Source organism: Variovorax brevis, from assembly GCF_030317105.1.
Taxonomy (GTDB): domain Bacteria; phylum Pseudomonadota; class Gammaproteobacteria; order Burkholderiales; family Burkholderiaceae_C; genus Variovorax; species Variovorax brevis.
Window position 1 is genome coordinate 173,015 of the sequence record NZ_JASZYG010000001.1, and the last position, 115,343, is coordinate 288,357.

The following is a 115,343-nucleotide window of genomic DNA, read 5'->3' on the forward strand; positions in this document are numbered from 1 at the left end:
TTGCCTGGCCTATATCGCGTTTGAACCCAAGCCTTAAAAAAAGCGCTCGTTTCGTCCGTAGAACCAGCGCGCTCATGGAGCGTGCAAACAATCATCAGGCGCCATAAAAAATTTCAGGGAAGAAGAAAGCCAATGGCTCAGCCGCCAAATATCAAAGAGCTCCAGAAGATCTCGGAACAACAAGAAACAGCAATCGTGCCGCTCACGCAGGTGGCCATGGGCGTCATCGAGAGAAAGGCAAAGCAGGCGGCCAATGCGGGCGCCGGTGTGCTCATTCGAGGCAGCGGTGCACAGGCGCTGCTTCTGCCGCAAGCCGAAGCTTTGGAAAGCTTGGGGCGCAAAGTCAAATCCGCGCTTCTGGCGCAGGCCAACGCGGGAAAGGAGAAATCCATTGCCTGGCTGCTCCGGCGCCTCACCACAGCGGTCGAACGGGTCCTTTCAAAGCGAAGGGGTGCCATGCCCACCATCGCCCGCAAGGTGACGCAAAGCGATCACGAAAGGCCTGGAGAGCACTTGGAAGGGCAGGGCAAGCAGGCAGCAGCCAAAGGCGATGCCAACTGTTGCGTGGCTACAGGCGGAGGCAAGGCACCCTCAGCCAAAGCCTCGACGGGCGGCTCTATCAACTTCGCCACAGGCAGCGAAACCGTGGCACACACCGACTTCAGCCTGCCCGGCCTGATGCCTATTGTGTGGACTCGCCTCTACTACTCGCGCCTGGGCGCCTATGACCTACCCAACAGCGCTACCGGCCAAGACGCGGTGCCGGCTTACCTGGGGGCACGCTGGACCAGCCCTTACACCACCCGCATTGAGCAAGACGAGGACGGTAGCCTGCGCTACTTCGCCGCCGATGGGCGCGAGCATCTGTTCCCTGCACTGGCGGGTCCGGGCGATGACCATTCGGGCCGCGACGGTTACCTCAATGCCATTGGCCAGACCCACCACAATGCCATCGAAGACCTCACTCTCGGGCGAGGCAATGTGTATACGCTGGTCCTGTCGCACGGACGTGACTTCATTGAGACCTTCGAGTTGGCGCCTGCATTCGTTCGAAATGGCAAGCCCCAAACGAAGAACAGGGCCGTCTGCTACCGACTGATCAGCCAACGCACGCAGGCTGGCCACACCACGGAGTTGTCCTATCGCCACCCCGGTGGGCAACTGTCGGACATCGTCAGCGGCAACACCCACGTTTGCACTGCTCTCGATGAGCGCGGTTGCATCCGGGGTCTGTGGCTTGTGCAGGATGGCGTCGCGGCGCGCGAACTGGCGCGCTACACCTATGCGCACAACGCAGACGGCAGCAGCGACCTCATCGGCGCACAGGATGAATACCAGAACAGTTGGCGCTATGGATACCTGCAAGCCGCCCCCGGCAAGGCGCTTCACCCGCCGCAGCGGCAAAGCACCCATTTGCTGAACGCCTACAGCGATCGCACTGGGCGCGGCATGCGTCTGAGCTGGATGCATCCCGATGGCTTTGAAGCGCCACTCAATGCGCGCAACAGCGCACAGGCGCGCGCCTGGTATGAACAGGCGGACGACGGCAGCTTCGGCACCACCATCGTGGGGAACAAGCACATCCGCCTGACGACCGTTATCGATGCGATGGGCGCCCACACCCTCTACTACTTCGACATCCTGGGCTATGTCTATCGCATCGTGTACCCAGAGATCAAGGATGAGCATGGGCAGATCTGGCGGCATCAGGAATGGTTCGTGCGCGATGCTCGCAAGAACATCACCAGTCATGTCCACCCAGACGGCAGCCGTGACAGCTATAGCTATGACGCAAAGGGCAATCTCATCCGCCAGACGCGGCCTGACAACACCACGATTCACTTTGCGTATGACGCGGCCGACAATCTCACAGGCATCCGCGATGGTGAGGGCCATGTCTGGAAACGCGCCTATGACGGAGTCAATCTCGTCGAGGAAATCGACCCCCTGGGCCACAAGACCGAGTACGCCTATAACGAGGCTGGCCTCCCTGTTGAAATCACCGACGCCAAGGGTGGCAAGAAGCAAATGGCCTACAACAGCGCAGGCCAACTCACCGCTTACACGGACTGCTCGGGCAAGACCTCACTGTGGTCTTACGACGAGCGCGGCCGCCTCATCAAGGCGGTCAACGCTGCACGCGAGACCACCCACTACCACTACGAACGCGGCCAACTCGCCCAAGTCGAGCTGCCCGATGGTAACAAGGAGCATCTTGAACATGACGCGGAAGGTCGCCTGCTCATACATCGCGATGCCCTGCAGCGAGAAACCCGCTACCAATACAGCCAGGCCGGCCTCATCTCGCAACGCCAAGACGCCAATGGGCACCTTTTGGAGTACCAGTGGGACAAGCTGGGACGCCTCCTTTCACTGCACAACGAAAACGCTCGCCAGCACCGCTTCCAATACAACGAGCGCGGTCAACTCGTGGGGGAGGTGCACTTCGACAATGCGGCGACCCAATACCGCTATGCCCCAGCAAACGGCATCCTTCGCCAGATCAAGGAGGCCCACGGCCTCACTCAGTTGCAGTTCGACCCCATGGGCCGGCTCACCGAGCGTCGCGCAAGTCTGTACAAGCAGGATTCGCCTCAAACCCGCGAAATTGACGCCGCCAGCGTGCTCACCGAAAGCTACGGCTACAACGCCAATGGTCAGCTCAGCGACGCGCGCAACGCCAACGTCCACCTGCAGTGGTTCTACACGCCCACGGGTCTCATCCGAGCCGAGCACCAGCACGGCAGGAGTGGCGAGCAGATCGCCACCGCCGTATGGCAACACAGCCATGACGCGCTGGGCGTTCGCACCCAGACGATCCGACCTGATGGTCACACGATCGACTGGCTCACCTACGGCTCGGGCCACGTGCATGGCTTGCTGCTGGATGGGCAGGAAGTGCTGCAGTTCGAGCGCGACGACTTGCATCGGGAAGTCAAGCGAATGCAATCCAACCAGATCGCGCAAGAAAGCCAGTACGACCCGGCCGGGCGCTTGAAAGCGCAAATCCTCCGTCGCGCGGAGCGCTTGAGCCAAAGCACCGGAACTGCCGTCAATGCCAATGCCTTGAACGTCCAGCGCCACTATCGCTACGACCGCGCCGGCCAACTCACGGACATCGGCGACAGTCGCCGAGGCGCCCTGAGCTACCGCTACGACCCCGTCGGGCGCCTGCTGCAGGCCACCAGTGGTCTGGGCACGGAGCATTTCGCCTTTGATCCGGCCAGCAACACCCTTGACGCAGACCCTGCGCGGCACGGGTCGTTGTCCACCGCCAGCCACACTTCTCGAATCCACGGACTGCCGGCCGTCCTGAACAACCTCATCGCGCAATACGCCGGCACGCACTACGAATACGACGCCCGGGGCAACATGACCCTGCGCGTGCACAACGGCCAGAGCACACGGTTCCGTTGGGATGCATTCGGTCGATTGATTGAGGCGCGCGGCAACCAGACCAGCACCACCTTCAGCTACGACCCATTGGGCAGGCGCATGGCCAAGCGCAGCGCGCCGATCATCGTCACTCCCAGCGGGGCAGGCAGCGGCTGGTACGCGCAGGAATATCGTCGCCAAGTGCAAGAGCGCGCCTTGGGCACCACCCTGTACGGATGGGATGGCGACCAGATGGTGACGGAGATCGATACGACGCGCCAAACGGCGACGCACTACATCTACGAACCCGGAGGCTTCACGCCGCTGATGCAGGCGCGAACAGCAGTAGACCCGCGAAGTGCATTCCTCAGACGCCCCATCAACTACGCGCAGGCCTACGCCAACGACGCGGGTGAGTACGACATGGATCGCGATCCGTTGTACAACGGTCAGTACGCGCCGGGGATCGATGAACACGGGGAGGGCCCCGCTCCGTTGAGAGACATCCACTACTACCAGTGCGACCATCTCGGCACGCCGATGGAGTTGACGGACAGCGAAGGAAAGCTGGCTTGGGAGGCGAACTACAAGGCGTGGGGAGAGGCCAGGATCACGATCAGTGAGGCGGCACGCAAGGCGGGCATCCGAAACCAGATTCGCTTCCAGGGGCAGTATCTGGACGATGAGACGGGGCTGCACTACAACCGCTTCAGGTACTACGACCCTCAAGCTGGGAGGTTTGTCTCGAAGGATCCAATCGGGCTACAAGGTGGTATTAACCTGCTGCAATACGCACCGAGTCCGATTGGCTGGATTGATCCATTTGGCCTGTGCCCGTGTCCGAAAGGAACCATTGAATCCGCCAAAATTCATTTCATGCAAAGCAATGCGAGAAATCAAACCGGCGACTTTACTGTGCTGGGCAATGCTGAAAATCTATCGTCGGGCGTTCTTGAGGCCGACGTTCTCAAAATTAGAGTGTGGAAGGATTTAACTGGAAAAATATGGACACTGGATCATCGAAGGCTTGCCGCATTCAAGCTTGCCAATCAAAAATGCGTCCCGGTAAATGAAATTGACCAGGATCAACTAGATAGGTCCGAAGTTGCCAGAAAAATGACCACCAGAAATGGCGGAGTTTCTATGGATTTGAAGTTGGAAGATGGGCGTCGTATTAAGGTGCAAAAATGAGCTCAATGGATAAATTGATTTCGGATATGAAAAACAAGGATGATTTCCTTGTTTTTTTGAAGGCGCTTGTTGCTGATTTGAGATCAAATGAGTCAACTTGGGAGAATAAAACTCTCGAATCATACTTCGAAGGATTAAGTGGATGGGTGGAGGGTATGGAGGGATATTATGCAAACAATGGCATCAAGAATATTGATCTAAAAAGAGTAAGCTGGCGAATATTTGCGGACATGCTTTTATCTGCAAAGTATTATGAGTAATCGAGTCGCGATGCGTCACACTGTTGTGCTCTATTCCGTAGGGGACGCAATGGCAGTGGGTGCCGCCGCCAATTCCCTCCCAAACTGCGTCACCAACCCCCTCAACCACCGATGCGCCGCCGAGTGATGCGCGCGCTCATGCCAGAGCTGATAGAACCGCATCCCCGGAAACCCCTCCGGCGCCTTCAAGACAGCTAGCGGCAACAGCCCCGCGTAGTACTCCGCAAAGTGCCGCGCCGTCGTAAAGACCAGCTGCGTACTCGCCGCAATCGACGGCGCCAGCGCGAAATAGGGCACCTGCACGCGCGCCTCGCGGCTCCGATGGCGCTCCGACAAGTAGCTTTCAACCACCCCGCGCTGCGCCATCGCATACGGCACAGGCACGATGTGCCCTGCGGCAAGGTAGTCCTCTTCAGTGACCTGCGTTGCGCCATCGCGCGCCAACGGATGATCCCGCGCCACCAGGCAAGCAAGCTCATCCTCCAGCAACAGCGAGATATGCAGATGCTCCGGCGGCGAAGGCCAGTTGCCGATGACAAGATCCAGTTCGTCATCCCCCAACGCCCGCTCGAAATCAAAGGTCGGCCCCAGCGCACTCAACACGATGCGGCAATGCGGCGCCTCGACACCCACGTGCTGCGCCAAACGCGCAATCCATGATGGGGCGATGTAGTCCGGTGATGCAATCCGGAAAGTCAGCTTGGCCTGCGCGGGCACAAACTCCTCCGGCTCTGCGAGCAGGGCTTCCATGGCGCCCAAGGCCTGACGAGCCTGCGCCGCCAATCCCGCAGCCCGCGACGTCGGCACCATCGTGGTCCCGTCGCGCACCATCAACGCATCGCCAAAGATCTCCCGCAAGCGCTTGAGCGACCCGCTCACCGCCGGCTGCGTCAACTGCAATCTTGCTGCGGCACGCGACACGCTGCGCTCTTCCACCACGGTGGCGAGCACGCGCAATAAATGCCCGTCTAGCTGGTCGACGCTTCGCACTGGCATCGTGTCCGGGACCCCGTCTATGGATATGGCCGATGCAGTCTATAGCGATTCCCATGCCGCGCAGCTATCGACACTTGTGGGGGGCGAATGGCCCAATCCGTGCATCCCACCCTGATCGCTGAACCGAGGAGTTTTCATGACGACCCTGGACATACCGCAGCAAGTCGCGCCCCCGGCGCCGACCAGCGCGCTGGACGCGGCTTACCGCCGCATCACCTGGCGCATCATCCCTTTCATCTTCGTGCTCTGGGTCCTGGCCTGGGTCGACCGCGTCAACGTGGGCTTCGTCAAGCTCACGATGCTCGACGAACTGCAATGGAGCGAAGCGGTCTACGGCCTGGGCGCCGGCATCTTCTTTCTCGGCTACTTCTTCTTCGAGGTGCCCTCGAACCTGCTGCTGCAAAAGATCGGCGCCAAGAAGACGATCATGCGCATCACCATCGGCTGGGGATTGGTGTGCATCGCCACCATGTTCGTCAAGACGCCGACGATGTTCTACCTGCTGCGCTTCCTGATGGGTGTGTTCGAGGCAGGCTTCTACCCCGGCATCATCCTGTACCTGACCTACTGGTACCCGAGCGAGCGGCGGGCCAAGGCTTTCGGCATCTTCATGTCGGCCTCGGCCATCGCGGGTGTCATCGGCGGTCCGCTGGCGGGCACGATCATGAACGGCATGCACGGCCTCAACGGCTGGTCGGGCTGGCAGTGGGTGTTTTTGATCGAAGGCATTCCCTCGGTCATCGCCGGCTTCGTGACCTGGCTCTACCTGACGGACAAGCCCGAGCAGGCCCACTGGCTCACGGCCGAGCAGCGCAAGCTGGTGCATGACGACCTGGCGCGCGACGGCAAGGCGCTCGGCCACCGCGAAGAGAGCCTGATCGCCTCGCTGAAAGACGGCCGCATGTGGCTGCTCATCCTGATCTTCTTTTGCATCATCGCGGCCAATTCGTCGCTGACTTTCTTCGGTCCTTCCGTGGTGAAGGAAGTGGGCTTCACCAACCCCGCGACGGTCGGCTGGATCATGTCCATCTCGTACCTTTGCGGCGCCGCCGGCATGATCTACAACGGCCTGCATTCGGACCGCAAGCAGGAATGCCGGCTGCACTGTGCCTACGCGGCCGCCCTTGGCGCCTTGGGCCTGGCATTGACGGCGGTGTTCATGAAGACCAGCCCGATGCTCGCCCTCATGGCGCAGACGGTCGCCATCATCGGAACGATGAGCGCGATTCCGGTGTTCTGGCAGTTGCCCGGTCGCTTCCTGGCAGGCGCTGCGGCCGCGGGTGGCGTGGCACTGATCAACTCGATTGCGAACCTGGCCGGTTTCGGTGCACCGTACATGCTCGGCGTCATCAAGACGTCGACGGGCTTGCTCTCGCCGGGGCTGTTCATCGTCTCGGCCGTCGAGGTGTGCGCAGCGCTGCTGATCATCGCCTTCGTTCCCCGTTTCGTGAAGAAGGAAGCCAAATGAGCGCAGTCTTGAAGGAACAGCCGGCCTCGAACCTGCGCGGCATCAACAACCTCGACAAGCCCGACTTCGTGGCAGCCCTGGGCGGTGTGTTCGAGCATTCCGCATGGGTCGCATCGCAGGCGTGGCACGCACGGCCCTTTGCCACCATCGACGCCTTGCACGACGCCATGATCCGCTCCGTGCGCAGCGCGGACCGCGGCGTGCAACTGGCCTTCCTGCGCGGCCACCCGGAACTCGCAGGCAAGGAAGCGCAGGCCGGCACGATGACCGACCATTCGACCGCCGAGCAGGCAGGCCTGAATGCGCTGAGCCACGAAGAGATGCGTTCGCTGCAATGGCTCAACGCCGCATACGCCGCCAAGCATGGCTTCCCGTTCATCATCGCGGTGCTGGCGAACACCAAGTCGCAGATATTCCAGGCCCTGCATACGCGGCTGGACAACGAGACGGAAGACGAACTGGTGGCCGCGATCGATCAGATCGCGATCATCACGCGGCTGAGACTGGGGCGCCTGCTCGGCGCGCCTTGAAGACGCGGGCCGGTGACGGGCTTCAGCTGACCGACCGGCAATCGCCGTTCGTCACCGAGAAATCCACCATCCGGTCGCCCGCGGTGAACTGGTGGCGGAAGGTGATGCCCCTGGACAAGATTGCACGCACGTTCGGTGTCGTGCAATTTTTCGTTGTGAAGCGGGTGCGCAGGGCGGCGGGGTCGAAGGTGCCGGCCTGCACGTAGTGGTAAGTGGCGATCCGGGTGTTGGGCTCGTACTCGGCGCCCACCAGCACGGTCTGGTTTTCCATCTGGATCGGCACGCGCTGCAGCACTACCTGCACGCCGGCCTTCATGCCCGCCTCGAGCTCGGAATCGCTCATGGTCTTCAGGCGCTGCGAGTCGTCGGCCGCGATGGCCTGCGCGCAAAAGGCCAGGAGGACCACCGCGAGTGCGCCGGCTGGCATCTGGTTTCGCGTGGATGGAGAAAGCATGTGTTCGATATCCCTTCGTGCCGGGCGAACAAGGTTCGCGCATTTGACAGCGGCATCAGACGCAAACTATGACTTTAGTTCTCACGATGGTCAACCTGCCGAAGGGCGTAGGTGAGGCGAGCCCGGACGTTGGGCGCGCCAGCGGGAGGCAGGCGCACGCGGCCGTGAGCGTTTCTCCTTCAACCAAGCGCTGTGTCGCCTGCCACCAGCCCCGCGGCGACCCGGTCACCTTGGGCTTTTGCAAAGAAGGAGATGACATGTCCGATGACCTCAGCAACCGCGGCCCGCAGGATCGCAGCCGCGTCAACGTCAATGAGCCACACGAATTGCGCTACTGGACACGGGAGTTCGGCGTGACGGAGGCCAAGCTGCGCTCGGCCGTCGCCGCGGCGGGCGTATCCGTGGAGCAAGTGCGCCGCTATCTGGGCAAGTAAGGCGCAGCGGATAAACCCAGCAAGCGCCACACCCGCAACGCCGCACGTTGCGGGATAGCGCCATGGCCGGGCTGCCGCGCGGCTGACAGAATCCAGTCCACTCACGGCCGCACCGCGGCCGGATGAAAAGCAAGGAGACTGGATTGGATTCGATTGTTCGTCGCCAGACACTGGCTGACCTGCTGCATCGCAGCGCCAAGCGCACGCCCGCAAAAACCGCCATCGTGTGTGGCGGCACATCCTGGACCTACGCCGGGTTCAACGACGTTTGCACACGCGTCGCCGCCGGATTGGGCGCGCATGGCATTGGCAAGGGCGACCGCGTCGCCGTGCTCGCGCGCAATTCGCACGCCTTTGCCGCATTGCGTTTTGCACTCGCGCGGCTCGGCGCCGTACTGGTGCCGATCAACTTCATGCTGAAGGCGGCTGAGGTCGCATACATCCTCCAGCATTCGGGCGCGCGCCTGCTGGCCACCGATTCAGGTCTGGCCGAACTGGCGCGCGCCGCTGCAGCGCTGGAAACGCAGGTGCGCGAATTCATCTGGCTTCCCTCGGAGGACCCGAGTTCGCCGGTGGAGGGCATGATCGCCTTCGATGCGCTCGCCGCTTCGTCGGCGCCCTTGCCTGAGGTTGAACTCGCCGGCACCGATCTCGCCCAGATCGTCTACACCAGCGGCACCGAGTCAGCGCCCAAGGGCGCCATGCTCACGCACGACGCGGTCATCTGGCAGTACGTCAGCTGCGTGGCCGACGCGAGCATCTCGGGCGACGACTTGGCGCTGCACGCCTTGCCGCTTTACCACTGCGCGCAGCTCGACGTGTTCCTGGGCCCGTCGATCTACGTGGGCGCCACCAACGTCATCACGGCCAAGCCGACGCCTGACAACCTCCTGCCGCTGATCGCCAAACACCGCATCAGCTCGTTCTTTGCGCCGCCCACGGTGTGGATCGCGCTGCTGCGCTCGCCCCTGTTCGACACCACCGACCTCGGCAGCCTGCAAAAAGGCTACTACGGCGCATCCATCATGCCGGTGGAGGTTCTGCGCGAACTGGCGTCGCGCCTGCCGAAGGTGCGCTTGTGGAATCTCTACGGCCAGACCGAGATCGCGCCGCTCGCAACCATGCTCGGCCCGGACGACCAACTGCGCAAGCCCGGCTCCTGCGGTCGCGCCGTGCTCAACGTCGAGACGCGCGTGGTGGACGACCAGTTGCAGGACGTGGCACCCGGCGAAGTCGGCGAGATCGTGCACCGCTCGCCGCACCTGATGCTGGGCTATTTCCACGATGACGAACGCACCCGCGCGGCCTTTGAGGGCGGCTGGTTCCATTCGGGCGACTTGGGAACCATCGACGCCGAGGGCTATATCAGCGTGGTCGACCGCAAGAAGGACATGATCAAGACGGGTGGAGAAAATGTTGCCAGCCGCGAGGTGGAAGAGGCGATCTACCGCCTGCCGCAGGTGTCGGAAGTGGCTGTGATCGGGGTTTCGCATCCGAAATGGGTCGAGGCGGTGGTCGCGGTGGTGGTGCCGAAGGCGGGGCAAGTGCTGTCGCCGGAGGACGTCCTGGCGCATTGCGGGCGGGAGCTGGCGTCGTTCAAGGCACCGAAGCAGGTGGTTTTTGTGGAGGCGCTGCCGAAGAACCCGAGCGGGAAGCTGCTCAAGCGCGAACTGCGGCAGTCGTTCGCCGGCCTGTTCTCCTGAGGTTTTTCTCCCTCTCCCGCTGGCGGGAGAGGGCGGGGGTGAGGGCCTGCGGCAGTTGAAGAGCCCCGTGCCCCAATTCACCGCCGATCCCTCACCCCAACCCTCTCCCGCGAGCGGGAGAGGGAGCAAGAGAGTGCGCGGGCACGGTCCATGCGTCAGAGTAGCCGTGCCCCACGCTTGGGAATATTTCGCGAGCCTGACGCCCTGACTCGCTAAAGTTGACACCTTCGTGAGCGACTCACGCCCGTTTGTTAACGCACAAGAGGTCAAAAAATGGCAGCCGCAAAGTCCAGGATCATCTACACCCTCACCGACGAAGCGCCGCTGCTGGCGACGGCTTCCTTGCTCCCCGTCATCCAGGCCTTCGCCGCGCCGGCTGGCATCGACGTCGTCACCAGCGACGTGTCGGTGGCCGCGCGCGTGCTTGCCGAATTCCCCGAGTCCCTGACCGAGGAACAACGCGTTCCGGACAACCTGGGCGAACTCGGCCGCCTCACGCAGTTTCCCGACACCAACATCATCAAGCTGCCCAACATCAGCGCATCGGTGCCCCAATTGGTGGCGACCATCCGCGAACTGCAGGCCAAGGGCTACAAGATCCCCGACTTTCCCGAGGACCCCAAGACGGACGAAGACAAGGCGGTCGCAGCGAAGTACGCCAAGGCCCTGGGCAGCGCCGTGAACCCGGTCCTGCGCGAAGGCAACTCCGACCGCCGCGCACCGGCCGCCGTCAAGCGCAACGCCCGCAAGAACCCGCACTCGATGAGCAAGTGGAGCCCCGCGTCGCGCACGCACGTCTCGCACATGCACGACGGCGACTTCTACCATGGCGAAAAGTCGATGACGCTGGACAAGGCGCGCAACGTCAAGATGGACCTGGTCACCGCCAGCGGCAAGACCATCCTGCTCAAGGCCAAGGTCGCGCTGCAGGACGCCGAAGTCATCGACAGCATGTTCATGAGCAAGAAGGCGCTCGTGAAGTTCTACGAAGACGAAATGGAAGACGCGCGCCAGACCGGCGTGATGTTCTCGCTGCACGTCAAGGCGACGATGATGAAGGTCTCGCACCCCATCGTCTTCGGCCATGCGGTCAAAGTGTTCTACAAGGACGCGTTCGCCAAGCACGGCAAGCTCTTCGACGAACTCGGCGTCAACGTCAACAACGGCGTGAGCAGCATCTACGAGAAGATCGAATCGCTGCCGTCGTCGCAGCGCGACGAGATCGTCAAGGACCTGCACGCCTGCCACGAGCACCGGCCCGAACTGGCGATGGTCGACTCGGCCAAGGGCATCACCAACCTTCACGCGCCCAACGACGTCATCGTCGACGCGTCGATGCCCGCCATGATCCGCCAGGGCGGCAAGATGTGGGGGCCGGACGGCCGTCCCAAGGACACCAAGGCCGTGATGCCCGAAAGCACCTTCGCCCGCATCTACCAGGAGATGATCAACTTCTGCAAGACCAACGGCGCGTTCAACCCGGCCACCATGGGCACGGTGCCCAACGTCGGCCTGATGGCGCAGAAGGCCGAGGAATACGGCTCGCACGACAAGACCTTCGAGATTCCCGAACCCGGCGTCGCCCGCATCGTGGACATCGACACCGGCGAGGTGCTGCTCGAGCAGAACGTGGAAGAGGGCGACATCTGGCGCATGTGCCAGACCAAGGACGCGCCGATTCGCGACTGGGTCAAGCTGGCGGTGAACCGCGCACGCCTGTCGGGCATGCCGGCCGTGTTCTGGCTCGACGAATACCGTCCGCACGAGGCCGAGCTCATCAAGAAGGTGCGCACCTATCTGAAGGACCACGACACCAAGGGACTGGACATCCAGATCATGTCGCAGGTGCGCGCGATGCGTTATTCGCTCGAGCGCGTGATCCGCGGCAAGGACACCATCTCCGTCACCGGGAACATCCTGCGCGACTACCTGACCGACTTGTTCCCGATCATGGAACTGGGCACCAGCGCCAAGATGCTGTCGATCGTGCCATTGATGGCCGGCGGCGCCATGTTCGAGACCGGTGCAGGCGGCTCGGCGCCCAAGCACGTCAAGCAACTGGTGGAAGAAAACCACCTGCGCTGGGATTCGCTGGGTGAATTCCTCGCGCTGGCCGTGTCGCTGGAAGACCTGGGCCAGAAAACGAACAACGCCAAGGCCAAGATCCTTGCCGAGACGCTGGACACCGCCACCGGCATGCTGCTGGACAACAACAAGGGCCCGTCCACCCGCACCGGCGAGCTCGACAACCGCGGCAGCCACTTCTACCTGGCGCTGTACTGGGCGCAGGCGCTCGCCGCCCAGACGCAGGACAAGGAGCTTGCGGCCCACTTTGCGCCGCTGGCCCAGTCGCTGGCCGCCAACGAGCAGAAGATCGTGGACGAGCTCAAGGTGGTGCAAGGCAAGCCGGCCGACATCGGCGGCTATTTCAAGCCCGACATGGCCAAGCTGGCGGCCGTGATGCGCCCGAGCGCGACCTTCAACGATGCGCTGAAGGCCGTGACGGCCTGATCCGGTCGATCTTCCGGAGCCCTCGCGGTGCGTTGCCGCGAGGGAAAGCGCCTATGGGCGCTGGCGCGAACCGCGGCCATAAAGGCGCGTTCGAACCAACCATCCGGAGATTTCCATGATCTACGAGTTGCGCGTCTATCGCGCGATGCCCGGTCGCCTGCCGAACGTGGTGGCGCGCTTCAAGGACCACACCACCGGCATCTGGGACCGGCTCGGCATCAAGCACGTCGGCTTCTGGACCACGCTGGTGGGCGGATCCGAAATCGGCGAACTCACCTACATGATCGCGTGGGAGTCGCTGGCCGAGCGCGAGGCCAAGTGGGCGATCTTCATTGCGGACGCCGAATGGCTCAGCGCGAAAGGCGAGACCGAGAAGGACGGCCCGATCGTCGCCGAGATCCACAACAAGTTGCTGACGCCGACGGCTTTCTCGAAGATGCAGTAGTTACTCGAAGCGCACTTCGGCAACGGTCTGCGCGTCGGGTGCATTGGTGTCGGCGTTGGCCAGTGCATCGCCCTTGCGGAACCAGTAGCGGCAGCCGGTGCGGTTCATCATCTTGACGCACATCTGGCCGTCGTCGCGGATGCTCCAGGTGCCCGTGGCGCGGCCGATGCCGGTGCGGTTGACGGCTTCCACGGTTCCGTCCGGGCGGAATTCCCAGTGCGACAGCATGCCGCTTTGCAGGTTCTTCGACAGGATGCCCTTGCCGATCAGGCTCACCTGGATCTCAGGCTTGCTCAGGTAGGTGCGGTCGGAGTCGGCGGCGGCGGCAGTCTGCGCCATGGAGAGCGTTGCGGCGGCCAGCGCCAGGGCGCCGAGGGAGCGAATCAGGTGGCTTGAAGTGAAGGTCATGATCAAGTGACTCCGGTGATTCGGACCGCGCTGCCGTTGCGCTTTCCATGTGCGCAAATTTAGGGCTTGCCGCCCGCGGCGTGGAGTACGCAATGCGCCCGGTCGATGTGACTTTTTCACACCGCCTCGGGTCCGGCGGGCGGGCAGGCGGCTTGGCGCGGCACGTGCGCCTGGATTGACAGGCGCGCTCATGCTTTTCCTACGCGCCGGGCTGGCCGGCGGAGGGATCCTGCGGGAACTCCTCCAACCCGGGAATCATCATGGTCCAACCCTTCAGCATCGATTCGAGCATGCGTGCCGTACTGGGCGGTGCGTTCTATCCCACCGGCTATTCCTTCATCATGTTTCCGGACGAGGCCACGGCGCAGACGGTCGGCGAGCAACTATTGACCGAGCTGGACGACGTGGACGAGGTCTTCCTGGCCTCGCCTCAGGCCATCCTCACCCAGATCAGCCCGACCGTCGCAGGCTCGGACGATCCCTTGCCTTCCGCTGGCACCGAAGGCGCGACAGTGCGGGCCTACACCTCGCTGGCGCGGCAGGGCCACGGCGGGCTGCTGGTGCGCACGCCGGACAAGGAGATTGCCGAGCACGTGATGGAGATCGTTGCGCAGCATCCCTATTCGATGGCGCAGCGATACCGCGCGCTGGTCATCGAAGATCTCTGACGCCTGCGCCTCTGACCGGAGGCGCTTTCTTTCGCCACCCGCATTGGGGTTTCCTCGCGCGCACGATGCTTCGGGAGCATCGTGATAATTCGCAGGCGCATCGCCGCGCCAAGGAAAGGCTCCCATGCCCACCGTGACCCTGGACGTCAATGGCACCCCGCGAAACGTGGACGCGTGGGATCCCGACATGCCCTTGCTCTACGCCTTGCGCAACGACTTGGGGCTGCACGCGGCAAAGTTCGGCTGCGGCCTGGGGCAATGCGGCGCGTGCACCGTGCTGCTGGACAACGCACCCACGCGCTCGTGCACAGTCTCCATCAGCAGCGCGGCGGGCCGGCGCATCGTTACCCAGGAAGGCTTGGGCACGCCGTACAAGCCGCACGCCGTTCAGGCCGCCTTCATTGCCGAGCAGGCGGCCCAGTGCGGCTACTGCACCAACGGCATGGTGATGACCGCCGTGGCCTTGCTTCAGCAAAAACCCAGGCCCACGCGCGAAGAAGCCCAGAAGGCGCTCGCCGGCAATCTTTGCCGCTGCGGCTCGCACGACCGGGTGCTGCGTGCCATCGAGCGGGCGGCCAATGCGGGGAGGGCATGAGCATGACAAGCCTTTCATCTGGAGCGCGCGGTGCGGGCCTGACGCGGCGCGGCTTGCTGGAGGCGGGCGCCATGGTGGTGGGCTTCAGCCTCGTTCCCTCGATGCCCTCGCTGGCCCAAGGTGCTGCCGCTGCACCTGCCGCACGGCGGCCGCTGGCGCTGGATCAGCTTGATTCCTTCCTGGCCATCCGCAAGGACGGCAGTGTGCTCGTGTGCTCCGGCAAGGTCGATCTGGGCACCGGGCACCGCATCGCCATGCGCCAGATGGTGGGCGAGGAACTCGGCGTGCCGGTCGAGCGCATCGACCTGATCGAAGGCGATTCGCTGCTCACGCCCAACCAGGGTCCGACGGCCGGCAGCACGGGCGTGATGCGCGGCGGCGTCGAGTTGCGGCAGGCGGCGGCGACGGCGCGTGAAGCCCTGCTGGCCATGGCCGCGCAACAGTTGCAAGCGTCGCCAGAGCAACTGAAGCTCGTCGATGGCGCGGTACGTGCCGCGGACGGCCGGCGCGTCGCCGTTTCAGAACTCGTCGGCGGGCGCAGCTTCGACGTCAAGATGAACCCGAAGGCGCCTCTGAAGCCGTGGTCCGAATACGTGCTCGTCGGCAAATCCCTTCCTCGCCCCGACGTGCCGGCCAAGGTGACGGGCCAGCACGTCTACGTGCACGACCACGTCGTGCCGGGCATGCTGCACGGTCGCGTGGTGCGTCCGCTTTCGGTGGGTGCCAGGGTGCTGTCGGTCGATGAGGCGTCGGTGGTGCGCCTGACGGGCGTGCGCGTGGTGCGCATCGCCGATTTCGTGGGCGTGGTCAGCAATGACGAATGGGCTGCCGTGCGCGCGGCGCGCGAACTGAAGGTGCAGTGGAGCGACAGCGCGCCGCTGGTCGGCCACACGGCGCTGGTGGACTGGGCCCGCGCCGGCCCCTTCGTGGCGGAAGAGGTCATCGCCGCCAAGGGCGACGCGCAGCGCATCGCCGACCTGCGCGAGGCCACCGACGTGGCGCGTGCAACCTATTCGTGGCCGATCCAGTCGCACGGCTCCATCGGGCCGTCATGCGCCGTGGCCGATGTGCGGGCGGACGGCGGCACGGTGTGGACGGCGTCGCAAGCGAGCCATCGCTTCCTGAATATCTTTGCGGCGCTGGTCGACATGACGCCGGACAAGCTGCGGGTGATCTACCTCGACGGTGCCGGCTGCTACGGCATGAACGGACACGACGACGCGGCCGCGGACGCGGTGCTGCTGTCCAAGGCGGTCGGCAAGCCCGTGCGGGTGCAATGGAGCCGGCAGGATGAACTCGCGTGGGATCCCAAGGGCCCACCGCAGTTGCTCGACATGAAAGCGACGCTGCTGCCCGACGGCCGCATCGACGCGTGGGAAACCGACATGTGGGTGCCGCGCGCCACCGCCAACCTGGAATGGATTCCGTTGCTCTCGCCGCTCGCAGCGGGCATGAAGCAGCCGGTGGGGCAGGCCACAGGCCTCGTCTCGCAGAACGGCGATCCGCCGTATGCGGCCAGGGCGGTCAAGGTCTCGGCCCATTGGCTGGGGCCTGCGCCGCTGCGGCCGTCGAACATCCGTGCGCCGGGCAAGGTGGCCAACTGCTTCGCCGTTGAAAGCTTCGTCGACGAACTCGCGGCCAAGGCCCGCATCGACCCGGTGGCCTACCGCCTGCGCGATCTGTCGAACCCGCGCGGCCAGGAGGTGATCCGCCGGGCCGCGCAGATGATCGGCTGGCAAGCGCGGCCGTCGCCGGCGACCGGATCCGCTCGCGGCAACGTGAGTGCGGGGCGCGGCATCGCCTACATCCACTACAAGAACAGCGAAACCATCGTGGCCATCGCGATGGAGGTCGAGGTGGATCGCGGCACGGGCGGGATTGCCGTGCGCCGCGTGTGCTGCGCCCACGACTGCGGCCTGATGATCAACCCCGACGCGGTGCGCGCGCAGGTGGAGGGCAACATCCTGCAGACCCTGTCGCGCACCCTGTACGAGGAAACCACCTTCGATCGCTCACGCGTGACGAGCACTGATTGGGCGAGCTACCCGCTGCTGCGCTTTCCCGCGGTGCCTCGGCTGGAGATCGCGCTCATCGAGCGGCCGGGCGATCCGCCCCTGGGCGCGGGCGAGGCGGCGTCGAGTCCGGTGCCCGCGGCGCTTGCCAATGCAGTCTTCGATGCCACAGGCGTTCGCCTTCGCAGCGTGCCGCTGACGCCCGACAAGCTCAAGGCGTTGATCGCTTGACCTATGCCGCTTGTACAGGGCAATGCTCTGTCCAAGCGCGCCGCGCTGTGCAATGCTTGTCGCCATGACCCCAGGTGGCTCTCCTGGCAATGACGACGAACGCACCTTCATCACGGGCGGTGGGCAAAGTGCTGTCGTCTCAGGCCCGCCGGAGCGCCTCACCATCACCGCCACCTTCAAGGACCACACCCTGCCCGAGGGCACGCTGATCGAAGGCTTTCGCATCACGCGGTCGATTGGCGAGGGCGGCTTTGGCATCGTCTACCTGGCGTGGGACGCGGCGCTCGAGCGCCATGTGGCGATCAAGGAATACATGCCGTCTTCGCTGGCGGTGCGCGGGGATACCTCTTTCGGTGTGTCCGTGCGCGCCGAGCAGTACCGCGAAACCTTCGAGGCGGGCCTCAAGAGCTTCGTCAACGAGGCGCGGCTGCTTGCACGCTTCGACCATCCTGCCCTGGTCAAGGTGCTGCGCTTCTGGGAATCCAATCGCACCGCCTACATGGCGATGCCCTATTACGAAGGGCCGACCCTCAAGGCGGCGTTGAAGGCGCTGAACGGGCCGGCGACCGAGGAACAGTTGCGCGAGTGGATGCATCCGCTGCTCGCCGCGCTTGCGGTCATCCACCGGGAGAAGTGCTACCACCGGGACGTCGCGCCGGACAACATCCTGCTCACCGCCTCGGGCCCGCTGCTGCTCGACTTCGGCGCGGCGCGGCGGGTGATCAGCGACATGACGCAGGCGCTGACGGCCGTGCTCAAGCCGGGCTACGCACCCATCGAGCAGTACGGCGGCTCCATGTTGCAGGGGCCGTGGACCGACCTCTATGCGCTGGCGGGGGTGGTGCACTACGCCATCACCGGGCGTCCGCCGATCCCGTCGGTGGAACGCGTCATGCATGACACGATGCAGCCGCTGGCGAAGACCTTCGCGGGGCGCTACGGGGAGGGCTTCCTGCATGCCGTCGATGCCGCGCTGTCGCTCAAGCCACAGGATCGGCCGCAAGACGTGGCGCAATTCGTCGAGATGCTGGACCAAGGCCTGGAGCCGGGTCACACCTTGCGCTTTCGGGGCTCGGGCTTCACGCCGCTGGGCGATGGCAGCGGGCATGGGTTGGCGACCTCCACCTTGCGCACGACGACCCGGAGCCAGGCAACAGTTGCCGATCCACCGACGACGATCGTCCCGACGGTGCGCGAAGGCGCTCCCGCCCGGCGATGGCAGCTGCTGGCTTCTGCCTTGGCTGCCGCATTGGTGATGGCGGGCGGGGCGGTGTGGTGGTGGAAGTCGGGCGGTAGCTCTCCGACCACGCCGGCCACATCGCCGGCGCAAGAGAGCCGTCAGTCGTCTGGCGGCAGCGCGAGTCCGGGCGTGACACCCGCACCGGCACCTGCGCCGGCCAGGGAGGCCGCGGCAACGCCGGCGCCAGTTCCGTCGCCGATACCGTTGCCGGCGCCAGTTCCCGCACCCGTGCCCGCGCTGGCACCGGCGCCGTCTCCGACGCCGTCGATGGCGGCAAGGGATTCGACGCCCGCCAGGGACGCCGTGCCGACACTGCAGGCGCCATCGGCCCGCGATGTGTTGCTGCCGAAAGAAGCGCCATCGACAAAGGACGCAACCATTGCAAGGGAGCCTCCGGCAACTTCTTCGCAGCGGCCTCGCACTGCCGCGACGACCGCGCCGCCATCGCCTCCAACAGAGCGCCCGAAGGCGGTCGCAAGCGCCCGCCCGCCGACGGAATCCAGGCGCGCATCGCAGTCCGAGGTCGCCGCGGTTCCTCCCCACAACGCAGGAGGCAGACCGGCGCGGTGCGCTGATATTGTCCAGAAATCGACGCTGGAACCGCTCAGCGCCGATGAGGTGGCTTTTCTCAGGAGGGAGTGCAAATGAAACGCGACATCAAGACTTCGAGCGCGATCGCCGGCCTCGTGCTGTGCGCCTTTGCGGCGCTTTTGCTTCAGGGCTGCGCCGCCCCGGTGGCGAGCGTCAGCAACAACGCGCTGCCTTTCGACCAGGCCATCGTGGTGGCCACCGACGGCCTCGTGGCGCAAACCCAGCGCATTCCGGGCATGCCTGCCGTCCTGGCCAAGGTCGAGGCCAAGGTGAACAAGCGCGTCGTCGTGCTCGACCCGTCGCTCGACGCGGGCACAGGCCAGCAGACGGCAGCAACGCAACAGCTCGACGCGGCGGTGATCGACCGAATGACGCGCAATTTCGAGCAGATGGAAGTCCTGCCGTTTCGCGCCTCCAACCTCGCCAGGGCGCAGTACCTGCTGACGGGCACGCTGGTGCATGAGAAAGCCGCTTACCGGCTGAACCTGGCGATGGTCGAGATCAAGTCAGGCAACGTGGTCGCGCAGTCGTCCGCGCTGGCGCGGCAGGACACCGTCGACATGAAGCCGCTGCCTTATTACCGTGACAGTCCGGTGCTGGTGAAGGACGCCATCATCGACGGCTATGTGCGCACCGCCAGCACGCCGCCGGGGCAGAAGGGCGACGCCACCTACCTCGACCGCATCGCCACCGCCACCGTCGTCAATGACGCCACCACTTCCTACAACAACGCGCAGTACCAGGAGGCGCTCGGGCAGTACAGAAGCGCACTCGCGATGCCAGCCGGCGACCAGATGCGCGTTCTCAACGGCATCTACATGAGCCACGTGAAGCTGGGCCAGACGGCCGAGGCGGAGACGGCTTTCGGGCGCGTGGTGGCCTTCGGCATTGCGTACAACCAGCTGGGCGTCAAGTTCCTGTTCGCGCCGGGCGGCACCGAGTTCTGGACTGACCCCAAGATCAGCAGCGCCTACGGCATGTGGCTGCGGCAGATCGCCCGTGAAGGCGGCAAGTCGAAGGTCTGCATGGACATCGTCGGGCACACCAGCAAGACCGGCAGCGAGACGGTGAACGACGCGCTGTCCCTCAAGCGGGCGGTCTACATCAAGCAGCGGCTGACCGTCGAGTCGCAGGAAGTTGGCAGCCGCACACGTCCACAGGGCATGGGCTTCAGGGAGAACATCGTGGGCACCGGCACGGACGACGTCGTCGACGCGCCGGATCGCCGCGTGGAGTTCAAGATCACGGACTGCGCGAAGATGAAGACTTGAGGCGCGCGGCGCGATACGCCGAGGAGGTCAAACTCCTCGGTTGCCTTGTCGAATCGGGTTGCCTCGGCGCGATGCTGCCGCGTGCCCGTGCTCAGCACTTTTCGGGGTCGACGCAAAATGGGCGGATGTCTTTACGTTTCTTGCAAGGTATCGGGATGGCCATCGGCCGCGTGCTGCGACGACAGCGCCCGGCTCGACAAGGCAGGCCTGCGGGCGTGCCGCCGGTTTTCAAGGGCGAGGGCGGCTTGGCGGGCGAGCTGGATGGGTTGACCAACCGGGCCCTGTTTGACGCGGCTGACCAGGATGTCCAGCGGGCTCCTGGCAAGGTCGAAGCCTTAACCCGGCCGTGACCCCGCGATAAAGCTCTCCAGCAACTTCTTGAGCTGGCTCGTCTTGCGCGGCCCCAGCGTCTCCTCGATGCTGTCGTGGTGCGCGTCCACGCGCAGTTTCAGGCGGGCCACCGTCTCCAGTCCCAGGTCGCTGATGTAGACCAGCACCTTGCGGTTGTCGCCCGGGTCGGCTGCACGCTGCACGACGCCGCGGCTCACGAGCTTGTCGATGTTCTTGGTGAGGGCAGGGCCGTTGAGCAGCACGCGCTCGGCCAGTTCGCCCATCGAGCGGCCCTGCTCGTCCGAGAGAACGTGCAGGATGCGCCAGTGCTCTTCGTTGAATTCGTCATCGCCAATCGACTGGCCGAGTCCGATGCGCATGCTCCGGTGAGCCGATGCCAGCAGGTAGGCGAGGTATTGCGAAAGGTCTTGCTCGGCCATCGTGTTTACGACAAGAATTGTTGTCGCGAGGGATTCTATTCCCGAATGCTTTCCAAAGAAAATAACTGCCACGTGCCCCGCGAAGGAAGACTTTCACCATGCCATTGCAGCCCGACGACCGCTGTGCGCTGATCGTTGTCGATGTCCAGAACGGCTTCGTTACGGGCGGCAATCTCGCGGTGCCGCGTGGCGAAGAAGTGGTGCCCGTCATCAACCGCCTGGCGCGGTCCTTTGCCAACGTGGTGTTGACGCAGGACTGGCATCCGGCCGGCCATGCTTCCTTTGCCAGCAGCCACGCGGGCCGCGAGCCCTTCGAAACGACCGAACTGGCCTACGGCACGCAGGTGCTGTGGCCGGAGCATTGCGTGCAGGGCAGCCACGACGCCGAACTGCATGCCGAACTGGACGTGCCGCACGCCCAACTCATCCTTCGCAAGGGCTATCACGCGGGAGTGGACAGCTACTCCGCCTTCCAGGAAGCCGACCGCCGCACGTCCACCGGCCTGGAGGGCTACCTGAAGGAACGCGGCATCGAGCGGCTCTTCATCGTGGGGCTGGCCACGGACTTTTGCGTGGCGTGGACCGCGCTGGACGGCCGCAGCGCAGGCTTCGACGTGTGGGTGGTCGAGGACGCCACGCGCGCCATCGACATGGGCGGCTCGCTGGACGCCGCGTGGCGTGACATGCGGGCCCGTGGCATTCATCGCGTCCAGTCTGCCGACATCGCGCAGGCTTGAACGCGCCGCGGCCCGCTGGCACAAGACGTGCAATTCGCCATCCGCGGTCCCGGCCAATGACGCGCACGTAAGCGAAAACGACCAGACCGAAGCCCCTTGCCGCGGCATATATTGGTGCCCCGCGGTGCGAAGTACCGGTACTCAGGCCCGCCGGGGCATCCACTTGGTGCAATTGCTGGAGCAGCGCATGACCCTGTCAGTCGGCTCGGACCCGCTCATCGGATGGCAGTGCTTTGGCGGCAAGGGCGAAGCCTCGTCGCCGGCGTGGCCCGGCGCCATTTCCATCGAAGACAGGCTGGCGCCGCGTGCGGACCTGCACATCGGCCTGTGCGTGCCGCTGGGCGGTCTCACGGGCATCTGGGGCCCGTCGGCGCTGGCGTCTGCCAAGCTGGCGGCCGCCGAGCTCAACCGCGGCAACGGCATGGGCGGGCGTGCCTGCCGGCTGATTGCCATCAACGCGGACGACGACTCGACCACGCTGGAAAACGTCGTGGGCGAACTCGTGCAGTCCGGCGAGGTGGACGCACTGATCGGTATGCACACCAGCGGCGTGCGGCAGCGTGTGCTGTCGGCCGTGGGCGGGCAGATTCCCTACGTCTACACGCCGCTCTACGAAGGCGGCGAGTGCACGCCCGGTGTCTTCGCGATTGGCGACACGCCGGCGCGGCAGCTGCAACCCGCCATCGCGTGGCTCGCGCGAAATGAAAGGCCGCGGCGCTGGGCCATGCTGGGCAATGACTACGTGTGGCCGCACGTGTCGAATCAACTGGCGCGCGGCTACATCGCGCAATGCGGCGCCGAGGTGGTGTCGGAGCAATACGTGCCGATGCACACCATTGATTTCTCGGCGCACCTGGAGGCAATACGCCGCGCCGGGGCCGACGCCGTGCTGGTCTCGCTCGTGGGCGAAGACGCGATCGCTTTCAACCGCGTTTTCGGCGAAGACGGCATGGCCCGCAAGGCCTTGCGGTTGTCATGCGCGATCGAGGAAAACGAACTGCTGGCCATCGGCGCGGACAACACGCAGCGCCTGTACGTGGCGTCGAGCTATTTCGCGGCGCTGACGACCGACGCAAACATTGCGTTCAAGGAGCGCTATCACGCGCATTTCGGCGACCGTGCACCGACGCTCAACTCGCTGGGCCAGTCGACCTACGAGGGCGTGCATTTCCTGGCGTCCCTCTTCGAGCGCGGACTCATCGAACGCTCGCAATGGAGCCACGCCAGCCGCGCGCAGTGGGCCTACCGCAGCGCGCGGGAAGCCGTGTATGCCAGCGACGGCACCAACATCGCACCTGTCTACATCGCCGTCGCCGACGGCCACGTGTTTCGCGTCATGAGCCGGCTCTGAGCGCATGGCGCGGGGGCGCACGCTTACTTAGTTTCCAAGGCAAATAAATACTTGACTTGGAAAATATAGTCGGGACAATGGCCTCGCGCCAGCCGCAGACGGGTAGCAAGGCGCAGACGACCGACGCCCATTGCGTGAGACCTTCGGGCGCCATTCCTTCATTCGCTGACGGAGTTCCACATGGCAGTAGTTCGTCCTTCTTCCTCCCAGATCCAGGCCATTGCCAAGAGTCTGGGCATCACCCTCGATGCAGCCAAGGCCGAGGCGTACCTGGCCCTGCTGCAACCCAATTTCGACGCCTACGACGCCGTCGACGCCATGCCTGATTTCCTGCCGGCCGTGAAGTACGCACGGGGCGAGTCATACAAGCCGACTGGCGATGAAAACAAATATGGTGCGTGGTATGTCAAGTCGACCATCAAGGGCGCGCCATCGGGCAAGCTGGCCGGCAAGACGGTCGCGATCAAGGACAACGTCTGCGTGGCGGGCGTGCCCATGATGAATGGCTCGGGCACCATGGAAGGCTTCGTGCCGACCATCGACGCGACCATCATCACGCGGCTGCTCGATGCCGGCGCCACGATTGCCGGCAAGGCGGTCTGCGAACTGTTCTGCTTCTCGGGCGGCTCGCACACCAGCGCCAGCGGGCCGGTGCACAACCCGCACAAGCACGGCTACTCCGCGGGCGGGTCGTCCTCCGGCAGTGCGGCGCTGGTCGCGGCTGGCGAAGTCGACATGGCGATCGGCGGTGATCAGGGCGGCTCCATCCGCATGCCATCGTCGTATTGCGGCATCTACGGCATGAAGCCCACACACGGACTCGTGCCGTACACGGGCGTGATGCCCATCGAAGTCACCATTGACCACACCGGACCCATGACGGCCACCGTGGCCGACAACGCACTGATGCTCGAAGTGCTCGCCGGCCCGGACGGCCTCGATCCACGCCAGCACGCGGGGCAGGGTGCCAAGGCCTATACCGAGCTGATGAAGGGCGGCGTCAAGGGCATGAAGATTGGAGTCGTCAAGGAAGGCTTCGGCTGGCCGCAGTCGATGCCAGAGGTCGATGCCAAGGTGCGCGCCGCGGCGGATCGACTGGCCAAGCTAGGGGCCGTCGTCACCGAGTTCTCGTTGCCGATGCATGCCGTCGGCCCCGCCATCTGGCTGCCCATTGCCGCTGAGGGCGCGACGCAGCAGATGATGAAAGACAACGGCTACGGCTTCAACTACAAGGGCCTGTTCGACACGGCGCTCATCGACTATCACAACGGCTGGAAGAAGCGCGCCGACGAACTGTCGGAAACGCTCAAGCTCACGATGGTGCTGGGCGAATATTTCATCCAGAACTACACCGGCCATTACTACGGGAAGGCGCAGAACCTGACGCGCCAACTGAAGCAGACCTACGAAGCGGCCTTGAGCGACTTCGACCTGCTGCTCATGCCCACACTGCCGCTCACGGCCACGCCCTTGCCCAAGCCCGATGCCCCGCTGGAAGAGGTGATCCAGCGCGCCTTCGAGATGCTGCCCAACACCTGCGTGATGGACATCACCGGCCATCCGGCGATGAGCATTCCCTGCGGCCTGGTCGATGGCTTGCCTGTGGGGCTGATGCTCATCGGCAAGGACTACGACGAGGGCACCATCTATCGCGCGGCGCTGGCCTTCGAGCAGTCGGGCGACTGGAAGACGTTCTGAACCTGTCTGCAAGCCACATCCACAACTCAACTCCCCGGAGGGAATTCCCATGGACCGTCGTCAATTCATCAAGGCCTCGGGTTATGCGTCGGGCTACGCGGCCACGGTCGGCAGCGCCGGCTTGCTGCTGCCTTCTTCGGCGTTCGCGGCCGATGACATCGCGGTAGGCAGCATCCATGACCTGTCGGGCGGGCTGGACATCTACGGCAAGCCGATGCTGGATGCGCTCACGCTGGCCATCGAGGAGCAGAACGCGGCCGGCGGGCTGCTGGGTCGCAAGGTCAAGCTCATCAGCTACGACCCGCAGTCCAACATGCAGCTCTACACGCAGTTCGCGCAGCAGGCGGCATTGAAGGACAAGGTGGCCGTGGTCATGGGCGGCATCACCTCCGCATCGCGCGAGGTGATCCGCCCGGTGCTCGACCGGGCGAAGACCCTCTACTTCTACAACACGCAGTACGAAGGCGGCGTGTGCGACCGCGGCATCTTCTGCACCGGCGTGACGCCTGCGCAAACGGTCGGCAAGCTCGTGCCTTATGCGATGAAGAAGTGGGGCAAGAAGATCTACGTGGTGGCGGCCGACTACAACTACGGCCAGATCACCTCGCAGTGGGTGAAGAAGTTCGCGCAGGACAACGGCGGCTCCACGGTGGCCATCGAATTCTTTCCGCTGGACGTCACCAACTTTGGCCCGACCATCTCGAAGGTCGAAGCCGCCAAGCCCGACATGCTCTTCTCCGCGCTGGTGGGCGGCGCGCACATCTCCTTCTACCGGCAATGGGCGGCCGCGGGCCTGAACAAGAAGATCCCGCTGGCCTCGTCGACCTTCGGCGTGGGCAACGAGCAGATCGTGCTGTCGGCCGAAGAGGCCAATGGCTACCTGCTGTCATACAACTATTTCCAGAGCCTGCAGAACCCGTCGAACACCGCGTACCTGGAACGCTGGCACAAGCGCTTCGGCGCGGACTACCCCAACGTGACGGAACTGGCGACCGGCACCTACCAGGGCTTCAAGCTGTGGGCCGAGGGCGTGAAGAAGGCGGGTTCCATCGAGCCGCTGAAGGTGACGACGGCGCTGGAGACCGGCATCGGCATCGAAGGGCCCAGTGGCAAGGTCACCATCGACCCGGCCACGCACCACTGCGTGCTGAACGTGAGCCTGGCGGAGGTGCAGGACAAGAAGTTCAAGATCCTGGAGACCTTCAACCAGGCGCCGCCCTCGGACACCAGCGCGGTGTGCAACCTCATCAAGAACCCGCAGGACAACCAGCAGTACGTGATCAAGGTTTGACCGTCGCGCCGTTGGCACGCTTCGTGCGCTGAGTTGCCGCATGGACCTCGCCGCCATCGTCATCATCCAGGTGCTATACGGCATCGCCAGCCTCGTGATCATTTCGGCGGGGCTGGCGGTGATCTTCGGGATGATGAAAGTCATCAATCTGGCGCACGGCGAGTTCCTCATGCTGGGCGGCTATGCCACGCTGGGCGCGCTGAAGATCGGCATCAACCTCTGGATCGCGATCTTCATCGTGGCGCCGCTGGCGGTGGGGCTGGTCGGCGTCGTGCTGGAGCGGCTGGTGATCCGGCGGCTCTATGGACGAATGATCGACACCATGCTCGCCACCTGGGGCCTGTCGCTGCTGCTGGTGGGCATCATCACATCGGTGTTCGGCAACACGACCGCGGGCATTTCCACGCCTCTGGGCAACTTCAGCATCGGCGCGTATTCGGTGTCGGTCTACACACTGGTGATCATCGGCGTGGCCGTCGTGTTGGCGTTGGTGTTGCGGGCGGTGCTGCTGAAAACGCAGTGGGGACTGATTGCGCGCGGCACCATGCAGAACCCGCAGATGGCCGATGCGCTGGGCATCAGTCCCAGCCGTGTGTACTCGGTCACCTTTGCGGTGGGCGCGTCGCTTTCGGGCTTGGCGGGCGGACTGCTCACGCCGCTCACCGGCGTGGTGCCGACGATGGGTGGTGCCTTCATTGCCAAGGCCTTCATCACCGTGATTGGCGGCGGCCCCGCCATCCTTGCGGGGCTGGTGGGTGCGTCGACTTTCTTTGGCGCCATCAACCAGATTGCGGCCTTCCTGAGCACGCCCGTGTTCGGTGAAGTGGCGCTGCTGTTCGCCGCCATCGTGATGCTGCGCCTGTTGCCGCAGGGCATCACGGGGCGCTTCTTCAAGGGGTCGCTGTGACCTCGGGCAGCGTGGCGGCCTTCGCGGCTTCGTGGAAAAGCGCGGCGCTGTGCGTTGCGATTGGCGTCGTCTTGCTCGTCGGCCTGCCTGGCGTGATCGACGACTTCACGCTGATCGAGGTCACCGTTTACATCGTGATGTCGATGCTGGCGGTGAGCCTGGGCTTCATCTGGGGCTTCGGCGGCATCCTGTGCTTCGGGCAGGCGGCCTTCTTCGGGCTGGGTGCGTACACCTACGCGCTGGCGGTGGGCAACCTGGGCGACAGCACCATTCCATTCGTGCTGTCGATCGTGGTGCCGGCGCTGTTTGCGGCCGTGCTCGGCTACGTGATCTTCTACGGGCGCCTGTCGGACGTGTACATGGGCGTCATCACGCTGACCGTGACGCTGATTCTCTACAACCTCGTCAACTCGACGGCCGGTCCCGAGTGGCGCATCGGCAAGGCGGCGCTGGGCGGCTTCAATGGCATTCCGGCCATCGCGCCGCTCAACTGGCCGGGCGACACCGACACGACGATCACGCCACGCGGCATGTTCAACCTGAGCCTGGGTTTGCTGATCGCGGTGTATGGCGGGCTGCGCTGGCTGATTGCCTCGCGCGTGGGGCACGTCATCATCGCCATCAAGGAGAACGAGCATCGCGCCCAGTTGCTCGGCTACGACCCGCGCGCCTACAAGCTCTTTGCGTTCACGCTCGGCGGGGCCGTTGCGGGGCTGGCGGGGTGCCTGTTCGCCAATTGGGGTTCCTTCACGAGCCCGACCGTGTTCGGGCTCGCGCAGTCCGCGCAGATCATCATCTGGGTGATCGTGGGTGGGCTGGGCACGCTCATCGGTCCGGTGGTCGGCTGCGTTCTGATCCAGTGGCTGACGACGCAAATCGGCACGCAGCAGACCTTCAATGCGAACCTCGTGCTCGGTGCCATCCTGGTGCTGTTCGTGCTGATGGTCCCCAAAGGGTTGGTGCCGGCACTGGGCGACCTGCTGCGCAAGCTGTGGACGAGAAAGCCCCACGCGAGCAAGCCGGCCACGGCGACGCCGCCGCGCGTGGAGGAGCGCAAGGCATGAACGCGCACACCGCGCCCATGCTGGAGACGCGCAACCTCAACGTGCGCTTTGGCGGCGTGCACGCCACACGCGACGTCAACTTCACGCTCGCCGAAGCCGAATTGCGCTGCGTGATCGGGCCCAACGGCGCCGGCAAGAGCACCTTCTTCAAGCTGCTGACAGGACAGGTCAAGCCGACGTCGGGCCAGATCTTGTTTCGAGGCAAGGACATCTCGCGCGTGCAGCCGCACGAACCCGGCCGGCTGGGCATCGGCATCAAGACGCAGGTGCCGAGCCTGTTCAACGGGTTGTCCGTATGGGAGAACGTGTGGCTCTCGGCGCAACGCGTGAACACGCGGCAGCGCGCGAAGGACGTGACGCAGACCACGCTCGAGCGCGTCGGCATGCTGGCCGAGCGCGACGCCATCGCCGGCACCTTGGCGCACGGCCAGCGTCAATGGGTGGAGCTGGCGGTGGTGCTGGCCGCCGATCCGCCGCTGATCCTGCTGGACGAGCCTGCAGCGGGCATGAGCGATGCCGAGGTAGCGCGCACGGCGGAGCTGATCCTCGAAATCAACCGACAGCATGCGCTGGTGGTGGTGGAGCACGACATGAGCTTCATCCGCATGATCGCCAAGCGCGTCACCGTTCTGCACCAAGGGCAGGTGATCCGCGAGGACACGCCCGACAGGATCATGAGCGATCCGCTGGTGCAGCAGATCTACCTTGGCAAGAAGCCGCACTGACGATCATGCTCACCGTGACAGCACTCGACGCCGGCTACGGGGACATCCCCGTGCTGCACCGCATCTCGATGGCCATCGAGGCGGGTGAGTCGCTGGGCATCCTCGGCCACAACGGCATGGGCAAGACGACATTCCTGCGCTGCCTGATCGGCGCGCTGAAGCCCACGGGCGGCAACGTGACGCTCGACGGCAAGGACATCACCCACATGGCACCGCACGGCCGCGCGCGGCTGGGCATGGCCTATGTGCCGCAGGGCAGGGAAATCTTTGCGTCGCTGTCGGCGCGCGACAACCTGCGCATGGGCCTCGTCAAGACAGGGCAGAGCGCATCGACCGCGCTCGACGCGTTGCTGGCCGACTTTCCGCGCCTGGTGCCGCTGCTCGACCGCGCGGGTGGATCGCTCTCCGGCGGCGAGCAACAGTTGCTCGCCCTGGCGCGCGCGCTGGCCGGCAAGCCGAAGATCCTGCTGCTGGACGAGCCCACGGAAGGCATCCAGCCGTCGATCATCGAGGAGATTGCGCAGACGCTGACGCAATTGCGCGATCGCTTGGGCCTGACCATCGTGCTGGTCGAGCAGAACCTGGATTTCATCGCCACCGTGTCGCAGCGCGTACTGGTCATCAAGCGCGGACAGCTTGGTGCGGAGATTCCGCGCGAGCATCTGAGCGATCTGGCGGTGATGAGTGAATACACGGGTGTTCATGCGTAGGTCGAAGAAATCTTTTAACAAGCTTCTTCGAAATGAAAACTGCGCGCGATTGATCGCCTGGGTAAATCGCTAGCTGAGTGAGACTTCCGCGAATCTAGAGTCATGGGGCACACCTTGGTGCGCCACATCCAAAGAAGAAGTCCGGAGAATTTCACGTGCTCAAGACACTGCTCAAGATCGCCCTTCTCGTCATCGGGTTGCAGACATGCCTGCAAGCCGTCGCGCAGACTCCGCCACCGTCGAACTCGCCGCCCGAAGGAATCTTTTTCAAGGCCGCGAAAGATGGCCAGACCATCTTTCTCTTCGGCACCCTTCACGTCGGGAAGCCTGATTTCTTTCCTTTGGCGCCCAATGTCCAGCGCGCTCTGCGCAATGCAAGGCAGTTGCAGGTCGAAGTCGATGTGTTGAATCCCCAGCTGGGCGAGATCTACATGGCCCGCGGACTTCAGGAAAAGAGGGTACCGCTCAGCGGCAGCCAGGCCGCGTGGGTGGACGCTGCATTGAAGCGAAGCGCCGTGGATTCGTCCATCGTGGAGCGGCTCAAGCCGCCATTGCTGGCCGCCTTTCTTGTGGTGTCCGAGAGCAGCAAGCTTGGCCTGTCGCCCGCAAATTCCGGCGAGGCATTCCTGCTGGGCTTTGCCAAGGCCGCCAGGATGCCCGTCGTCGAGTTGGAGGGAATCGACAAGCAGATGGATGCCCTTCTTGAAGCCCCCGAAGCCATCCAGTTGCTGGAGATGGAGGAAACGATCACCGACTTGCAAAGCGGGAAGGCGCTCGCGTCCATGAACGGACTCGTCGAAGGGTGGAAAACCGGCAACCTGGACCTCATTCGTGAGCTGGCGCTCCAAGGTTCTGTCGGCGAGACCGGCAAATTTTCTGACGCACAAATGATCCGCCGCAACCACCTGCTGGTAGAGCAGATCCTGCTGAACAGCCGATCAAGGCCAACGAGTTTCGTGGCCGTGGGCGTCCTGCATTTCGTTGGCAAGCAAAACATCCTGCAGCTGCTCAAAGCGCAGGGATATGCCGTGCAACGCCTGCGGGCAACCGCGGACGCCGCCCCAACCACCGTCGAGTAGCGACGCGAAGAGCACCCTCAGCCCGCCAAACCCCCCGGCTTGCTCGGCCAGACCGTGATCTCGCTTTCGCCCAGGGTCGGCGCCGTCAGGATCCGCAGGGCCTGCACCGCTGGCAGTTCGCGGTTGCTTTCCACGAAACGGATGTCCACAGTGCCAATCTGGATGCCGTCGCCGTTGGCCAGCAGCTGGCTGACGATCAACTCGCCGTTGACCAGCGTGCCGTTCAGGCTGTGCAGGTCGGTGATGGTGCTGAACGCGCCTTCGTAAACGATGACCGCGTGCGAGCGGCTCGCCCGGCGCGAGTCGATGACGATGTCGTTTCTTGCACTGCGGCCTATCGTGTTTCTTCCCGGTCTCAGCAGGATTTGTCGTGCGTTGCCAGCCGCGTCCATCAGGATGAGCAATGGCATGTGGGCCTCCGGCCAATCGCTAAGGTACTCCGAACAAGTTCTGGCGAGGCGCGCGGCTGAAGATGCTTGCTCCGCCGAGGACTTGTTCAGAGTCTCCTCAGGCTAATCGATCATCGGGGACGCCCGTGTAGGAGATCAACCCACCGGGAGAGATAGGCCAACCATGACAGCGCTCGCATCGCTCCAAAAAAAAGCCCCGGTGCATTTTGGTGCACCGGGGCATGTAGATCGCAATGAGGGCGAGTTGGAGAGCGGGTGGGGTTCCCCCGAACTCCTCAATGGCAAATATGCGCCAAGCGGGGTGGAGAAAGCCGAGGAAGTGCACCCGATTTCCGGTGAGCGCCGTCCTACGGCCATGCCGGCCGCGGGCGACTGCCATTGCATTTTTGGCGCGTGTCCTGTCGAATGAGCAGCCCGTTCCATGCCATTTCTTCTGGAGACCGATCGATGTCACGTGTTTTCAACTTCAGCGCCGGCCCGGCGATGCTGCCCGAATCCGTGCTGCGCAAAGCAGCCGATGAAATGCTTGATTGGCGCGGCAGCGGCATGTCGGTGATGGAGATGAGCCACCGTGGCAAGGAATTCATCGCCATCCACGCCGAGGCGGAGCGGCTGCTTCGCGAGCTGATGGCCATTCCGGCGAACTACAAGGTGCTCTTCCTGCAAGGCGGCGCCATCGGCGAAAACGCCATCGTGCCCATGAACATGCTGCGCGGCCACAGCAGCGCCGACTACATCGACACCGGCGAGTGGTCGAAGAAGTCCATCAAGGAAGCGAAAAAGTATTGCAAGGTCAACGTGGCCGGCAGCTCGGAAGAGGGCGGCTACACCCGCGTGCCGAAGCAGGACACCTGGAAGCTCGACCGGGATGCCGCCTATGTGCACATCTGCTCCAACGAAACCATCGGCGGCGTCGAATACCACTGGACGCCCGACACCGGCGACGTGCCGCTGGTGGCCGACATGTCCAGCAACTTCATTTCGCGGCCCGTCGACGTGAGCCGCTATGGCCTGATCTACGCCGGCACGCAGAAAAACGTGGGCCCGGCCGGCGTGACCATCGTCATCGTGCGCGACGACCTCATCGGCAACGCGCTGCCCATCACGCCCTCGGCCTTCGACTACAAGATCCAGGCCGACAACGATTCGATGTTCAACACGCCGCCCACCTACACCATCTACATGGCGGGCTTGGTGTTCAACTGGATCAAGGCGCAGGGTGGGGTCGCGGCCATCGAGGCGAACAACCGCAAGAAGGCGGCGGTGCTCTACGACCATCTGGAAACCACGAAATTCTTCTACAACCCGGTGGAGCGCGAAGACCGCTCGCTGATGAATGTCCCCTTCAAGCTGCGCGACGAGTCGCTCGATGAAGCCTTCCTGAAAGGCGCGCAGGAGCGCGGCATGGTGCAGCTCAAGGGCCACCGTTCGGTGGGCGGCATGCGCGCGTCGATCTACAACGCCATGCCCATCGAGGGCGTCGTGGCGCTGGTGGCCTACATGAAAGAGTTCGAGGCCAGCCATGGCTGAGCGGCTCAAGATTTTGGTGCTCAACGAGATCTCGCCCAAGGGCCTGGCTCGCTTGCCCGCCGAGCGCTACGTCGCCGGAAAAGACGTGGCGGCCCCCGATGCGGTGCTGGTGCGCTCGGCCGACATGCACAAGCTCGACATTGCCGGCAGCGTCCGGGCCATCGGCCGGGCCGGCGCGGGCACCAACAACATCCCCGTCAAGGCCATGAGCGAGCGCGGCGTGCCGGTGTTCAACGCACCGGGCGCCAACGCCAACGCGGTGAAGGAACTGGTGCTGGCCGGCATGCTGATGGCGGCGCGCAACCTCTCGGGCGCCTTGCGTTTCGTCGACGATCTGGCGCGCGACGCCGGCGACCTCGACAAGTCCGTGGAGCAGGGCAAGGCGGCCTTTGCAGGCTTTGAACTGGCGGGCCAGACGCTGGGCATCGTCGGGCTCGGCAAGGTGGGCTGCCTGGTGGCGGACGCAGCCATCAAGCTGGGCATGAACGTGCTGGGCTACGACCCCGACATCACCGTCGATGCCGCCTGGAGCCTGCCCTCGCAGGTGCGCAAGGCGGTGACGGTGTCCGAGGTCTTGCGCAATGCGCAGTTCGTGACGCTGCACGTGCCCCTGGTCGACGCAACGCGTGATTTGGTGAACGCCGACAACATCGGGCTCATGCAGCCGGGCGCGGTGCTGCTGAACTTCTCGCGCGAGGGCGTGGTGAACAACGCGGCGGTGCTGGCATCGCTGGAGTCAGGGCAACTGGGGCGCTATGTGTGCGACTTTCCGAGTGGGCCGCTGCTGAAGCACGAGCGCATCGTGTGCCTGCCGCACTTGGGCGCGAGCACGCGCGAGGCGGAGGAGAACTGCGCCGTGATGGTGGCGGACCAACTGCGCGACTACCTGGAAAACGGCAACGTCGCCAATGCGGTGAACTTCCCGAGCGTGAGCATGGGCCGTGAGTCGGCCTTCCGGGTCGCGATTGCGAATGCCAACGTGCCGAACATGCTCGGCCAGATCTCGACCGCAATGGCGCGTGCGGGGCTGAACATCCACAACATGGTCAACAAGTCGCGTGGCGACATGGCCTACACGCTGGTCGATGTGGACAGCGCTGTGAGTGACGCGGTGCTCGATGACATCGGCGCGATTGCCGGGGTGCTGTCGGTGCGCTACCTGCCTGCGCATTAGCGCCCCCGGTCGATGACCCCTGTCGACGGGTCACGGTGGTGGCGAGAGTCGCTCGATGGCCTTGTAGACGGCGCGTACCGTGGCGCGATCAAGCTCCTTTGCCGTTTCAGAAAGCTGTTCGTAAGGAATCATCAGTTCCTCACCATGCTCGTCCTTGCGGGACGTCACACCCTGGGCGCGCTTGGTCTCCATCCATGCAGCATGGACCTCTGCAGATACGAGTTCGATGTCCGGCAGTTTCATGCGTCGCTCCGACTTGACTGGTAAAGCACTAATCTACAACGCATTGAGGGGGGTGGACTCGGGGGCAGGACTCAAAGCACCACCTTCCTGCCGCGTGCGAAATCGGTCAGCAGCTGGCGACGCCTGTCGGTCGATGAGCCCGCATCGGTGAGGTCACCAAGGATCGCGTCAAAGGGCCATTCGGGGCGCTCGGCCGGCGGCTTCGTCACAAAGCCGCTGGCGGCGTGCAGGTCGCGCTCGATCGCGTAGCTGGCCATGCGGTAGCCGCAGGCCATCAACGCGTTGCGTTCGTCCGGCGTGAACGCGTCGAGATCGGTGCGCAACTCGGCAAGGGCGCGCTGCAAATCCTTGCGAACGCCCGAGCTCGACATCACGTTGCGTTCGATCTCGTAGCTCTCCTGCGAATCCGTGCGCCGCACGACGTCCGCATCCAGCCCGGCCTTCATGTGCAGGAACATCAGCGAGCGCAGCAGGCCGCTCTGCCTGCGTGCCACGAGATCGGCGAAGTTCGCCAGGCGCACGCGCTCCATGACGATGTTCAGCGTGCGGTTGCCATAAGCGGCCAGGCCCTTGATTCCGGGCGCCGTGTCGTTCTCCAGGGTCAATTGGCCGCAGGCATCGCTCACCAGCACCACATTGCAATCCTGCGCAAGCATGGCCACAGTGCCCTGGTTGTCGTGGACGCCGCCATCGACGAGCCGCAGGTTCACGCCACTGGTGTAGCCGCCGTCGAGTTTCACTGGCGCGAAGATGCCGGGCACGCACGCGGAGGCCGCGACGGCGCGGGCCAGCTCCACCTTCCAGGTCTTGCCGTCCTTGCCGTAGCGTGACCATTCGAGCCGCGGGATGCTGTCAGCGCTTTCATGGATCGCCCATGGCGATTCGCCCATCCAGGTGGGGGTGAACTGCCAGGCATGGCCGGTGTTGAGCGTCGTGGCGTTGATCACCAGCACAGGTACCTTGTCGTGGCGAAGCCAGTTGTCCTGGCCGGGGCGGAAGGGCAACTTGTCGCCATGGGCTTGCACGTGATCCCTGGGTTTGAACTCCAGGTCGTGCATGTAGATCGGCTCTTCCAGCGTCCGCCCCAGATCGCCCATCAGCGGGGCATAGAAACACTCGTGCATCTGCTTCGCGCCGTCCTCCGGATCGAGTGCGCCGAGTTCGTCTTCCTTGAGCAGTCGCCACGCGGCCTTCAGCTTCGAGGGCTGGATCTGCTTGCGCAGGTCGCGATCGACGCCGGTGCAGAAATGCTCGATGACCTCCTGCACCAGCGCGATGTAGTCCTCGCGTCGCATCGGCGCGGCATCGCTCAGCAAGCGGCGGCGCAGCGCCAGCCAGTAACAGGCGCCGACGATGCTGCCGCCCGACACGCACGAGAGCACCGAGAGATGGCGCAGCATGTCGCGCTCGGCGAGCTGCGCCAGGACACCCAGGTGGTAGAGCGAAGCGCGAAAACCCCCGCCCGACAGCGCAAGACCCACCTTGCCGATCAGCGAGGAGATCACCGCGGCGCTGTTGCCCGGAAAGATCGCCTCGAAGAAGGCCTTCACCTCGGGCACGCCGAGCGGATCGGCGTAGCGCAGTTGTGCCAGGTGGCCGAGTTGGTGCATCGTCGTCTGAAGCTCCCAGCGCTCGGCTTTTGACGGATCGGCTGCGAGGATGGCCTGCGTTGCTTCCGGTATTTGCCCAAGGCCGAAGAGGGCCTCCGCACGGCTCGCCGCGTTCCACCAGCGCTTTTTGGCATCGACCGTTTCGAGTCCAGGCAGCGCGCCCAGGATGCGCTCGCGCAGGTTCCTCGCCCGTTCGATGCAAATGACCGGATCTTCGCCAAGGCTGGCCAGCACGTCGTTGAGGAACGCGGCGTTGATGTGGCAATAGGCATCGACGCCGACATCCTCCTCCTCGCCAGGCCGCGCACGCGCGCCGCGCTCATAGAAGGTGGCGGCGCGCTTCAGGTCGGCAAGCTGGCCGAGATCCTGCCAGCGGCGCTTGCAGATGCCGCCTGCCACGCCGAGCAGTTCGCGCTCGCCGTCGAGGGCAGGGTTGGTGAGCGAGCCGAAGCGTTCCTCCAGTCCGTCGAGCGCGAGGTCGTGGCGCAGCGATGCCGCCCACTCGACGTCCTTGCTGATCAGCTGCGCTTCGTCGGTGTGCAGCTCGTCGAGCACCGCCTTGTCGCGCTGGAGTGGCCCGTGCAGCGCGCCTTTCTTGTGCAGCATTGCGGAGAGCACGCCTCGTGCAAGTGTGAGCTGGTCATGGGCGCGGCAATCGCGCCAGAGCTGGTTCGCATCATCGAAGGTTCGTGAGGTGCCCGCAAGAAAGGTCTCTGCAGCGGTCACCGTGTCTTCCAGGGATGGTTTCGCCATTGCGGTTCTCCTTGCGTGGATAGCGTAGCGCCCTGGTGCACGGAAGCCTCCCCCAAGTTGGGTCTTGCGCCCTTACCCGGCCAGGGCGGAGGTGAGGGGGCGAATCGGCACGCGCTTGCGCACGACCGTGTCCGACGGAATCACGCACAACTGCGTATCCATCGCCTCGCTCGCACGCTCCAGCACCACGCGTCCGTCGGCTTCCACCACGTGCACCGGACGCGCGGAAAAATCAAGCCAGCGCACATCCAGCCGCCCCTGCAATGCCCGGCGCTTGCGCCGGACCTGCTCGCGCAACGCCGCGTGCTGGCGGCTCGCCAGCTCCAGCGCGTCGCGCAGCGCGAGGCCGCTGCCGCGCGGAATGAAGGGCAGGATGCTCAGGCGGGGCACGCGCTCGGCCAGGCAGAAGTCGGCCATCCAGTCCACTACCCAATCGCCACCGGCCACGACAGTCGTCTGTACGCTGGTGGGAATGCCAAATGCCAGCAGGCGCCGCAGGTTGCCGGTGGCCAGGTCAAAGGCAGCGCGGCCGACGGTCGCGTCGTGATGGGCGCGGTCGCCATGCAGGCTCACCTTGACGCGGGTGCCGGCGGCGCGCAGGGCTGGCAACAGTTGCGCGGGCAGCGCGATGCCGTTGGTGGTCATGAGCGAGCCGCCGCCCTGGCGCTGCACGTGTTCAAGAAGCTCCGCCAGGGCGGGATGAATCGTCGGCTCGCCGCCGCAGAAATGGATCGTGCGCACGCCCCGCGCTGCGAGCCAGTCCAGACGCTGCTTCAGAACGCCGGCGGGCGGATGCGCGCCATCCGGCGGCGCGAGGCAGAAGCTGCATCGCGCGTTGCAATAGCGTGTGACCCGAAAGCACACGGTCAACGGCAGGTGCGGGTCCATGGTTCTCCCCGTGCCGGCACCAGGCGATCAGCGGCGCCTGCTCTCCGCCAGCATGTTGCAAAAGAGTGCGCCTTGTTCGAGCGCATCGTCAAGCGCCACGTGCGTGTGCGGCGTGTCGTCGAACCAGCGCCTGGGCATCGTGTTCTTGGCGCTGCGGCGGTAGTCCTTGCGCAGCATCGTCATGGCCATCGTCTTGATGTCCAGCGCCGAGAAGCTGAAAGGGCTGCGCCCCGCAAAGGAGATCAGATACCAGTAGACGAACATGAAATCGAAAGCCGCCGGATAACCGACGAACACCGGCAGGCCGGGCAGCGCTTCGAGCCACTGGACGTATTCCTTCATCACCACCTCAGGCGCTCGCGGCTTCTCGCGCGAGGCCTGCCACGCTTCGGGGTGCTGCTTCCACCAGTCCAGCGTATCGGGGTGGCCCGTGGCGCCCGGCAGCAGTTCCAGGTTGGCCGACCAGGTGCCCAGCAACTGCTTGTCCGCGCTGAACGCGGCGGAGGCGATGCTCAGCATCGAATGCGGACCGGGAATGGGGCCGTCGACCTCCACGTCGGTGCTGACGTAGATCTCGGGCTTCGCGTTGCTGCTCATGGTGCGGTTGTACACCCGAGGCGCCCGCGGACCCATCGCGCCACATCGGCCCGGCCCCGCTTGCACAAGGCGGTGTTCCAGTCCTTGCAGCGATCCGGCGGCACGAGGCGGCGCACGGTGGCATCGGGCAGTCGCCGTGAATAGCGCAGCGCCTCGTGCTCTCCGGGTTGGTTGCCATCAAAGCCCAACCACACCTCGCGGCCTGCGCAGACTTGGGCCAGCCACGGCGCCCAGCGGCCGATGGTGGCCACGCTGCTGAAGCCGCACACCGCCAGCGACAGTGCATCGAACAAGCCTTCAACCAGGATGAGTGGATCGGCATGCCACCCTTCGCCTACGCAGATCACCCCTTCACCGGGGCCGACGGTGAGCATCTTGTCCTGGCCGCGCAGGGTGCTCAGGTAGCGTCCGTGCACCGACACCAGCGTGTCATGGTCGTTGTGCAAGGCAACGAGCACGGCGGGGCGGCCTTCCCAATCGGGGTCGAAGCGCACGCCGGCCGCTTCGGCCACCGACAGCGCAATGGCGCGATGCTCGATGTAGGCTTGGCCCGGCGTGCCGCCCAAGCCTTGGGCATGGGCGAAATGCGCGTTCGGCGTTTCGCCGGAGGAGGGGAGTCGCAGCGGGTCCATGGCCGTGCGCAAAGCATGGAGTGGCGATGAAGAAAAACTCAGCGTGGATCGACAGGGCTCGGCGGCACGCCGCGCGCCTCGATGGCCTCGCCCGCCGCCAGGCACAGGTCTTCCCGAAAGCGGCCTGCCAACAGTTGCACGCCCACGGTTGCGCTGCCGGACATGCGGGTCGAGACGACGAGCGAGGGCAGTCCGGTGACGGGAAGGCCGATCATGGTCATCTGCGCTTCCCACACCCGTGCGTAGCCCTCGGGGCCTTGCAGGTCCAGGTCGTTGGCAAAAGGCAGTTCGGCGCAGGCCGGCAACAGCACCACGGGATAGCGCTCCAGGAACAGCTGCCATTGGCGCGTGATGGTCGCGCGCCGGGTCAACGCTGCCGAGAGTTTCTCCAGCGTCATGCTGTGGCCGATCTGCGCCTGACCGGCCAGGGCGGCGATGGCGCCGGCATCGCCTTCGCGCTCTGCAGACGCCACGAGCGCGTCGTAGCTATCGCCCATCCACAGCGCGATCTGAACACCCAATGCCTCGCGAATGGGCGGCAGCGCATCGACCTCTTCCACGGTCCAGCCGGCGTCGCGCAGGCGGTCGGCGGCATCCAGCAGGGCGGCGATCACATCCTCTTGGGTCTGCAGGCCGTCGGGTCGCAGGCACAGCGCCACGGAGCGCGGCGCGGCAGGGCCGGTCAAGGGGGCGGGCACCCACCACGGGTCGCGTGCGTCGGGGGCGGACATGGCCTGCAGTGCCAGCCGCAAGTCGCCCACCGTGCGCGCCAGCGGGCCTGACACCGCCATGATCTGCCCGCCGATGGCCCGCTCGGGCGCAGACGCGTTGAAGGCTGCGACGCGCCCCAGCGACGGCCGCAAGCCGTGGATGCCGCAGGCAAAGGCGGGGTAGCGGATCGATCCTGCGATGTCGGTGCCGTGCCCGATGTGCCCGATGCCGCTGGCCACCGCCGACGCTGCGCCACCCGAGGAGCCGCCGGGCGTGAGCGCCGCGTCGCGCGGATTCAGCGTGCGCCCGTGCAGGCCGTTGTTGGTGAACCAGCGGTAGCTGAAGGCCGGCGTGTTGGTGCGGCCGACGATGACGGCGCCGGCCTTGAGCAGGTTGTCGACCACCGGGCTGTTGGACTGCGCGATGGCGTCCTTCTGCAGCCGGACGCCGTTGCTGGTGGCAAAGCCTCGCTGGTCGACGTTGATCTTGACGGTGACCGGCACGCCCGCGAGCGGCCCCGGATCGTTGCCGCGGGCCAATGCCGCATCGATGTCGCGGGCACGGGCCAGCACCTCTTCGGGCCGATGGTCCACCACGGCGTTGATCCGCGGGTTGACCGCCGCAAGCCTCGCGAGCGCAGCCGAGGCCGCCTCGACAGCGCTGATGTCACGGGCGCGCACCAGTTCAGCGACGCGCGCAGCAGGAAGGCGCCAGAGTTCGGCGCTTTGCGTAGAAGTTGAATCCATGGACAGCGGTTTACCGCCTGCGCGGCCCGCCGTCCAGCGAGCAATCGATTACTGGTGACCCGCAGGCGCGCGATGCCGGATCTCGCTCTGCAGCGCACGCTGCCCCGAGGCCAGCGCTTCTTCGTACGTGTCGACCGGGTCGAAGGCGCTGACCAGGATTTTCGGGTTGGCACCTTCGGTGTCGGTTTCGAGCAGGCGCCAGACGAAGCGTCCGGGTTGCGGCTCGGCAACGATGAGTTCGATGGGCTGTTTCATCCTTTCACGATGACCACTGCACGCTCGCCTGTCTGTAGGCAGAGTTCGATCTTTTGTGAGACTTGTGACACGAGCCCCCATTGCGCACGCTGCAGGGGCACAGGCCTCTCACGGCGCACGCCTTCGGTGCATCCGCTCCTTACATGTTCAATCACCTTGCCCGACGATCGGTGTTTCGTATCCAGACGATCGGCCTTAGGATGCCCCCGCGCCGAAGTCCCCGGCTGAAATTGCCCAACCCCTCGGTGCTGTGTCTCGTTGTTTGAAAAAACCTTGGCCATCGCAGGAGGGGCACCATGGATATGGACATCGTGGCACTGGCGCGCTTGCAGTTCGCACTGACGGCGCTGTATCACTTCCTGTTCGTGCCGCTCACGCTGGGGCTGTCGATCCTCGTCGCGATCATGGAGACCGTCTACGTCATGACGGGCCGGATCATCTGGCGCGACATGACGAAGTTCTGGGGGCTGCTCTTTGGCATCAATTTCGCCATGGGCGTGGCCACGGGCGTGGTGATGGAGTTCCAGTTCGGCATGAACTGGAGCTACTACAGCCACTACGTCGGCGACGTGTTCGGCGCGCCGCTGGCCATCGAAGGGCTGATGGCCTTCTTCCTCGAAGCGACCTTTGTCGGACTCTTCTTCTTCGGCTGGGACCGCATGTCGAAAGTCGGCCATCTGGTGACGGCCTGGGCCGTGGCCATTGGTTCGAACTTCTCTGCGCTGTGGATCCTGATTGCCAATGGCTGGATGCAAAACCCGGTGGGCGCGGCATTCAATCCGCAGACGATGCGCATGGAAGTGACCAACTTCGGCGACGTGCTCACCAACCCGGTGGCGCAGGCCAAGTTCGTGCACACGGTGTCGGCCGGCTACACGGTGGCGGCGATTTTCGTGCTGGGGGTGTCCGCGTGGTACGTGCTGCGCGGGCGCCACCTTGAAATGGCCAAGCGCTCCATGACGGTGGCCGCATCCTTCGGCCTGGCGGCTTCGTTGTCGGTGGTGGTGCTCGGCGACGAAAGCGGCTACCTCTCGACCGAACACCAGAAGATGAAGCTCGCCTCCATCGAGGCCATGTGGAAGACGGAGCCGGCACCGGCCGCCTTCACCGCCTTCGGATTTCCCGACCAGGAGGCGCGCGAAACGCACTACGCGGTGCACATCCCCGCCGTGATGGGCCTGATCGGCACGCGTTCGCTCAACACGGAAATCCCCGGCATCGAGGACCTGGTGAAGCGGGCCGAAGTGCGCATCGCCAATGGCATCAAGGCCTATGACGCGCTGCAGAAGATCCGCGCCGCCGGCAGCACGAAGAACATTCCCGACGACGTGCGCATCGCCTTCGAATCGCACGGCGGCGAGATGGGCTATGCGCTGCTGCTCAAGCGCTACGTGGACGACCCGGGCAAGGCCACGCCCGAGCAGATCGCCAAGGCCGCCTGGGACACGGTGCCGTGGGTGGCGCCGCTGTACTGGTCGTTCCGCATCATGGTCGGGCTGGGGATGTTCTTCATCCTGCTGACCTTCACCTTCTTCGTCCTGTCGGCCAAGCGCACGCTCGACAAGCACCGATGGCTGCTCAAGGTCGCCGTGTGGGCCGTGCCGCTGCCGTGGATCGCCGCCGAGTGCGGGTGGATCGTGGCGGAACTGGGCCGCCAGCCGTGGGTCATCGAGGGCGTGCTGCCCACGGCGGTGGCGGTGTCCAACCTGGGCGCCACCACGCTGCTCATCACCATCGCGGGCTTTGCGTTGATCTACACCGTGCTGCTGGTGATCGAGTTCAAGCTCATGTTCAAGGCCATCGCCAAGGGCCCGGTCCAGCACCCCGCCCACGCAACAGATGCGTGGCGCCGCGGCGATTCGCGCTTCGCCACCGTGGAGTAAGACCATGATCCTGCACGAACTCATCTCCTATGACGTCCTGCGGCTCATCTGGTGGTTGCTGCTGGGAATCCTGCTGGTCGGCTTTGCGGTGACCGACGGCTTCGACCTGGGCGTGGGCATGCTGCTGCCCTTTGCGGGCCGCACCGACGTGGAACGCCGCGTGGTCATCAACACCGTGGGGCCGGTGTGGGAGGGCAACCAGGTCTGGCTCATCCTGGGCGGCGGTGCCATCTTTGCGGCCTGGCCGCAGCTCTACGCGGTGTCGTTCTCCGGCTCTTACCTCGCGATGTTCGCGATCCTGGTGGCGCTGATCCTGCGGCCGGTGGCCTTCAAGTTCCGCAGCAAGCGTGAAGAGCAGGCCTGGCGCACGCGGTGGGACTGGGTGCTGTTCTTTTCCGGCTTCGTGCCTTCGCTGATCTTCGGCGTGGCCATGGGCAATGTGCTGCAGGGCGTGCCCTTCCGCCTCGAGCCCGACATGCAGATTTACTACGACGGCACCTTCTTCGGGCTGCTCAATCCGTACGCGGTGCTGTGCGGGCTGGTGTCGGTGACGATGATCGCCATGCACGGCAGCGCGTGGCTGCAGGTGAAAACCGACGCGCGGGTGGCCGAGCGCGCTCGCAGCATCGGCATCGTCGCCGCGCTGCTGACCATCGTGCTGTACATCGTGGCGGGCGTGCTGCTGCACCGCTACGTCGGCGGCTACCGCATCACGAGCGAGATTGTGCCGACGGGCCCGTCGAATCCGCTGCTCAAGACGGTGGAACTGCATGCCGGCGCATGGTTCGTCAACTACGGGGCGCGGCCCTGGCTCTACGTCGTGCCGCTGGTGGGCATCGCGGGCGCCGCGCTGGCCTTGCTCGCCATGTTGGCGCGGCGCGAGATGCTGGCGCTGCTGAGCAGCGGGCTGGGCATTGCGGGAATCATCCTGAGCGTGGGGGTGTCGATGTTCCCCTTCATCCTGCCGTCGTCGAAAGATCCGCGTGCGAGCCTCACGGTGTGGGATTCGTCGTCCAGCCACTTGACGCTGTTCATCATGCTGGTGTGCGTGGTGATCTTCTTGCCCATCATCCTGGCCTACACCAGCTGGGTCTATGCGGTCATGCGCGGCAAGGTGGACCCCAAGGCGATCGAGGAAGATCGCGGCCACGCCTATTGAGCCGGATCAAGGAACAAAGGAGTCGCGCATGTGGTACTTCGCGTGGATACTGGGCCTGCCGCTGGCAGCGGCCTTTGCTGTGCTCAATGCGATGTGGTACGAGCTGATGGATGACGATGCGATTCGCCATGACAAGTTTGATGTGGCGGAGGGGTCGGAGGGGCAGGAGCGGCTTTAACTCCGACCAAAGAACCCGAAGCAGAGGAGCGCAACCGAAAAATGCAGCTGTCCGTGTCCCGCATTGACATGGGCACTGTCATACCGGGCGCTCCTGCACGGGCAGGCGTTCGACGCCGGCCATGAAGTCGTCAGACGCCTTGGCATTCAGCGCAAAGAAGCGCCGCCAGTCGACAGGGCGAGGCGTTGGCTTGACGCTTTCGTCGTCGCGACGAATGGACGTCTTATCACTGACTCGGGAAAGCGGAAGTCCGCCGACATCGCCAGCGTTTGATTTCATCAGGCCCCCATAACGCAAAAACATACCAACCGAGTATCAACGCATGGGCATGCGCTTCGCATCGGCTACCCGCTTGCGCCCCGTCACCATCGTCCCCGGCAGGTTTTCGCGCCAGCGCCAGCTCATCACCGCCACGCCGAGCAGGTGCAGCACGACCGCGGCCATCAGTGCGTCGGAAATCCATGCGTGCACCTCTTGCACCCGCTCGTCGCCCCAGAACATGTCCCAACGGCTCATCCACCCCGTGAGCGCGAGCAGCAGCACCAGCGTCCACATCAGCCACACCATCCACAGCCCGAGCGGGTCGTGGCCGATGGTGCGCGGCGTGCCGGCGCGGACATAGTCCAAGGTGGCGCGCAGGGATGGCCTGAGCGCCGAGAGGCGGCCATGTCCTTTCGACAGCACGGCCCACAACAGGCGAACGCCCACCGCGCCAGCCGCGACGTAGCCCACCTGCCGATGCGCCGGCCCGCCGTCGTCCTGGAACCAGCAGTAGATGACGCACCCGGCCAGCACCGCGTGCGAAAGGCGAACGATGGCGTCCCACACCTGCAGGGCGCCGCCGTGAGGCCCCGGCACGGTTATTTTTCGATCTCGGTCTTTACCGGCGCGAGCGTCTTGGCATCGAAGTAGATTTCCACCTTCTTGCCTTCCTTGTTCTTGCCGTAGATCTCATAGCAGTTGCCGTCCACCTTGAACTTGGAGATGGTGTAGCCCTGCTCCAGGATCTTGGCCTTGGCGTCCGCCTCGCTCATCCATTCGGCCTTGGGGTAAGGCTTGCAGTCCGCCTTGGCGAATGCGGAGGTCGAGACGCATGCGGCAAGGCCCAGCGCGACGGCGACGGTGACGTATTTCATTGGAGATTCCCTGATGAGGTTGCTGAGGAGTGAAAAGCTTAGCACTCAAATGCGAGGAATTCGCATTTCTCGGAACACCTACAACGCAAAGCTCACCAGCACGAACTCCGGATCATCCGCATAGCGCTTGACCGAAAACCCCATCTTGCGCATGAGCTTGAGCATTGCCGAGTTGTTCGACAGCACCAGGCCGTCGATCTCAGCCAGGCCCTTGTCGCGCGCCACCTCGATGATGTGTTCCATCAAGCGCATGCCCAGGCCCTTGCCCTTGTATTCGTCGGCAACGACCAGCGAGAACTCGCAGCTTGCCTTGTCGGGGTTGGTGACGTAACGCGACACGCCCACCACGCGTTCGCCTTCGCGCACGGTGCCGTCGGCTTCCTCGATGCGTTCCGGGACGACCGCGACCAAGGCCATCTCGCGGTCGTAGTCGATCAGGGTGAAGCGCGAGAGCATCGTCGGTGGCAGCTCGCGGAAATGCGAGGCAAAGCGAAACCACCGGCTCTCGGGCGACAGCTCCTTGACGAAGCGCTGCAGCATGTGCGCGTCATCGGGGTGAATCGGGCGGATCGCGTACATGCCGCCACCGCGCAGGAGGCATTCGCGTTCGTAGCGCGCCGGGTAGGGCAGGATGGCCAGGTGCTGATAACCCCGGCTTTGCCCGCTCGCCGATTGCGGCGCGTTGCCCACGACGATGCGGGCATCGACCGCCAGCGCGCCGGACTCGTCCACGATGATGGGGTTGATGTCCATCTCGCGCAGTTCGGGCAGCTCGCACACCATTTCCGACACGCGCAGCAGCACTTGCTCCAGCGCCTGCATGTCCACCGGGCTCGCGCCGCGCCACTCGAGAAAGGTCGATGCGACGCGCGATCGCTCGATGAGCCGGCGCGCCAGGAACTGGTTGAGCGGCGGCAGTTCCATCGCGCGGTCGTCCAGCAGTTCGATCATGGTGCCGCCGGCGCCAAAGACAATCACCGGACCGAAGGGGTCGTCGGTGACCAGCCCCACGTTGACCTCGCGCCCGCGCCGGGCCCGCGCCATTTTCTGCACCGTCACGCCGTTGATGCGCGCCTTGGGCGCCAGTTGGGTGACGCGCTCCATCAGGGCGTCGTAGGTGTCGCGCGCGCCTGCGCCGTTCATCACGTTCAGCGCGACGCCCTCCACATCCGACTTGTGGCTGATGTCGGGGGAGTCGATCTTCAGCGCCACCGGAAAGCCGAGCTGCGAGGCGATCATCATGGCCTCGTGGGCGCTGCGCGCGAGCATGGTCCGCGTGATGGGAATGTGGAAAGAGGACAGCAGCGTCTTCGATTCCATTTCGGTGAGCACGGTGCGGCGTTCCGCCAGCACGCTGTCGATCAGCAGGCGGGCCGCCTCGATGTCGGGCTTGGCCAGCGTCGACAGCGGCGGCGGTGTCTGTTGCAACAGTTGCTGGTTCTGATAGAACGAGAAAATATTGCCAAAGGCGCCCACGGCCGCCTCCGGCGTTCTGAAGCTGGGAATCACCGCTTCGACCAGGATGCTGCGCGCGGCACGCACCGATGAGTCGCCCATCCAGCACGACAGGATCGGCTTTTGCCCCGCCTGGGGCGCCTCGGATACCGCGCGCGCAATGGCTGCCGCGTCGCGCCCCGGCTTGGGCGAATAGATGGCGAGCACGCCGTTGACCTGCGGGTCGGCCGAAGCCACTTCGAGCGCCGCCCGGTAGGCTTCGGGCCCCGCGTCTTCGCTGAGGTCGATCAGGTCCGTGAGCGTGGCCAGGGCCGGCACCCGTGGCTTGAGCTTTTCAATGGATTCGGGCGTGAGCTTGCCCAGTTGCAGTCCGATTTCGTTGACCCAGTCGGCGGCCAGCACGCCCGGCCCGCCGCCGTTGGTGATGATGGCAAGGCGCTGGCCCACCGGCCGGTAGCGCGAAGCCAGGCACTTGGCGGCGGAAAACAATTCGACGAAGGAACGCACCCGAACGGCCCCGGCGCGGCGCAGTGCGGCGTCGAACACATCGTCGCTGCCCACGGTGGCCGCGCTGTGCGTGTGCGCCGCTTCGTTGCCGGCGGGTTTGCGCCCCGCCTTGAGCACCACCACTGGCTTGGCGTGCGACGCCGAACGCAGTGCACTCATGAAAGGCCGCGCCGTCGAAATGCCTTCGAGGTAGACGACGATGCTGCGTGTATCGGGGTCGTCGGCCAAGAAGTCCAGCACCTGGGCAATGTCGACCGAGGTATGGGGACCCAGCGACACCAGGCTGGAAAAACCCACGGCGTTCTCACGCGCCCAGTCCAGCATGGAGGAGGTGAGCGCCCCCGATTGCGACACCAGCGCGAGCGTGCCGGTGCCGGCCAGTGTCCCCACCACGCTGGCATTGAGCCCCAGCGCAGGCCGCTGGTGCCCCAGGGTGTTCGGCCCCAGCAGATGGATGCCTTCGCGGCGCGCGATGGCTCGGAAATCGCCCGCCGTGTCCGCCCCCAATCCCGAGGAGATCACCATGGCCGCACGGCAGCCGATGCGGCCTGCCACCCCGAGCGCGGCTGCAATCTCCTTCGGTGGCAGCGCAATGATGGCCAGGTCGGCGCGCGATTGCGCAAGATCGCCCAGCGTTCCGCTGGTGTGGACGTCGAGGTATTGCAGCGGCCCCTTGAAGGCCGTGGCCTCCAGCGCTTGCCGCAGGTGCACGGCATGCTGGTGCTCGTCGCCTGAAGCCTGGGCCTGGTCGGCAAACACGACGATTGATCTGGGGGCAAAGAGCGGCGTGAGGTAGTGCTTTTCCATGTGACGTCCCCCGAGGCGCATCGCTCGGCTGGCCGAGCATATACCGGGCTTTTGGCTTTGCGTGCACCGGCCTGCGGTGGGCGGGCGACTTGCGGGGCCATCTTGAGGGAAGATCGGCTTTCCCTCACCGCGAAAGCCCTGCCGATGGCCCGTGTCGATCCGCTAGAGCGATACAAATCGAAGCGCAATTTCGCGCTGACGCCCGAGCCCGCCGAAGACGCCCACGAGGCCAGCACCCCCGGCCGCCTGCAGTTCGTGGTGCAGAAGCACTGGGCCAGCCGGCTTCACTACGACTTTCGCATCGAACTGGACGGCGCCATGAAAAGCTGGGCCGTGCCCAGGGGCCCGAGCTACGATCAGCGCGACAAGCGCATGGCCGTGCATGTCGAGGACCACCCCCTGTCGTACAACGCCTTCGAGGGCACGATCCCCGCGAAGCAATACGGCGCCGGCAAGGTCGAGATCTGGGACAAGGGCACCTGGGAGCCCATCGGCGACCCGCACGAGGGACTGCGCAAGGGCGACCTCAAGTTCCTTCTGCACGGCTACAAGCTGCGCGGCAAGTGGGTGCTGGTGCGCATCAAGAGCAAGGACGACAAGCAGGACGCGTGGCTGCTCATCAAGGAGCGCGACCAGTACATGCGCCCGGCCAGCGAATTCAGCGTGGTGGATGAATTTCCTGACAGCGTGGCGGCACTGCCGATGCCGGGCGCGGATGGCGCCACGGCGACGCAGGCAGCGTCGAAGCCGGCCACACGACGCCGAGCCGCCAGCGGCCTGCCTGAGTTGGCGACGAAGGCCACCATGCCGGCCAAGCTCTCGCCCATGCTCGCCGCACTGGTCGATGCACCGCCTGGCCAGCCGGACAACTGGGTCTACGAGATCAAGTTCGACGGCTACCGCATGCTCGCGCGCATCGACGCGGACGGCGTGCGGCTTTTCACCCGCAATGGCCACGACTGGAGCGCCCGCCTGCCGCACCTTGTCGAGGCCATCGGGCGCATGAAGCTCAAGCACGGCTGGCTTGATGGCGAAGTGGTCGTGCTCGGGCCGACAGGCATCACCGACTTCCAGGCGCTGCAGAACGCATTCGACAACTCGAAGACGCAGGAGATCGTCTATTTCCTGTTCGACCTGCCGTGGTACGACGGGCACGACCTGACGCAGGTGCCATTGATCGAGCGTCGGGCCTTCCTGCAGTCGCTCATGAAGAAGCCGCCGAAGGAAATCCGCCTCAGCGAGAGCTTCGATGCGTCGCCGCAAGACCTCATGGCGTCCGCCGGCCGGCTCGGCCTGGAGGGCATCATCGGCAAGCGCAAGAGCAGTGCCTACAGCGCGCGAAGGTCATCGGACTGGATCAAGCTCAAGTGCACGCGCCGGCAGGAATTTGTCGTCGGTGGCTACACCGACCCCAAGGGCTCGCGCGTGGGCATCGGTGCGCTGCTGCTGGGTGTGCATGACGACAAGGGCGACCTGGTGTATGCCGGCAACGTGGGCACCGGGTTCAACGATCAGGCGCTCGTGCAGATGCTGGAACGGCTGAAGAAGATCGCCGTCAAGGAGCGGCCGTTCAAGGACAAGACCGAAATCGACCGGCTCGCGCACTGGGTCAAGCCGGTGCTGGTCGTGGAGGTGACTTTCTCCGACTGGACGGCGAGCGGCCACGTGCGGCACCCGGTGTTCCACGCGGTGCGTGAAGACAAGCCCGCCAAGGCTATCGTGCGCGAGCAAGCCGTCGTGTTGAAGGGCGCCGACACGCCACGTCCTGCGCCGCATGCCTTGCCGGCGAAGTTCAAGGTGTCGAACCCGGAGCGCGTCGTGGACCCGTCGACCGGTGTGACGAAGATCGAGATCGTGCGCTTCTACGGCCTGATCGGTCCGCTGATGATGGAACACCTCAAGGGCCGCCCGGTGTCTCTTGTCCGGGCGCCGACCGGCATCACCGGCGAGTTGTTTTTCCAGAAGCACCTGGACAAGGGCGGCATTGATGGCATCGCGCAGATCGACCCCGCCATCTGGCCGGGCCACGAGCAAATGCTGGAAGTCGCATCGCTCCAGGGCTTGATCGCGGCGGCGCAGATGAATGTCATCGAGTTCCACACCTGGAACGCGGTGAAGACCTCGACCGCCAAGCCCGACCGCATGACCTTTGACCTGGACCCCGGCGAAGGCGTGGCTTGGAACAAGGTGCAGCAGGCGGCGGAACTGGTGCGGGTGTTCCTCGATCAGTTGGGGCTGGTGTCGTTTTGCAAGACCAGTGGAGGCAAGGGGCTGCACGTTGTCGTGCCACTGAAGAAGCAGCACGGCTGGGACACGGTGAAGGATTTCTCCGAGGCCATCGTGGTGCATCTGGCCAGGACGCTGCCGCAACTGTTCGTTGCGAAGAGCGGGCCGAAGAACCGCGTCGGCAAGATCTTCATCGACTACCTGCGCAACGGCTTCGGCGCGACCACGGTGTGCGCGTGGTCGGCGCGTGCGCGGCCGGGGCTGGGGGTGTCGGTGCCCATCGAATGGGGCGAGGTTTCGACGATTCACAGTGGCGCGCAGTGGACGGTGCAGAACATCCATACGCGGCTGGACAAGGGCAATGAGCCGTGGCGCGACTACGCCAAGTCCGTGCAAGCCATCGGCCCCGCGATGAAGCTTCTGGGCTTTGCTCCCTCTCCCGCCGGGAGAGGGCCGGGGTGAGGGCACGCGGCGGTTGAAAAGGTTGTGACCGTTGCCAAGGCCCGGTGCCCCTCACCCGGCCTCTCCCCGGAGGGGAGAGGAGAAAGACGCCCGGAGGGGAGAGGAGGAAGAAGGGGAGAAAGAGGGGAGAAAGAAGCGAAGCGCGCTTCACCTACACCCGCCTGCAACCTCTGCCTGCTCAACGTCTCGATGGCCTGCCGCAGCATCGCGCCATCGGGAGTCACCGCAGGAGCAGTACATGGCCCACGCCACCTCGCAAAGCGCACCCTCAGCGCCCGTCCCATCGCCCCTCGATCAAAGCGCCGCGGCGCAGTGCGTCGTCGCCCTCACGGCCAGCCACCGCGCCTTCGACAGCCAGCATGAACACGCCACCCGCCGCGAAGTCGCGCGCCGCTTGGCACGCCTGAAGGGCCTCGATTTCTGCGGCGAATACGACATCAAGCGCAGCTACGCCTCTCGCCCTTACTACGTCCCCAGCGATACCCTCACCGACACGGTGGCCTGCAACACGCTCGGCATTCACAGTGCGCGTGACCTGTTCGGCGGCGTCGTGCCCCATGCCTTCGTGGCCACCAAGGTCATCACGCACTCCCTCATCGACGATGCAGCCGTGCGGCCCGACGGATGGGATCCGCGATTCGGCCAGGAGGTGGCGAACGCCGTGCTGGCCGGCTACACCGCCTTTGGCCAGGACGACGCGCGCAAGGCAGGGCGGCAACTGTTGCAAGGCGGCCCGGTGCGCATCAAGGCGGCCACCGCGACAGGCGGTCGCGGCCAGATCGTCGCCGGTGACGAAGCAGCGCTGGAGCGCGCCCTGGACACATTGGCGGACGAGATCGCCAAGGGCGGCGTGGTGCTGGAAGAAAACCTGCAGAACCCCGTGACCTACAGCATCGGCCAGGTCTTCGACGGCGACATCGTGGCGAGCTACCACGGCGTGCAGCGCACCACGCTCAACAACCATCGCGAAGACGCATACGGTGGCTCCGACCTGCGCTTCGTGCGCGGCGGCTTCGATGCCCTGCTCATGCAACCCCTGGCCGCTGAAGTGCGCCTTGCCGTGCTCCAGGCCCAGCGCTACCACGAGGCCGTGACCGCGTGCTTCCCCGGCTTCTTCGCCTCGCGCATCAACTACGACGTCGCGCAGGGCAGGGCCGCCGACGGCCGCCAGCGCAGTGGCGTGCTGGAGCAATCGTGGCGTCTGGGCGGCGCCACCGGTGCCGAGGTGGCCGCCCTCGAGCGTCTGCACACCCAGCCGCAATGCAATCGCGTCCACGCCTCGTGTTTCGAGGTGTATGGCCAATGGAACCTGCCGCTCGACGCGGTGGTCTATTTCGAAGGAACCGATGCACAGGTGGGGCCCCTGGCCAAGTACACCGTCATCGACCCCGAGCCCGCCCGATGACCACGACACGACACACCGCCATCGAGATCCCCGTCGATGACCAGCACATCGACGGCACGCTGGTCGCGCCCTCGGCGGTCGTGCCGGGCGTCTTGCTGGTCCACGGATGGGACGGCAGCCAGAGCCAATACATCGCGCGTGCCCACGAGATCGCGGCGCTGGGCTGTATCTGCCTGACCATCGACCTGCGCGGTCATGCGCGTCACAAGGCGCAGATGCAGGCCGTCACGCGCGAGGACAACCTGCACGACGTGCTCGCCGCTTATGACGAACTGGTGTCGCACCCCGCCGTCGACCCGGCCGCCATGGCCATCATCGGCAGCAGCTATGGCGGCTACCTCGCAGCGCTGCTCACCGAACTGAGGCCGGTGCGCTGGCTCGCCTTGCGCGCGCCTGCGCTCTACCGCGACGAAGGCTGGGAGATTCCCAAGGGCAAGCTCGACCGCGAAGACCTTGCGCGCTACCGCAGCTCACCGGTGCAGCCGTCGGACAACCGCGCCTTGCGCGCCTGCGAGGCGTTTCGGGGCGACGTGCTCATCGTCGAATCGGAAAACGACAAGACCGTGCCGCCGCCCGTCATCAAGAACTACGTCAACGCCTTCGGGCACGTGCACTCCATCACCTATCGCGTGCTGACCGGCGCCGACCATGCGCTCTCCAGCGAAGAGATGCGCCAGGCCTATGGGTTGCAACTCGTGGGCTGGATGACGGAGATGGTGCTGGGCGCCCGCACGGCGGCGGGCAAGAGCAAGACGGTGTCGACCCATCCTGCTTGAAGCGCCCGTGGTTGTCAGGCGGATTGCTGAAGCTGCCGCGTTTCCGACGAAGGCTTGCCCAAGTGCGCGGCCACGTCGCCGGCTTGCACGCCCACGTCCGCAACGGCCTGTCGCAAGGCGGCCTCGGACACGTCGAACTTCTGCGCCCAGTAGCGCACTTCGTCTTCTTCCTTGACGTCGATCTGGATCGGGTTCGGTCCCTTCGGGATGTCGGGGCGTTCGGTCATCGGGAAACTCCTTTGATTCGCAGGTGCCATTGAGCAATGCGCGGAGTTTCGAATGACGCAGCGGCTGCGCGTGTGGGACAACATCCATTCATCGCCACCAGTGCATTCCTTACACCTGATTGCACGTGGCAGGCTTTTTTCAGTCAGATGGCCTGGGCGATCTTCAGGGTGTGCCGCGCGATCATCAGTTCCTCGTTGGTCGGGACGATCCACGCCGACACCTTGCTCGCCGCCGTGCTGATGCGGGGTCCGCCGGCCGCGTTGGCGGCGGGGTCCAGCTCCACGCCCAGCCATGCCGCGCCTTGGCAGGCGCGTTCGCGAATCGCCACGGCGTGTTCGCCGATGCCTGCGGTGAACACCAGTGCGTCGATGCCCCCGGCAGCCGCCGCCAGCGAGCCCAGTTCGCGCCCCACGCGGTACACGAACAGATCCACTGCCAGCCGCGCCCGCGGCTCATCGCTCGCCAGCAAGGCCCGCATGTCGCTCGACACGCCGGAGACGCCGAGCAAGCCCGACTGCTTGTAGATCAGGTCTTCGATGGCGCGCGCATCCATGCCCATTTCGTCCATCAGGTAGAGCAGGACGCCCGGGTCCAGGTTGCCGCAGCGCGTGCCCATCGGCAGGCCGTCGACTGCTGTGAAACCCATCGTGCTGGCGACGCTCCTGGCGCCCACCATGGCGCACATGCTGCATCCGTTGCCCAGGTGCGCGACGATGGTTCGCCCAGAAGCGGCGCGTTCATCGAAGCTCCCCAGCACGCTCGCGACGTACTCGTAGGAAAGCCCGTGAAAGCCGTAGCGCTGCACACCACGTTCGGTGATGCTGGGCGGCAAGGCAAAGGCCTGCGCCACGGCCGGCTGTCCACGATGAAAGGCCGTGTCGAAGCACGCCACCTGCAGCAACTGGGGCTGAAGCTTGGTGATGATGTCGATCGGCGCAAGGTTGTGCGGCTGGTGCAGCGGCGCCAGCGGGCTCAGCTTGCGTAGTGCCGTCAGCACCTCGGCATTGACGCGCACCGGCTGCTCGAAACCCAGCCCGCCATGCACCACACGATGGCCGACGGCGACGATGCTGTGGCCCGCCAGCCGGTCGCGCACAAACCCGGTCAGGAAGGTAATCGCGCCTTCATGGCCGAGTTGGGTGCCCTGGCCCCAAGCGTGCGCGCCGATCTCGCTGCCGTCGGACGCCTTGGCCTTGAACTTGGGCGCGGTGTAGAGCCCTTCGACCTGGCCGTTGAACAGTGCCTTGGCTTCACTGTCTGCATTGAAGGCGCTGAACTTGATGCTCGATGAGCCGGCATTGAGCACGAGGACGATGTCGGCCATGCTCTCACCCCAGTGTCTTGACGCCTTCGCGCCGGGCCTGCGCCACGAGCACCGCAACCGCGCACGACGCGAGCCGGGCAATCACGGAATCGGCGCGGCTCGTGAGGATGATCGGCACCCTGGCACCGAGCACGATGCCCGCCGAGTCCGCGCCCGCCAGGAAGGACAGGCTCTTGGCCAGCATGTTGCCCGCTTCGAGGTCGGGCACCACCAGCACGTTGGCGCGCCCCGCCACGGGCGAATCGATGCCCTTGACCCGCGCCGCCTCCATGTTGATGGCGTTGTCCAGCGCCAGCGGCCCGTCCACCAGCGCGCCGGTGATCTGGCGCCGGTCCACCATCTTGCACAGCGCCGCGGCTTCCACCGTGGACGGCACCTTGGGGTTGATGGTTTCCATGGCCGAGAGAATGGCCACGCGCACTTCATCGAGGTGCAGGGCGTGCGCCAGGTCGATGGCGTTTTGCACGATGTCGGCCTTGACCTCCAGCGTGGGTGCGATGTTGACGGCCGCGTCGGTGATGATGAGCGCGTCCGCATGCCCCGGCACATCCATGACGAAACAGTGGCTCACGCGCCGCGCGGTGCGCAGCCCCGTGTCGGACTTGACCACCGCGCCCATCAGTTCGTCGGTGTGCAGGCTGCCTTTCATCAGCGCCTCGGCCTTGCCTTCGCGCACCAGCTGCACCGCGCACGCGGCCGAGGCCACGCTGAAGGGCGCATCCACAATTTGCAAGCCCGTCAGGTCCAGCCCGGCGCTTGCCGCCACGGCGCGAATGCGTTCGGTGGGCCCGACAAGAATCGGTGCGATGAGTCCGAGCTGTTTCGCTTCGATGGCGCCCTGAAGCGAACTCGCGTCGCAGGGGTGCGCCACTGCGGTGGGCGTGGGCGCAAAGGTCTGGCACATCGCGATGAGTCGGTCGTACTTTGCGTGTTTCGTGTCCATGCCACTCTCCAGGTTCAGGTGATGGTGCAGGGTTGTCGTTGCGCCGTGATGACTTCCGGGCTCATTTCAGGTCCAGGCTCACCAGCCGCAGGCCGGGGTCTTCCGGGAACGGCGCGTCCGAGAAACCGAGTCGGTGCGCCAGGCCGCGCATGCCGTCGTTGCCGGGCAGCACGAAGCCTTCCATGCGCTGCATGCCGCGTGCGCGCGCCAGGGTAATCAAGGTCTGGATCAAGTGCCGCGCGAGGCCGGCGCCTTGCCAGTCGTCTGCGATCGTCACGGCGAACTCGCAGGTGTGGCTGCCCGGCGCCCACAGGATGCGCGCAGCGCCGACGATGGGCCGCTCAGTGCCATCTTGCTGCGGCGCGTCGGCGAAGGCGGCCAGCGCCATGACGCAGTCCGCAGGAGGGTTCGCCACCTCATCGAGCATCCGCGGCGACAACTCGCGCAGCGGCCTGAAATAGCGCGTGTAGCGCGAGTGGGGCGACAGGCGTTCGAAGGCCACTGCGAACGCGTGACGGTCGTCGGGGCGAACCGCCCGCACCGTGACGGTTCGGCCCGCGCGCAACTGCGCCACGTGTTCTTGCGGCTCGACGGCGGCATCGGTCATGCGTCAACCGTGGCTTTCCTGTTGCTTGCCATGTTCCTGCCTCCCGAAGAGCTTGCGGTTGAGACCCGAAGCCGATGCGCACGTCGGCGAGCGGACGGGTGTCCCGCGGGCTGGCGCCCGCGCAGGGACTTTGTGTCAACGCTGGCGTGGTGTCAATGCGCTTTGAGGCAACCAAGCATTGCAAGCCGAACACTCAACGTCGTCCGCCACCACCCCCTCCGCCGCCACCACCCCCTCCGCCGCCGCGTCCAGGTCCGCCGCCTCCGCCCTGGCCGCCGCCACCGGGGCGTCCACCCCAGCCCGGACCGCCGTAGCCCGGCCTTGCATAGCCATGGCCGTAACCATAGGCGTGGCCGTAGTAGGGATAGCGGCCGCGCCATCCATAGGGATAGCCGTAGCAGCAACCACCGTAGTAGCCGCCGTAGTACCCGCCGTAATGGGCGCCGCTCAGGTACACGGAGGGCCCGTAGCCGTAGTAGCCGGCGCCGTAGTAGGCGGGGTAGGGATAGGCATAGCCGTCGTACCAACCCGGCCAGGCGGCACAGCCGCCGAGGCCCAGCAGGCCGCCCAGGACCATGCCGATGCGAAGAAGGCGTGGGTGCTTCATGTCAGAGGCTCCGGATCACCAGCGTACGCCCTTTGGCGGGGGCGCGGAAGCTGTCTTTACCTTGGCTTGCCCGGCGACGCTAGAAGCTGTGCTTCAGCCCGAAGTCGTACCCCCGCGAACTGCGGTCGGGATCCGTGGTGGCGCCATTGAGCGCCTGCGCCGACCCTCCGCTGTTGCTGACATGGGCAAGCGTCATGTACGCCTGCGTGCGCTTTGAAAAGCTGTAGACGAAGCCGACGGCCAACTTGTCCGCACGCGGATCGCCGGGCGCATCGGTGCCGTAAGACGAGAAGGCCGCCTTCAACTGGTGCGGGCCCACCGGCACGACGGCGCCCACGATGTAGCCCGTGCCGGTGAGCGGAGTGTCCCGCTCGGACCTGTCGTGAAAGTACCCGGTGCTGACCGACACCACGCCGAAGTCATAGGAAGCCGCGATGTCCGACACCAGGAAGTCGCCGGTCGTTGCGCTGCGCGCGTACTGCGTGCGGCCCGTCGACATGGCCACGCCGAAGGCACCGCGCCTGTAGCCGATGCGCACGGCGTAGCCGGTGCCATCCTGCGGCGCGGGTGAATCCGAGGCGTTTTCGCCCATGAAGTACTGCACCTCGCCGAAGAATCCCGAAAGATCTGCCGGCAAGAGGTAGCCGACGATGTTGGAGGCCCGCACCAGGGTCGGCACGCGAATGGCGCTGACATCGGCCTGCGACGCGCCCACACCGTTGGTCGAGAACGGATCGCTCGAATCGCGGTTCAGGTAGGTCGCGGTGAAGTCCCTGCCCAGGCGCAGTTCGCCCCAGTCGCTGACCAGGCTGACCGTGGAGCGGCGGTTGAATGCAGCGGCGTCGAAGCCGGCGCCGCTGTCCTGGTTGTTGCTGTTGGTGGCCACGCCGCTCCCGTTGTTGACGTCGTAGCCGGCCTCCAGCCAGAAAGTCGCCGCCAGCCCGCCGCCCAGGTCTTGCACGCCGCGCAGGCCCCAGCGCGATGCCGTGTTGCCACCGCTCAGGAGCCGCGTACGGTGCGAGTTGCTGCCGGCGCCGTAGGCCAGCACGGCGTCGGCCACGCCGAAGAAGATCAGCGAATCGCCGTCGACGGGGCCCTGCACCACGCTCGATTGGGCAAGGCATTCGCCCGCCAGCGCGAACAAGGCCAGCGCAACGCCAAGCTGCCTTTTCATGCGGCGCGCGGCCTGTGGCTTGGCTCTGGGCTTTCAGTCATTGAATGCATTTGACTGGACTCCGCAGCCGCCCGCAACTTTGTGTGTCCGGCGCCAATGTGTTCTTGACACCCGCGGCGAGGGCCACTCCAATGGCCTTCCTGTCGCGCGGGCTCTTGCGATGTGGCGAGCGCCCGGATGTTCAAGCGGTCTCTTCGAAGAAACCACAGGGTCCATGAAACAGCCATCGATTGCCCCTCCCTCCAGGCCGCTCGTTGTCGCGCTGGCCATCTCGTGCGTCGTCGCCGGATGCGTCGTGGCGCCGCCGCCCGCGTACATGGCGCCGACCACCGTCACGACGACGACGACCAGCGCTGCACCGGCGCCCGCGCCAACGGGGAGCACGGCCCCCGCGCAGGGCGGCGCCACCTTCAGCGTCGAGCAGATCGACCAGATGATGGCGCCCATTGCGCTGTACCCCGACTCGCTGCTGTCGCAGGTGCTGATGGCGGCGACCTATCCGGCCGACGTGGCCGATGCGGCCAAGTGGTCGAAGGCGCATTCCGATCAATCCGGCGACGCGGCCGTCAAGGCGGTCGACAGCCAGCCCTGGGACCCCAGCGTGAAGTCGCTGATCGCCTTTCCGCAGGTGATCCAGACCATGGGCGACAAGCCCGACTGGGTGCAAAACCTGGGTGACGCCTTCCTGGCCGATTCGAAGGCTGTGCTCGACTCCGCGCAACGCCTTCGCGCCAAGGCGCAGGCCTCGGGCAACCTCAAGTCCACGGAGCAGCAGAAGGTGAGCGTGGCGCCCGCGCAGGACGCGCCGCAGCAAAGCGTGATCACCATCGAGCCGGCCAACCCGCAGGTGGTCTACGTGCCGACTTACAACCCGACGGTGGTGTACGGGGCGTGGCCCTATCCGGCCTACCCGCCGTACTACTGGTACCCGCCGGCGATGTATTACCCCGGCTACTACCCGGGCGCGGCTTTGGCGACTGGCATTGCATTCGGCATCGGCGTGGCGGCGACGGCAGCGCTCTGGGGCAATTGCAATTGGGGGCGTGGCGACGTGAACATCAACGTCAACCGCTACAACAGCATCAACACCAACCGGCAACTCAACGCCAACCAGACGAACTTCCGGCACAACGCCGAGAACCGCCGTGGCGTGCCGTACCGCGATGGGCGCAGCCAGCAGCAGTTCGGCCGCAACGTGCCGGGCTCGGAGCAGCGCGGCGACTTCCGGGGACGCGACACGGCCACACGCGACGCGCAGCGGCAGCAGGCGCAGTCCGCCATGCAGCAACGCGGAATGGATCCGGGCCAGGAGCGCAACCAGCTGCGCAACGACCCCGCCACGCGCCAGCGCGCAGAGGCCGCGGCGCGCGGCCGGCCAGAAGGTGGCTTTGGCGGCGATGGGTTCTCGCGCACGGATTCGCGCGGCGGCGGCGGGTTCGGCGGAGACAACGCCTTCCGTGGCGCTGGCAATGCGGGGCAGATGCAGCAGCAATTCGATCGCGGCAATGCCAGCCGGCAATCGATGGGGCAGCACAACTATGGCGGTGGTGCCAGGGGCGGCGGCAATTTCGGGGGAGGCGGCGCACGGGCCGGTGGCTTTGGTGGTGGTGGAGGCGGCCGCATGGGCGGTGGCGGTCGTGGCGGTCGCCGCTAGTGTCCTGAGCCAGAGAACGTCATGGCGCAACCCATTCATCCCCGGAACATGAGCATGCACACCCGTTTCAAACTGATCTCGTCAATGGCCGTCATGGCCGCCAGTGCGTTGCTTGCGACGCCTGCGCTCGCGCAACGCGCCTACCCCAGCGCCGAGGCCGCATCGCAGGCGCTCTACAACGCCGTGCTGGCCAATGACACGGCCGCCATGCGCACCGTGCTCGGCGCGGACTTCCGGCGTTTCATCCCCGTGGGCTCGGTCGACCGCACCGACGTGGACGCCTTCCTCTCCGCGTGGAGCAAGCAGCACAAGATCGTCGCCCAGGGCGACAGCAAGGCCATGCTGGCCGTGGGCGATGGCAACTGGACGCTGCCCGTACCCATCGTCAAGCGCAGCGCGGGCTGGCAGTTTGATCCACGCGAGGGTGCCGACCTGATGCGCACCCGCCGCATCGGCCGCAACGAACTGGCCGCGATGCAGGCCGTGCTGGCCTACTTCGACGCGCAAAAGGAATACGCGATGCGCGACCGGGACGGCGATGGCGTGCTCAACTACGCGCAGAAGTTCGTCAGCACCCCTGGCCAGCACGACGGCCTGTACTGGGCCTCGGGCGACGCGCAAGGCCAAAGCCCGCTCGGTCCGCTCTACGCCGGGCAGAAGCCCGGCGAGGGCTACCACGGCTTCAACTTCAAGATCCTGAAGGCGCAGGGCAAGAACGCGCCCGGCGGCGCGTACGACTACGTCATCGGCGGACGCATGCGCGCAGGCTTTGCGCTGATCGCGTGGCCGATCCGCTATGGCGACACGGGCGTGACCAGCTTCATGGTCAACCACCAGGGCGTGCTGTACCAGAAGGACCTCGGCCCGGAAACCGACAAGACGGCGCGCGCCATGACGCTCTTTGATCCGGACGCGTCATGGACCAAGGTCAACGTGCCATGAAGGCACGTTGATGGGGCGTTGAAAGGCCCGTTCAGGCCTTCGGCTTCTTGACCGTCACCTTCACCGACTTCGAGCGCTCGTAAGACTCGACGTAGCCGCGCGCCACGGCCCGCACAGCGCGGCCGATGGTGTTGTAGACCTCTTCATCGAGGTTCGCGAAGGACACCCGCGCCGACCAGTCCGGTGCCTCGAAGCCGCCGCCGTTGAGCAGCACGATGCCGTGGTCTTCGGCCAGCCGGAAGACGATGTCCAGCGGATGCACGTTGGCCTTGATCCATGTGACCACGTCTTCGTTGGTGTACTTGCGCAGCCAGAATTCGAGGTCGATCAGGCCGTAGTAATGGTCGAAGAGGATGTTGGGCGCCACCTCGATGCCCAGGCCTTCGAGCGTGAGCGCCGTGCGGCGCTTGCAGATCTCGATGCACGCCTTCTGGTAGGCCTTCTCGCCGTCCATCAACTCGTAGAGCGAGAACAGCGCCATCATGACCTGCTGCGGCAGCGAGAGGCCCGCCGTGTGGTTGAGCGCCACGTCGCGGCTGTCGGCCACGATGCGGTCGACGAACTTGATGTTGCGCGGCTGCGGCGTCAGGGTGCCATAGCGCTTGTCGAGCTTCTTGAGCGTGGCGGCATCGTGCGCCTTGATCTTCTCGTCGAAGATGTTGTCGTCATGCAGCGCGATCACGCCCAGGCGCCAGCCGGTGCAGCCGAAGTACTTGCTGTACGAATACACGCCAATCGTGTTGCGCGGGTAGGCGCCCAGCAGCGAGCGGAAGCCCGGCACGAAGGTGCCGTAGACGTCGTCGGTGAGCAGCATCAGGTCGGGGCGCTTTTCGAGGATCTCGCCGATCTTCTTGATCACGGTATCGGAGATGGCCATCGCCGACGGATTGCCCGGATTGACGATGAAGAAGGCCTTGATCTTCGGATCGAGCAGCTTGTCGAGTTCCTCGTCGGTGAACTGGAAGCGGTTTTCCTGCGGCGCGTGGACCGACACGATCTTGAGGTCGTAGTCTTCCAGGTGCGGCATCTCCAGGTAGGGCGTGAAGATCGGCACCCCCAGCGCAATGGTGTCGCCGGCATTGAGCAGGCGGTTGTTCTTCAGCGCCTTGAAGGTGTAGCACATGGCGGCCGTGCCGCCTTCCACCGCGTACAACTCGAAGGTGCCCTTGGGCTTGGGCTCGCCGATCATGGCCCAGTCGAGGTACTCGCGCACGATGATCTCGTTGTGCTTCAGCATGCGATCGGGCACGGGGTAGTGGTCGCCGATGATCGAGTCCACCAGCTCGTTCACGAACACGTCGGGCTTGAAGTTGAACTTGCTCACCGCCCACGGGACCATGCGCTTGAGGAAGTCCACGCCCGGCAGGTCGCCGCGCTTCTCAAGCCACACGCGCAGCCGTTCGGCGCAACCTTCGGCGCGCGGAATGCCCCCGATGCCGGGTGGCAGGTCCATCACGCGCTTGGTTTCCTTCACCGCGAACAGGCCGAGCATGAAGAAGGCTTCGCGCGGCTCGGTGGCCACCCAGTTCGGGTTGCCGCGGCCGGCATTGAGATAGGCCACGGCGGACTGCTTCGCCGCCTTGCTGGCGGCCTCGGCCAGGAAATTCTTGATCTCGAACGGTCCGAGGGCTTCGTAATTGCGCAAGGTCAGCAGGTCCACCATCCACTCCTTTTCCCGTGAAGAAAAAATGACCGGCCCATGACAAGCGCACGAGCCGGTCGCGATAGTTTCGATCCCCCTGAGGCCCCTGTCGCGACCCGTGGCCGGGCGCGCGAAAGGCTGATTGGCCGCCGATTGAATCGCCGGAACCACAGCGCGTCAAGGCTTGCAAATGCAAGCATTCCGTGCTGGCAACCGTGCGCCATTCAAGGCCACTCGCCACGCTGCCGCAAGCAGATGTGAGAATCGGCCGATGCCCCACAGTGTTTCGTTGATCAACACCATCGCCGCAGGCTTGGGCCTCGCGCTGATCCTTGGCTTCGTCGCGGTGCGGCTGCGCCTTCCGGCGCTGGTGGGCTACCTGCTGGCCGGCGTCATCATCGGCCCCTTCACGCCGGGCTTCGTGGCCGACCCCGCCATTGCCGCGCAACTGGCCGAGATCGGCGTGATGCTGCTGATGTTCGGCGTGGGGTTGCACTTTTCTCTCGACGACCTGCTGGCCGTGCGCAAGCTGGCGCTGCCCGGTGCGCTGGTGCAGATGGGGGTCGCGACGCTGCTGGGCGGTGCGCTGGCCCTTTCCTGGGGCTGGTCCTGGGGCGGGGCGCTCGTGTTCGGGCTGGCGCTCTCGGTGGCCAGCACCGTGGTGCTGTTGCGCGCGCTGGAAACGCTGGGCATCCTCGACACCTTCACCGGGCGCATTGCGGTGGGCTGGCTCATCGTCGAAGACCTTGCGATGGTGCTGGTGCTCGTGCTGCTGCCGCCGCTGGGTGCCGTGATGGGCGGTCCCGAGAAGGCCGCCGATGCGCAGCCCATATGGCAGACATTGCTGGTCACGCTGGTGCAGGTGAGCGGCTTCATCGCGCTCATGCTGGTGGTGGGGCGGCGCTTCTTTCCTTGGATCCTGTGGCAGGTCACACGCACCGGTTCGCGCGAGCTGTTCACGCTGTGCGTGGTCGCGGCGGCGGTGAGCATTGCCTTTGCCGCGGCGGCGTTGTTCGGTGTGTCCTTTGCGCTGGGCGCCTTCTTTGCCGGCATGGTGATGCGCGAGTCCGAATTCAGCCATCGCGCCGCGGAGGAATCGCTGCCGCTGCGGGACGCCTTTGCGGTGCTGTTCTTCGTGTCGGTCGGCATGTTGTTCGACCCCTCCGTGCTGATCGAGCGACCCTTCGCAGTGTTGGCGGTCGCGCTGGTCATCGTGGTCGGAAAGTCCATCGCGGCGTGCGCGCTGGTGCTGCTGTTTCGCTATCCGCTCGGTACGGCGCTCACGGTGAGCGCGAGCCTGGCGCAGATCGGCGAGTTCTCGTTCATTCTTGCGGCGCTCGGCGTGTCGCTGAAGCTGCTGCCGCCGGAAGGCCAGAGCCTGATCCTTGCCGGTGCGCTGATTTCGATTTCCACCAACCCGCTGTGGTTCGGACTGATCGCGCCGTTGCAAAAGTGGCTGCACCGCAATTCGGCCTTCGCGCGCCAACTCGCATCGCGCGATGACCCGTTGGCAGAACTGCCGATGTCGACGGAGTCGAAGTACCTGTCGCGCCAGGTCGTGCTGGTGGGCTATGGGCGCGTCGGGCGGCGGATTGCCGCTGCGTTGGCCGCGCAATCGCTGCCGGTCGTGGTGGTCGAGCAGAACCGCGAGATCGTGGAACGCTTGCGCGCGGAAGGCTCCGCGGCGGTGTGGGGCGACGCGGCCGAGCCTTCGGTGCTGATCCAGGCGCACATTGCGCGGGCGAGGGTGCTGGTGGTGGCGACGGCCGACGTCATCGACGTGCGCCAGATGATCGAGAACGCCCATACGCTCAACCCCGGTCTGGAGATCGTGCTGCGCAGCCAGAGCGACGACGAAGGCGCGCTGTTCGCGCAACAACACAAGGCGGTGAGCATCTTCACGGGCGAGCGCGAACTGGCGCATGCCATGGCCAAGGACGTGCTGGAACGGGCGCTTCGGCCGGTTACGTCGTGAAGCATCCGGACACGCCGCCCCGGACTAACCCTGAGTCAGACGCCCCAAATACTGCAGACGTATTCATTCGATTGCGCAAGTTGCCAATTAATGCGCGGAAGCGAACTTCCGACCCAATGACATAGGTTTCCAAAATGTCTATGCTGGAAGCGTTTCTCCCTGGGTGGCTTCAAGGACCAACCCATTAGGCCCGCCTCGTGCGGGCCTTCTTTCGTTTGGGGTGTCGCCCTGTCTTTCGCGGCGGAAATGGCCAGAAAGCGATAAGGCGGCGGCGGGAATGTGGCGAACCGGACGCTTCCAACCAAACGAGAACACACACAATCCCCTTGCGGACGTGCGCGACGCTGTTTGCCGCGCTTGCCCGGCAGATGGTGCGTGCGCATTGGCGTCCCTTCCAGAATGACTTGGCTGGCCGACGCGAATCAAACCGGAGAAAGCGCTGACATGAAAAAGCCCACCGAGCTCTCCTGCATCTGCGGACAGGTGCGCCTCGAAGTGCAAGGACGTCCCATCGTCAATGCGGAATGCTGCTGCAACAGCTGCCGCACCGCCGGCGCCAGGCTCCAGGCGCTGCCCTCGGCTCCGCGCATTGTCGACACGCATGGCGCCACGCGATTCGTCCTCTACCGCAAGGATCGCGTCGACTTCACGAAGGGCGCAGCGCTCCTCGAGGCGTTTCGCCTGACCCCCGAATCGAAGACGCGGCGGGTCGTTGCCATCTGTTGCAACACCCCCGTGTACCTGGATTTCCAGGGCGGCCACTGGCTTAGCCTGTACGGCTGTCTTTGGCCCCGTGAGACGCTGCCTGCACTGGAGATGCGGACCATGACGATGGATCTCCCGGAGGGCACCGCGCTGCCCGACGATGTTCCAAATGCCAGGCGACAGTCCTTCGCTTTCATGTTCAGGCTACTGCGCGCGTGGATTGCGATGGGATTCAAGGTGCCGAAGGTGACGGTCGATGGAGAACTTCGTGCGTAGTTCCGGGGTGAGGTCGTCGAGGCCATCGCTGCCGGTGGCATCGCTTGCGTGCGAGGCACCGGATTGGAGGCTGTGAGCGGGAAAGGGCTGCTCATTCAGCCTGGTCTCAGGCGACCGTAATCACCCTTCGCGCCTGCCGCTGCGCGTTCGCACTGTCGACTGCCTGCAGTGTGATTGGCCCGACGGCGTGGCCTGCATCCACCGTCACAGCCAGGTCTGCGCCCGTCGCAACGATGGTCAGCCCGGCGGGCGGCGACACCGATTGAATGGCTGTGCCGTCGCTGCTCGTCAGCGTGATCGTCGCGCCGGGCGCGACGCTGAAGCCGCCCGCGCTCGTGAGCGTGAACGCAGGCACCAGGTCGAATCTGCAATGCACCGGCACAGCGCTCGCCGCATCGGCGCCCACCTGGATCGTGACCGTGACCGGCACCGTGTCTTCCGGCGGCTCATCCGCTGGCACCTGCATCTGCATCGCCCCGCCGTCACCGAGGAAGGCGGTCGTTTGCGCCGAGAGCGTGGCCGTGGTCGGCACCAGTTGCGCATTGACGGCGAGCGCGCCGCCGACGGTCACGGCCGTCGGCAAGGGCGCGATCGGCGAGGGCACGAGCACGAAACCGTCGCCGCCGGGCTGCATGCTCGCGGCGGCCGCGGCGAGGTGGTCTGCCGTGGCGCGCAGCGGGATCGTGTCGACCACCTCCATCCGGAAACGCCGCACCGCGATGTGCAGGTCGGCGGGCAGGTGGATCGGGCCGATGCCCGAGTCGTAGCTCGTGCCGTTGAAATGGTGGAAGCGGCTGATCTCCACGTCGTCTGCGCCCAGCAGGCCGCGCGCGGTCACGGTGAGCTCGTCGGTGTCGAAGCTGCGTCCCTCGCCGCCGACCGTCGCGCGGTAGACGCGGCTGCCGACGGGCGCCACGTCGAAGCGCATGCGCTGGAAGGGCCGCACCTGCAAGGGCGTGGCTGCGGCTTCGGCAATGGGCACGCCGGCCGCTGTGACGTCGACATCACGCGGGCTCTGGTCGTAGAAGATGGTCGCACGGCCGTTGCTCTGCGCATCGAGCGAGTTGTTCAGGCCGCTCAGCCCTTGGGCGGTGATGCGGTAGGAGTTGCCGGCCGGCGCGGGCCGCGAGAAGGCGACGTGCATGCCGCAGGAACGTTCGAGCACGTTGTTCGTCGGGATGAAGCCGCGTGCACCCACGCCGGTCAGCGCACCGGCCGCGTTCTGCGCAAAGAGCGCGCCCGGCAGGGCGAAGCTGCTGCCAGCAGGCAGGGTGACGGTGGGGGCCTGCACGAAGTTGAGCGAGGGCGCGTCCTGCAGGCCGAAGCTGATCATGTCGGTGGGCGTGTTGCCGCTGCCGTCGCGCGTGCCGCCGCTCACCGTGACCCAGTAGCGCGCCACGTCGCCGATCACCGCGACGTCGCCGTGCAGGCTGCCGAGCGGGCAGTAGGTGTCGCCGCTGCGATGCGAGGCTTCCTGCTCCATGCGCGAGCGGTGCGGGTTGTCGCGCTGGTAGGCGTTGTCGTTCCAGAAAAAGCCGAGGAAGCAGCACATCCACGACTGCGTGCCGAACAGGTAGCGCGCGGAGCGTGCGAAGAACTGGCCGGCGCCGTTGTCCGCGGCCGGTTGCGCACGGTAGAGGATCTGGCCCCACGGATCGTGCAAATATTGCATCCAGCCCAGGTGCAGTTCGTTGAGCAGCCAGCCGTCGAGCCAGCCCGAGGGGTCTTCCCCGGCGATCTTCCCGATCAGGAATTCGTTGGGCTGGTCGTCGCGCAGCAGCACGGCTTCTTCGAGCTCCACGGCCGGGCCGTCCACGCGCGTGACCAGCGTGCGGTGCGCGCTGCCGGTGGCGCTGCGCACCTCGACGCGGTCATGCACCGCCAGGCTCAAGGTGTCGGAGCCCACCGCGGCAATGGTCAGGCGCGCCGGCTGGTTGACGTCCGCCACCGTGGCCGGATAGAAGCTGCGCAGGCCGAACACCGAGGCGCCCGGCGAGTACACCGACAACTCGACCTGCCCGCTCAGCGGCACGGGCGTACCGAGCTTCACGACGCGGTCGGCAATCGTGTCGACGGCGCGGATGAAGATCTGGTCGCCCGACTTGAGCGCCACGAGCACGCCGGCTTCCAGGCCTTCGAGCGTCTGTCCTGCTGCCAGCGTCAGCGTGATCTTGTCGTCCGCAATCGGCACGTTGACGTTGGAGCGCGCCGCATAGCGGATGGCCTGCACGATCTGCACGATGATGGCGGCCAGCCCGCCCCAGCCCGCGAGCGACAGCACGTTCATCAGGCCGCCCACTGTCAACAGTTGCCCGATGTTGGTGATCCATTCGAGCACGTCGTTGCCGGTGCTCACGAGCGGGCGGCGCAGTTGCACCGCGCCGTTGCCGAAGCCTGCCGTGCCCAGCGCGCGCCGGTCGCCATCGCTCAGGTTGAAGCCGCCGCCCGTTGCGGCCGAGCCCAGCGTCACCGTCTGCACGCGGCGGTTCTGCGCGACCTGCACCTTGCCGTCTGCCTCGAAGCCGGTGGCGTTCGAAGGCGTCAGCACGCCGTTGTTGAGCGTGCCCGCGAGGTAGGGCGAGAAGGCCGGGCCGCCGGCGGCCGTGAGGTCGTTGGCCAGCTCCAGCGCCCACAGCGGAAAGGCCACCAGCATGATCGGCCCGAGCCGCGCCGACTGCACCGTGTGCATCAACTCGTGGTCTTCCAGCGCCTGCCGCCGCGTGAGTTCGGTGCCTGCGTTCTCGTGGTCGTCGGGCATGCGCACCGAGCCAGCGTGCAGGTTGCCCGCAGCGCGCACCGTGCTGTCGGTGTAGGGCACGATGGCGGTGAGGTTGCCCGCGGCGATCACGGCGGTGGCCAGCGGCAGCTTCAGCGTGAGGTTGTCGACGGTGAAGTCGGTCGTCACCGTCGCGTTGACGGCGGCGGGCGGTTCCGAGAGCCGCACGTTGCCGACCAGCGCGGCGGAGTTGCCGGCCACGCCCAGTTCGATGGCCAGCGCCTGCGGCGGTGCTGCGAGTTGCACCGCATGCACCGCGCCGCCGTCGATGATTGCAAGCCGAGGCCGGCCGAGGCCATCGGCGCCACTCCAGACGCTGAAGGTGATCTGGTTGGGCGAGTCCACCGTGCCCTCGATGCCCCAGCGCGCGCTGCCGTTCTCCGGGTCCTGCACCTGCAGCCGGTGCACGCTGATCTCCGTCGCCGTGGCAGGAATTGCCGCGTCGTCGCTCAGCGTCAGCGTCGTGCCGGCCACCGCGTCGATCAGGCAATGGCGAACCTGCAGGGCCGTGCCGTCGCGGAAGTTCACCAGCACCAGTTCGCCCGGCACGAAGCGCGGCATGTCCATCCGCTGCGCGCCGACGACGGGCACTTGCAGTTGCAGCACCAGGTCGTCGATGCGGATCGCGGTCGTCACGGGCAGGCGCTGCACGATGATGTCCGTGGCCGCCGCGGGCACGGCCGGGTTGGCAGCGTCGGTGGTGTAGGTGATCGTCGCGCGGTTGATGCCGCTGATGGCGTAGGTGCGCAGCTGCGGCGCGCCGCCATCGATGAAGCTGACCTGTGCCGACTCGCCAACCGCGAAGGCCAATGGCGTACCAGCGGTCGGCATGGCCAAGTCGAGTTCGCGTGTGCCGCTGCCCACGGTGGCGGTGTAGACCGGAGCATCGGCGGCGATCAGCGCGGCTTCGATCGTCCCCGCACTCAGCGTGAGGTTGCGGTCCAGCGTGACCTGCAGCCGCAGCCGCCGGATCACGCCTGCCACCGGCTGGCCCGCAGCGGGCGTCACCACCACCACGTCGCCGGGGCGCACGGGGTTGTCGATGACGCCGTTGTCCACGGTGGTCGTGACCACCGGCGGCGTGCCGTCGGCATAGGCCAGCACGGTGGCGGGGTCGAAGAGTTCGGCGCCGGCCGTCACCGTGGTTGCGCCGAAGGGCAAGAGGTGCAATGCCGTTGTGCCCGCGGGCAAGGCGCCGCTGAGCGCGATGGTCTGCACGGTGCCCGCGCCGATGCCCGCGATGTCCGGCGCGGCAAGGCGCCAGCGCGTGGTGTCGTACGGATCCGCTGAGTTGTCGGGCAGCGGGTGGCTCATCACGAGGGCGTCGTGGTTGACGGCCGTCACTTGCCGTACCGCGGCCTGCGCGCCTTGCAGCCAGACGAAGCCGCTGGTGGGCGCGGCGCCGGGGGCGATGGGCACGTAGGTCAGCACGGCCGTGCCTTCCGGTGCACCGGCGTGTTGGCCAAGGTCGCCGGCTGCGGCCAACTGTTGCCAGGGTTGCGTCGTGCCCGCCGCGCCGAGCGCGGAGAGATCGCGGTCGACGGTGAGCACCGCCCCCGCGGCGGAGACGACGATGGCCGGCAACGCCGCCGCACCGCTGCCGATCAGCAGGCCGCTGCCGACGCCGGGCGCGGTGCCGCTCTGCACTTCGTACTGCGTCGGCGTCGGCCCGATGCGGCCGTTGAAGTTGCCGCTCGCGAGCGCCGAGCGCACGCTGAAGTCGTTGCCCACCGCGGCCGGCACCGGTGAATCGAGCGCCAGTTGTGCGCGCAGCCCATCGACCCGCGCCACATGGACCGTCGCGCCGGCACGCGCCAGCCGCAGCACGCTAAGGGACGGTGCGTAGTCCAGCGAGCTGCCGGCCACGCCAAGCAACAGTTGATCGCTCACGACCGGCGTCAGCGCCTCGGTGCCTGCAGGGGCCGTGAGGCCTTGCAGGCGCAGCGCGCCGCCGCCCAGGCGCGTCAGCGCCGGGTCGACTTTCAGCAGCGTGCTGCCGGCGACTTCGTCCACATCGAGCACGCGCACGACTTCAAGCAGCCCGGGCGCATCGGCCAGCACCAGGTCCGCGCCCACCGCCAGGCCGAGCGAGGTGCCGGGCACCACCAGCGCGGCAAAGCTGTCGGCCAGGCCGGTCACGGGGTCGTTCAGCGACAGTTCGATCATGTCGCCGGCCTGTGCGTGCACGCCGCGCGGCACGGTGTCGAAGTGCAGGCCACCGCTGGGGAACACCGGCAGCAGCGACCCGGGGATGGCGGGCTCGGCGGTGCCGCCGCAGCGCGACCAATCGGTCAGCACAGTGCCGTTGGGCGAAGCGCGCATGCCGCGCAGCACGAAGCTGGTGCCGCTTGCCGGCGCACATCGCAGCAGGCTTCCGTACAGCGTGGGGCGGAACTCGGCGCCCGGTGAGAACAGGCGTGCGTCCTCGAGCGCGGTGAAGCTGGCCTTCTCCTCGTTGACCAGGAATTGATAGGTCCATGCCACCGGCTGGATGCGCGACATCCAGCCGTCGGCGCGCAGGCCGAAGGCATCGTGGTTGGTCGCGCTGATCCATTCGGCGTCGAAGGGGTTGGCCCCGGCCGCTGCGCTGACGATCCAGCCCAAGGGCGAGAACTGCAGGTTCAGCCACATGCCCAGCAGGCTGGCGATGGTGTTCTGCATCGACCAGGTGAGTGCGCTCGGGATGAGCCACCACAGGTCCGACACTGCGCCGGTCGGGTCGGCGAGCGACACGGGGTTGTGGCGGCACACGGTGTAGGGGCCGGCCGCCGGCAACTCGATCTGCAGCGGACCTTCCCATCCACCCGCGCGGCGCGGATCGCCGGCTTCGCCGTGCAGCGGGTCCGGGCAATCAAAGCTCGCCAGCCGCGGGTCGAGCCGGCGATAGGGCAGGTGCACCAGGCCATCGCTGGCGATGGCGCCGCCGTACAGGCCCGGCCTTGCGGCGCCGTCGTCCTGCACGTCCAAAAGGCTCTCACCGAAGCCGTCGCGCGGCAGGCGCTTCATGCCCTTGCGCGTGCACACCCGCACCGGCGTGCCGCCCGGGTCGAGGCTGTAGACCTCTGCAAGGGGTTCGCCGGGTTCGCCGTCGATCGCGCCGAGGCAGAGCCAGCCGTCCCACAGGAAGGTGCGGCGCACGCGGCCGTCGTCGTCGCAGATGGCGAGCAGTCGGCCGCAGGCATCCATTTCCCAACCCTGCGGCGTGCTGCGTGTCGGCAGGCGTGCGCCGGATTCGTCGTAGCGCAGCTTGCCTTCGCGCTGCATGCCGTTCGCCGATTCGCGCCATGCGACCGGGCGGCCCGTGGCGTCGCGAAGGATGTGGCGCAGCACGTGCGGCGTCTGGATCACCGTGAGGTGCTCGCCGGTGTAGCCGTAGTGCCAGGCGGGACCACCGTTGCGGTCGATGCAGGCGACGATGCGGCCCTGTTCATCATGTTCGACCCTGACGCCATCGACGTCGACCAGCCGGCCCTTGGCGTCCCAGCCGTAGCGCTCGCTCCATTGCTCGACACGCCCGGCCGCGTCGGTGCGAAGCTGCACACGCCGCAACAGGCCGCCGGGCAATTCGATGGCCTGCACTTTCACGAAGCCGCCGTCGAACAACAGTTGCCCGGGTTGCCGTGCATCGACATGGATGCGCTCGCCGGCGCTGATGGTCAACAAGCGGCCGTCGGCGTCGCGCTCGGTCACGAGTGGCACCGCGCAGCCCGGCACGTGGATGACGTGGCGGATCGGATCGCGCTCCTTGTCATCGGGCGCATTGGCAGCGCGCTGCTTGCCGAAAGGCATGCCGCCCGCTGCCGCTGTAAAGCCGGCCGCATCGAGCGGCGGCGCACCGTGCGGCGCAATCGACTGGAGCAGGGCGTTCATCATCATGCGATGCTCACATCGGCGGAAACGGATGCGGAGCCGCTCGCCATGGCGTAGCGCAGCGATTGCAGCAGCGCCACGATCTCGTTGCGCACGGCGGCGATCAGTGCTTCGAAGCTCTCGACGAGTCGCGGGCCGAGGCGGCTCACCGAATCGATGAGTCCATCGAGGTCGATGGCGCCCAGCTGTGTGCCGACTTCGGTCAGCGCGGTGCCGACTTCCGCCAGCCGTTCGGCCGGATTCGCTGAAGCCACGCGGTCCACTGCGTCCTGCAGGAAGCTCAGGTCACCGAGCAGGGCGGCAGGGTCCAGTGCGCGGATCTGTGCGGCCATGGCGCGCGTGATGGCGGCCAGTTCCTCGGCAAACACGCGCGGGTCATAGGCCGCAACGCTGGCGCGCAGCGCGGCATGCAACTCGGCCAGTTCGGCGGCCAGGCGGCGCGGGTCCAGCACGTCGAGTTCCTCGCGCACCACCTCCAGCACCTGCAGGAATTTGCGCGCCTGCGCGCCGGGGTTGTAGTGGTTGATGAGCGCCTGCATGCGCTGCACGAAAGCGCGCAAGTCCGGCAGCAGTTCGGCAACGAGCTGCGGCGTGAGCGCCACCATGCGGTCGACCAGCGCATCGACTTCCAGCGCGATGGGTTCCGGGTCCAGCGCGTCAAGCAGTGCTTCCAGGTTGCCCGAGAAGCGCGCCAATGGGCAGGACTCCAGCGCCTGCGCCGTGCGTTCGATGGAAGGCCCCAACGCACCGCCCGTGCCGCCGGTGAGCTGCCCGGCGCTGGCGCGCAGCAGGCCCAGCGTGTCCGCCAGTTCGCGCCGCAGCGCCGACGGTCCCGCCTGGCCCACGGCGGTGAGCGAGGCCTGCAGCCGTACTTCGCCGCCGGGCGTCGACAGGTTGGCCTGCAGCGCCAAGTGGGCGCGCAACTGCGCGGGGGCCAGTGGCGTGAACATGGCGTCGACGCCATCCTCCAGACGCCGCGCAGCCGCATGCAGCGCGGCCTGAAACTGCCGCAGGTCGCGCGCCAGCCCGGCGCACAGGGCGTCGAGCGCGGCCATCACCTCGCCGGCCGGGCCTGCCTCCAACTGGCCCAGCAGCGTGCGAAGCCGCGCCGGAATGAAGCCCAGCAATCGGATCGCATCACCCGCGTGCACCGTGTTGGCGGGAGGCGGCAGTTCGGTGTTGGTGGTGCGCGTGTCGGGGTCGGCGAGCGTGGCATCGCTGTCGCCCGCCATGCGCCGTGCCGGTTCCAGCGCGGCACGCGAGGCGGTGCGCCCCACGCTGTCGAAGGATGCGCGCAGGCCGGTGACGGAGGCTTGCGCATCGGGCACCGGAATCTGCGCAAGCAGCGCGTCGTAGCCCGCAATCACCGGTGCCAGCAGGCGATTGGGATGCACCTTGTCGATCGCGTCGAGCACCACCTGGAAGGGCGCGCGAATCGTCTCGGCAATGGCGCGCGGGTCCAGGCTTTCGATGAGGTCGGCGGCCTGGTCGAGGTACTGCGACACATCGGGCAGCAGCGAGGCCGGGTTGAAGTTGCGGATGGTGTCCAGCGCGCTGTTGACCTCGGCCTCGATGTCGGCAATGAGCGATGCCGGAATGAGGTTGGAGACCACACGCTGCGCCTCCGCGAGCCCGCTCTCCACCGTCGCGGCCACGTCGTCGGGAATGCGCAGTTCGGCCACCGCATTGCGCACCGGCTCGAACACCGCGTCGAAGTCCACGCCTTCCAGCAGCTCGATCAGTTGCTCCACCTGCGGGCGCAGTGGCTCGGGCAGCGGCACGTTGGCGAGCAGCTCGCTCGCCGATTCGCGCAGGGTCGTGAGCGCCTTCACGAGTTGCTCCTCGACCTGCTCGATGCCGAGCCCGTCGATGGCCTGCGCAATGCCGTCGATGGTGGCCTTGAACTGCGCCAGTCCCTCGGCCAGCTTGCCCAGGATGGCAACGGCCTGGTCCGCTACTTCGTCGATGCGCTGCGCGATGGTGTCGAGCGCGTCGATCACGCCGTCGAGCGCCTGGTGCATCACCTGGTCGACTTCCTGCAGCGCCCCCTGGATCTGGTCGGTCAGCGCGCCGGCGTCGAGCTGGTTGGCGACGCTGGCCAGCGCCTCGCGTGCGGTGCGGGCCGGGCCGTCGAGCCCGGCCGATTCCACAGCCTCCACCGCGTCATGCAGGAAGATGGTGATCTGCTGGCGCAGGTCGCGCACCGGCAGGCTGCGCAGGCTGCGGCGCACGAAGTCCTTGGCGCGCACCACGGCTGCGTCGATGGGCTGTTCGACGACGACGCGTGCGCGCTCCTCAATCATCGGTGCGAGGCCCTGGATGAAGGTGCGCACCTGGGCCAGGTCGGGGTTGTCCATCAAGGCGCGCACCGTGCGGATCTGGTCGCGGAAGTCGTCAAGGAACTCGATGACGCCGCGCTCGCCGAGCTTGAGCGTCTTGTTCAGTTCGACCAGCGGCTGCATGAACTGCGGCACCTTCAGCTTCTGCACCTGCTGCATGGCGAACAGCAGGTCGTCGCGCAGCACGCCGAGCGTGTGGCTGCGCACCTGCTGCAGGTTGCGCAGCGCGGCGTCGAGTGCAGAAGCGTTGCCGCCTGCGGCCGCCAACGCCACCGCGTCGAACGCTGCCACCAGGCCCAGATGCCGGTTGGCCGGCAGGTGCAGGGCGCCGCTTGCGTCCAGCACGGTCGCGATGCTGGTGCGGATGCTGCCCAACTGCGCCTGCGGGAAGGGCAGCAGCACCTGCGCCGCCAGGTCGATCAGCGCCGACGGGTCGCGAATGTCCTGGTTGGCCATTCGGCTGAGCGCCGCAAAGCTGTCGGCACCGCTGCCGAACAGCCGCCCCAGTTCGCCCGAGGCACCGCCTGCCACACGCACAGCCTCGGCCAGCGGCGTGCCGAAGATCTCGCCGAAGTTGGCCGGCTCGCCACTCACCGACTTGGCCAGGTGCGTGACGAAGCTGAGTCCTTCGCCCACCGCCTGTGCGTATTCGCCCAGCGGCAGCTTGCTGGCGTCGAAGCGCCCGCCCAGTTGCTGCAGCGCGGCCACCAGCGGCTGCAGCAGCGCGTCCGGCGCGGGGAAGGCGGTGCGCAGGCCGTCGATGCCGCCGCCCAGGCTGCCGAGCGCGCTCGATGCGGCGCCCGCGCCCGTCAACGCCTGCATCTGCGGCGTCGAGACCGAAGCGCTGATGGACCCGCGCGCCTGCACGATCGCGCTCAGGTCGATGCTCTGGAGGTCGCCCAGCAGGCTCATCGTGCGTACCTCAATGTCAGGTCGGAGCAGTCCACGTGCAGGAAGAGCGAGGACTGCAGGAAGGGCACATGGCCGCGAAAGGCCGAGGCGGGAAAGCTGAAGGCCGGCTGGTGCGATTCGGCACCGGTCACGTCGGCGATCTTCACGTTGCCCAGCATCAACGGGCGGCCGCCCGGATCGGGATCGCGTATGGCGACGCGCACGATGGCGACGCCGTCCGGCCGTTCGGCCCAGAAGAAGCGGCCGACGTTGCAGCGCAGCCGGAGTCCCACGTTGCGCGGCAAGGCGGCGGAGGGCGGCAGTTCGGCCCAGTGCGTTCGCAGGCCAGCGGCGGCATCGAGCTGCAGCAACGCGGGGCCGGCCAGCGTGGCGCCGACGATTTCGCCGTTCAGCTCCACCAGTTCCAGCGCGAGTTCGCAAGCCTCGGGCGCGCGGCCGTAGACGCCGATGCGTGCGGGCTCGCGGCCCAGCAGCGCTTCCGGCGGCCATGCGCGCGTGGCACCTGTTATGCCGACGATGCGGCCCATCACCGGGCTCGTGGGATCGGGCGGCGCATCGGAGACTTCTTCCAGTACGCGCAGACCGTCGTAGTGGATGGTGAGGTCGCCGATGGCGGAGGAGGGCGTTTCGTCCGCGAGCGCCGCGCCGTCGAATACAGCAAGCGGCAGCGCATCGCCTTCGAGGGCCGTCGTCGCGATGCCATCGTGCACCCGCAACAGCGCGCCGTGTGCGCGTGCGCTGAAGACGCTGCAGCGCGCAGGCGCATCGGCCCGCAACTTCAGGCTCGCCTGCAGCGGCTCGCCGGTCTTGAGCAAACGGTTGAATTCCGCTTGCAAGGACTGACGCAGATCCACCTGTGTGCTGCCGGCATCGGGATCGAACGCCGGCACCGACCATAGCGCCTGCCCATCCGGCCCGGTGAGCTTCGCGTTGCGGGCAGGCGTGTGTGTGATGAGTTGCAGCGCGTCCAGCGTGCTCGTCTGCGCGCTGAACTCCGGCGGGTTCGGGCCGCTCACGAGCATGATGCGCACGCGCGTTGCGGCCACCGACGGGTTGAGCGTGATCGTGCGGCTCGCCAGCGCCGCGCCCGTCAAGGTCGCCGGTACCGCGCCTTGCGACCACACGGGTGGCACCGAGAAGCGCGGGCTGTCGAAGCCGCCCCCACGCGGCGGCGGAAAGGCGATGGCGATGCGCTGGTCGGCCGGCGGCGCATCGACGATCTCGTTGCCTTCGCCGCCCTTGAAGCCCTTCAGCCCGATGGCGCGCACGCGCGCACCCGACGGCACGTCGACCCGCCATCCGCCGCCGTCTGCTGTGGCCGGCTTGTCGGGCATCACGGTCTCTGCCATCGCGGGGTAGAGGGTGACGCTCGCATCGACCAACTCGGCCGACGTGGCGCCCGCCACGCCGTTCCACGCGAAGTCGATGGCGTGGCCATCGCCGCTGATGTCCACCGGCTCCGCGAAGAGGTATGCCTGCGCGGAAATCGTCGCCGTGGTGATGTTCGACGCAACGCCCGTCGCCAGTGCCGACGCATGTTCAAAGAGCTGCACGGCGATCGCCATCACGCGCTCCTCACCACCAGGCGCAGCTTGCCGAGTTGCTGGCCGGGCTCGCCTTCGCCGTTGTCCAGCCGCACCACCAGAAAGTCCGTGGCCGGTGCCGCAGGCGGCGTGTACTGCACGCTCACCTGGCCGGCGTTGACGGCGATCACGCGTGTCCCTTCGGGCCCTGCACCACCACCGGCCAGCACGCCGGCACCGGGCCGTCCGCCCGCATCGACCAGCGACAGCATGGCGTCGCCGAAGGGCAGGGCTTCAGGCTCCGGCGCGTCCGCTTCGATGCGCATGCCGACGTTGCCGAACCGCACCGTCAAGTCCACCGTAGCGCCGCCTGCGATGAGCCTCGGCGCGGCAGGCGACAGCAGCAGCGGCAGCACGCTCTGGCGGATTCGCACGTCGCGAATCGCGATGCCGGTCGCGCCCGCTTCGCCCACCGGCCAGAAGTAGCCTTCGGCCACGAGCACGATGAGCGACGGCGCCTCGACGCGAAGGAGTTGAAGCCGCTGCACCAGGAAGCCCGGATCGGCATCCGCGTCTTCAGGGAGCAGATCGCGACCATCGAGCAGGCTGGCCTCGCCGAGCAGGTAGATCACGCGGTCGATCGCCTCCATCTGGTCGGCGCGCGTGCCGCCGGCCGGTGCGCGGACTTCCAGCGTCGTCTCGCAGCGCAGGCGCAGCACCCGGCGCGGATCGGTCGCGCCGGGCACGCGCTCTGGTCGGCGTGACAGCATTTCTTCATCGACCGCTTCCGCCGTGCGCACAGACACGACAACAAGCGCCTCGGCACGCGCCGGCGCCGCATCCACGGCGCCTTGCAGCGGCGGCGGCAGGCGGCTGCCGAGTACGTCGGCCAGTCCGAGTTCGAACTCGCGGAGCATGGCCGTCTCTTCGGTTCAGCCAATCCGGCCGGGGCCGACGACGGGCGAGACGGGCGTCACCGGCGATATGGGCGTGACGGGCCGCACCACGACATCGTCGCGCGTGACCAGCCGCTGGCGCCGCACTTCCTCGCTCACGAGGTTCGGCACCGTCGCGAACTGCGTGGCCACCGCGCGATCGACGCTGGTGCGCACCGAGTCGTTGACCGCCACGTTCAATTCGTCGCGCGCAATGCCGCGCATCTCGGCCAGCAACTGCGTGCGAAGCGTGGCGCTGCTGGCTTGCGAGGTCTCGATGGCGGCCTTGCGCGCGGCGTCCACGGCCTGCGCCGAGATCTCGCTGCGCATCGCATTGAGCTTCTGGTCGTTGTTGCGCGAGAAGGCGGCGAGCTGGTCGCTGAGCGAGCGGTTCACTGCGGCCACCTGCAGGCCGATTTCGTCCTGCAGGCTTTGACGCAGTTCGGTGCGCAGCGCCGCAAAGTTCTGCGGGATGGCCGCCAGTTGCGTGGCGTGCGCCTTCTGCGTTTCAGCGAGCTGGCCGGCCTGACTGCCGAGCGCATCGAGCCGCGCACTCGCGCCGTCGATGCGGCTCGTGAGTGCGGCAAGGCTGGTCGAAAGCCGCGCCGTGAGCAGCGTGTCGACCTGCTGCCCCAGGCCTGCATTCACCGCGTCGATGCGCGCGCTGAGGTCCGCGCGCACGCTGGCCGTGCTGCTGTCGATGGCGCGTTGCGCTGCTTGCTGCGCTGCCGTAATGGCCGCCTGCTGTGCCGCGTCGATGCGGCCGCCCAGCGATGTCGTCAGGCTGGCTTGCAGGCCGGGCAGGGCATCGGCCACGCGTGCCTGCACCAGCGTGCCGAGGCCTTCGAGCCGTGTGTTGACGCGCGTGTCGACTTCACCGCGGAAGGTTTCCAGCACGCCGTTGGTTTGCTCGCGCTGCCGCGTGCCGATGCGATCTTCCAGCGCTGAGGCTTGCGCGGCGGACAACTCGAACTGGTGGCTGTTCAGCGCATCGTTGAGCCGCTCGGGCGTGACGGTGCGCTGGTCCACTTCTGCCAACCGACGCTCCACGGTCGCAGCGTCCAGCAGTTCGCCGTTGGCGAGCCGAAAGCGCTCGCGCAACTGCTCAAGATCCGTCACGCGCGTCAACACCGAGCCGATGTCCACCACCTGCCCGTTCACCGAAAGGCGCGATGCCGCTTCCTGCACGGTCGAGAGATCGCGCTGCACCGCGCCCAGCGAGTTGCGCATCGCCTGCAGGTCGGCACGCGGATCGACCACCGTGTCGAGCTGCCGCCGCACCGCGGTGATGGCGGACTGGCGCTCCAGGTCACGACTTGCGACGTCCGTCAGCCGCCCGCGGAATTCGTCGATCTTGCTGTTGCTGCCGTCCTGCGTTGCGGCCAGTCGGCGCAAGGTCTGCTCGATGGTTGTGAGGCGCTGCTGCATCGCAGGGTCGGCGAGCGGGCCGCGTTCCAGCAGTTCGCGCAGCGAGGGCGCGAGCCAGTCGGCGTCCACCTGATCGGGATGCGCATGCGTCGGTATCGCGTCGCTGCCCTCGGCGGCGAGCACGGCGCGCGCCACGTCGGCCAGCGCTCCGACGAGCATGTTCCAGTCTTCGGCGCGGATCAGCTCGCCGCGGCGCGCGGCGCCGATCTGCGCCAGCTGCGCGAGCAGGGCGCGCAGGCGGTCGAGGTCTTGCGGGGTGGCCATGGTGCGAGGCTCCGTTGCGCGTGCGTGCCGCTCAGTTGCGCAGCACCGTGCCGAGCTTGCCCCCCGACGCGGTGTTGGTGCGGTTGTAGATCTTCAGCTCGTTGTCGGCCGTGGTCGTCGTGCCCGACACGGTGTATTGCTGCGCGATCGCCTGCATCTTCTGCACCTGCGCGCTCGCGCCCAGGGCCGGGTTGGCAGCGACCATGTCTGCCACCGCGCCGAGCACGCGCGAGCCGGTGTTGTTGAGTTGGCTGGTGAACACGGCCGGGTCGGCCTGCAGCGTTTCGCTCAGGCGCCCGACGCGGCCCAGCAGGTCGTCGCGCGTGGCCTGCGGGGCTTGCGCTTCGTCCAGCACGCCGGTGAGAACGCGGCGGAAGTGCTCGGCCTCCAGTTCGCGGCGAAGCTCCAGCAGGCTCTTGCCGAAAGCCTCGCTGAAGTTGCGCATGTTCTGCTGCACCTCGGCGATCTTGTCGGCGATCTCGGGGTGGTCGTGGCCGCGCGGGGAGACGAGGTTGGTCAGCTGCAGCACGTTGTCGGCGATGTCGCGCACCGCGCTCGCCAGCGTGTTCCAGTCGCCGGCGCGAATGGCCTCGCCGGGGGCCTTGCCGAGCACGGGTGTGAGCGAGTCGCGCGCCGCCGTCACCGCCTGCTGAACCGGGCCGAGATTGGCGTCGGGGATGTCGCGGATCGGCCGGTCCTGGAACAGCACGTCGGGAATGCGCACCGGCACCAGCGTGGGCGTGATCTGCGGGAACAGGCGCAGCTTCTGCGTGAAGATGGGCTGGATCAGGTTCGGGTGCGTGACCTTCGCCTCCCACAGCCCGGGGTCGAGGTCGCGCACCACGAGCGAGCCGTCCAGGAAGGGACTGCGCTTGAGCGTCTGGCCGGTGGCGGTGTTGGTCAGCGTGACCTCGGCGTCCCGGTTGGCGGCGGGGAAGCCGGTGAGCTGGAAGTTGAATGCGGCTTTGGCGGCCATGGCGTTGTCCTCGTTTAGAGCAGGCCCTGCAGATCGCCATAAGGAAAGGCGATCTCCCAGAAGAGCGTCAGCTCGTGGTCATTGCCCTTTTCGATGGGGCTGAAGACCACGCGGTTGTAGAGCGTCGCGGTCTCGCCGCTGCGCGAGAGCAAAGCCGCTTCGCGCAACGTGCCGACCGCATCGGCCGCGGGCACCGTGGCACGCACGCGCACGCGCACCACGCGGCGCACCGGGTCGGGCGCGTCGATGGTGAAGGCGTCGGCGCCGATCGGCACTTCGGTCGCGTCCTGCAGGGCCGTGGTGGCGAAGGCTTCGGTTTCCGGCGCATCGCTGCTGCCGACGGCCATGTGGCTGATGCCGGTGGCCTGTGCCGCGAAAAGCCGCGCAAGCAAGGTGGCGCCGCTTTGCAGCACCGCGTTGCGTACGTGCCGTTCGGCCAGCAGCCGCCCGTCGGCGTCCTTGAGTTGGAGGTGCAGTCGCGCGCGCATCGTGGCCTCATCGGAAAGTGGATTCGCCGTATTCGGTAACGCCCCAGAGGCCGCCGCGCTCGGCCAGCCGATCGGCGCCGGTGGCGCCCGCATCGCGAATGCGCAACGGCAGGACCTGGGTCAGGTGGTCGAAGGAGCGCTGCTGCTCGGCGAATTCGAGCAGTCGCACCTGGGCGCGCACGCCGGCCGCTTTCAGCCGGCCGATGCCGGTCTCCAGTGCATTGCCGATCTGGCGGCGCGCATCTTCCGGGTTGGCGGCGGCGGGCACGCGCTGGCGCAGCGAGGTGGCGGGCAGGCGCAGTTCGAAGGTCGCCGGTTGCGCCTCGATCCAGCGCACCTTCAGCATCACCGCGGCGTCCTGGTAGAAGAGTGCGTGGTCGAAGGTGGTGCTGTCCCAGCGGCCTTGCGCAAGCGCGAGATCGGCCAGCGCCAGCAGCACGCGGTCGAGCCCTTCATCATCGAAGTGGGCGACGGGCAGGAACCACAGCCGGTTCTCGCCGTGCACGAGTCGGATCGCCTGCGCCGGCGTCGTCACCTGCGCGGCCTCCCATGGCACGCCGGGCACCAGGCCGCTGATGGACACCATGCGGTCGGACACGTCGCGGTTTTCAAGGCGCGCTTCGAGCGTGCGATCCGCTGACCCGCGCAGCCACAGGCGTTGCCCGGTGGCAACTCGGCCGCGGTAGAGCAAGGCTTCACCCGTGCTCAGGTTCACCACCAGCGGCGAGTATTCGGGGCCTGCCGCCAGGCCCGTCAGCAGGAAAGACGCGACCGTCTCATCCAGCCCCGCCATCTGCACGCTGAACTGCGTCAGCGGCACCGTGTCGTCCGCAGGAACCGGCGGACGCGCGACGCGGGCGATGGGCGGGTTGTCGATCAGCACCGGCTCGCCGGCGCCCAAACGCAAGCCGGTCGCTTGCTGCCACGCCTGCGCGTAGTCGCGCGCAAAGCCGGTGATGGCATCGGCCGTGACGCCGCCGCCCTTGAGCAAGGCGTCGCGCTGCGCATGCACCCAGGCGCGGAACAGGCGCACGTCTTGCCAGGGCTCGGGCGCGATGTCGAGCAGGGCGGCGAGGCCGGCGGCTTCTTCGAGTTCCAGCGCGTTGTCGAACCAGTGGGCGCGTTGCACTTCGAGCGCATCGTCAACCGCAATCTCGATCTGCTGGCCTGCTTGCTCCAGCAGGCCCGTGACGAGTTCACCCTCGCGGTAAAGCAGCGGCAGCCTTGCGGCCATGTCGAGTGCGCGCTTCACAGGCCTCCCTCGCGGATCTGCAGGTCCAGCGACTGCTTGCGCAGCGTTTCGTTTGGGGCCGGCGCGTAGTTGCCGACGCCGTCGCTCAACTGGAAGAAGCGGTCGCCGCTCTCGACGGTGACGGTCGATTCATCGCGCACCAGCGCGTAGCGCGTGTCGTCGCGCAGCGCGGCGGCGAGGCTGTCGAAGCTCAATGGCGCATCCGGTGCGCGGGTGGCGAGATGGCTGGCCATGGCGTTGTCCAGCGCCTGCTGCGCCTGGGCCTGCGTGGTGCCGGCCGTCAGGTGCAGCACCAGCAGCGCGGACACCTGCACGTCGAGTTGTGCGCTCGAGGCGGTCTCGGTCTGCGGCGTGTCGAACTGGATCGGCGTGGCGACGTCCAGCACTTCGCCAGAGGCCAGCGTCAGGGTCTCGCTTTCTTCGCCGCCTTCGGGCGCGAGGTAGATGCGTGCATCGACGAGGCGCGGGTCCTGCATGACCGCGGCGGTGAGCGGCGCGCGGCGAACCGTGCCGCCGGGCGGCACGGCGTTGAGCAGCGCGACCAACTGTTGCTCGACCGTGCCGCGCAGTGTGGAAAGCTCCGGACCCGCCAGGCCCGTGCCCGCCAGCGTGAGCGCCACGCGCACCTGCACGCGCTTGCGCAAAGCCGCGCCGCTCAGCACGCGGATACCGGCCGGCTTGACCTGGCGAATGCGCTCGGCCACGCGGGCGCGCGCCTCGTCGGTCTCGGTGAAGTAGGCCACGTCGATGCGCAACTCGCCGGGCACGCCGTTGGGCTCTTCGACCAGGCTCACGTCCTTGACTTCTTCCAGTGACAGCAGATGGAAGCGCAGCGCGTCGAGCGTGCCGCGCACCGCGCCGTGGAAGGCGCCGCGAGAACGGCGGCGCAGTTCCTCGTCGGATTCGGCCTGGCCAAGCCGGCGTGAGGCGGCGGGGTTGGACACGCGGTCGATGCCGGCGATGACGACTTCGAGCCGGTCGAGCGCACCCGCTCCCACTTCGGCGGTGCCGGGCGCCTCGCCGGCGGCGAGCACGTCGCGCGAGGCTTCGCCGGGTTCCAGCACCAGTTCTTCCTGCGTGAGGTAGCGGTTGCCTTCGTCGTCGGTCACCGCGGTGCTGGCCGGCACGGCGATGCGTCCGGCGCCTGCGCTGCTGCGGGTGAAGCGCATGGTCGCGACCGGATGGCCGGCCGGCAGGCGACGCAGGCCGACCAGCGCGACCACCTTGTCGAGCGAGCGGCCTTCGGCGGTCTCGATGAAGGCCGAGCGATAGACCTGGTCCAGGTGCTGGTAGGTCATCGCCTGTTCGAAGGCGATGGTCTCCATGAGCGTGCGCACGACGCTGCCGGTGTTGAGGTCGTTCACCGGCACAGGGCGCGTCGCGACGGGGTAGTAGTTGACCGTGAGCACCGTGCCCGGAATCGGACGCCGGCCGCCTTCGCGGAAACGCAGCGCGTCCTTGTTGTTGTCATCTCCGCTGGTGGACACCAGTTCGAAATCGGCGGCGGTGAAGCGGTAGCGCACCTGCCGCTCCGGCGTGCCGACGAAGCCTTCGAGGTGCGAGATGCGGCGCACCGGGCGGTCGCGCAGCTTGGTGGGAACGAGCGCGACGTCCGTGGCCGGTGCCACGAGTGACTCCGCGACCGTACCACCCGTCAACGTCGTGAGCAGGTCGCGGACGATCTCGTCGTAGAGGCGGGGCACATAGCTCATGGCCGCACCTCCGCGCCACGCACTGGCGTTGCGCTTGTCCTGGGAGCGGCCCGGTAGCTCACAGTCCCACCTCCAACTGCAGTGTGATCGCCGCCGCGTCGGCCGGAACGATGGGCTTGACGGCCAGCGTGAAGACGAAGTTGTCGACCTGCTCCTGGTCGCGCTCGAAGCGCAGTTCCACGGCCTTGGGCTGCACGCGCGGCTCCTGCGCCACGGCTTCCAGCACGAAGGCGCGGCACAGGTGGCGCAGTTCCTCGTTCTTGCCGCGGCCGATGAGTTCGACCAGGCGGGAACCGTAGTCCGCGTGGCCCAGGGTGGCGAGCGTGCCGCGTGCGGTCAACAGGCGCAGCAGCAGCGCCTGGGCCAGGTTCTCGCGGGCGTCGATGGTGTCGAGGTCGAAGAGCGTGTCCGGCTGGCCGGGGCGCGGCCGGCGCACCACGCGTGTCTTCTGGCGCAGGTCGAGCGCAGCGGCATCGTGCGCGACCATCTGGGGCACGACCAGCAGGTCGGTGCCGAAGAGGGCGTCGGGAGCGGTGGCCATGTCCGTGTTCCTGCTTCGCCGCTCATCCGCCGATCAGCACCGTGCCGACAGCGATCAACTGGCCCTTGGGGGCCGTCGGCGCGATGTCGTCGCAGGTGGTCGCGGTGTCGAGGTTGCGCGCGGCCTGTTTGCCGCCGATGAGCACCGTCGCGCTGCCGCTGAACACAGTCGCGCTGTTGGGCGGCGGGTTCTGGAAGGGGCCGCCGGCAGGGATGTGCGGTGGCATGTTGTCGGCCGTCGATCCGACCACCGCCGCCGGCTGCCCCATGATCTTGACGCTCGCGATGGTGCCGCCGGTGATCTGGCCCGAGAAGGGCGAGGGCAGCGGCGTCGGGATGGGTCCGCCGGGCGAGGGGATCATCACGATGTGGGTGTCCACCGCGACGATCTGGCTGCCGAGGGTGGCTGCGGGTTGGCCCATCAGTTGATCTCCACCATGCCGGCGCTGATCTTGACCTTGGCGCTGCCCGCGATCTCGATCTCGCTGCCTTCGAGCTTGATCTTGCCAGCCGACTTCAGGCTCATGTCGCCGTCGGCTTTCATGGTGATCGAGGTTTCGCCGGCCGCAGCCGTGAGGCGTCCGCCACCGGCGCCTTCGAGCAGCACGCTGAGCTTGCCGACAGCCAAGCTCAGCTTGTCTTTTTCGACTTCGATGAGCACGTCGCCCGGCAAGCTGAGGCTGAACTTGACCGGGTCGGTGTTGATCTTGCAGGCCAGTTCCGGCTCGGACGCGCCGCTGGGCAGGTGCAGCACCAGTTCGCCGTCCTTGTGCCTGGGCGGTTGTTGATCGGGGTGATAGAGGCGGCCGACGACCACGGGCGCCTGCCAGTCGCCTTCCATGAAGGCCACGAGCACCAGGTCGTCGATGGCCGGGATGGCTGCGAAGCCCATGGCGCCGACCGCCACCGGCACGCGCGGCAGCACGATGCCGGAGTCGCGCAATTGAACGCTCACGGCGTGGTCCGCCGTGCCGGCGTGCGCGAACTGGCTGGTGACGACGCCGACGCTGGCAACCGGCCGCGCGCCTGCCTCGTGGCGGGCGATTCGCGCCATGCTGTCGTAGAGCAGGGCGGCGCTCACAGAAGACCCCCGACGGCGCCCGCAGCGGCGCCGAGTGCCGCGCCGAGCAAGGAGGGCGCGCTGGCGCTGCGTGCTTCGAAGCGGGTGCTGCCGGCGCCTTGCGCGACGCGATGTTCCACACGGGTCACGAACCAAGGGCCGCCCGACAGGTCGTCTGGCAGGTCCTGAACCTCGATCACCTGGCCAGGTCGCAGGCTCGGCAGCAGGAAGCAATGCGCAATGAGGCGCGAGGCGTTCGCCGCCGCAATGCGGCTCAGTGCATCCGATGCATCGCTCGCAGCCTTGGGCGTGCGCAGCAAGGGTGTCGCGAGGCGGATCACACCGGGGCCGCCCGCAGCGGCGGACGAGGGAAGGAAGCCGACGGTCGGCCGCATCGCATCCGGCGCGCTGGCCGAGCCGGCCGGCCCGGCGCCGATGGCAAAGCTCTGGCCCTGCGCCACGGCTTCGCCCAGCACTTCGTAGTGCGTGATCTCGCGGCCGAAGCGCAGCGCGGCGTCGGCCGGGCCTTCGGGCAGCGTGTGGACTTCGAGCTTGCCGTCGCTGCCCGAGCAGGCGAAGGCGCCGCCCAGCCTGGCCAGCTCGGCCACATGCTCCGCGGCGTTGCGCGCTGGATGGGCGATGTAGGCCGGCAGGTCGAGGTCGACGTCCATCGTGCCGGCGCTCAGCGACAGGTCGCCGACCAGCTTGCGGATGATCTGCGCGGCCGATTGCTTCTCGAAGCTGCAGGCGGGCCGGAAGGCCGCGAGCGCGGCGCCGGCGTCGATGAGTTCGACTTCGATCGTGGCCACGTTGCGCCGAACGCTGCGCACGCTGCCCTTGAGCACCGTGGCCGCGCCTTCACCGCCGTCGAGGTCCAGGCTGGCTTCGTCGCCGGCCACGGCCTCGAAACGCACTGCGGCCGGCAGTGACAGGCGGGCCGAACTGCCGCGCGGCAGCAGGTCGAGGCAGGCGCTGCAGGCCATCGCCTGCGTGTCGTAGCGCAGGTTGCCCAGCGTGGCGGAGACGGCGGGCGAGAGGCTCATGACGAGAACATCCCGCCCAGCGAGCGCGTGGCTTGCTGGAAGTCGTTGGCGATGGCGCCGACGCCCGCACCCGCCTGGTCCAGCGGCTGCAGGATGCCGGCAAAGTCGAGCCCGCCCGATGCGGCCAGGCTCGCCAGCGCGCCGAGCGCCTCGACGGCACCCAGCGCCTGATCGACGGCGCCCGCCACATCGCTTGCCAAGTCGGCGATGTCACCGAGCACACCCGCATCGAGGCCGAGGTCGCCAAGGCCCAATCCGTCGAGTCCGCCGAAGCCTGAGACTTCGGCCGGTGGTGGCAGCGGCGGGCTTTCGACGAGTTCCATGCGGTACTCGATGCGCTGCGGCGAGCCGGCGGTCTCGTGCGCCTGGAAGCTGCGGATCACGACCTTCTGAAGGTCGAGCGCGGCGGTGATGTCGGCGGAGAAGGTCAGCTCCTCGCCGGTTTGCGTGGCCGTTTGCAAGGTGCCCAGCGCATCGCGCGCGCCTTCGCCGATGAGCAGGCCCGAGATGTGCACGCGATGCGAAGGGCGGCCGGAGCGTTGCTGGAGTTCGCCGGCAAGACCTGCGATTCGGGTCGGCGCGAAGCCTGCGTCCAGCGAATGCTCGATGCGCTGCACGTAGTCCAGCGGTGTGTCGCCCAGGAGCGGGATCGGGCGGGTCATGGTGCAAGGCCCCGGAGGTCGCATTCGCTGGCCATGGCGCGGGCGATCTGGTCGAGTGGGTCGGGATGGGCCATCACGGGCGGCGCGACGGGCTGTGTCGTTGCATGGCTCGCGGACTGTTCTTCCGGGCGGTTGGCCCATGTTGGCGCGGCGGGCCACGGTGTGTGGGTGGCACGCTCGGTGCTGTGGCCAAAGTGCGGTTCGGGCTCGCGTGCAACCGGCACGGCGAGCGCAACGGCAGCGGTCGGCGCCGAGGGGGTGCGATGGAGTTGCCAACGTGCCCGCAGCGGGTTGGTCGTTTGCACGGGCGTTCGAGGTGTCGCGCCAGTCCTTGTTGCGTGAGCCTGCAATCGGAAGGGATGCACCTCGGCGCCAACGACGGCAGGGACTTCAGGCACATCCGGACTCGGTGCCTGTTTGGCGTTTGCGTTGGTACTGGTGCTGGCCTGGCTTGCAGCGCGCGGGCCAGCGGGGTTCAGCGGCATGCTGGCAATACGCATGGCTGCGCTGGAAGACGGTGCATGGCGAAGGGGCTGCGCGGGCTCCGTGCGCGACTGCGCTGCGGTCGCATCGCCTTGGACTTCGCCATCGTTCAGGGCGGGCCAAGTCAGTTGCGATCTCGCGGAGGCAGACGCGGGTTTCTGGCGCGCGAAAGTTGATGCCGATATCGTTTGTGCCGGCCGCGATGCAGGCGCCTTCACCTCATCCGTCACTGCTTCGTCAAAGTCACCCCGATCCAGCAGGCGCTGCAGCATCTCATCGATCAAGCCGGCCAGATCCAGCGGCGCAAACACCAGGCGCTGCCACCCGCCCGAATGCGATGCAGCGCCGACGCGCTCGATGGCGGCAAGGTCGACCGCCATCGCACTCTGGTCGCCGTCTTCTCCCGGCATCGTGCAATCGCGAAACGGCGGTGCCTCCAGGGCACCGCCGGCCAAGGCGAGCAGCAGGCCATCCAAAGCCTCGGACGTCGTCGCGGACGACGAAGGCGCAGCGACGAGCATCAACTCCCGCAACGCCTGCAGCAGGCTCGCCGCAGGACTTTGCGAACGCAGCGCCGCAGCCACACAGCGGCTTCGCTCATCAAAGCCCGGCAGCCGCAGCGTACTGCCGTCATCCAGCCAGTAGTGCCCCGCCTGCGGCAGCGCACGCAGATGCATCTCGCACCCGGCAATGGCAACCCGCCCCCGCGCCAAGTCGATCTCGACGCCACCGGCCACCGCACGCTCCGGCATTCCAACCGCCAGGGAAGAGCCCATCGGGACCACGCTGCTGCCTTCCGTTCAAATGAACTCAGGCGGCAGGCGCAGCCGCGGCCATCTCCTCGCGCATGCGGGTCGCGGTGAACGCGTACACCGCCACGCCGTGCCCGCCGCTGGCCATCTCGAAGCTCTTGTCCGTCAGGAAGCATTCGTCGAAGGTCACCGTCATGCGCGTGGCGCCATGCACCAGCACCGCGCTGATCTGCACGCTCTGGTCGACCGTCAGCGCGTCGAGCGCGGGCGCGGTCGAGGCGACACGCAGCACGCCTTCGATGACCTGCGCGCCGCTCACGAGGCCGATGCGCTCGTTGCTGCCGAGGCCGAAGACGTTCTCGCGCGCCTGCACGCGGCGGTAGTCGATCGAGCGGACGCCTTCGATCGCGGTGCCCGCGACAAGGACCTGGCTTTCGTTGGCTGCGAAGAGGGTGGGCACGGGGACCTCCGGAATGCGTTCTTGGAAGTTGAGTTCAGTTCTTCACGCGCAAGGTCGCGTAGATGAAGTCGATGCTGCGCACCGGCCGCACCGCGATGTCCACCCGCACCGTGCCCTGCGCGAAATCGAGCTGCGTCGAATACACATCGACGAGGAAGGCCGGGTCGCTGCCGTCGGTGGAGGGCACCAGCGCGCCGGCGCGTTCCATGCGCGTGAAAGTCGCGACGATCTGCTGCTTGAGCGCCAGCCGCGCCTCGCTCGAATTGAGTTGCCCGATGAAGTTCTCGGAAATCGCCTTGGTCTCGCGGATGCAGATGTCGGCCACGCGCGTCACCGAGATCTGGTCCCCGGATGTGTCGAGCCCGCGCAGCACGACCACGCCGCGGCCCGCGCGCTCCTGCACCACCAGCAGGTTGGTGCTGCTGCCGAGCAGGCGGTTCAGTTCGCTGTCGCGGAACTTCGAGGGCGCGATGCCGAACAGCGGCACGTTCTTGAAAGTGGGCGAGTCTTGCGGATTGAGCCGCCCCACCAGTCCGGCAACTGCACCTTCGGCCCCGGGCGGCGCGACCAGCACGAAGCGCCGGTTGCGCGAAAGCGCCGAATGCTCGCGGATCTGCGCGAGGTCGCTGCGCTCGGCCGCGGTAATCGATCCGAAAGCAATGCGCGGCGCAGCGTTGTCCGCCATCGCCACCGCGTGCGCCGACAGCGCCTGGTGGATCTGTCGCACTTCCGAACTCGCGCGGCCGGCCTCGACGGAGGCGAGCACCAGGTCGATGCGCGTGTCGTCGGACAGCAGATCGATCGCGGTCTGGTATTGCGCGACGGTGGGCGATTCGCCGTCCGCAAACACTACCGGCTCGACGGTGGCCACCGGCAGGCGATTGGCGTCGCGCGAACTGAGCGCGGTGAAGCGCACGAGACGGCTTTCGGTGGCGAGCACGGCGGGCAGGTGGCGTGCGTTGTCCGGGTCCATCACGAGGCCGACGAACTCTTCCTGCAGCCCTTGCTGGAACACCGCGACGTCGAGCGTGCCGGCTGCGGCACCGGCCGCAATGCGTACGCTGAGCCCGGCCGGATCCACATTGGCGGCCGGCGCGAGCGACAGCACGTTGCGCGTGCCGGGCAGCGGTTCGGGAATGTTCAGCGCAACCGGCGGATCGGCGAAGGCATAGGTGCCAAGCCGCGGCCCCACGGTCGCAAAACCCGGGTCCACGGCAACCACCAGGCTCGATTGCGAATTGATCGCCTCGAACAGGTCGTCCGGCTGCCCCGGCGCCACCTGCAAGTCGGCAAAGCTCTCCAGCATCACGCCATTGCGAAACAGCCGCACGCTGGCGCGCACCGCCTCGTTGGCCGCGTTCATCACGGTGCGCACCTCGGCACGCAGCGCGTTGCCGGCCGCGCCGTTCGATCGGCAGCGCAATCGCACGACTTCCTCCGCCGCGCCGTTGAGCAGGCGCGCGGTGGCCGGAGCGCCGCCCGCGACCGGCGCGATCACGACCTCACCGGCGCCATTGGACAAGGCATGCACCGCCTCCGGCATGCTGGTGAGCGTGCCGGGGCCGAGCAACTCCCGCAGTTCCGAGGTTTTCGTGACGCCGATCAACCCGCCGCCTTGCGGCTGCCTGTCGACGATGCCGACGATCCCCACGATGCCCGAGGTGGCGGGCAAGGGGGGCAACACATCGAACCTGGCTTCGACCCGTACGCCGGGCACAACCAATGCTGGCATTTGCTGTTCTCCTGAGAGAGACCGTGATTCAGGGCGGCGCCGGCGTGGCGCTGTCCTCCGACGCCTGGCACATCCGGCTGCGCACCAGCGCGAGCGCTTCGTCCACGCTGTTGGCATGCCGCGTCTCGCCGCCATCCGGCTCGGTGACCTTGGCACGCCACAACGCCCCGGCGCCGGGCCCCGGGGCACGTTCGAGCCAGAAGCGGAGAACGAAGACGCGATCCTGGGTGGGATCGCCATCGCTCGAGCGCAGGTTCCTGGCTGTCATGTTTCGAACGATAGGGGCCGCTTCTCACGGGCAGTTGCACGTGGGGCTCCACGAGGAATCAACGGCGCGTAACGGCGGGGTCTCAGGAGCGTTTCGTGGCGATGTACGCCCGGATGGCGAGCACCTCTGCCGCGCATCGCCGCCGCATCACGGTGCGATCACGGCAAGATCACGGTGGTCGTCACACTGCGTTCTGGCGCGACGCGGCGCTCTCCAGATGGCTTCGTCGCCAGTCGCCGATCTCGTTGCAAATCGCCCCAGTGATCAGCGCGCCGCGCAAGGCCAGTGTCTCGGGCATGGCATCGACTCCGACCTGGGCGCGCAGCGCCACCTGCCAGCGCGTCAGGTCGCCGATGGCTTGCGCGCGCTGACCGTTGAGGAACAGCAGGATGCACAGGCTGCGCATCACGGTCTCGCGAAACGGGTCGGCCACCAGCACGCGGCGCGCTGCATCGATGGCCGGTTCGTATTCGCCGTGCGCCGCGAAGAGCTGTGTCAGCTGGCACAGGCACCGCACATACAAAGAGTGCAGCCGCTCCCGCTCGGTGATCACCCAGTCGCCATCGTCGCCTTCAAGGAACGAGCCGGTGTAGAGCGCCGCCGCGCATTCCAGCCGGCGCATGCGTTCGTCGAACTGGTCGCCGGCATGCCCGGAAAGCGCGTCGCGCACCGCCGCGTTGAAGTCGTGCGTGTCGATCTCCATCCACGCGGGTCGCTCGAAGACGATTTCATCGCCGCTGCTCACGAGCACGCCGTCGCAGGGTTGACCGGGCGCGCGCGCCAGCAGGGTGCGCAAGCGCCACACGGCGGTGTTCATGGCCGCGCGCGCCTGCGCGAGCGAGCGGTCGTTCCAGAACATCTCGGCCAGGTACTCGCGCCGAACCACGCGCCCCGGAAACTGGAAGAGGTAGCCCGCCATCAGGCGGCCACTCGGCCCCAGGTCGAGCGCGACACGGCGATTTTCCAGCGCGACCGACATGCGGCCCAGCATCGACACAGTAAGCATGACCCTTGCCTCCACTCGCAACAGCGCAAGCGCGGAAGGCGCCGTTGCGCAGGCTCGCCCCTTGGGTGATCGGCGTTGGTTCTTGTGACGGTATCGCCGGGAGGGTAAGCGATCGCAACTGTGGCGCGCGGCGGCGGCGTTGGCAATCTCTCGTACGGCCAGGTTCGCGAACTGCGACCTTTGATGTAGATGAGGTGCGAGGCCTTCGCGCCGGTTCGCGAGGGACTCGCTCAGCTTGCGCTCAGTAGGCGCGTGTGAATCCGCCGTCGTGCAGCAAGTTCGCGCCGGTCATGTGGTCCGACATGGCGCCAAGCAGTTGCTCGACAACGACCGCAACCTCTTCCGGCGTGCCGTACTTGGCGAGCGGAATGTTCGACGTCTCTTCGACCAGGCGCTCGCCCAGGCTGACGCCCGCCTTCTCGGCGCGCCTTTGCACCGAGGCCTTGTAGTCGGGCGTCAGCGTTCCGCCAAGCGACAGGGTGTTGACGTGGATGCCACGCTCGCCCAGCGCGAACGCGAGCGTCTTCGCCTCGGCCAGCCATGCACAGCGCAGAACGTTGCTCGTTGCATAGTGCCCCAGCGCTTGCACCGACGTGACGGCCGAGATGATCACCACCTTGACGCGCTGGCCCCGAGCCGGGTCGGGTTGCATCGCCGGGATCACGGCCTTCAGAAGCCCCAGCGGGCCGATGAAGCTGCGCTGGAACAGCGCGCGCCAGATGTCGTTGGGTGGCAGGCAATCGTTCGTCGGAGACATCTGCGGCGGCATCATCACGAGGCCATCGAGCACGGTGCCCTGGTCGGCCAGCCGTTGACCGAAGGCGGCGACGGCGACGTCGTCACCCATGTCCACCGGAATGGCTTCGTAGCGGCCGGGACGAATCGACTGCAACTCGTCGCAAAGCGCGAGCAGCTTGCCTTAGTCGCGAGCGGCAAGCACCAGCGCGCGCCCCGATTGCGCAAGCCGGGCGCAGACAGCGCGTCCGATACCGCCGCTTGCGCCGGTCACGAGAACGGATCGGCTGTCATTGTTCATGGAAGCTCCTTGACACGACAACCGCGGCGGGTCGCAAGCGGTTCATTGTGCGCTCGCATGGGCAGGTCAGCGTGGAAGATTGCATGCACCAAACAATGGTCCACCGCACCACATGGGCGCACCGTCGCCCCAGGCTGGCGGCTTTTCCTTCATGCACAGCCCGCAAACCCCGGCACGGTAATTGCTCATCCCCTTCCACTGGCCTCGCATGCAACGTTGCGGCGGGCAACCAGTGCCTCCGCTAATGACGGCGGGATCCGAGCGGATCGGCAGCAATGACGCTGGCGGTCCGTCTGTTCCAACCCGATTCGCATCCGTTCCATGCGGGGGCCCACTGCCGCTGTCTTTTCCAGACAGCAATGTCCGGTGGTCTGCACTCTCACGGTAGCGCTTGCGTGTGCAGGATCCGACATGAAAATCGCAGTGATTGGCCACGGCATGGTGGGCCACAAGTTTCTGGAGCAACTCGACGAGCTGGGCATCGCGCAGGCAGAGGTCACGGTGCTGTGCGAGGAACCGCGCCCGGCCTACGACCGGGTGCACTTGTCCGAATTCTTCTCCGGCAAGACGGCTGAAGACCTGTCGCTGGTCGAGCCCGGCTTCTTCGAGCGCAGCGGCTTCACGCTGCGCCTGGCCGCGAAAGCCGTGGCCATCGAGCGGCGCAACAACACGATCACGACGGCTGACGGCGAAGTCGTGCACTACGACAAGCTGGTGCTGGCCACGGGCTCCTCGCCCTTCGTGCCGCCGGTGCCCGGACGCGACCGACCCAACTGTTTCGTCTATCGCACCATCGAAGACCTGGAAGCGATGAAGGCCTGCGGGGCCCGCTCCAGGTCCGGCGTGGTCGTCGGTGGTGGCCTGCTGGGCCTCGAATGCGCCAAGGCCCTGCGCGACATGGGCCTCGAAACGCACGTCGTCGAATTCGCGCCGCGCCTGATGACGGTGCAGGTCGATGAAGGCGGTGGCCGCGCCCTGCGCAACAGCATCGAGGCGCTTGGCCTGCATGTGCACACCGGCCGCAACACGGTGGAGATCGTCGACGGTGCGACCGCGCGGCACCGCATGGTGTTCGCCGACGGCACGCACCTGGAGACCGACATGATCGTGTTCTCCGCCGGCATCCGCCCCCGTGACGAACTGGCGCGCCAAAGCCTGCTGGCGCTGGGCTCACGCGGCGGCATCGCGGTGGATTCGCATTGCCGCACGAGCGACCGCAACGTCTACGCCATCGGCGAATGCGCCGCGTGGAACGACCAGACTTTCGGCCTCGTCGCACCCGGCTACGAAATGGCCCGCGTGGCCGCCAAACACATCGCCGGCCAGGACGAAGCCGCCTTCACCGGCGCCGACATGAGCACCAAGCTCAAGTTGATGGGCGTGGACGTCGCCAGCATCGGCGACGCGCACGGCAAGACGCCGAAGTCGCGCTCTTATCAGTACGTCAACGAGCACAAGCAGATCTACAAGAAGATCGTCGTCAGCGAGGACGGCAAGCAACTGTTGGGTGCCGTGCTGGTGGGCGACGCGGCCGAGTACGGCAATCTGCTGCAACTGGCGCTCAACGGCATCGCGCTGCCGGCCGATCCCGAGTTCCTGATCTTGCCTTCGAGCGACGGCAAGGCCAAGCCTGGCCTCGGCGTGGAGGCTTTGCCCGATACGGCCCAGATCTGCTCGTGCAACAACGTCAGCAAGGGACAGATCTGTGCAGCGGTAGGCGAGGGCGCCTGCACCATCGGCGACATGAAAGCCTGCACCAAGGCCGGCGCCTCGTGCGGCGGGTGCGTGCCGCTGGTCACGCAGGTCATGAAGATGGAGATGGCCAAGCGCGGCATGGCGGTCAACAACCACCTGTGCGAGCACTTCGCCTATTCGCGCCAGGAGTTGTTCCACCTGGTGCGCGTCGGCGAGATCAAGACTTTTGCGGACCTGCTCGCCAAGCACGGCAAGGGGCTGGGTTGCGACATCTGCAAGCCGACGGCCGCGAGCATCTTCGCGTCGTGCTGGAACGACTTCGTGCTCAAGAAGGACCTGGCCAGCCTGCAGGACAGCAACGACTACTTCCTGGGCAACATCCAGAAAGACGGCTCGTACTCGGTCGTGCCGCGCATGCCGGGTGGCGAGGTCACGGCCGATGGCCTGATCGCCGTGGGGCAGGTCGCGAAGAAGTACGGGCTCTACACCAAGATCACCGGTGGCCAGCGCGTGGACCTGTTCGGTGCGCGCGTCGAGCAACTGCCTTCCATCTGGGAAGAGTTGATCGCCGCCGGCTTCGAGTCGGGCCATGCGTATGGCAAGTCGCTGCGCACGGTCAAGAGTTGCGTTGGCTCGACCTGGTGCCGCTACGGCGTCGATGACAGCATGGGCATGGCCATCGAGCTGGAGAACCGCTACAAGGGCCTGCGCACGCCGCACAAGATCAAGTTTGGCGTGTCAGGCTGTACGCGCGAATGCGCCGAGGCGCAGAGCAAGGACGTGGGCGTGATCGCCACCGAAAAGGGCTGGAACCTTTATGTGTGCGGCAACGGCGGCATGAAGCCGCGCCATGCCGAACTGATCGCCTCCGACCTCACGAAGCCCGAGTTGATCCAGCTGATCGACCGCTTTCTCATGTTCTACGTGCGCACGGCCGACCGCCTGCAGCGCACCAGCACCTGGCGCGACAACCTGGAGGGCGGGCTCGACTATCTGAAAGGCGTGCTGATCCAGGACACGCTGGGCTTGGGCGCCGAGCTCGAAGCCCAGATGCGCCACGTCGTGAGCACCTACCAGTGCGAGTGGAAGACCGCGGTGAACGACCCGGCCACGCGCCAGCGCTTCCGTTCTTTCGTCAACAGCGAGAAGCCGGATGAACACATCGTGTTCGTGCAGGAGCGCGGCCAGATCCGGCCGGCGCGCGGTGCGCAGACTGACGACGCGACTTCCGATCTTGAAACCGCCTGATGAACACGAGCACATCCCCATGACCACCACCGAAACACTTCACTGGACCGCCGTGTGCGCCGCGAGCGACATCCTGCCCGACACCGGCGTGTGCGCCCTCGTGGATGGCGTGCATGTCGCGATCTTTCATGTCGGCGGGGCGGGCGAGTTCTTCGCCATCGACAACGTCGACCCGAAGTCGAAGGCCAGCGTGCTGTCGCGCGGGCTGGTGGGCAGCCTGGGCGAGCGCATCGTCGTCGCATCGCCGCTCTACAAGAACCACTTCGACTTGCGCAACGGCGAATGCCTCGAAGCGCCGGAGCACTCCGTGCGGGCGCATGCGGTGCGTGTCGATGAAGGCCGCGTGCACGTCTCGCTGGCCTGAACCTCATTCATTTATCTCTCAAGATTTCAAGGAACCCACATGGCCTATCTCGCCCCTGCCGAATTCGTGACCAAGATGGTCGACGCCGGCGAATCCAAGCTCCTGATGTCCACGCGTGACACGCTCATCCGCTCCTACATGGCCGGTGCCATCCTGGCGCTCGCGGCGGCCTTCGCGGTCAGCATCACCGTCAACACCGGCAATGCGCTGATCGGCGCGATGCTCTTTCCGGTCGGCTTCATCATGCTGTACCTCATGGGCTTCGACCTGCTGACGGGCGTGTTCACGCTCGCGCCGCTGGCCGTGCTCGACAAGCGGCCCGGCGCGACCTGGGCCGGCGTGCTGCGCAACTGGAGCCTGGTGTTCGTCGGCAACTTTGCCGGTGCGCTGACCGTGGCGGTGTTCATGGCGATCATCTTCACCTTCGGCTTCAGCGAAGGGCCGAACGCCATCGGCGAGAAGCTCGGCCACATCGGTGAAGGCCGCACGCTGGGCTATGCGGCGCACGGCGCGGCCGGCATGCTGACGCTGTTCATCCGCGGCGTGATGTGCAACTGGATGGTCTCGACTGGCGTGGTTGCAGCGCTCATGTCCACCAGCGTGTCAGGCAAGGCCATCGGCATGTGGATGCCGGTGATGATCTTTTTCTACATGGGCTTCGAGCACTCGATCGTCAACATGTTCCTGTTCCCCACTGGCCTGCTGCTGGGCGGCAAGTTCACGCTGATGGACTACCTGATCTGGAACGAGATTCCGACGGTGCTGGGCAACCTGGTGGGCGGGCTGACCTTCGTGGGGCTGACGCTGTACGCGACGCACTACAAGACCGCGCCCAAGCGCGCCCTCACCTGAGAAGGTGTGAGTATTTCTGCTGCGGCCACCGATCTCGGGTCTGCGGTGCCCACCGTACAGGAGTACGGTTCCGGAGAAGGTGTGAATATTTCTACTGCGGCCACCGATCTCGGGTCTGCGGTGCTCACCGTACGGGAGTACGGTTCCGCTCCTCAACCCGACCTCGGCGCCCTCGCTACGAAATCTTCACACCTTCTCGCGTTGCGTCGAGGGAGCCAATTGCGGGGAGAGCTTCGCGTGACGCTCGGCCAGCATTCGCTGGCGGGCGCGAAGGGCAACAACCAGGACTTCCATGGCGCGATGCTGCCGCAAGGGCTGCTGCGCATGTCCAAGGGCATCGCGGTGGCGATTGCCGATGGCATCGGCTCCAGTCGCGTCAGCCAAGTGGCAAGCGCGGCGGCGGTGCGTGGGTTTCTGGACGACTACTACGCCACGTCCGAAGCCTGGTCGGTGCGGCGCTCGGCGCAACGGGTGCTGGGCGCCACGAACTCGTGGCTGCACGCGCAGACGATGCGAAGCCATGCGCGCTTCGACAAGGACGGCGGCTACGTCTGCACCTTCAGCGCGTTGATCCTCAAGGGTCGCGACGTGCACATGCTGCACGTTGGCGACTCGCGCATTTACCGGCTGCACCCGCATGCGCTGGAACAGCTCACGGACGACCATCGCGTGCGCTTGTCGTCGTTGGAGTCGTATCTCGGCCGCGCACTGGGCGCCGACTCCCGCGTGGAGATCGACTACGCCCACTGGCCCGCCGAAGCCGGCGATGTCTACCTGCTGGCGACCGACGGCGCCTATGCCCACCTCGACGCGGAGACGGTGCACGATGCGCTCGCCCGATGCGGCGGCGACTTCGATGAAGCGGCGCGCATCCTCGCGTGTACCGCGCAGGCCAGAGGCAGCGATGACGACGCCACCATCCAACTGCTGCGCATCGACGAACTTGCAGCGCCCGATGCGGCGCGACTGCCGCCGCAACGAGAAAGCCTCGCCATCGCGCCGCCGCTGGCGCCACGCGCAAACTTCGAAGGCTTCACGCTCGTTCGCGAACTGCAGGTGAGTTCACGCAGCCACGTGCACCTGGCCGTGGACGACGCCACCGGCCAGCAGGTGGTGCTGAAGCTGCCCTCCGTCGATCTGCAGGGCGATGCGGATTACCTCGACCGTTTCGTGCTCGAAGAGTGGGTCGCGCGGCGCATCGACAGCCCCCACGTGCTCAAGGCCTGCGCGATCGACAGGCCGCGCACGCACCTGTATGTCGCCATGGAGTACGTCGATGGCCAGACGCTGGCGCAATGGATGGTCGATCATCCCAAGCCCAGCCTGGACAGCGTGCGCCGCATCATCGAACAGCTGGCCGCGGGACTGCAGGCATTGCACCGGCGCGAGATGCTGCACCAGGACATCCGGCCCGAGAACGTGATGATCGACCGCAACGGCACGGTCAAGATCATCGACCTGGCATCGACCCACGTGGCGGGTCTGGCTGAAAGCGCCGGGGAGGGGCAGGCGCTTGCGATTGCCGGCACCTTGCAATACACGGCGCCCGAATACTTTGTCGGCCGCGGCGGCAGCGTGCGTTCGGAGATTTTTTCAGTGGCCGTGATCGCTTACCAGATGCTCACGGGCCAACTGCCGTATGGCCTGAACGTGACGCGCGTGCGCTCTCCCGCCGACGTGAACCGCCTGAACCATGTGCCGATGCGCCACTTCCGGCCCGATCTGCCTGCGTGGGCCGATGCCGTGCTGCAAAAGGCACTGCACCCGAATCCTGCCAAGCGGCAGGAGGTTGTGTCCGAGTTCGCGCACGACCTGCGCTCGCCTGCGCAAGAGTTCCTGCGTGCGCGGGCGACGCCGCTGATCGAGCGGCACCCGGTGCGCTTCTGGCAATGCGCGAGCGCGTTGCTGGCCGCAGTGGTGGTTGTTCTGTTGGGGCTGCGGGTGTTGGGGCATTGACCCCTCAGCCACCGCACTGGCTTCCCAGTTCCGTCTTGGTGTCAGGCAGCGCAATCGCGCCTTTCTTGGCGAGGGGGCTGACGACCTTTTTCCTGAATGCGCCGATGGCCTGGGGTGAATCCTCGCCGGCTTGCGACACCTCGATGGCGCGACGATTTCCGGGCAGTGTCCATTCCTCGATCTTCAAATCCGGCCGGTTCTTTCTCTTGATGGTCAGGCGCGTCATGCTGCTTTCACAAGGCGCGAAATGCGCGTTCAAGGCCTCGGGCACCGGTGGGGCCTTGCTCTTCGACTCGACGGTGCAACTGCGCGAATAGGCGCGCGCCACATCCTGGGCGTTGAAGGTGATGTCGATTTCGGTCTTCGGCTCTTCGGTCGCTTCGCCTGCGGGACATGCGCTGCCTTCAAAGCTTGGCGCGGGAGGCAAGGGAGAATCGTTGCGGACCTTGTAGGTCAACTCGTGTCGCAGCTTGTTGGTCCGCAGGCGGGTGCGAAGAATCGTCTTGGTGACGGTCAGGTTGGCGGGTGACTTTGCGTCGGTGGCGTATCGAATCTTGAAGTGGTCTTCATCGTCGACCTTGCCGTTCGGGGCAAGTTGCGCCTTGACCGCCGACGCCGATGGAGGGCCACCCACGGAGGGGTCCCAGCGGAATGCAAACTCGACGTCCATGGCATGGATCTGCGTCGTTGCCGCGAGCAGACCGCTCGCCAACGTCAAGCCAACAAAGAAACGGCGCAGCTTCATGGTTCCCTTCGTCCCGCAGCGAATGTAGAACGCGCCTCCAACAGGCGCATCCCTCGCGCGGATGACGAAGGGGCCCGTCACGCCACGGTTGAAGGCGCACTCAATACAGGCTGCCGTCCGCGGGCTTCATCTTCAGCACGAACCAGTCGTTGCGATCGGTCGTGCGTCCCGGCGTGCCGAAGGTGCCGATGGTGGTGCCGCACACGAACACATCGCCATGCAGGTCCAGCGTGATGCCCAGCCCGCGATCGTTTCTGGTCGAGGTCGCCGGCAGGGTGGGGCCGTATTGCTTCACCCACTGGCGCGTTCCAGCCGCGTCGTAGCGCGCCGCGAACATGTCTTCTCCGCCTTTGGATGTTTCGCCTGGCAGCGTGCCGCCCGTGAAGCCGGTGATGAACACGGCCGAGCCGTCGGCGTTGGTCGCGACGCCAAAGGCTTCGTCGTCAAAGAAGTCCGCGCCCACGGTTTCCGACGACAGGTTGTGAACCCATTGGCGCACGCCGGTTCCGTTGAACGCCGCAACAAAGGCATCGCCCTGCGCAAGGTTGGGGGACACCGCCGGCGTGCCCGACACGTCGAAGTCGGCGTTGGTGTGCCCGGACAGATAGACCTTGCTGCCGTCGGCCGACACCGCGATGGCGTCGCCCCGCACGGGCAAGCCGAGGTTGGTGGCGAGCGTTTCGCCGCCCAGTTGGGTTTGCCACTGCAGCACGCTGTTGGTGTCGAACTTGGCGGCATAGGCGCCGTTGCGGCCGCTCGGGCTGGACTGCGTCCATCCAGCCAGGTAAGCGTTGCCAGCAGCATCCACCGCCACGCCGTGCGCCTCATGGAACGTCAGGGGCTCCGCTGCCTGCGCGGTGGTCTTGAACTGCCCCTGCAGCACCCACGAGCGGACGCCCGCGGTGTTGTACTTGGCAATGAAGTAGTCGGTGAAGCCCACCGGCGCCGCTTGCCCCGGCAACGCGCCTGCGGTGGAGCCGACGACAAAGGCGTTGCCCGCCGCATCCACGGCGACGCCGTTGCCGACATCGTTTTCGCTGGATCCCAACAGGTGTACCCAGAGCCGGTCGCCGTTGGGCGCGAACTTGGCGACGAAGACGTCGGTTCCGGCGACCGGCGTTTCGCCGGCGACGACTGTCAGCGTCTGGCCGGTGACGTAGATGTTGCCGCCGCCATCCACGGCCACGCCGTTCACCGCTTCGAACACGCTGGTGTTGCCGGCCACGTCGAGCACCTGCCGTTGCCACAGCAGCGAGCCGCTGGCGCTGTACTTGGCGACAAAAGGCTTGGTGGCGCCCGCATCGGCAACATCGGTGAACACGCCCGTCGTGTAGCCGCCGATGACCACGTTGCCCTGTGGATCCGTTGCCACCGCGTTGGCAGAACTGATGGGCGAAGTCACCGGGTCACTCGGGAAGGGCGCGCCGGCTTGGCGAATGCCGGTCCACGCAGGCAGCACATTGAGCGTTGCCGTCGGCGACGTGACGCTGCTCACAGCGTTGCTGACGGTCACGCTGAAGGCGGCGCCGTTGTCGGCCACGCTGGTCGTCGCCAGGACGTAGGTCGCCGAATTCGCGCCCACGATCGGCGTGCCATTGCGCAGCCATTGATAGCTCGGCGCCGTGCCGCTCGCGGTGACGGTGAAGTTGGCCGCCTGTCCGGCCGTGACGGTCACGCTCGCGGGCGGCGTGACGATGGCGGGCGGCACGGGTGCCGCCGTGACGGTGAGGATGGCCGCCCGGCTGGCCGCGCCGCCGGCTGCGTTGGTGATCTGCACGCTGAAGGTCGACCCGCTGTCCGCGGCCACCGTCGCGGCTGTGGTGTAACTGGCCAGGTTGGCGCCGGCAATCGGCGTGCCGTTCTTGCGCCACTCGTAGGCAAGCGGAGCGGTGCCCGCCGCGAGCACCGTGAAGGTGGCGGTTTGCCCCTCGTTGACGGTGGCGTCGCCGGGCTCGGTCGTCACCGTCGGCGCAACGGGCGTGGACGTGACGGAGAGCAGGGCGTCGCCGCTGGTTGCACTGCCCGCGGTGTTGGTGACGACCACGGAATAGAGGCCGCCGCTGTCCGCTATCGCGGTGGCCGGGATGGAATAGCTCACGCTGGTGGCGCCCGCGATGGCCGCGCCGTTCTTGCGCCACTGGTAGGCCAGGGGCGCGGTGCCGCTCGCCACCACGCTGAAGGCGGCCGATTGGCCCGCGACCACGCTGATGGCCGCCGGCTGCGTCGTGATGACGGGCGCCACAGCCACGGGTCCGACGGTGAGCGTGGCCGCATTGCTCGTCACCGAACCGAGCGCATTGCTCACCACGACGACGAACAACGCGCCGTTGTCGGCCGTGGTCGTGGCGGGGGTCGTGTAGCTGAAGTCGGTGGCCCCGGCGATGTCCGCGCCGTTCTTGCGCCATTGATAGGCGAGGGGCCCTGAGCCCGCCGCGGTGACCTCGAACTTGGCCCTCTGGCCGACGGTCACCGTCACGCTGGTGGGTTGATCCGTGATCGACGGCGAAGTGCCGCGTGGATGGGGATGATGGCTGCCGCCGCAAGCCGCCAGAAGCAGCGGCATCAGAAGAAGGGCGACCCAGCCCAACCAGCGCAGCCGGCCCATTGACAGGGCCCCAGGAAGCATCGACTTCGCCATGCGTGTTCTCCCATCACAGCCCCGCCCGTTGTGGGCGAGTGCTTACGCCGAAATGTTAGCGAAGGTTATCTCGAATTAACGCTTTTCGTCTCGCTGAATGAGATGTTTTGGGGGTCGGGCTAACCGGCAAGGCGTTGCGCAAGTGCAACTGAATCATTTTGTTGCACAAAAGTCGTTAAAAAATCACGAATACAAAGGACTTGCATCGGTTGCTACTGACCGCTGATTCAGCAAGTCGATGTGTCGCAAATAGCGTCAACGCACGGGTAAACGCGAACTTTCCTACGCCATCAAGCAACTATTTCGTACTACTCGCAGCGAACGGCTCGGCCAAGCAAAGTTTTTTGAAGTCCGTTTTTGCCCCGTTAGAATACATTTTGAAAGGAATGTGAAAGTGTGGAAAGCAGGCTGTCGTCCCGCGGTGCTTGGCTTCTCTCAGGTCTTCTGGGCCCCGCAACACCTTCTTTTCGAGCAACTTTGCAGCCTTTATTTCTGAAATTTCAATGAAAAAACTCGTGAACGTGAACGGGATCAAGTTCCTGGCATGCGCTGTGGCGCTGGCATCGATGGCCGCCTGTGGCGGTGGCGGCGGTGGTAACGGTGGTGGCAGTGGCGACAACGGCGGCAACGGCGCCGGCGCCAACGTGACGGTTTCCGGCACGGCTGCAAAGGGTGCTGCGCTGGTGGGCGCGAGCGTCTCCATGGAATGCGCGAACCACGCCAAGCTCACGGGCACGACCGACGGCAATGGCCGCTACAACGCCACGGGCAACGTCGTTTACCCCTGCGTGGGCACGGCAACGCTCGGCGCGGCCAAGTACCGCGGCGTGCTCTTCAAGGGCACGTCGGCCAACTTCACGCCGCTGACCGACGCGCTCGTCGAAGTCATGCTGGCCGCCGCGGGCACCGGCACGGGTTCGATGACCATCGACCAGTTCCTGGCCAAGGCTGGCGCTGATGCGACCTTTGCTGCCAACGTGTCGTCGGAAGCCACGATCGAGTCGTACCGCGACGCCGTCGTCGAAGTCATCAAGGCCCAGCTGATTGCTGGCGGCATGACCGAAGACCAGGCCAACGCAGTCCTCGCGGCCGCAGATTCGCTCAACTTCGAATCCGCCACCTTCGCCATTGGCTCCGACCTCGACAAGGTGCTCGACAAGACCGCCGACGTGATGCAGAACGCCGACGGCTCCGTCAAGGCTGGCGTCCTGGCCGACGCCAAGACCGAAGGCAACACCCTGCCGGTGCCCGGCAGCGGCGCCACGGGCGCGACCGGCGCAGGCGGCTAAGAGCCCTCCGCTCCTCGCGAGCCCCCAACGCCAAAGGGCAGTCGATGACTGCCCTTTGGCTTTATTCGGGGCGCTCTTTTGTAACTAACTGGTTTCGATTTGATGGGACGCGTTCTCGATGTAGGCGCAGGCATGGCCCTGCTGGCCTTGGCCGCACCGCCTGCGCTTGCGCAGCAGCAGCCAACCGCCGTGCTCAGTGCATCCGGCTTCACCGGCTTGTCGGTGACGCCGACTGCGCAGCTCTTGCGCTGGGGCACGATGGGGCTCGCCTATGGCAACGACGTCGTGGGTGCGCCCGTCAGCCGCTTTTACGACACGGGCGGCAGCAACTTCGTGGCCGGCTTCGGCCTGCTGCCGAACCTGGAAGTAACCGGCCGCTTGGCCGCGAACACGATGAGCGTCAACTGCTACATCGAGCCTTGCGGCGTTCGGGACCTGTCCTTCAATTTCAAGGCCGGCATCGCGCTGGACGACCCGCGTCGCTGGAACGTGGCCGTGGGCGCGACGGACCTCGGTGGCGCGGCCACTTTCTTTCGCACGGCCTATGGCGTGGTGACGTACACCGCCGGCAGCCAGCGTGAACTCGACCTGAGCGCGGGTTATGCGCAGCGCAGCGAAAGCAATCCGCGTCGCGCTTCGACGCCGCTGGACGGTCCGTTTGCGAGTGCCGCCTATCGGCCTTGGTCGTGGTTGCAGGGCCAGGTGGAATACGTCGACAAGCACGCTTGGGCCGGTGCCCGTGTGTTTGCGCCGGCTGGCTGGTTGCCTGATGGCTGGGCTGCGCATCTTGGCGCCAACTTCCGGGTGTATGGCGATGAACGCACGGCGCGTAGCTGGTACGACATCGGTTTGACGGTGCCGCTTTACAAGGTGTCGACGGAGCGGACTGCGTCTGCTGCATCTGCCGCTGCTTCGACGCGGAGCGCGCCGGGCGCCATGGTTTCTGCGCCCGCGCCAGCACCCGTTGCACCCGCGCGTGAGTTCTCTTCGGCGGGCTTGCCTGTTTCGGCGCCGCTGATCGTGCCGGTGGCGCAGGCGGTTGCGCCCGCCGCTTCGACGGGTGCTTCCGCATCTGACAACCAACCCGCCACGCAAGCTGCGCGCGTGGGCGACGCCCAGTTGCGCAAGTTGGCGGATGCGCTGGTCGCCAAGGGCTTCGAAGATGTGTCGGTGGGTCGCCTGTCGGATGGCGCTGTCGCCGTCCAGATCAACAATGCGACCTACAACGTGAACACGGCCGACGGCCTGGGCGTGGCGCTGGGTGTGGTGGCGCGTCAACTGGCGGATGCGCGCGTGGGCTACCGCTTGGTGCTGACGCAGCGTCAACTCGCCATCGTCGGCGCGCGTGGCCAGACCGACTGCCTCGCGCAGTGGATCGCCTACGAAAAGCCAGCCTGCACGGCAGCGAGCTTCTTCACGCCCGGCACCTCGGAAATCGGTGCTTCGCTCGACGGCGCCGATTGGATCGTCAAGGGCACGGCTCCCAGCTGGGCCACGGCGCGCCTCATCGTTCAGCCGGTGCTGCGCACGTCGCTGGGCACCGAATACGGCGTGTTCGACTACTCGGTGGGCGTGCGCGCGACCGTGCAGCAGCCCTTGTGGAAGGGCGCCTACGCCGAAGTCAGCCACGTTTCGCCCATTGCCGAATCGGACGACTTTCGCGACGGCAAGGTGTTCAGCGCGAGTCGCATCGTCGACGCGACCGACCGCATCCTCATGCACCAGGTGGCGCGCCTGCCCGTCGAGGCCTTGTTCGGCCAAGGCAATCAGGACGCTGCCACGCGCTGGGGCGCCAACGCATTCACGGCGCACGTCGCGGCCGGCCGCTTCGACAGCAACTACCGCGGTGGCTATGGCGAACTGCGCTGGGAGCCGGGCGAGGGCGCCCATCGCTTCGGCGTGGAAGGCGGCCGCTTCGAACGCACCACCGAATACGACCGCTTTCTGCCGATCGAGTCACGCGCGCTGCTGGGCAGCTACCGCTTTGCCTACATGCCGACGCACACCTACTTCGAGGCGAGCGCCGGGCAGTTCATGTACAACGACCGCGGCGTGAAGGTCGGCATCAAGCAATGGTTCCACGACGTGGCCGTGAGCCTTTACGTGCGGCGCACCAAGTTCGAGTGGGAGCCCGATGCGCGCAACTTTGCCGGCATCGAAATCTCGTTTCCGCTCACGCCACGCAAGGACATGAGCCCGACCCATCACATCCAGGTGACGGGCTCGCCGCGCTGGTCGTACGGCGTGGAGACCGCGGTGGGCGGCGGCGCCAACTACGTGACGACCGGCCAAGGCGTAACACCAAATGCCTCAGTTCTTGACAAAACTTTCAATTCGGATCGTGCGAATGTTCGCTATTTCGAAGAGAACGTTCCGAGAATTCGTACGGCAGCGTCTCGATAAACGTAAAAACTATGTAAAATCATGGAAACGTTCCGTGACACTCATATCGATATGCGAATCGCTTCCAGCGATTTGCAACGTCTTCGGGCATCGCGGCCTCGGCCGCTTCGTTTTCCCAACCCCTACATGTTGATTACTCCTTTGCTGCGAGTTGCTTCGCTGTGTTCGTCTGCGCGCCGCGCTTCGCTGATCGGCGCGGTTTCGGTGTTGGCGGGTTGCGCCATGTCGCCCGGCATCAGCTTTGACGACGCCATTCAAAAAGAAACGCGCGCTTCGTCGGCCACCGCGATGGATGCCGACACTGACGCGGCACCTGCCGGCGCACTGCAGAGCATCACGCCTGACTTGATCCGCAAGCAGCGTTCGGCGCAGGCCAACGATGTGGGCGAAGACGTCAAGCGCCTGTTCGGCTCGGCCGCGGCCTACCGCATTGGCGCCGGCGACATCCTGAACATCGTCGTGTGGGACCACCCCGACCTGGCGCTGCAGCCTGCGGGCTCGATCACCACCGACGCCACCAGCGGCTCGCCGGTGAGCAACGGCTACAACGTGAGCCAGGACGGGCAGATCCAGTTTCCGTACGTGGGCAACTTCAAGGTTGGCGGCCTGACGGAATACGAAGTGCGCGACCAACTGGTCAAGCGGCTGTCGAAGTACTTCAACGACCCGAAGGTGACGGTGCGGATCCAGTCGTTCCGCAATGGCCGCGTGTATGTGGACGGTTCGGTGCGCACGCCCGGCCTGCAAGCGGTGAACGACATCCCGATGACCCTGCCCGAGGCGATCAGCCGTGCGGGTGGCTTTGCGGCGGACGCTGACCGTTCGACCGTGACCGTTTCGCGCGACGGCACCACCACGCTGGTGAACATGCCCCAGCTGATTTCGCTGGGCATCAACCCCAACAAGATCATGCTGGGCGCGGGCGACATGGTGCGCGTGTTCAGCCAGGACGATGCCAAGGTGTATGTGATGGGCGAGGTGACGCGCCCGACCGCGCAGCCGCTGCGTAATGGACGCCTGTCGCTCAACCAGGCGCTGGGTGAGTCGGGTGGCGTGAGCACCACCAGCGGCAACCCGCGCCAGATCTATGTCGTGCGTGCAAAGGCCGGCGGCGATGCCGAGGTCTACCACCTCGATGGAAGCAACCCCGTGTCGTACGCGTTGGCTGAAGGCTTCGAGCTCAAGGCGCGCGACGTTGTGTATGTGGACCCCGTCCCGCTGGTGCGCTGGAGCCGCGTGATCAATCTGATCCTGCCGAGCGCGCAAGTGGTGGGTGTCGGCAACGCGGTGGTTCGCTGATGAAGAACATCCTTGTGGTTTGCGTTGGCAACATCTGCCGCAGCCCGATCGGCGAGGCGCTGCTTGCTCGAGAGTTTCCTGAGAAGAAGGTCTGGTCGGCAGGCTTGGGTGCCCTTGTGGGCGACCCGGCGGACCCGATGTCGATCGCGGTGGCTGCTGCGAATGGAGTGGATCTGACGGCGCATCGCGCGCAGCAGATCACGAGCTTCATGTGCCAGACGGCGGACCTGATTCTGGTGATGGAGCAAGGCCACAAGGCTGAACTTGAAAAGCGTTATCCGCTGGTGCGTGGGAAGGTTTTCAGGTTGGGAGAGATCGACAAGTTCGATATTGCCGACCCGTACCAAGCACCGAAGGCTGCCTTTGAGGCGGCTTATGCAGACATTGCCCGCGGCGTTGCCGCCTGGGCTCCGCGCATTCGCCAGTTGGGCTGAATGCGCTTCGTCTTTTGACAACAAGAACAAACGTCTTACTGAGTTTTCCTGCTAATGAATTCCCCTCAGACGAATGCGCCTGCCGGCGCAGCGCGGCCGGCTGGTGCTGGCGACGAGATAAATCTGCTTGAGTTGCTGGATGTGGTGCTCGATAGCCGGTGGCTGATTGCATCGGTGATGGCGGTGACCCTTATGCTGGGCGCGACGTACGCCTTGTTTGGTACTCCGATATATCAGTCGAATATCCTGATTCAAGTTGAAGACAGCAAGGGTGATCCCATGGGGAGCATGTTGGGGCAGGCGAGTAGCCTCTTCGACATTCGTTCGCCGGCTTCTGCTGAAATGCAGATTCTTCGCTCTCGGCTCGTCGTGGATCAGGCTGTCGAGAACCTTCGGCTGGACGTGGAAGTCAAGCCGCGTTATTTGCCTTTAGTAGGTGAGTGGCTCGCCAAGCGAGCGAAGGAACCGTCCAACCCTGGCATCTTTGGGATGGGTGGATTTGTTAGCGGCAACGAAGTCTTGGTGGTGCAGCAGTTTGAGGTGCCTGGTGATTTGGAAGGCAAGCGCTTTCGCGTTCGCCTCGGCGTGCAGGGTGCCTACGTGCTGATGTCCCCAGACGACGATGTTGTGGGCGAGGGGCAAGTGGGTCGCCCGCTCGCATACATGGTTGATGGCAAGAAAGGTCAATTGCTGATCAGTGAGGCAGTCGGCAATCCCGGTGCAATGTTCAACCTGACGCGCTTCTTCCGCTTGGCGGTCACCGAGGATCTCCAGAAGGATCTCAAAATCACTGAAGAAGGCAAGCAGTCAGGTGTGATTCGCGCCACCCTCGAAGGCGATGACCCGCGCGAAGTGGCGCGCTTGCTCAACGAAATCGGGACGCTTTATGTAAGCCAGAACACTGAGCGCAAAGCGGCCGAGGCGGAGAAGTCATTGGACTTTCTTGGCACCTTCCTGCCGCAGTTGCGCAAACAAATGGAGGAGTCGGAAAGCAAGTTCAATAAGTTCCGGAATAAAAACAGTACTTTTGACTTGAATGCCGAGGGCAAGGCCGTGCTCGATGCAGCGGTCAAACTCCAGACAGATCTGCTTACCTTGCAACAAAAACGCAAGGAGCTGTTGGCGCTCTACACGCCCGAGCACTTCAGTATCCAGACAGTTGACGCGCAGATCGCCAGTATTAGATCGAAACTGGATGAACTCAATCGCACGGTAAAGACGTTGCCCGACATTGAGCAGGAATTGCTGACTCTCACGCGTGATGTCAAGGTAAACAGCGAGCTTTACGTAAATCTGCTAAACAGCTCGCAGCAATTGCGTTTGGTAAAAGCGGGCAAGGTTGGCAACGTGCGCATTGTCGACACCGCGGCCGTGACGAAGATACCGGTGAAGCCGCAGAAAGCGCTTGTGTTGGTGCTGTCTGTAATGCTGGGCTTCCTATCGGGATTGGCGGTGGCCTTTTTGCGCAACAGCTTGCGCGCCGGTCTAAAGGACACGTCTGAGATCGAGCAGCACACTGGGCTGCATGTCTTCGCCAGCGTGCCGCATTCAGACGTTCAGGCCGAACATGCGCTTGATGTGGGAAAAAAGGTGAAGGGCACTCATGTGCTGGCGTTGACCGCGCCGCAAGAGCCCGCGGTGGAGAGCTTGCGCAGCCTGCGCACCGCATTGCAGTTTGCGATGCTGGACGCAGCTAGCAACGTCATCCTGATCACCGGCCCGACGCCGGGCATCGGAAAATCCTTTACAAGCGTGAACCTGGCAACAGTTCTGGGCGCTGCAAACAAGCGAGTGCTCCTCATCGATGCCGACCTCCGCAAAGGGCATTTAAATCAGTACTTCGGCCTACCACGCGAGCGCGGCATGAGCGAAGTGGTGAGCGGCACTCAGACGCTGGAAGATGCTCTGTACCGCGACATGACGCCGAATGTGGACTTCCTGAGTACTGGCATCCTGCCGCCGAACCCCGCGGAACTATTGATGTCACCCGCGACGCTCGAGTTAATCCAAGTCGCGTCGAAGAAATACGATTTGGTGTTGATCGATACGCCACCGGTGCTTGCGGCGTCCGATACCGCCATCCTGGCGCCTCACGCGGGCGCGGTCTTCATGGTTGCCCGCGCAGAAATCACCACATTAGGTGAATTACGCGAGTCGAACAAGCGCTTGTTGGATACCGGCGTGAAGACGAAGGGTGTGATCTTCAATGGCGTAAATGCAAACAGGCGTCGTTATGGGTATGGCGTTGGCTACAAGTACAGCGGCTACCACTACACCAACTATAAATATTGAGCGCCATTGGGAGGCCCAAAGTTGATGTTTGCAAAGATTGCGAGCACCGCATTTGTCTTAGCATCGGGAACGATCGCGGGGCAGATATTTGTCGTAGCTGCATCGCCATTTCTGACACGCCTTTATGGCCCGACGGAGTTTGGCCTTCTAGGTACCTATACGGCGATCCTCTACGTAATCTCGTCAGTTTCGGCTCTGCGATACGAAACAGCAATCCCATTGGTTAAGCAGGAGTCCGAGGCGGAGAGCTTGATGGCAGCCTCGATTTGCATCGTCTTGCTTAGCGCACTGCTTTCAGGATTGGGGGTCTTGACGCTCCGAAAAACTGTTTCTCCCGACATCGCGCGCATCTTTGGTTGGGCGTTACCTATTGGTGTTGTGACACTCGGACTCTATAACGTCGCGTTTTATCGTCGACTCCGAAGCAATGATCACGGGCTAATCGCCAAGACGCGAGTCCTTCAAGCGATCGGCGGAGCATCCGTCCAAATAGGGTTGGGCATTGCCGGACTTGGCGGTGCCGGACTGGTTATCGGGCAGATCGTTGGTGTCTCTGCTGGCCTCTCAAGGTTGAAGGATTTGCCGATCCTCCGAACGATTCGGAAGTGCGACTGGCGTGAGGCAATTGCCCAACTAAAAGTCTATAAGAACTTTCCAAAATACGGAGCGCCGGCCTCCATCATTTCCATTGCGAACACACACGCCCCCACAATTGCAATTGCGCTACTTTTCACGCCAACTGCAGCAGGGCTATATGCTCTAGTTCAGCGCGTACTAATAACGCCCTTTGGTATGGTTTCAAGCGCATTGTCTGCCTCGCTTTTTTCCCATGCGCGTAGCTTCGTCGACAAGGACTCCGACGCCTATGCAGAGCGACTGCTATCGCTCGCCACTGTGCTATCCCCAGTGGTAACTATCGGCGCACTGATCGCCAATGCCTCGTTTCATTTCATCTTCGGAGAAAAATGGGCTTCGTCCGGACTTGTTGCGGCATGGGTAATACTTTTCCTCGCACAAAAGTTCATTTTTGACTCCGCCTTTTCTGTTCTCACGATCAGTAGTCGTCAAAAATCAGGCTTTTATCTGCAGGGAGGAATTTTCTTAGCGAGGCTCGCTGTGCTAATTGGAGCGGCGACTTTCGCGGAATTCCCGATCGCGTTGTTTGCTTTCTCAGTTGTCACTACACTCAGTTACTTTTGCGCCGCTCATGTCGGATTTAGACGCCGCGGTTCCACGCGACCGCTGCAATTGGCCACCGGTGCTGTCGACTGCATCTTTCCGTACTTGGTTGTGCATGCCGCGCTGAGCGGAATCTGGAGCACATTCGCTTCAGTCTGCGTCTCATACGTATTGTGGGCTGGATGCCGGGTCTGGTCGTTTGCAAGGGATCTTAGAAAGGTGTCTTCACAAAACGCGGATTGCGAAGTGAAATGAGCAAGCAAATCTGCGCGCTCCTGCTGGCCACCTTCGTATATCTAATGCTGGTATCCGGCGGAGTCATCCCATATGCAGATGGAGATGCCGTCAAGGCTGGTGTGAAAGGTGGGATGCTCGTGATCGTGATATTCCTCGGCATCTTCAATCCCATCTCGCGCTCTTCATTGGCTCTGATTGCCACGTTCCTGTGCTTCGGACTCATATTCATGTGCTTGGGTCTGCTTCACTCGAGCAATATCTCTTATGCACTAGAGAAGATCGACGGAGCATTACTTTGCTCCGTAATTGTTGCACTGGTCATAGAAAAAGGCTATGCCCGCTATGGGGAACAAGAATTTCAAGCCGCCTTCTTATGCTGCGCTCTAATCATTCTCATTGCAACCATCGCCTACAAAGTGCAGTTCGGTTTATTCGATCGGCAAGTTAAATTTCTACTTAACGGTCCGATCGTTTATGGCTGGCTGATGGGCTTTTGTGCGCTTCTGTCACTGAATTTATGGGAAGAGCGACGCAAAGTTTTCTGGGGATTGTTGTTAGTCGTGTTCATATGCGCGTTGCTTTGGACTGAATCGAAAGGAGCAGCCGTTGCATTTGCAGTTGCCGCTTTTGTCCTTCTCCTCAACTCGTTGCGAAAAAATCTCAAGTACGTACTTCTTGGGGTGCTGCTTTTGACGGTCGTTTATGTCTTGTTCTACGACCAGCTGATCTATCTGTTCATGGAATCGCGCTTCGCTGCGGTTGCACGCGTACTGACAGGTGAAGTGGCTGACGTAGACGATGGCTCAATCGGGGTGCGCTCATTGCTCGCTGAACATGCCTTGGAAGATTTCAGGGCCCATCCGTTTTTGGGTATCGGACTAGGAGAATTCAGTTATGACTCGTTCGTGTATCCGCACAATCAGCACCTGGAAATATTCACCGAACTCGGCATTTTCGCTGGTATGGCACACATCGGGTTCGTCATGCTCGCGCTGTTTCGCGCTGGCCGCCTGAATCGGGCGGTCATTTTATTTTTTGTGGGAGCGTCGGCGTTCAGTGGAGATGTCTCGTATTTGAGATTTTTGTATGCCTTTTGTTTGCATGCTCAATTCAGATGCGAGGCAAACACGAGCAATCAAACTGACTTGGACTACGCCGCTTCGATATCTGCATCAGAAGAGGGTGGCATCTACGCCCGAATGCCCAAACAAAGCTCTTAATGAATAGTTACTATTGAATTTCAAAGATGAAGATAAAGATTGCGATCGCTGGCTTGGGGTATGTTGGACTTTCTAATGCGTTGCTGCTTGCGCAGCACAATGACGTCGTTGGAGTTGACACCTCGCTTGAAAAAGTGGAACTTCTGTCCAAAAGAATTTCACCCATTAATGACCCTGAAATTAGCCAATTCCTTGAAAATGAGGAACTTTCATTTCATGTCACAATGGATAAAAAATCTGCCTTCCGCGACGCAACATTTGTGATCGTGGCGACCCCCACGGACTATGACGAAAAGTCAAACCAATTTAACACAAAGTCCGTGGAGACTGTGATTCGGGATGTAATTGAAATTAATCCGGATGCAGTTATTGTTATCAAATCAACAATCCCGGTCGGCTTCACTGAAACGCTAAGGAAGCGGCTGGGTTGTTTTAATGTTATTTTTTCACCAGAGTTTTTGCGAGAAGGTCAAGCGCTGTATGACAATCTGCACCCCTCACGCATTGTCGTTGGCGAAAAATCAGAGCGCGCAGCGCTTTTTGCGAGGTTGTTGAAGGAGGGGGCCGCCAAGGAGGATGTTGAAATCCTGCTAACGGACTCTACGGAAGCGGAAGCTATTAAGCTGTTTGCAAATACGTTTCTTGCAATGCGAGTCGCATATTTCAATGAGTTAGATACCTACGCAGCAACGCATGGCTTGGACACCAGAAGCATTATCCAGGGCGTTTGCCTTGACCCTCGCATCGGTATTCACTACAACAATCCCTCCTTTGGGTATGGCGGATATTGCCTTCCGAAAGATACAAAGCAACTCCTTGCGAATTACAGCGATGTGCCCCAAAACCTAATTAATGCGATCGTCGAGTCAAATCGGACGCGTAAGAACTTCATCGCGGATAGCATCGTCGAACTCAATCCAACTGTTGTCGGAGTCTACCGATTGATCATGAAGAGCGGGTCAGACAACTTCCGTGACTCAAGTGTGCAGGGCATCATGCGACGTTTAAAAGACAAAGGCATTGAAGTCATTGTTTTTGAGCCTGCTCTGAAGAGCCCAGAGTTCTTGCAATGTGAGGTCGTAAACGACTTGGCGAAGTTCAAGGCGCGCTCCGATGTCATCGTAGCTAATCGCATCACAAGCGAGATTTCCGACACGGCCGCGAAAATCTACACGCGCGACCTTTTTGAGGCAGATTGAAATCTCGAAAAAAATGAGAATTACCTACCTCCATCAGTACTTCAATACGCCGTCGATGTCAGGCGGAACTCGATCATTTGAAATGGCGCGCCGTCTTGTTGCAATGGGCCATGAAGTGAACATGATTACGTCTTGGCGGAAACCTGACGGACGAAGAGATTGGTTCACCACTAATGAAAGCGGTATTCAGGTTCACTGGCTTCCTGTTCCTTATTCCAACAATATGTCCTATGCCGAAAGGTTAAAGGCTTTCTTTCGATTCGCGCTGTTATCGGCAAAACGTGCAGCACGCTTGGAAAGTGATCTGATCTTCGCAACTAGTACGCCTCTGACGATTGCGCTGCCGGCAGTATACGCGTCGCGTAAACAACAGAAGCCGTTGGTCTTTGAGGTGCGTGACCTCTGGCCAGAACTGCCGATTGCAATGGGTGCGATCCGAAATCCTCTTGTGAAGGGTGCCGCGAAACTACTCGAGCGGTGGGCGTATCGCAACTCTCAGGCTGTCGTCGCCTTATCACCTGGAATGCGAGACGGGGTCACAAAAGCAGGCTACGCGTTGGAGCGAGTGGCGGTAATACCCAATAGCAGTGATACGGGTGTCTTTAATGTCGATGCTAATGAGGGTCGGCGCATCCGTGACTGTCGTCCTTGGTTGGGCGAGCGCCCGCTATTATTGTATCCAGGCACTTTTGGAAAAATTAACGGCGTTGGCTATCTAGTGGACATAGCGAAACGCCTTAAAGTGAAAGCACCGGAGGTACGAATTCTTTTAGTGGGCGATGGTTTCGAGAAGGCTGCGATTGCTGAGGCGGCAGTGCGTGAGGGGGTTCTTAACAACAACCTTTACATTGAGAATTCGCTCCCAAAAAAGGAAATGCCGGCCCTGTTTTCTGCGGCCAATGTTATTTGCAGCCTATTTTTAGATATGCCCGAGATGCGTGCAAACTCAGCAAACAAGTTTTTTGATACTCTTGCTGCTGGCAAGCCTTGCCTTCTCAATTACGGCGGCTGGCAATCGGATCTTGTACAGACTGCTGGGGCTGGTTTGGTCACGTGGGGAATGTCTATTGACGTGGCAGCCGACGAAATAGTTCGCCGCATCAAAGACGACGCTTGGTTGAACCAAGCTGGAAAAAATGCGCGAAACCTTGCGGACGAATATTTCTGCCGCGACGATCTTGCAGCGCAACTCAATGCTGTACTCCAACTCGCGTCTAAAAATCGCGGATACGAGGCTTCTCGCATTTCCCCTGGGCACTATTCAATACTGCCAGTTGTTGAGGCCGTTGCATGAAACGCTCGATGGACCTGCTTGGATCTATTATTGGTATTTTAATTTTAGCTTTGCCGCTGATGCTCCTCAGTGCGCTCGTGCGGTGGAAGCTAGGATCGCCCGTATTCTTCTCTCAAGAGCGACCGGGCCTTGATGGTATTCCGTTCAGGATGTACAAATTCAGAACAATGACAGACTCGCGGGATGCCGATGGGCGGCTTCTCCCAGATGCCCAACGCATGACTCCGTTAGGACGGGCATTGCGGGTAACTAGTCTTGATGAATTGCCTGAGCTCTGGAACGTCGTCAAAGGCGATATGAGCTTAGTTGGGCCTCGTCCTCTGCTCATGGAGTACTTGGGTTTCTACACGGACGAAGAGAAATTGAGGCATTCGGTCCGTCCTGGAATTACTGGGTTGGCGCAAATAAACGGCAGGAACACTGTGACGTGGAATGATCGACTGGCATGGGATATTCGCTACGTAAGGGCCCAAACATTCACGCTGGATGTAAAGATCATTGCTATTACGATCTGGAAGGTATTCAGGCGCGATGGTGTTGTCGTAGTTCCGTCAACTCAATTCAAGAAGCTGAGCGAAGAGCGTTCTAAATGATGCCAACGGTTTGTTTGCCATCGCCGATTTATCGCGCAGATTCCCTGTCGAAACTGTGGAATGTGGATTTATGGCTTAAACGCGATGACTTAATTCCTCAATTCCTTGGCGGTAACAAAGTTCGAAAGAACGTCAGGATATTGAGTCATGCATTTGAGCGAGAGGGAATTCCGGATTTGTTGATCACCAATGGCGGTGCTCAGTCAAATCACGCAAGAGTCTTGGCACTTTTAGGAGCCCAAATCGGATGCGCTGTTCATCTGGTATTGCATGGCGAACGTCCTCCTGACGGATTGGGGTGTGGAAATTCATTTTTTTACGATGCCGCTGGCGCAAAAAGCACCTATGTTGCGAGCACAGATATTGGCGCAAAGATCAGCGAAATTGCGGAGGAAGCACGATCTGTAGGAAAGCGCGTCCTAGTAGTTCCGGGAGGTGGCCACTCGTTGGAGGGTGTAGAAGCCTATGCGGACGCTGTTTCGGAATTGCCATTTGAGCCCGATTTTATTGTCGTGGCATCTGGTACGGGAGGTACTCAAGCAGGCCTAATTGTT

96 protein-coding genes and 1 pseudogene (2 of these 97 running past the window's edge) are annotated in these 115,343 nt (G+C 65.2%); 52 read left to right on the plus strand and 45 right to left on the minus strand.

What is annotated here, in order from left to right:
* From QTI66_RS00665 to QTI66_RS00675, 3 genes are all read left to right on the plus strand, one after another.
* A protein-coding gene (locus QTI66_RS00665) for a hypothetical protein (protein WP_286556723.1) crosses the window boundary here: on the plus strand, window positions 1–37 show its 3' end. Its footprint begins 425 nt before the window's first position; 37 of the gene's 462 nt are visible here — the last part of the coding sequence; its start codon lies beyond the left edge, outside the window; its stop codon occupies window positions 35–37.
* Window positions 38–132: 95 nt separating this feature from the next.
* On the plus strand, window positions 133–4,566 hold the full coding sequence (locus QTI66_RS00670; RefSeq protein WP_286556724.1) for an RHS repeat-associated core domain-containing protein: 4,434 nt from the start codon (window positions 133–135) through the stop codon (window positions 4,564–4,566).
* 5 nt (window positions 4,567–4,571) lie between these two features.
* Window positions 4,572–4,826 (plus strand): DUF7660 family protein, encoded by a 255-nt coding sequence (locus tag QTI66_RS00675; RefSeq protein ID WP_286556725.1) that lies wholly within the window; start codon window positions 4,572–4,574, stop codon window positions 4,824–4,826.
* A gap of 30 nt (window positions 4,827–4,856) precedes the next feature.
* On the opposite strand, the gene QTI66_RS00680 is transcribed toward QTI66_RS00675, so the two are convergent.
* Window positions 4,857–5,822 (minus strand): LysR family transcriptional regulator, encoded by a 966-nt coding sequence (locus QTI66_RS00680; RefSeq protein ID WP_286556726.1) that lies wholly within the window; start codon window positions 5,820–5,822, stop codon window positions 4,857–4,859.
* A gap of 136 nt (window positions 5,823–5,958) precedes the next feature.
* Here QTI66_RS00680 and QTI66_RS00685 point away from each other — a divergent pair, with 136 nt between their 5' ends.
* The gene (locus QTI66_RS00685; protein WP_286556727.1) at window positions 5,959–7,290 is read left to right on the plus strand and encodes an MFS transporter; all 1,332 of its coding nucleotides are present in this window, start codon (window positions 5,959–5,961) and stop codon (window positions 7,288–7,290) included.
* The gene (gene uraD / locus QTI66_RS00690; protein ID WP_286556728.1) at window positions 7,287–7,820 is read left to right on the plus strand and encodes a 2-oxo-4-hydroxy-4-carboxy-5-ureidoimidazoline decarboxylase; all 534 of its coding nucleotides are present in this window, start codon (window positions 7,287–7,289) and stop codon (window positions 7,818–7,820) included. Before QTI66_RS00685 ends, uraD begins: the two co-directional genes overlap by 4 nt.
* 22 nt (window positions 7,821–7,842) lie before the next feature.
* Here uraD and QTI66_RS00695 read toward each other — a convergent pair whose 3' ends face one another.
* Window positions 7,843–8,274: a hypothetical protein gene (locus QTI66_RS00695; RefSeq protein WP_286556729.1), complete on the minus strand. Its 432-nt coding sequence runs from the start codon at window positions 8,272–8,274 to the stop codon at window positions 7,843–7,845.
* Window positions 8,275–8,531: 257 nt separating this feature from the next.
* On the opposite strand from QTI66_RS00695, the gene QTI66_RS00700 reads away from it, so the two are divergent.
* From QTI66_RS00700 to QTI66_RS00715, 4 genes are all read left to right on the plus strand, one after another.
* Window positions 8,532–8,708, plus strand: a complete 177-nt coding sequence (locus QTI66_RS00700; RefSeq protein ID WP_286556730.1) for a DUF3606 domain-containing protein — start codon at window positions 8,532–8,534, stop codon at window positions 8,706–8,708.
* 122 nt (window positions 8,709–8,830) lie between these two features.
* The gene (locus tag QTI66_RS00705) at window positions 8,831–10,411 is read left to right on the plus strand and encodes an acyl-CoA synthetase (protein ID WP_444814933.1); all 1,581 of its coding nucleotides are present in this window, start codon (window positions 8,831–8,833) and stop codon (window positions 10,409–10,411) included.
* 273 nt (window positions 10,412–10,684) lie between these two features.
* Window positions 10,685–12,922 carry an NADP-dependent isocitrate dehydrogenase gene (locus QTI66_RS00710; protein WP_286556732.1) on the plus strand — a complete coding sequence of 746 codons (2,238 nt, stop codon included), beginning with the start codon at window positions 10,685–10,687 and terminating at the stop codon, window positions 12,920–12,922.
* A 115-nt stretch (window positions 12,923–13,037) separates the two neighbouring features.
* The gene (locus tag QTI66_RS00715) at window positions 13,038–13,367 is read left to right on the plus strand and encodes an NIPSNAP family protein (RefSeq protein WP_286556733.1); all 330 of its coding nucleotides are present in this window, start codon (window positions 13,038–13,040) and stop codon (window positions 13,365–13,367) included.
* On the opposite strand, the gene QTI66_RS00720 is transcribed toward QTI66_RS00715, so the two are convergent.
* A complete protein-coding gene (locus QTI66_RS00720; protein WP_286556734.1) occupies window positions 13,368–13,775 on the minus strand; it encodes a hypothetical protein in 408 nt (135 codons plus the stop codon).
* A 260-nt stretch (window positions 13,776–14,035) separates the two neighbouring features.
* Here QTI66_RS00720 and QTI66_RS00725 point away from each other — a divergent pair, with 260 nt between their 5' ends.
* The 6 genes from QTI66_RS00725 (at window position 14,036) to QTI66_RS00750 (ending at window position 20,733) form a co-directional block, all read left to right on the plus strand.
* Window positions 14,036–14,443, plus strand: a complete 408-nt coding sequence (locus tag QTI66_RS00725) for a hypothetical protein (protein WP_286556735.1) — start codon at window positions 14,036–14,038, stop codon at window positions 14,441–14,443.
* Window positions 14,444–14,567: 124 nt separating this feature from the next.
* On the plus strand, window positions 14,568–15,038 hold the full coding sequence (locus QTI66_RS00730; RefSeq protein WP_286556736.1) for a (2Fe-2S)-binding protein: 471 nt from the start codon (window positions 14,568–14,570) through the stop codon (window positions 15,036–15,038).
* Window positions 15,039–15,040: 2 nt separating this feature from the next.
* Entirely contained in the window at window positions 15,041–17,281 is a 2,241-nt protein-coding gene (locus QTI66_RS00735; RefSeq protein WP_286556737.1) for a xanthine dehydrogenase family protein molybdopterin-binding subunit, read from the plus strand.
* A gap of 64 nt (window positions 17,282–17,345) precedes the next feature.
* Window positions 17,346–19,169, plus strand: coding sequence for a serine/threonine protein kinase (locus QTI66_RS00740; RefSeq protein WP_286556738.1), 1,824 nt, complete (start codon window positions 17,346–17,348; stop codon window positions 19,167–19,169).
* On the plus strand, window positions 19,166–20,383 hold the full coding sequence (locus QTI66_RS00745) for an OmpA family protein (protein ID WP_286556739.1): 1,218 nt from the start codon (window positions 19,166–19,168) through the stop codon (window positions 20,381–20,383). Before QTI66_RS00740 ends, QTI66_RS00745 begins: the two co-directional genes overlap by 4 nt.
* Window positions 20,380–20,733, plus strand: coding sequence for a hypothetical protein (locus QTI66_RS00750; protein WP_286556740.1), 354 nt, complete (start codon window positions 20,380–20,382; stop codon window positions 20,731–20,733). Before QTI66_RS00745 ends, QTI66_RS00750 begins: the two co-directional genes overlap by 4 nt.
* Here QTI66_RS00750 and QTI66_RS00755 read toward each other — a convergent pair.
* Entirely contained in the window at window positions 20,719–21,153 is a 435-nt protein-coding gene (locus tag QTI66_RS00755) for a MarR family winged helix-turn-helix transcriptional regulator (protein WP_286556741.1), read from the minus strand. The two genes, QTI66_RS00750 and QTI66_RS00755, sit on opposite strands and share 15 nt — an antisense overlap.
* Before the next feature lie 98 nt (window positions 21,154–21,251).
* Here QTI66_RS00755 and pncA point away from each other — a divergent pair, with 98 nt between their 5' ends.
* The 9 genes from pncA (at window position 21,252) to QTI66_RS00800 (ending at window position 30,715) form a co-directional block, all read left to right on the plus strand.
* Window positions 21,252–21,890, plus strand: a complete 639-nt coding sequence (gene pncA / locus QTI66_RS00760) for a bifunctional nicotinamidase/pyrazinamidase (protein WP_286556742.1) — start codon at window positions 21,252–21,254, stop codon at window positions 21,888–21,890.
* Window positions 21,891–22,077: 187 nt separating this feature from the next.
* Window positions 22,078–23,241, plus strand: a complete 1,164-nt coding sequence (locus QTI66_RS00765) for a substrate-binding domain-containing protein (RefSeq protein WP_286556743.1) — start codon at window positions 22,078–22,080, stop codon at window positions 23,239–23,241.
* A 180-nt stretch (window positions 23,242–23,421) separates the two neighbouring features.
* Window positions 23,422–24,939: an amidase gene (locus QTI66_RS00770; protein WP_286556744.1), complete on the plus strand. Its 1,518-nt coding sequence runs from the start codon at window positions 23,422–23,424 to the stop codon at window positions 24,937–24,939.
* A 49-nt stretch (window positions 24,940–24,988) separates the two neighbouring features.
* Window positions 24,989–26,230, plus strand: a complete 1,242-nt coding sequence (locus QTI66_RS00775; protein WP_286556745.1) for an urea ABC transporter substrate-binding protein — start codon at window positions 24,989–24,991, stop codon at window positions 26,228–26,230.
* A 40-nt stretch (window positions 26,231–26,270) separates the two neighbouring features.
* On the plus strand, window positions 26,271–27,137 hold the full coding sequence (locus tag QTI66_RS00780; protein ID WP_286556746.1) for an ABC transporter permease subunit: 867 nt from the start codon (window positions 26,271–26,273) through the stop codon (window positions 27,135–27,137).
* Window positions 27,134–28,201 (plus strand): branched-chain amino acid ABC transporter permease, encoded by a 1,068-nt coding sequence (locus tag QTI66_RS00785; RefSeq protein ID WP_286556747.1) that lies wholly within the window; start codon window positions 27,134–27,136, stop codon window positions 28,199–28,201. Before QTI66_RS00780 ends, QTI66_RS00785 begins: the two co-directional genes overlap by 4 nt.
* Entirely contained in the window at window positions 28,198–28,926 is a 729-nt protein-coding gene (locus tag QTI66_RS00790; protein ID WP_286556748.1) for an ABC transporter ATP-binding protein, read from the plus strand. The genes QTI66_RS00785 and QTI66_RS00790 overlap by 4 nt, the downstream gene beginning before the upstream one ends.
* 5 nt (window positions 28,927–28,931) lie before the next feature.
* Window positions 28,932–29,636, plus strand: coding sequence for an ABC transporter ATP-binding protein (locus tag QTI66_RS00795; RefSeq protein ID WP_286556749.1), 705 nt, complete (start codon window positions 28,932–28,934; stop codon window positions 29,634–29,636).
* A gap of 155 nt (window positions 29,637–29,791) precedes the next feature.
* Complete coding sequence (locus QTI66_RS00800; protein ID WP_286556750.1) at window positions 29,792–30,715, plus strand: TraB/GumN family protein; 924 nt, start codon at window positions 29,792–29,794, stop codon at window positions 30,713–30,715.
* A gap of 17 nt (window positions 30,716–30,732) precedes the next feature.
* Here QTI66_RS00800 and QTI66_RS00805 read toward each other — a convergent pair whose 3' ends face one another.
* Window positions 30,733–31,125: an FHA domain-containing protein gene (locus QTI66_RS00805; RefSeq protein WP_286556752.1), complete on the minus strand. Its 393-nt coding sequence runs from the start codon at window positions 31,123–31,125 to the stop codon at window positions 30,733–30,735.
* A 163-nt stretch (window positions 31,126–31,288) separates the two neighbouring features.
* Here QTI66_RS00805 and QTI66_RS00810 point away from each other — a divergent pair, with 163 nt between their 5' ends.
* The 3 genes from QTI66_RS00810 to QTI66_RS00820 are packed head-to-tail and all read left to right on the plus strand — an operon-like array spanning window position 31,289 to window position 33,829.
* Window positions 31,289–31,534 (plus strand): hypothetical protein, encoded by a 246-nt coding sequence (locus QTI66_RS00810; protein WP_286556753.1) that lies wholly within the window; start codon window positions 31,289–31,291, stop codon window positions 31,532–31,534.
* 38 nt (window positions 31,535–31,572) lie between these two features.
* Entirely contained in the window at window positions 31,573–32,655 is a 1,083-nt protein-coding gene (gene serC, locus QTI66_RS00815; protein WP_286556755.1) for a 3-phosphoserine/phosphohydroxythreonine transaminase, read from the plus strand.
* Entirely contained in the window at window positions 32,648–33,829 is a 1,182-nt protein-coding gene (locus QTI66_RS00820; protein WP_286556757.1) for a phosphoglycerate dehydrogenase, read from the plus strand. Before serC ends, QTI66_RS00820 begins: the two co-directional genes overlap by 8 nt.
* Before the next feature lie 30 nt (window positions 33,830–33,859).
* On the opposite strand, the gene QTI66_RS00825 is transcribed toward QTI66_RS00820, so the two are convergent.
* The 7 genes from QTI66_RS00825 to QTI66_RS00855 form a co-directional block, all read right to left on the minus strand.
* On the minus strand, window positions 33,860–34,072 hold the full coding sequence (locus tag QTI66_RS00825; RefSeq protein WP_286556758.1) for a RyR domain-containing protein: 213 nt from the start codon (window positions 34,070–34,072) through the stop codon (window positions 33,860–33,862).
* A 71-nt stretch (window positions 34,073–34,143) separates the two neighbouring features.
* Window positions 34,144–36,435 (minus strand): patatin-like phospholipase family protein, encoded by a 2,292-nt coding sequence (locus QTI66_RS00830; RefSeq protein ID WP_286556759.1) that lies wholly within the window; start codon window positions 36,433–36,435, stop codon window positions 34,144–34,146.
* A gap of 72 nt (window positions 36,436–36,507) precedes the next feature.
* On the minus strand, window positions 36,508–37,323 hold the full coding sequence (locus tag QTI66_RS00835; RefSeq protein ID WP_286556760.1) for a radical SAM protein: 816 nt from the start codon (window positions 37,321–37,323) through the stop codon (window positions 36,508–36,510).
* A 27-nt stretch (window positions 37,324–37,350) separates the two neighbouring features.
* The gene (locus QTI66_RS00840) at window positions 37,351–37,920 is read right to left on the minus strand and encodes a 3'-5' exonuclease family protein (RefSeq protein WP_286556761.1); all 570 of its coding nucleotides are present in this window, start codon (window positions 37,918–37,920) and stop codon (window positions 37,351–37,353) included.
* Window positions 37,917–38,552, minus strand: a complete 636-nt coding sequence (locus QTI66_RS00845) for a toprim domain-containing protein (RefSeq protein ID WP_286556762.1) — start codon at window positions 38,550–38,552, stop codon at window positions 37,917–37,919. Before QTI66_RS00845 ends, QTI66_RS00840 begins: the two co-directional genes overlap by 4 nt.
* Window positions 38,553–38,590: 38 nt before the next feature.
* Window positions 38,591–40,009, minus strand: coding sequence for an amidase family protein (locus QTI66_RS00850; RefSeq protein ID WP_286556764.1), 1,419 nt, complete (start codon window positions 40,007–40,009; stop codon window positions 38,591–38,593).
* Window positions 40,010–40,057: 48 nt separating this feature from the next.
* Window positions 40,058–40,264 (minus strand): hypothetical protein, encoded by a 207-nt coding sequence (locus QTI66_RS00855; protein ID WP_286556766.1) that lies wholly within the window; start codon window positions 40,262–40,264, stop codon window positions 40,058–40,060.
* 296 nt (window positions 40,265–40,560) lie between these two features.
* On the opposite strand from QTI66_RS00855, the gene QTI66_RS00860 reads away from it, so the two are divergent.
* From QTI66_RS00860 to cydX, 3 genes are read left to right on the plus strand one after another with little or no spacing between them, the layout of a single operon-like run.
* Entirely contained in the window at window positions 40,561–42,147 is a 1,587-nt protein-coding gene (locus QTI66_RS00860; RefSeq protein WP_286556767.1) for a cytochrome ubiquinol oxidase subunit I, read from the plus strand.
* A gap of 4 nt (window positions 42,148–42,151) precedes the next feature.
* On the plus strand, window positions 42,152–43,306 hold the full coding sequence (gene cydB / locus QTI66_RS00865; protein ID WP_286556769.1) for a cytochrome d ubiquinol oxidase subunit II: 1,155 nt from the start codon (window positions 42,152–42,154) through the stop codon (window positions 43,304–43,306).
* Between the two features lie 28 nt (window positions 43,307–43,334).
* Window positions 43,335–43,484 carry a cytochrome bd-I oxidase subunit CydX gene (cydX, locus tag QTI66_RS00870; protein ID WP_286556771.1) on the plus strand — a complete coding sequence of 50 codons (150 nt, stop codon included), beginning with the start codon at window positions 43,335–43,337 and terminating at the stop codon, window positions 43,482–43,484.
* Between the two features lie 78 nt (window positions 43,485–43,562).
* Here the strand turns inward: cydX and QTI66_RS00875 are convergent, their stop codons facing one another.
* The 4 genes from QTI66_RS00875 to QTI66_RS00890 all read right to left on the minus strand — a co-directional run bounded on the left by QTI66_RS00875 (window position 43,563) and on the right by QTI66_RS00890 (window position 47,389).
* A complete protein-coding gene (locus QTI66_RS00875; RefSeq protein ID WP_286556772.1) occupies window positions 43,563–43,787 on the minus strand; it encodes an AbrB/MazE/SpoVT family DNA-binding domain-containing protein in 225 nt (74 codons plus the stop codon).
* Window positions 43,788–43,799: 12 nt separating this feature from the next.
* On the minus strand, window positions 43,800–44,342 hold the full coding sequence (locus QTI66_RS00880; RefSeq protein WP_286556774.1) for a cytochrome b/b6 domain-containing protein: 543 nt from the start codon (window positions 44,340–44,342) through the stop codon (window positions 43,800–43,802).
* Window positions 44,343–44,344: 2 nt separating this feature from the next.
* The gene (locus QTI66_RS00885; RefSeq protein ID WP_286556776.1) at window positions 44,345–44,620 is read right to left on the minus strand and encodes a PepSY domain-containing protein; all 276 of its coding nucleotides are present in this window, start codon (window positions 44,618–44,620) and stop codon (window positions 44,345–44,347) included.
* Between the two features lie 78 nt (window positions 44,621–44,698).
* A complete protein-coding gene (locus QTI66_RS00890) occupies window positions 44,699–47,389 on the minus strand; it encodes a bifunctional acetate--CoA ligase family protein/GNAT family N-acetyltransferase (protein WP_286556778.1) in 2,691 nt (896 codons plus the stop codon).
* Window positions 47,390–47,533: 144 nt separating this feature from the next.
* Between QTI66_RS00890 and ligD the strand changes: the two genes are divergently transcribed.
* The 3 genes from ligD to QTI66_RS00905 all read left to right on the plus strand — a co-directional run bounded on the left by ligD (window position 47,534) and on the right by QTI66_RS00905 (window position 52,258).
* Complete coding sequence (gene ligD / locus QTI66_RS00895; protein WP_286556781.1) at window positions 47,534–50,077, plus strand: DNA ligase D; 2,544 nt, start codon at window positions 47,534–47,536, stop codon at window positions 50,075–50,077.
* 238 nt (window positions 50,078–50,315) lie between these two features.
* Window positions 50,316–51,482: a DUF3182 family protein gene (locus QTI66_RS00900; RefSeq protein WP_286556783.1), complete on the plus strand. Its 1,167-nt coding sequence runs from the start codon at window positions 50,316–50,318 to the stop codon at window positions 51,480–51,482.
* Window positions 51,479–52,258 carry an alpha/beta hydrolase family protein gene (locus tag QTI66_RS00905; RefSeq protein WP_286556786.1) on the plus strand — a complete coding sequence of 260 codons (780 nt, stop codon included), beginning with the start codon at window positions 51,479–51,481 and terminating at the stop codon, window positions 52,256–52,258. The genes QTI66_RS00900 and QTI66_RS00905 overlap by 4 nt, the downstream gene beginning before the upstream one ends.
* A 14-nt stretch (window positions 52,259–52,272) precedes the next feature.
* Here QTI66_RS00905 and QTI66_RS00910 read toward each other — a convergent pair whose 3' ends face one another.
* The 6 genes from QTI66_RS00910 to QTI66_RS00935 all read right to left on the minus strand — a co-directional run bounded on the left by QTI66_RS00910 (window position 52,273) and on the right by QTI66_RS00935 (window position 57,141).
* The gene (locus QTI66_RS00910) at window positions 52,273–52,485 is read right to left on the minus strand and encodes a DUF3606 domain-containing protein (protein ID WP_286556787.1); all 213 of its coding nucleotides are present in this window, start codon (window positions 52,483–52,485) and stop codon (window positions 52,273–52,275) included.
* Between the two features lie 143 nt (window positions 52,486–52,628).
* The gene (locus tag QTI66_RS00915; protein ID WP_286556788.1) at window positions 52,629–53,810 is read right to left on the minus strand and encodes an acetate/propionate family kinase; all 1,182 of its coding nucleotides are present in this window, start codon (window positions 53,808–53,810) and stop codon (window positions 52,629–52,631) included.
* Between the two features lie 4 nt (window positions 53,811–53,814).
* The gene (locus QTI66_RS00920) at window positions 53,815–54,753 is read right to left on the minus strand and encodes a phosphate acetyltransferase (RefSeq protein ID WP_286556791.1); all 939 of its coding nucleotides are present in this window, start codon (window positions 54,751–54,753) and stop codon (window positions 53,815–53,817) included.
* A 61-nt stretch (window positions 54,754–54,814) separates the two neighbouring features.
* Window positions 54,815–55,360, minus strand: coding sequence for a GNAT family N-acetyltransferase (locus QTI66_RS00925; RefSeq protein WP_286556793.1), 546 nt, complete (start codon window positions 55,358–55,360; stop codon window positions 54,815–54,817).
* Between the two features lie 193 nt (window positions 55,361–55,553).
* Complete coding sequence (locus tag QTI66_RS00930) at window positions 55,554–55,967, minus strand: hypothetical protein (protein WP_286556794.1); 414 nt, start codon at window positions 55,965–55,967, stop codon at window positions 55,554–55,556.
* Window positions 55,968–56,046: 79 nt separating this feature from the next.
* The gene (locus tag QTI66_RS00935) at window positions 56,047–57,141 is read right to left on the minus strand and encodes a porin (RefSeq protein WP_286556795.1); all 1,095 of its coding nucleotides are present in this window, start codon (window positions 57,139–57,141) and stop codon (window positions 56,047–56,049) included.
* Between the two features lie 214 nt (window positions 57,142–57,355).
* Here QTI66_RS00935 and QTI66_RS00940 point away from each other — a divergent pair, with 214 nt between their 5' ends.
* Together QTI66_RS00940 and QTI66_RS00945 are read left to right on the plus strand one after the other, a co-directional pair.
* Window positions 57,356–58,795 carry a DUF3300 domain-containing protein gene (locus QTI66_RS00940; protein ID WP_286556796.1) on the plus strand — a complete coding sequence of 480 codons (1,440 nt, stop codon included), beginning with the start codon at window positions 57,356–57,358 and terminating at the stop codon, window positions 58,793–58,795.
* Window positions 58,796–58,849: 54 nt separating this feature from the next.
* Window positions 58,850–59,737, plus strand: coding sequence for a DUF2950 domain-containing protein (locus tag QTI66_RS00945; RefSeq protein ID WP_286556797.1), 888 nt, complete (start codon window positions 58,850–58,852; stop codon window positions 59,735–59,737).
* Window positions 59,738–59,768: 31 nt separating this feature from the next.
* On the opposite strand, the gene QTI66_RS00950 is transcribed toward QTI66_RS00945, so the two are convergent.
* Entirely contained in the window at window positions 59,769–61,400 is a 1,632-nt protein-coding gene (locus QTI66_RS00950) for a bifunctional aspartate transaminase/aspartate 4-decarboxylase (protein ID WP_286556798.1), read from the minus strand.
* A 250-nt stretch (window positions 61,401–61,650) separates the two neighbouring features.
* On the opposite strand from QTI66_RS00950, the gene QTI66_RS00955 reads away from it, so the two are divergent.
* Both QTI66_RS00955 and QTI66_RS00960 read left to right on the plus strand, forming a co-directional pair.
* On the plus strand, window positions 61,651–63,354 hold the full coding sequence (locus QTI66_RS00955) for a cation:proton antiporter domain-containing protein (protein WP_286556799.1): 1,704 nt from the start codon (window positions 61,651–61,653) through the stop codon (window positions 63,352–63,354).
* Window positions 63,355–63,798: 444 nt separating this feature from the next.
* On the plus strand, window positions 63,799–64,335 hold the full coding sequence (locus QTI66_RS00960) for a GFA family protein (RefSeq protein WP_286556800.1): 537 nt from the start codon (window positions 63,799–63,801) through the stop codon (window positions 64,333–64,335).
* Window positions 64,336–64,441: 106 nt separating this feature from the next.
* Here the strand turns inward: QTI66_RS00960 and QTI66_RS00965 are convergent, their stop codons facing one another.
* The 20 genes and pseudogenes from QTI66_RS00965 to QTI66_RS01060 all read right to left on the minus strand — a co-directional run bounded on the left by QTI66_RS00965 (window position 64,442) and on the right by QTI66_RS01060 (window position 91,852).
* On the minus strand, window positions 64,442–70,987 hold the full coding sequence (locus tag QTI66_RS00965; RefSeq protein ID WP_286556801.1) for an RHS repeat-associated core domain-containing protein: 6,546 nt from the start codon (window positions 70,985–70,987) through the stop codon (window positions 64,442–64,444).
* On the minus strand, window positions 70,984–74,232 hold the full coding sequence (locus tag QTI66_RS00970) for a hypothetical protein (protein ID WP_286556804.1): 3,249 nt from the start codon (window positions 74,230–74,232) through the stop codon (window positions 70,984–70,986). Before QTI66_RS00970 ends, QTI66_RS00965 begins: the two co-directional genes overlap by 4 nt.
* Window positions 74,229–75,797, minus strand: coding sequence for a hypothetical protein (locus QTI66_RS00975; RefSeq protein ID WP_286556805.1), 1,569 nt, complete (start codon window positions 75,795–75,797; stop codon window positions 74,229–74,231). The genes QTI66_RS00970 and QTI66_RS00975 overlap by 4 nt, the downstream gene beginning before the upstream one ends.
* The gene (locus QTI66_RS00980) at window positions 75,797–76,672 is read right to left on the minus strand and encodes a hypothetical protein (protein WP_286556806.1); all 876 of its coding nucleotides are present in this window, start codon (window positions 76,670–76,672) and stop codon (window positions 75,797–75,799) included. Before QTI66_RS00980 ends, QTI66_RS00975 begins: the two co-directional genes overlap by 1 nt.
* Window positions 76,673–76,687: 15 nt before the next feature.
* Window positions 76,688–78,382: a hypothetical protein gene (locus QTI66_RS00985; protein WP_286556807.1), complete on the minus strand. Its 1,695-nt coding sequence runs from the start codon at window positions 78,380–78,382 to the stop codon at window positions 76,688–76,690.
* A gap of 31 nt (window positions 78,383–78,413) precedes the next feature.
* On the minus strand, window positions 78,414–79,358 hold the full coding sequence (locus tag QTI66_RS00990; RefSeq protein WP_286556808.1) for a hypothetical protein: 945 nt from the start codon (window positions 79,356–79,358) through the stop codon (window positions 78,414–78,416).
* Between the two features lie 14 nt (window positions 79,359–79,372).
* On the minus strand, window positions 79,373–79,846 hold the full coding sequence (locus QTI66_RS00995) for a hypothetical protein (protein WP_286556819.1): 474 nt from the start codon (window positions 79,844–79,846) through the stop codon (window positions 79,373–79,375).
* A 7-nt stretch (window positions 79,847–79,853) separates the two neighbouring features.
* Complete coding sequence (locus tag QTI66_RS01000) at window positions 79,854–81,098, minus strand: hypothetical protein (protein WP_286556822.1); 1,245 nt, start codon at window positions 81,096–81,098, stop codon at window positions 79,854–79,856.
* Window positions 81,095–82,810 carry a baseplate J/gp47 family protein gene (locus QTI66_RS01005; RefSeq protein ID WP_286556825.1) on the minus strand — a complete coding sequence of 572 codons (1,716 nt, stop codon included), beginning with the start codon at window positions 82,808–82,810 and terminating at the stop codon, window positions 81,095–81,097. Before QTI66_RS01005 ends, QTI66_RS01000 begins: the two co-directional genes overlap by 4 nt.
* A gap of 58 nt (window positions 82,811–82,868) precedes the next feature.
* On the minus strand, window positions 82,869–83,351 hold the full coding sequence (locus tag QTI66_RS01010; RefSeq protein ID WP_286556827.1) for a hypothetical protein: 483 nt from the start codon (window positions 83,349–83,351) through the stop codon (window positions 82,869–82,871).
* 22 nt (window positions 83,352–83,373) lie between these two features.
* The gene (locus QTI66_RS01015) at window positions 83,374–83,772 is read right to left on the minus strand and encodes a PAAR domain-containing protein (RefSeq protein WP_286556830.1); all 399 of its coding nucleotides are present in this window, start codon (window positions 83,770–83,772) and stop codon (window positions 83,374–83,376) included.
* Complete coding sequence (locus QTI66_RS01020) at window positions 83,772–84,431, minus strand: phage baseplate assembly protein V (RefSeq protein WP_286556833.1); 660 nt, start codon at window positions 84,429–84,431, stop codon at window positions 83,772–83,774. The genes QTI66_RS01015 and QTI66_RS01020 overlap by 1 nt, the downstream gene beginning before the upstream one ends.
* A complete protein-coding gene (locus QTI66_RS01025) occupies window positions 84,428–85,453 on the minus strand; it encodes a hypothetical protein (protein WP_286556836.1) in 1,026 nt (341 codons plus the stop codon). Before QTI66_RS01025 ends, QTI66_RS01020 begins: the two co-directional genes overlap by 4 nt.
* Window positions 85,450–86,115 (minus strand): hypothetical protein, encoded by a 666-nt coding sequence (locus QTI66_RS01030; RefSeq protein WP_286556839.1) that lies wholly within the window; start codon window positions 86,113–86,115, stop codon window positions 85,450–85,452. The genes QTI66_RS01025 and QTI66_RS01030 overlap by 4 nt, the downstream gene beginning before the upstream one ends.
* Window positions 86,112–87,374 (minus strand): hypothetical protein, encoded by a 1,263-nt coding sequence (locus QTI66_RS01035; protein WP_286556842.1) that lies wholly within the window; start codon window positions 87,372–87,374, stop codon window positions 86,112–86,114. Before QTI66_RS01035 ends, QTI66_RS01030 begins: the two co-directional genes overlap by 4 nt.
* A gap of 34 nt (window positions 87,375–87,408) precedes the next feature.
* Entirely contained in the window at window positions 87,409–87,810 is a 402-nt protein-coding gene (locus tag QTI66_RS01040; RefSeq protein WP_286556844.1) for a hypothetical protein, read from the minus strand.
* A 34-nt stretch (window positions 87,811–87,844) separates the two neighbouring features.
* A complete protein-coding gene (locus QTI66_RS01045; RefSeq protein WP_286556849.1) occupies window positions 87,845–89,542 on the minus strand; it encodes a phage tail sheath C-terminal domain-containing protein in 1,698 nt (565 codons plus the stop codon).
* 28 nt (window positions 89,543–89,570) lie between these two features.
* Entirely contained in the window at window positions 89,571–89,810 is a 240-nt protein-coding gene (locus QTI66_RS01050; RefSeq protein ID WP_286556852.1) for a hypothetical protein, read from the minus strand.
* 181 nt (window positions 89,811–89,991) lie between these two features.
* A complete protein-coding gene (locus tag QTI66_RS01055) occupies window positions 89,992–90,816 on the minus strand; it encodes an AfsR/SARP family transcriptional regulator (protein WP_286556854.1) in 825 nt (274 codons plus the stop codon).
* 241 nt (window positions 90,817–91,057) lie between these two features.
* Window positions 91,058–91,852, minus strand: a pseudogene (locus tag QTI66_RS01060) (SDR family oxidoreductase).
* Window positions 91,853–92,263: 411 nt separating this feature from the next.
* Here QTI66_RS01060 and nirB point away from each other — a divergent pair.
* The 4 genes from nirB to QTI66_RS01080 all read left to right on the plus strand — a co-directional run bounded on the left by nirB (window position 92,264) and on the right by QTI66_RS01080 (window position 97,967).
* Window positions 92,264–94,795 (plus strand): nitrite reductase large subunit NirB, encoded by a 2,532-nt coding sequence (nirB, locus tag QTI66_RS01065; RefSeq protein ID WP_286556857.1) that lies wholly within the window; start codon window positions 92,264–92,266, stop codon window positions 94,793–94,795.
* A 19-nt stretch (window positions 94,796–94,814) separates the two neighbouring features.
* A complete protein-coding gene (gene nirD / locus QTI66_RS01070) occupies window positions 94,815–95,159 on the plus strand; it encodes a nitrite reductase small subunit NirD (protein ID WP_286556859.1) in 345 nt (114 codons plus the stop codon).
* Window positions 95,160–95,198: 39 nt separating this feature from the next.
* A complete protein-coding gene (locus tag QTI66_RS01075) occupies window positions 95,199–96,011 on the plus strand; it encodes a formate/nitrite transporter family protein (protein WP_286556862.1) in 813 nt (270 codons plus the stop codon).
* Between the two features lie 237 nt (window positions 96,012–96,248).
* Window positions 96,249–97,967, plus strand: a complete 1,719-nt coding sequence (locus tag QTI66_RS01080; RefSeq protein ID WP_286556864.1) for a bifunctional protein-serine/threonine kinase/phosphatase — start codon at window positions 96,249–96,251, stop codon at window positions 97,965–97,967.
* A 4-nt stretch (window positions 97,968–97,971) separates the two neighbouring features.
* Here QTI66_RS01080 and QTI66_RS01085 read toward each other — a convergent pair whose 3' ends face one another.
* Window positions 97,972–98,712, minus strand: coding sequence for a hypothetical protein (locus QTI66_RS01085; RefSeq protein ID WP_286556867.1), 741 nt, complete (start codon window positions 98,710–98,712; stop codon window positions 97,972–97,974).
* A gap of 100 nt (window positions 98,713–98,812) precedes the next feature.
* A complete protein-coding gene (locus tag QTI66_RS01090) occupies window positions 98,813–101,350 on the minus strand; it encodes an SBBP repeat-containing protein (RefSeq protein WP_286556868.1) in 2,538 nt (845 codons plus the stop codon).
* Window positions 101,351–101,853: 503 nt separating this feature from the next.
* Here QTI66_RS01090 and QTI66_RS01095 point away from each other — a divergent pair.
* The 11 genes from QTI66_RS01095 to QTI66_RS01145 form a co-directional block, all read left to right on the plus strand.
* Window positions 101,854–102,639 carry a hypothetical protein gene (locus QTI66_RS01095; protein ID WP_286556869.1) on the plus strand — a complete coding sequence of 262 codons (786 nt, stop codon included), beginning with the start codon at window positions 101,854–101,856 and terminating at the stop codon, window positions 102,637–102,639.
* A 132-nt stretch (window positions 102,640–102,771) separates the two neighbouring features.
* Window positions 102,772–105,042: a YjbH domain-containing protein gene (locus QTI66_RS01100; protein WP_286556872.1), complete on the plus strand. Its 2,271-nt coding sequence runs from the start codon at window positions 102,772–102,774 to the stop codon at window positions 105,040–105,042.
* 222 nt (window positions 105,043–105,264) lie between these two features.
* Entirely contained in the window at window positions 105,265–106,341 is a 1,077-nt protein-coding gene (locus QTI66_RS01105; protein ID WP_286556874.1) for a polysaccharide biosynthesis/export family protein, read from the plus strand.
* Window positions 106,338–106,775, plus strand: coding sequence for a low molecular weight protein-tyrosine-phosphatase (locus tag QTI66_RS01110; RefSeq protein WP_286557788.1), 438 nt, complete (start codon window positions 106,338–106,340; stop codon window positions 106,773–106,775). Before QTI66_RS01105 ends, QTI66_RS01110 begins: the two co-directional genes overlap by 4 nt.
* A gap of 54 nt (window positions 106,776–106,829) precedes the next feature.
* Window positions 106,830–109,067 carry a polysaccharide biosynthesis tyrosine autokinase gene (locus tag QTI66_RS01115; protein WP_286556875.1) on the plus strand — a complete coding sequence of 746 codons (2,238 nt, stop codon included), beginning with the start codon at window positions 106,830–106,832 and terminating at the stop codon, window positions 109,065–109,067.
* A 24-nt stretch (window positions 109,068–109,091) separates the two neighbouring features.
* Complete coding sequence (locus tag QTI66_RS01120) at window positions 109,092–110,501, plus strand: lipopolysaccharide biosynthesis protein (protein ID WP_286556876.1); 1,410 nt, start codon at window positions 109,092–109,094, stop codon at window positions 110,499–110,501.
* The gene (locus tag QTI66_RS01125) at window positions 110,498–111,703 is read left to right on the plus strand and encodes an O-antigen ligase family protein (protein ID WP_286556877.1); all 1,206 of its coding nucleotides are present in this window, start codon (window positions 110,498–110,500) and stop codon (window positions 111,701–111,703) included. The genes QTI66_RS01120 and QTI66_RS01125 overlap by 4 nt, the downstream gene beginning before the upstream one ends.
* 32 nt (window positions 111,704–111,735) lie before the next feature.
* Complete coding sequence (locus QTI66_RS01130; RefSeq protein WP_286557789.1) at window positions 111,736–112,902, plus strand: nucleotide sugar dehydrogenase; 1,167 nt, start codon at window positions 111,736–111,738, stop codon at window positions 112,900–112,902.
* A gap of 13 nt (window positions 112,903–112,915) precedes the next feature.
* Complete coding sequence (locus QTI66_RS01135; RefSeq protein WP_286556878.1) at window positions 112,916–114,196, plus strand: glycosyltransferase family 4 protein; 1,281 nt, start codon at window positions 112,916–112,918, stop codon at window positions 114,194–114,196.
* Complete coding sequence (locus QTI66_RS01140) at window positions 114,193–114,789, plus strand: sugar transferase (RefSeq protein WP_286556879.1); 597 nt, start codon at window positions 114,193–114,195, stop codon at window positions 114,787–114,789. The genes QTI66_RS01135 and QTI66_RS01140 overlap by 4 nt, the downstream gene beginning before the upstream one ends.
* On the plus strand, window positions 114,786–115,343 hold the 5' portion of the coding sequence (locus tag QTI66_RS01145; protein WP_286556881.1) for a 1-aminocyclopropane-1-carboxylate deaminase/D-cysteine desulfhydrase. 351 nt of this gene lie beyond the right edge of the window; the window shows 558 of its 909 coding nt (coding positions 1–558); it begins with the start codon at window positions 114,786–114,788; its stop codon lies off the right edge, out of view. Before QTI66_RS01140 ends, QTI66_RS01145 begins: the two co-directional genes overlap by 4 nt.

Bases quoted from the DNA above. Each gene is read 5' to 3' on its own strand.
- QTI66_RS00670 (WP_286556724.1), top strand. From the start codon at position 133: ATGGCTCAGCCGCCAAATATCAAAGAGCTCCAGAAGATCTCGGAACAA.
- QTI66_RS00675 (WP_286556725.1), top strand. From the start codon at position 4,572: ATGGATAAATTGATTTCGGATATGAAAAACAAGGATGATTTCCTTGTT.
- QTI66_RS00680 (WP_286556726.1), bottom strand. From the start codon at position 5,822: ATGCCAGTGCGAAGCGTCGACCAGCTAGACGGGCATTTATTGCGCGTG.
- QTI66_RS00685 (WP_286556727.1), top strand. From the start codon at position 5,959: ATGACGACCCTGGACATACCGCAGCAAGTCGCGCCCCCGGCGCCGACC.
- uraD (WP_286556728.1), top strand. From the start codon at position 7,287: ATGAGCGCAGTCTTGAAGGAACAGCCGGCCTCGAACCTGCGCGGCATC.
- QTI66_RS00695 (WP_286556729.1), bottom strand. From the start codon at position 8,274: ATGCTTTCTCCATCCACGCGAAACCAGATGCCAGCCGGCGCACTCGCG.
- QTI66_RS00700 (WP_286556730.1), top strand. From the start codon at position 8,532: ATGTCCGATGACCTCAGCAACCGCGGCCCGCAGGATCGCAGCCGCGTC.
- QTI66_RS00705 (WP_444814933.1), top strand. From the start codon at position 8,831: ATGAAAAGCAAGGAGACTGGATTGGATTCGATTGTTCGTCGCCAGACA.
- QTI66_RS00710 (WP_286556732.1), top strand. From the start codon at position 10,685: ATGGCAGCCGCAAAGTCCAGGATCATCTACACCCTCACCGACGAAGCG.
- QTI66_RS00715 (WP_286556733.1), top strand. From the start codon at position 13,038: ATGATCTACGAGTTGCGCGTCTATCGCGCGATGCCCGGTCGCCTGCCG.
- QTI66_RS00720 (WP_286556734.1), bottom strand. From the start codon at position 13,775: ATGACCTTCACTTCAAGCCACCTGATTCGCTCCCTCGGCGCCCTGGCG.
- QTI66_RS00725 (WP_286556735.1), top strand. From the start codon at position 14,036: ATGGTCCAACCCTTCAGCATCGATTCGAGCATGCGTGCCGTACTGGGC.
- QTI66_RS00730 (WP_286556736.1), top strand. From the start codon at position 14,568: ATGCCCACCGTGACCCTGGACGTCAATGGCACCCCGCGAAACGTGGAC.
- QTI66_RS00735 (WP_286556737.1), top strand. From the start codon at position 15,041: ATGACAAGCCTTTCATCTGGAGCGCGCGGTGCGGGCCTGACGCGGCGC.
- QTI66_RS00740 (WP_286556738.1), top strand. From the start codon at position 17,346: ATGACCCCAGGTGGCTCTCCTGGCAATGACGACGAACGCACCTTCATC.
- QTI66_RS00745 (WP_286556739.1), top strand. From the start codon at position 19,166: ATGAAACGCGACATCAAGACTTCGAGCGCGATCGCCGGCCTCGTGCTG.
- QTI66_RS00755 (WP_286556741.1), bottom strand. From the start codon at position 21,153: ATGGCCGAGCAAGACCTTTCGCAATACCTCGCCTACCTGCTGGCATCG.
- pncA (WP_286556742.1), top strand. From the start codon at position 21,252: ATGCCATTGCAGCCCGACGACCGCTGTGCGCTGATCGTTGTCGATGTC.
- QTI66_RS00765 (WP_286556743.1), top strand. From the start codon at position 22,078: ATGACCCTGTCAGTCGGCTCGGACCCGCTCATCGGATGGCAGTGCTTT.
- QTI66_RS00770 (WP_286556744.1), top strand. From the start codon at position 23,422: ATGGCAGTAGTTCGTCCTTCTTCCTCCCAGATCCAGGCCATTGCCAAG.
- QTI66_RS00775 (WP_286556745.1), top strand. From the start codon at position 24,989: ATGGACCGTCGTCAATTCATCAAGGCCTCGGGTTATGCGTCGGGCTAC.
- QTI66_RS00780 (WP_286556746.1), top strand. From the start codon at position 26,271: ATGGACCTCGCCGCCATCGTCATCATCCAGGTGCTATACGGCATCGCC.
- QTI66_RS00790 (WP_286556748.1), top strand. From the start codon at position 28,198: ATGAACGCGCACACCGCGCCCATGCTGGAGACGCGCAACCTCAACGTG.
- QTI66_RS00795 (WP_286556749.1), top strand. From the start codon at position 28,932: ATGCTCACCGTGACAGCACTCGACGCCGGCTACGGGGACATCCCCGTG.
- QTI66_RS00805 (WP_286556752.1), bottom strand. From the start codon at position 31,125: ATGCCATTGCTCATCCTGATGGACGCGGCTGGCAACGCACGACAAATC.
- QTI66_RS00810 (WP_286556753.1), top strand. From the start codon at position 31,289: ATGACAGCGCTCGCATCGCTCCAAAAAAAAGCCCCGGTGCATTTTGGT.
- serC (WP_286556755.1), top strand. From the start codon at position 31,573: ATGTCACGTGTTTTCAACTTCAGCGCCGGCCCGGCGATGCTGCCCGAA.
- QTI66_RS00820 (WP_286556757.1), top strand. From the start codon at position 32,648: ATGGCTGAGCGGCTCAAGATTTTGGTGCTCAACGAGATCTCGCCCAAG.
- QTI66_RS00825 (WP_286556758.1), bottom strand. From the start codon at position 34,072: ATGAAACTGCCGGACATCGAACTCGTATCTGCAGAGGTCCATGCTGCA.
- QTI66_RS00830 (WP_286556759.1), bottom strand. From the start codon at position 36,435: ATGGCGAAACCATCCCTGGAAGACACGGTGACCGCTGCAGAGACCTTT.
- QTI66_RS00835 (WP_286556760.1), bottom strand. From the start codon at position 37,323: ATGGACCCGCACCTGCCGTTGACCGTGTGCTTTCGGGTCACACGCTAT.
- QTI66_RS00840 (WP_286556761.1), bottom strand. From the start codon at position 37,920: ATGAGCAGCAACGCGAAGCCCGAGATCTACGTCAGCACCGACGTGGAG.
- QTI66_RS00845 (WP_286556762.1), bottom strand. From the start codon at position 38,552: ATGGACCCGCTGCGACTCCCCTCCTCCGGCGAAACGCCGAACGCGCAT.
- QTI66_RS00850 (WP_286556764.1), bottom strand. From the start codon at position 40,009: ATGGATTCAACTTCTACGCAAAGCGCCGAACTCTGGCGCCTTCCTGCT.
- QTI66_RS00855 (WP_286556766.1), bottom strand. From the start codon at position 40,264: ATGAAACAGCCCATCGAACTCATCGTTGCCGAGCCGCAACCCGGACGC.
- QTI66_RS00860 (WP_286556767.1), top strand. From the start codon at position 40,561: ATGGATATGGACATCGTGGCACTGGCGCGCTTGCAGTTCGCACTGACG.
- cydB (WP_286556769.1), top strand. From the start codon at position 42,152: ATGATCCTGCACGAACTCATCTCCTATGACGTCCTGCGGCTCATCTGG.
- cydX (WP_286556771.1), top strand. From the start codon at position 43,335: ATGTGGTACTTCGCGTGGATACTGGGCCTGCCGCTGGCAGCGGCCTTT.
- QTI66_RS00875 (WP_286556772.1), bottom strand. From the start codon at position 43,787: ATGTTTTTGCGTTATGGGGGCCTGATGAAATCAAACGCTGGCGATGTC.
- QTI66_RS00885 (WP_286556776.1), bottom strand. From the start codon at position 44,620: ATGAAATACGTCACCGTCGCCGTCGCGCTGGGCCTTGCCGCATGCGTC.
- QTI66_RS00890 (WP_286556778.1), bottom strand. From the start codon at position 47,389: ATGGAAAAGCACTACCTCACGCCGCTCTTTGCCCCCAGATCAATCGTC.
- ligD (WP_286556781.1), top strand. From the start codon at position 47,534: ATGGCCCGTGTCGATCCGCTAGAGCGATACAAATCGAAGCGCAATTTC.
- QTI66_RS00900 (WP_286556783.1), top strand. From the start codon at position 50,316: ATGGCCCACGCCACCTCGCAAAGCGCACCCTCAGCGCCCGTCCCATCG.
- QTI66_RS00905 (WP_286556786.1), top strand. From the start codon at position 51,479: ATGACCACGACACGACACACCGCCATCGAGATCCCCGTCGATGACCAG.
- QTI66_RS00910 (WP_286556787.1), bottom strand. From the start codon at position 52,485: ATGACCGAACGCCCCGACATCCCGAAGGGACCGAACCCGATCCAGATC.
- QTI66_RS00915 (WP_286556788.1), bottom strand. From the start codon at position 53,810: ATGGCCGACATCGTCCTCGTGCTCAATGCCGGCTCATCGAGCATCAAG.
- QTI66_RS00920 (WP_286556791.1), bottom strand. From the start codon at position 54,753: ATGGACACGAAACACGCAAAGTACGACCGACTCATCGCGATGTGCCAG.
- QTI66_RS00925 (WP_286556793.1), bottom strand. From the start codon at position 55,360: ATGACCGATGCCGCCGTCGAGCCGCAAGAACACGTGGCGCAGTTGCGC.
- QTI66_RS00930 (WP_286556794.1), bottom strand. From the start codon at position 55,967: ATGAAGCACCCACGCCTTCTTCGCATCGGCATGGTCCTGGGCGGCCTG.
- QTI66_RS00935 (WP_286556795.1), bottom strand. From the start codon at position 57,141: ATGAAAAGGCAGCTTGGCGTTGCGCTGGCCTTGTTCGCGCTGGCGGGC.
- QTI66_RS00940 (WP_286556796.1), top strand. From the start codon at position 57,356: ATGAAACAGCCATCGATTGCCCCTCCCTCCAGGCCGCTCGTTGTCGCG.
- QTI66_RS00945 (WP_286556797.1), top strand. From the start codon at position 58,850: ATGCACACCCGTTTCAAACTGATCTCGTCAATGGCCGTCATGGCCGCC.
- QTI66_RS00950 (WP_286556798.1), bottom strand. From the start codon at position 61,400: ATGGTGGACCTGCTGACCTTGCGCAATTACGAAGCCCTCGGACCGTTC.
- QTI66_RS00955 (WP_286556799.1), top strand. From the start codon at position 61,651: ATGCCCCACAGTGTTTCGTTGATCAACACCATCGCCGCAGGCTTGGGC.
- QTI66_RS00960 (WP_286556800.1), top strand. From the start codon at position 63,799: ATGAAAAAGCCCACCGAGCTCTCCTGCATCTGCGGACAGGTGCGCCTC.
- QTI66_RS00965 (WP_286556801.1), bottom strand. From the start codon at position 70,987: ATGATGATGAACGCCCTGCTCCAGTCGATTGCGCCGCACGGTGCGCCG.
- QTI66_RS00970 (WP_286556804.1), bottom strand. From the start codon at position 74,232: ATGAGCCTGCTGGGCGACCTCCAGAGCATCGACCTGAGCGCGATCGTG.
- QTI66_RS00975 (WP_286556805.1), bottom strand. From the start codon at position 75,797: ATGGCGATCGCCGTGCAGCTCTTTGAACATGCGTCGGCACTGGCGACG.
- QTI66_RS00980 (WP_286556806.1), bottom strand. From the start codon at position 76,672: ATGCTCCGCGAGTTCGAACTCGGACTGGCCGACGTACTCGGCAGCCGC.
- QTI66_RS00985 (WP_286556807.1), bottom strand. From the start codon at position 78,382: ATGGCCACCCCGCAAGACCTCGACCGCCTGCGCGCCCTGCTCGCGCAG.
- QTI66_RS00990 (WP_286556808.1), bottom strand. From the start codon at position 79,358: ATGGCCGCCAAAGCCGCATTCAACTTCCAGCTCACCGGCTTCCCCGCC.
- QTI66_RS00995 (WP_286556819.1), bottom strand. From the start codon at position 79,846: ATGCGCGCGCGACTGCACCTCCAACTCAAGGACGCCGACGGGCGGCTG.
- QTI66_RS01005 (WP_286556825.1), bottom strand. From the start codon at position 82,810: ATGAGCTATGTGCCCCGCCTCTACGACGAGATCGTCCGCGACCTGCTC.
- QTI66_RS01010 (WP_286556827.1), bottom strand. From the start codon at position 83,351: ATGGCCACCGCTCCCGACGCCCTCTTCGGCACCGACCTGCTGGTCGTG.
- QTI66_RS01015 (WP_286556830.1), bottom strand. From the start codon at position 83,772: ATGGGCCAACCCGCAGCCACCCTCGGCAGCCAGATCGTCGCGGTGGAC.
- QTI66_RS01025 (WP_286556836.1), bottom strand. From the start codon at position 85,453: ATGAGCCTCTCGCCCGCCGTCTCCGCCACGCTGGGCAACCTGCGCTAC.
- QTI66_RS01030 (WP_286556839.1), bottom strand. From the start codon at position 86,115: ATGACCCGCCCGATCCCGCTCCTGGGCGACACACCGCTGGACTACGTG.
- QTI66_RS01035 (WP_286556842.1), bottom strand. From the start codon at position 87,374: ATGGGCTCTTCCCTGGCGGTTGGAATGCCGGAGCGTGCGGTGGCCGGT.
- QTI66_RS01045 (WP_286556849.1), bottom strand. From the start codon at position 89,542: ATGCCAGCATTGGTTGTGCCCGGCGTACGGGTCGAAGCCAGGTTCGAT.
- QTI66_RS01050 (WP_286556852.1), bottom strand. From the start codon at position 89,810: ATGACAGCCAGGAACCTGCGCTCGAGCGATGGCGATCCCACCCAGGAT.
- QTI66_RS01055 (WP_286556854.1), bottom strand. From the start codon at position 90,816: ATGCTTACTGTGTCGATGCTGGGCCGCATGTCGGTCGCGCTGGAAAAT.
- nirB (WP_286556857.1), top strand. From the start codon at position 92,264: ATGAAAATCGCAGTGATTGGCCACGGCATGGTGGGCCACAAGTTTCTG.
- nirD (WP_286556859.1), top strand. From the start codon at position 94,815: ATGACCACCACCGAAACACTTCACTGGACCGCCGTGTGCGCCGCGAGC.
- QTI66_RS01075 (WP_286556862.1), top strand. From the start codon at position 95,199: ATGGCCTATCTCGCCCCTGCCGAATTCGTGACCAAGATGGTCGACGCC.
- QTI66_RS01085 (WP_286556867.1), bottom strand. From the start codon at position 98,712: ATGAAGCTGCGCCGTTTCTTTGTTGGCTTGACGTTGGCGAGCGGTCTG.
- QTI66_RS01090 (WP_286556868.1), bottom strand. From the start codon at position 101,350: ATGGCGAAGTCGATGCTTCCTGGGGCCCTGTCAATGGGCCGGCTGCGC.
- QTI66_RS01095 (WP_286556869.1), top strand. From the start codon at position 101,854: ATGAAAAAACTCGTGAACGTGAACGGGATCAAGTTCCTGGCATGCGCT.
- QTI66_RS01100 (WP_286556872.1), top strand. From the start codon at position 102,772: ATGGCCCTGCTGGCCTTGGCCGCACCGCCTGCGCTTGCGCAGCAGCAG.
- QTI66_RS01105 (WP_286556874.1), top strand. From the start codon at position 105,265: ATGTCGCCCGGCATCAGCTTTGACGACGCCATTCAAAAAGAAACGCGC.
- QTI66_RS01115 (WP_286556875.1), top strand. From the start codon at position 106,830: ATGAATTCCCCTCAGACGAATGCGCCTGCCGGCGCAGCGCGGCCGGCT.
- QTI66_RS01120 (WP_286556876.1), top strand. From the start codon at position 109,092: ATGTTTGCAAAGATTGCGAGCACCGCATTTGTCTTAGCATCGGGAACG.
- QTI66_RS01125 (WP_286556877.1), top strand. From the start codon at position 110,498: ATGAGCAAGCAAATCTGCGCGCTCCTGCTGGCCACCTTCGTATATCTA.
- QTI66_RS01135 (WP_286556878.1), top strand. From the start codon at position 112,916: ATGAGAATTACCTACCTCCATCAGTACTTCAATACGCCGTCGATGTCA.
- QTI66_RS01140 (WP_286556879.1), top strand. From the start codon at position 114,193: ATGAAACGCTCGATGGACCTGCTTGGATCTATTATTGGTATTTTAATT.